This is a genomic window from Microbacterium sp. ZXT2-5 (assembly GCF_055329545.1).
The window spans coordinates 572599-687941 of sequence record NZ_JBUZWD010000001.1 but is presented as its reverse complement, the minus strand read 5'-3'; the positions used below and the strand labels follow the sequence as shown (position 1 = coordinate 687941).

Annotated in this window: 94 protein-coding genes and 1 tRNA gene (2 of these 95 only partly in view); 50 read left to right on the top strand and 45 right to left on the bottom strand. The window is 66.8% G+C overall.

All coding sequences use genetic code 11. From position 1 onward, the window contains the following. A protein-coding gene (locus ACZBH1_RS03010) for an HNH endonuclease signature motif containing protein (RefSeq protein WP_452324159.1) crosses the window boundary here: on the bottom strand, window positions 1-1192 show its 5' portion. Its footprint begins 302 nt before the window's first position; the window shows 1192 of its 1494 coding nt (coding positions 1-1192); its start codon is at window positions 1190-1192; the stop codon falls past the left edge of the window. Between the two features lie 205 nt (window positions 1193-1397). Between ACZBH1_RS03010 and ACZBH1_RS03005 the strand changes: the two genes are divergently transcribed. Beyond that, window positions 1398-2789, top strand: a complete 1392-nt coding sequence (locus ACZBH1_RS03005) for an AAA family ATPase (protein ID WP_452324160.1) — start codon at window positions 1398-1400, stop codon at window positions 2787-2789. Between the two features lie 24 nt (window positions 2790-2813). Beyond that, window positions 2814-4856 (top strand): vWA domain-containing protein, encoded by a 2043-nt coding sequence (locus tag ACZBH1_RS03000; RefSeq protein ID WP_463645466.1) that lies wholly within the window; start codon window positions 2814-2816, stop codon window positions 4854-4856. A 37-nt stretch (window positions 4857-4893) separates the two neighbouring features. Here ACZBH1_RS03000 and ACZBH1_RS02995 read toward each other — a convergent pair whose 3' ends face one another. Together ACZBH1_RS02995 and ACZBH1_RS02990 are read right to left on the bottom strand one after the other, a co-directional pair. Further along, on the bottom strand, window positions 4894-6699 hold the full coding sequence (locus tag ACZBH1_RS02995) for a glycoside hydrolase family 2 protein (RefSeq protein ID WP_463645465.1): 1806 nt from the start codon (window positions 6697-6699) through the stop codon (window positions 4894-4896). Then, the gene (locus ACZBH1_RS02990; protein WP_452324163.1) at window positions 6696-7700 is read right to left on the bottom strand and encodes a LacI family DNA-binding transcriptional regulator; all 1005 of its coding nucleotides are present in this window, start codon (window positions 7698-7700) and stop codon (window positions 6696-6698) included. Before ACZBH1_RS02990 ends, ACZBH1_RS02995 begins: the two co-directional genes overlap by 4 nt. Before the next feature lie 135 nt (window positions 7701-7835). Between ACZBH1_RS02990 and ACZBH1_RS02985 the strand changes: the two genes are divergently transcribed. Genes ACZBH1_RS02985 through ACZBH1_RS02970 form a run of 4 tightly spaced genes read left to right on the top strand, consistent with a single transcriptional unit; the run spans window position 7836 to window position 12321 of the window. Beyond that, window positions 7836-9170, top strand: coding sequence for an ABC transporter substrate-binding protein (locus ACZBH1_RS02985; protein WP_452324164.1), 1335 nt, complete (start codon window positions 7836-7838; stop codon window positions 9168-9170). Window positions 9171-9225: 55 nt separating this feature from the next. Continuing rightward, complete coding sequence (locus tag ACZBH1_RS02980; RefSeq protein ID WP_452324165.1) at window positions 9226-10164, top strand: carbohydrate ABC transporter permease; 939 nt, start codon at window positions 9226-9228, stop codon at window positions 10162-10164. After that, window positions 10164-11060, top strand: a complete 897-nt coding sequence (locus ACZBH1_RS02975) for a carbohydrate ABC transporter permease (protein ID WP_452324166.1) — start codon at window positions 10164-10166, stop codon at window positions 11058-11060. The genes ACZBH1_RS02980 and ACZBH1_RS02975 overlap by 1 nt, the downstream gene beginning before the upstream one ends. 43 nt (window positions 11061-11103) lie before the next feature. Then, window positions 11104-12321: a family 1 glycosylhydrolase gene (locus ACZBH1_RS02970; RefSeq protein ID WP_452324167.1), complete on the top strand. Its 1218-nt coding sequence runs from the start codon at window positions 11104-11106 to the stop codon at window positions 12319-12321. Between the two features lie 62 nt (window positions 12322-12383). Here the strand turns inward: ACZBH1_RS02970 and ACZBH1_RS02965 are convergent, their stop codons facing one another. Continuing rightward, on the bottom strand, window positions 12384-13406 hold the full coding sequence (locus ACZBH1_RS02965) for a DUF5005 domain-containing protein (protein ID WP_463645464.1): 1023 nt from the start codon (window positions 13404-13406) through the stop codon (window positions 12384-12386). Between the two features lie 306 nt (window positions 13407-13712). On the opposite strand from ACZBH1_RS02965, the gene ACZBH1_RS02960 reads away from it, so the two are divergent. The 12 genes from ACZBH1_RS02960 to ACZBH1_RS02905 all read left to right on the top strand — a co-directional run bounded on the left by ACZBH1_RS02960 (window position 13713) and on the right by ACZBH1_RS02905 (window position 27924). Next, the gene (locus tag ACZBH1_RS02960; RefSeq protein ID WP_452324169.1) at window positions 13713-14753 is read left to right on the top strand and encodes a LacI family DNA-binding transcriptional regulator; all 1041 of its coding nucleotides are present in this window, start codon (window positions 13713-13715) and stop codon (window positions 14751-14753) included. Between the two features lie 86 nt (window positions 14754-14839). Then, on the top strand, window positions 14840-15775 hold the full coding sequence (locus ACZBH1_RS02955) for an ROK family protein (protein WP_463645463.1): 936 nt from the start codon (window positions 14840-14842) through the stop codon (window positions 15773-15775). Continuing rightward, window positions 15772-17586, top strand: coding sequence for a class I mannose-6-phosphate isomerase (locus ACZBH1_RS02950; RefSeq protein ID WP_463645462.1), 1815 nt, complete (start codon window positions 15772-15774; stop codon window positions 17584-17586). Before ACZBH1_RS02955 ends, ACZBH1_RS02950 begins: the two co-directional genes overlap by 4 nt. 173 nt (window positions 17587-17759) lie before the next feature. After that, window positions 17760-19034 carry an ABC transporter substrate-binding protein gene (locus ACZBH1_RS02945; RefSeq protein WP_463645461.1) on the top strand — a complete coding sequence of 425 codons (1275 nt, stop codon included), beginning with the start codon at window positions 17760-17762 and terminating at the stop codon, window positions 19032-19034. Window positions 19035-19039: 5 nt separating this feature from the next. Further along, window positions 19040-19987, top strand: a complete 948-nt coding sequence (locus tag ACZBH1_RS02940; RefSeq protein WP_463645460.1) for a carbohydrate ABC transporter permease — start codon at window positions 19040-19042, stop codon at window positions 19985-19987. A 2-nt stretch (window positions 19988-19989) separates the two neighbouring features. Continuing rightward, entirely contained in the window at window positions 19990-20805 is an 816-nt protein-coding gene (locus tag ACZBH1_RS02935) for a carbohydrate ABC transporter permease (protein WP_452325471.1), read from the top strand. A gap of 10 nt (window positions 20806-20815) precedes the next feature. Continuing rightward, complete coding sequence (locus ACZBH1_RS02930; protein ID WP_463645459.1) at window positions 20816-22945, top strand: glucosidase family protein; 2130 nt, start codon at window positions 20816-20818, stop codon at window positions 22943-22945. After that, window positions 22942-24117: a GDSL-type esterase/lipase family protein gene (locus ACZBH1_RS02925; RefSeq protein ID WP_463645458.1), complete on the top strand. Its 1176-nt coding sequence runs from the start codon at window positions 22942-22944 to the stop codon at window positions 24115-24117. Before ACZBH1_RS02930 ends, ACZBH1_RS02925 begins: the two co-directional genes overlap by 4 nt. A gap of 32 nt (window positions 24118-24149) precedes the next feature. Then, the gene (locus ACZBH1_RS02920) at window positions 24150-25004 is read left to right on the top strand and encodes an SDR family NAD(P)-dependent oxidoreductase (protein WP_463645457.1); all 855 of its coding nucleotides are present in this window, start codon (window positions 24150-24152) and stop codon (window positions 25002-25004) included. Continuing rightward, window positions 25001-26053, top strand: coding sequence for a mannonate dehydratase (locus tag ACZBH1_RS02915; protein WP_463645456.1), 1053 nt, complete (start codon window positions 25001-25003; stop codon window positions 26051-26053). The genes ACZBH1_RS02920 and ACZBH1_RS02915 overlap by 4 nt, the downstream gene beginning before the upstream one ends. Window positions 26054-26108: 55 nt before the next feature. Beyond that, window positions 26109-26975 (top strand): SMP-30/gluconolactonase/LRE family protein, encoded by an 867-nt coding sequence (locus ACZBH1_RS02910; protein WP_452325466.1) that lies wholly within the window; start codon window positions 26109-26111, stop codon window positions 26973-26975. Window position 26976: 1 nt separating this feature from the next. Further along, the gene (locus ACZBH1_RS02905) at window positions 26977-27924 is read left to right on the top strand and encodes a DUF4432 family protein (RefSeq protein ID WP_452325465.1); all 948 of its coding nucleotides are present in this window, start codon (window positions 26977-26979) and stop codon (window positions 27922-27924) included. 49 nt (window positions 27925-27973) lie between these two features. On the opposite strand, the gene ACZBH1_RS02900 is transcribed toward ACZBH1_RS02905, so the two are convergent. From ACZBH1_RS02900 to aztB, 5 genes are all read right to left on the bottom strand, one after another. Further along, the gene (locus ACZBH1_RS02900; protein WP_463645455.1) at window positions 27974-29026 is read right to left on the bottom strand and encodes a DUF5005 domain-containing protein; all 1053 of its coding nucleotides are present in this window, start codon (window positions 29024-29026) and stop codon (window positions 27974-27976) included. Between the two features lie 150 nt (window positions 29027-29176). Then, on the bottom strand, window positions 29177-30388 hold the full coding sequence (aztD, locus tag ACZBH1_RS02895; RefSeq protein WP_463645454.1) for a zinc metallochaperone AztD: 1212 nt from the start codon (window positions 30386-30388) through the stop codon (window positions 29177-29179). Window positions 30389-30414: 26 nt separating this feature from the next. After that, complete coding sequence (aztC, locus tag ACZBH1_RS02890) at window positions 30415-31338, bottom strand: zinc ABC transporter substrate-binding protein AztC (RefSeq protein ID WP_463645453.1); 924 nt, start codon at window positions 31336-31338, stop codon at window positions 30415-30417. Continuing rightward, on the bottom strand, window positions 31335-32567 hold the full coding sequence (locus ACZBH1_RS02885; RefSeq protein ID WP_463645452.1) for an ABC transporter: 1233 nt from the start codon (window positions 32565-32567) through the stop codon (window positions 31335-31337). The genes aztC and ACZBH1_RS02885 overlap by 4 nt, the downstream gene beginning before the upstream one ends. A gap of 56 nt (window positions 32568-32623) precedes the next feature. Next, window positions 32624-33466: a zinc ABC transporter permease AztB gene (aztB, locus tag ACZBH1_RS02880; RefSeq protein ID WP_463645451.1), complete on the bottom strand. Its 843-nt coding sequence runs from the start codon at window positions 33464-33466 to the stop codon at window positions 32624-32626. Between the two features lie 107 nt (window positions 33467-33573). On the opposite strand from aztB, the gene aztA reads away from it, so the two are divergent. Together aztA and ACZBH1_RS02870 are read left to right on the top strand one after the other, a co-directional pair. Further along, window positions 33574-34287 carry a zinc ABC transporter ATP-binding protein AztA gene (gene aztA, locus ACZBH1_RS02875; protein WP_463645450.1) on the top strand — a complete coding sequence of 238 codons (714 nt, stop codon included), beginning with the start codon at window positions 33574-33576 and terminating at the stop codon, window positions 34285-34287. Window positions 34288-34323: 36 nt separating this feature from the next. Next, on the top strand, window positions 34324-35586 hold the full coding sequence (locus ACZBH1_RS02870) for a DUF2254 domain-containing protein (protein ID WP_463645449.1): 1263 nt from the start codon (window positions 34324-34326) through the stop codon (window positions 35584-35586). 61 nt (window positions 35587-35647) lie between these two features. Here the strand turns inward: ACZBH1_RS02870 and ACZBH1_RS02865 are convergent, their stop codons facing one another. After that, window positions 35648-35782 carry a hypothetical protein gene (locus tag ACZBH1_RS02865; RefSeq protein ID WP_452325459.1) on the bottom strand — a complete coding sequence of 45 codons (135 nt, stop codon included), beginning with the start codon at window positions 35780-35782 and terminating at the stop codon, window positions 35648-35650. Between the two features lie 137 nt (window positions 35783-35919). Here ACZBH1_RS02865 and ACZBH1_RS02860 point away from each other — a divergent pair, with 137 nt between their 5' ends. From ACZBH1_RS02860 to ACZBH1_RS02845, 4 genes are all read left to right on the top strand, one after another. Further along, window positions 35920-36084, top strand: coding sequence for a hypothetical protein (locus ACZBH1_RS02860; protein ID WP_336398216.1), 165 nt, complete (start codon window positions 35920-35922; stop codon window positions 36082-36084). Between the two features lie 81 nt (window positions 36085-36165). Continuing rightward, window positions 36166-36480: a TraR/DksA family transcriptional regulator gene (locus tag ACZBH1_RS02855; protein ID WP_463645448.1), complete on the top strand. Its 315-nt coding sequence runs from the start codon at window positions 36166-36168 to the stop codon at window positions 36478-36480. 73 nt (window positions 36481-36553) lie between these two features. After that, on the top strand, window positions 36554-36754 hold the full coding sequence (locus tag ACZBH1_RS02850; RefSeq protein WP_463645447.1) for a hypothetical protein: 201 nt from the start codon (window positions 36554-36556) through the stop codon (window positions 36752-36754). Between the two features lie 103 nt (window positions 36755-36857). Continuing rightward, the gene (locus tag ACZBH1_RS02845; RefSeq protein ID WP_463645446.1) at window positions 36858-37574 is read left to right on the top strand and encodes a head GIN domain-containing protein; all 717 of its coding nucleotides are present in this window, start codon (window positions 36858-36860) and stop codon (window positions 37572-37574) included. A 41-nt stretch (window positions 37575-37615) separates the two neighbouring features. Here ACZBH1_RS02845 and ACZBH1_RS02840 read toward each other — a convergent pair whose 3' ends face one another. Both ACZBH1_RS02840 and ACZBH1_RS02835 read right to left on the bottom strand, forming a co-directional pair. Next, the gene (locus tag ACZBH1_RS02840) at window positions 37616-38251 is read right to left on the bottom strand and encodes a cyclase family protein (protein ID WP_463645445.1); all 636 of its coding nucleotides are present in this window, start codon (window positions 38249-38251) and stop codon (window positions 37616-37618) included. A 75-nt stretch (window positions 38252-38326) separates the two neighbouring features. Beyond that, window positions 38327-39184, bottom strand: coding sequence for an NmrA/HSCARG family protein (locus tag ACZBH1_RS02835; protein WP_463645444.1), 858 nt, complete (start codon window positions 39182-39184; stop codon window positions 38327-38329). Between the two features lie 218 nt (window positions 39185-39402). Between ACZBH1_RS02835 and ACZBH1_RS02830 the strand changes: the two genes are divergently transcribed. Beyond that, entirely contained in the window at window positions 39403-40158 is a 756-nt protein-coding gene (locus tag ACZBH1_RS02830; protein WP_463646650.1) for an IclR family transcriptional regulator, read from the top strand. Between the two features lie 15 nt (window positions 40159-40173). On the opposite strand, the gene ACZBH1_RS02825 is transcribed toward ACZBH1_RS02830, so the two are convergent. The 3 genes from ACZBH1_RS02825 to ACZBH1_RS02815 all read right to left on the bottom strand — a co-directional run bounded on the left by ACZBH1_RS02825 (window position 40174) and on the right by ACZBH1_RS02815 (window position 43665). Further along, the gene (locus ACZBH1_RS02825) at window positions 40174-40875 is read right to left on the bottom strand and encodes an IclR family transcriptional regulator (RefSeq protein ID WP_463645443.1); all 702 of its coding nucleotides are present in this window, start codon (window positions 40873-40875) and stop codon (window positions 40174-40176) included. Between the two features lie 90 nt (window positions 40876-40965). Next, window positions 40966-42114 (bottom strand): alanine racemase, encoded by a 1149-nt coding sequence (gene alr / locus ACZBH1_RS02820; protein WP_463645442.1) that lies wholly within the window; start codon window positions 42112-42114, stop codon window positions 40966-40968. Window positions 42115-42141: 27 nt separating this feature from the next. After that, window positions 42142-43665, bottom strand: coding sequence for an amino acid permease (locus tag ACZBH1_RS02815; protein ID WP_463645441.1), 1524 nt, complete (start codon window positions 43663-43665; stop codon window positions 42142-42144). Between the two features lie 285 nt (window positions 43666-43950). Here ACZBH1_RS02815 and ACZBH1_RS02810 point away from each other — a divergent pair, with 285 nt between their 5' ends. The 3 genes from ACZBH1_RS02810 to ACZBH1_RS02800 are packed head-to-tail and all read left to right on the top strand — an operon-like array spanning window position 43951 to window position 47791. After that, the gene (locus ACZBH1_RS02810; RefSeq protein ID WP_463645440.1) at window positions 43951-45006 is read left to right on the top strand and encodes a homoserine dehydrogenase; all 1056 of its coding nucleotides are present in this window, start codon (window positions 43951-43953) and stop codon (window positions 45004-45006) included. Then, a complete protein-coding gene (locus tag ACZBH1_RS02805; protein ID WP_463645439.1) occupies window positions 45003-46415 on the top strand; it encodes an aldehyde dehydrogenase family protein in 1413 nt (470 codons plus the stop codon). The genes ACZBH1_RS02810 and ACZBH1_RS02805 overlap by 4 nt, the downstream gene beginning before the upstream one ends. Next, the gene (locus tag ACZBH1_RS02800) at window positions 46412-47791 is read left to right on the top strand and encodes an aspartate ammonia-lyase (RefSeq protein WP_463645438.1); all 1380 of its coding nucleotides are present in this window, start codon (window positions 46412-46414) and stop codon (window positions 47789-47791) included. The genes ACZBH1_RS02805 and ACZBH1_RS02800 overlap by 4 nt, the downstream gene beginning before the upstream one ends. 33 nt (window positions 47792-47824) lie before the next feature. Here the strand turns inward: ACZBH1_RS02800 and ACZBH1_RS02795 are convergent, their stop codons facing one another. After that, window positions 47825-48268 carry an Lrp/AsnC family transcriptional regulator gene (locus ACZBH1_RS02795; protein WP_463645437.1) on the bottom strand — a complete coding sequence of 148 codons (444 nt, stop codon included), beginning with the start codon at window positions 48266-48268 and terminating at the stop codon, window positions 47825-47827. A 123-nt stretch (window positions 48269-48391) separates the two neighbouring features. On the opposite strand from ACZBH1_RS02795, the gene ACZBH1_RS02790 reads away from it, so the two are divergent. The 4 genes from ACZBH1_RS02790 to ACZBH1_RS02775 all read left to right on the top strand — a co-directional run bounded on the left by ACZBH1_RS02790 (window position 48392) and on the right by ACZBH1_RS02775 (window position 53691). After that, complete coding sequence (locus tag ACZBH1_RS02790) at window positions 48392-49663, top strand: trans-sulfuration enzyme family protein (RefSeq protein WP_463645436.1); 1272 nt, start codon at window positions 48392-48394, stop codon at window positions 49661-49663. Further along, window positions 49660-50559: a homocysteine S-methyltransferase gene (gene mmuM / locus ACZBH1_RS02785; RefSeq protein WP_463645435.1), complete on the top strand. Its 900-nt coding sequence runs from the start codon at window positions 49660-49662 to the stop codon at window positions 50557-50559. Before ACZBH1_RS02790 ends, mmuM begins: the two co-directional genes overlap by 4 nt. 911 nt (window positions 50560-51470) lie before the next feature. Then, the gene (locus ACZBH1_RS02780; RefSeq protein ID WP_463645434.1) at window positions 51471-52193 is read left to right on the top strand and encodes a hypothetical protein; all 723 of its coding nucleotides are present in this window, start codon (window positions 51471-51473) and stop codon (window positions 52191-52193) included. A 613-nt stretch (window positions 52194-52806) separates the two neighbouring features. Beyond that, window positions 52807-53691 carry a hypothetical protein gene (locus tag ACZBH1_RS02775; RefSeq protein ID WP_463645433.1) on the top strand — a complete coding sequence of 295 codons (885 nt, stop codon included), beginning with the start codon at window positions 52807-52809 and terminating at the stop codon, window positions 53689-53691. 163 nt (window positions 53692-53854) lie between these two features. On the opposite strand, the gene mcrC is transcribed toward ACZBH1_RS02775, so the two are convergent. From mcrC to ACZBH1_RS02755, 4 genes are all read right to left on the bottom strand, one after another. Then, window positions 53855-54943, bottom strand: a complete 1089-nt coding sequence (mcrC, locus tag ACZBH1_RS02770; RefSeq protein ID WP_463645432.1) for a 5-methylcytosine-specific restriction endonuclease system specificity protein McrC — start codon at window positions 54941-54943, stop codon at window positions 53855-53857. Then, window positions 54910-57147 carry an AAA family ATPase gene (locus tag ACZBH1_RS02765; protein WP_463645431.1) on the bottom strand — a complete coding sequence of 746 codons (2238 nt, stop codon included), beginning with the start codon at window positions 57145-57147 and terminating at the stop codon, window positions 54910-54912. The genes mcrC and ACZBH1_RS02765 overlap by 34 nt, the downstream gene beginning before the upstream one ends. A gap of 138 nt (window positions 57148-57285) precedes the next feature. Beyond that, on the bottom strand, window positions 57286-58728 hold the full coding sequence (locus ACZBH1_RS02760) for a PD-(D/E)XK nuclease family protein (RefSeq protein WP_463645430.1): 1443 nt from the start codon (window positions 58726-58728) through the stop codon (window positions 57286-57288). Between the two features lie 164 nt (window positions 58729-58892). Further along, window positions 58893-59483, bottom strand: a complete 591-nt coding sequence (locus ACZBH1_RS02755; RefSeq protein ID WP_463645429.1) for a hypothetical protein — start codon at window positions 59481-59483, stop codon at window positions 58893-58895. 115 nt (window positions 59484-59598) lie between these two features. On the opposite strand from ACZBH1_RS02755, the gene ACZBH1_RS02750 reads away from it, so the two are divergent. The 5 genes from ACZBH1_RS02750 to ACZBH1_RS02730 are packed head-to-tail and all read left to right on the top strand — an operon-like array spanning window position 59599 to window position 61752. Further along, entirely contained in the window at window positions 59599-59829 is a 231-nt protein-coding gene (locus ACZBH1_RS02750) for a helix-turn-helix transcriptional regulator (RefSeq protein ID WP_463645428.1), read from the top strand. Window positions 59830-59875: 46 nt separating this feature from the next. After that, window positions 59876-60133: a glutaredoxin domain-containing protein gene (locus tag ACZBH1_RS02745; protein WP_463645427.1), complete on the top strand. Its 258-nt coding sequence runs from the start codon at window positions 59876-59878 to the stop codon at window positions 60131-60133. Between the two features lie 8 nt (window positions 60134-60141). Further along, the gene (locus ACZBH1_RS02740; protein WP_463645426.1) at window positions 60142-60591 is read left to right on the top strand and encodes a hypothetical protein; all 450 of its coding nucleotides are present in this window, start codon (window positions 60142-60144) and stop codon (window positions 60589-60591) included. Between the two features lie 4 nt (window positions 60592-60595). Continuing rightward, window positions 60596-61489 (top strand): splicing factor U2AF large subunit, encoded by an 894-nt coding sequence (locus ACZBH1_RS02735; RefSeq protein ID WP_463645425.1) that lies wholly within the window; start codon window positions 60596-60598, stop codon window positions 61487-61489. Then, window positions 61486-61752, top strand: a complete 267-nt coding sequence (locus ACZBH1_RS02730; protein ID WP_463645424.1) for a hypothetical protein — start codon at window positions 61486-61488, stop codon at window positions 61750-61752. Before ACZBH1_RS02735 ends, ACZBH1_RS02730 begins: the two co-directional genes overlap by 4 nt. A gap of 168 nt (window positions 61753-61920) precedes the next feature. Here the strand turns inward: ACZBH1_RS02730 and ACZBH1_RS02725 are convergent, their stop codons facing one another. From ACZBH1_RS02725 to ACZBH1_RS02715, 3 genes are all read right to left on the bottom strand, one after another. Further along, window positions 61921-62412 (bottom strand): recombinase family protein, encoded by a 492-nt coding sequence (locus ACZBH1_RS02725; RefSeq protein ID WP_463646649.1) that lies wholly within the window; start codon window positions 62410-62412, stop codon window positions 61921-61923. A gap of 68 nt (window positions 62413-62480) precedes the next feature. Next, a complete protein-coding gene (locus tag ACZBH1_RS02720) occupies window positions 62481-63491 on the bottom strand; it encodes a zeta toxin family protein (protein WP_463645423.1) in 1011 nt (336 codons plus the stop codon). Beyond that, window positions 63488-63715 (bottom strand): hypothetical protein, encoded by a 228-nt coding sequence (locus ACZBH1_RS02715; protein WP_463645422.1) that lies wholly within the window; start codon window positions 63713-63715, stop codon window positions 63488-63490. Before ACZBH1_RS02715 ends, ACZBH1_RS02720 begins: the two co-directional genes overlap by 4 nt. Window positions 63716-64162: 447 nt before the next feature. On the opposite strand from ACZBH1_RS02715, the gene ACZBH1_RS02710 reads away from it, so the two are divergent. Further along, window positions 64163-67507, top strand: coding sequence for a DEAD/DEAH box helicase (locus ACZBH1_RS02710; protein ID WP_463645421.1), 3345 nt, complete (start codon window positions 64163-64165; stop codon window positions 67505-67507). On the opposite strand, the gene ACZBH1_RS02705 is transcribed toward ACZBH1_RS02710, so the two are convergent. Then, a complete protein-coding gene (locus ACZBH1_RS02705) occupies window positions 67508-69202 on the bottom strand; it encodes an Hsp70 family protein (RefSeq protein ID WP_463645420.1) in 1695 nt (564 codons plus the stop codon). Continuing rightward, window positions 69139-71373 (bottom strand): NACHT domain-containing protein, encoded by a 2235-nt coding sequence (locus ACZBH1_RS02700; protein ID WP_463645419.1) that lies wholly within the window; start codon window positions 71371-71373, stop codon window positions 69139-69141. Before ACZBH1_RS02700 ends, ACZBH1_RS02705 begins: the two co-directional genes overlap by 64 nt. A 60-nt stretch (window positions 71374-71433) precedes the next feature. Here ACZBH1_RS02700 and ACZBH1_RS02695 point away from each other — a divergent pair, with 60 nt between their 5' ends. Next, window positions 71434-72150 (top strand): hypothetical protein, encoded by a 717-nt coding sequence (locus ACZBH1_RS02695; RefSeq protein WP_463645418.1) that lies wholly within the window; start codon window positions 71434-71436, stop codon window positions 72148-72150. A 40-nt stretch (window positions 72151-72190) separates the two neighbouring features. Next, the gene (locus ACZBH1_RS02690) at window positions 72191-73108 is read left to right on the top strand and encodes an HNH endonuclease (RefSeq protein ID WP_463645417.1); all 918 of its coding nucleotides are present in this window, start codon (window positions 72191-72193) and stop codon (window positions 73106-73108) included. Here the strand turns inward: ACZBH1_RS02690 and ACZBH1_RS02685 are convergent. From ACZBH1_RS02685 to drmD, 6 genes are read right to left on the bottom strand one after another with little or no spacing between them, the layout of a single operon-like run. Beyond that, a complete protein-coding gene (locus ACZBH1_RS02685) occupies window positions 73053-73523 on the bottom strand; it encodes a very short patch repair endonuclease (protein ID WP_463645416.1) in 471 nt (156 codons plus the stop codon). The two genes, ACZBH1_RS02690 and ACZBH1_RS02685, sit on opposite strands and share 56 nt — an antisense overlap. Before the next feature lie 2 nt (window positions 73524-73525). Beyond that, entirely contained in the window at window positions 73526-74230 is a 705-nt protein-coding gene (gene drmC, locus ACZBH1_RS02680; protein WP_463645415.1) for a DISARM system phospholipase D-like protein DrmC, read from the bottom strand. Continuing rightward, the gene (drmB, locus tag ACZBH1_RS02675; protein WP_463645414.1) at window positions 74230-76344 is read right to left on the bottom strand and encodes a DrmB family protein; all 2115 of its coding nucleotides are present in this window, start codon (window positions 76342-76344) and stop codon (window positions 74230-74232) included. Before drmB ends, drmC begins: the two co-directional genes overlap by 1 nt. After that, window positions 76305-79997, bottom strand: coding sequence for a DISARM system helicase DrmA (gene drmA / locus ACZBH1_RS02670; RefSeq protein ID WP_463645413.1), 3693 nt, complete (start codon window positions 79995-79997; stop codon window positions 76305-76307). The genes drmB and drmA overlap by 40 nt, the downstream gene beginning before the upstream one ends. Then, window positions 79997-84001, bottom strand: coding sequence for a type IIL restriction-modification enzyme MmeI (locus ACZBH1_RS02665; protein WP_463645412.1), 4005 nt, complete (start codon window positions 83999-84001; stop codon window positions 79997-79999). The genes drmA and ACZBH1_RS02665 overlap by 1 nt, the downstream gene beginning before the upstream one ends. Beyond that, complete coding sequence (gene drmD / locus ACZBH1_RS02660) at window positions 83991-87182, bottom strand: DISARM system SNF2-like helicase DrmD (RefSeq protein ID WP_463646648.1); 3192 nt, start codon at window positions 87180-87182, stop codon at window positions 83991-83993. Before drmD ends, ACZBH1_RS02665 begins: the two co-directional genes overlap by 11 nt. A gap of 407 nt (window positions 87183-87589) precedes the next feature. Between drmD and ACZBH1_RS02655 the strand changes: the two genes are divergently transcribed. From ACZBH1_RS02655 to ACZBH1_RS02635, 5 genes are all read left to right on the top strand, one after another. Beyond that, complete coding sequence (locus ACZBH1_RS02655) at window positions 87590-89821, top strand: 3'-5' exonuclease (RefSeq protein WP_463645411.1); 2232 nt, start codon at window positions 87590-87592, stop codon at window positions 89819-89821. 236 nt (window positions 89822-90057) lie between these two features. Continuing rightward, window positions 90058-90897 carry a hypothetical protein gene (locus ACZBH1_RS02650; protein WP_463645410.1) on the top strand — a complete coding sequence of 280 codons (840 nt, stop codon included), beginning with the start codon at window positions 90058-90060 and terminating at the stop codon, window positions 90895-90897. Between the two features lie 60 nt (window positions 90898-90957). Next, the gene (locus ACZBH1_RS02645; RefSeq protein ID WP_463645409.1) at window positions 90958-92142 is read left to right on the top strand and encodes a DNA cytosine methyltransferase; all 1185 of its coding nucleotides are present in this window, start codon (window positions 90958-90960) and stop codon (window positions 92140-92142) included. A 463-nt stretch (window positions 92143-92605) separates the two neighbouring features. Continuing rightward, on the top strand, window positions 92606-95617 hold the full coding sequence (locus ACZBH1_RS02640) for an AAA family ATPase (protein ID WP_463645408.1): 3012 nt from the start codon (window positions 92606-92608) through the stop codon (window positions 95615-95617). A gap of 51 nt (window positions 95618-95668) precedes the next feature. Beyond that, window positions 95669-96220 carry a uracil-DNA glycosylase family protein gene (locus ACZBH1_RS02635; RefSeq protein ID WP_463645407.1) on the top strand — a complete coding sequence of 184 codons (552 nt, stop codon included), beginning with the start codon at window positions 95669-95671 and terminating at the stop codon, window positions 96218-96220. Between the two features lie 67 nt (window positions 96221-96287). Here the strand turns inward: ACZBH1_RS02635 and ACZBH1_RS02630 are convergent, their stop codons facing one another. The 12 genes from ACZBH1_RS02630 to ACZBH1_RS02575 all read right to left on the bottom strand — a co-directional run bounded on the left by ACZBH1_RS02630 (window position 96288) and on the right by ACZBH1_RS02575 (window position 109016). Further along, window positions 96288-98087, bottom strand: coding sequence for an alpha/beta hydrolase family protein (locus tag ACZBH1_RS02630; protein ID WP_463645406.1), 1800 nt, complete (start codon window positions 98085-98087; stop codon window positions 96288-96290). A 226-nt stretch (window positions 98088-98313) separates the two neighbouring features. Next, complete coding sequence (locus ACZBH1_RS02625) at window positions 98314-98766, bottom strand: single-stranded DNA-binding protein (RefSeq protein ID WP_463645405.1); 453 nt, start codon at window positions 98764-98766, stop codon at window positions 98314-98316. A 34-nt stretch (window positions 98767-98800) separates the two neighbouring features. Beyond that, window positions 98801-99283 carry a hypothetical protein gene (locus ACZBH1_RS02620; RefSeq protein WP_463645404.1) on the bottom strand — a complete coding sequence of 161 codons (483 nt, stop codon included), beginning with the start codon at window positions 99281-99283 and terminating at the stop codon, window positions 98801-98803. After that, entirely contained in the window at window positions 99280-99570 is a 291-nt protein-coding gene (locus tag ACZBH1_RS02615; protein WP_463645403.1) for a hypothetical protein, read from the bottom strand. The genes ACZBH1_RS02620 and ACZBH1_RS02615 overlap by 4 nt, the downstream gene beginning before the upstream one ends. Before the next feature lie 104 nt (window positions 99571-99674). After that, window positions 99675-101486, bottom strand: coding sequence for a type IV secretory system conjugative DNA transfer family protein (locus ACZBH1_RS02610; RefSeq protein ID WP_463645402.1), 1812 nt, complete (start codon window positions 101484-101486; stop codon window positions 99675-99677). A 17-nt stretch (window positions 101487-101503) separates the two neighbouring features. After that, on the bottom strand, window positions 101504-102208 hold the full coding sequence (locus tag ACZBH1_RS02605; RefSeq protein ID WP_463645401.1) for a MinD/ParA family ATP-binding protein: 705 nt from the start codon (window positions 102206-102208) through the stop codon (window positions 101504-101506). Window positions 102209-102796: 588 nt separating this feature from the next. Then, window positions 102797-103975 carry a putative type IV secretion/conjugal transfer ATPase gene (locus ACZBH1_RS02600; RefSeq protein WP_463645400.1) on the bottom strand — a complete coding sequence of 393 codons (1179 nt, stop codon included), beginning with the start codon at window positions 103973-103975 and terminating at the stop codon, window positions 102797-102799. Between the two features lie 428 nt (window positions 103976-104403). Further along, window positions 104404-105897, bottom strand: coding sequence for an SCO6880 family protein (locus ACZBH1_RS02595; protein ID WP_463645399.1), 1494 nt, complete (start codon window positions 105895-105897; stop codon window positions 104404-104406). After that, the gene (locus tag ACZBH1_RS02590) at window positions 105894-107351 is read right to left on the bottom strand and encodes a hypothetical protein (protein ID WP_463645398.1); all 1458 of its coding nucleotides are present in this window, start codon (window positions 107349-107351) and stop codon (window positions 105894-105896) included. Before ACZBH1_RS02590 ends, ACZBH1_RS02595 begins: the two co-directional genes overlap by 4 nt. After that, on the bottom strand, window positions 107351-107647 hold the full coding sequence (locus ACZBH1_RS02585; protein ID WP_378902774.1) for a hypothetical protein: 297 nt from the start codon (window positions 107645-107647) through the stop codon (window positions 107351-107353). The genes ACZBH1_RS02590 and ACZBH1_RS02585 overlap by 1 nt, the downstream gene beginning before the upstream one ends. 21 nt (window positions 107648-107668) lie before the next feature. Beyond that, complete coding sequence (locus ACZBH1_RS02580) at window positions 107669-108268, bottom strand: M23 family metallopeptidase (RefSeq protein WP_463645397.1); 600 nt, start codon at window positions 108266-108268, stop codon at window positions 107669-107671. A gap of 13 nt (window positions 108269-108281) precedes the next feature. Next, a complete protein-coding gene (locus ACZBH1_RS02575; RefSeq protein ID WP_463645396.1) occupies window positions 108282-109016 on the bottom strand; it encodes a hypothetical protein in 735 nt (244 codons plus the stop codon). A 383-nt stretch (window positions 109017-109399) separates the two neighbouring features. Here ACZBH1_RS02575 and ACZBH1_RS02570 point away from each other — a divergent pair, with 383 nt between their 5' ends. Next, the gene (locus tag ACZBH1_RS02570) at window positions 109400-109723 is read left to right on the top strand and encodes a helix-turn-helix domain-containing protein (protein WP_442574880.1); all 324 of its coding nucleotides are present in this window, start codon (window positions 109400-109402) and stop codon (window positions 109721-109723) included. Between the two features lie 58 nt (window positions 109724-109781). Next, on the top strand, window positions 109782-110273 hold the full coding sequence (locus ACZBH1_RS02565; protein WP_463645395.1) for a hypothetical protein: 492 nt from the start codon (window positions 109782-109784) through the stop codon (window positions 110271-110273). 47 nt (window positions 110274-110320) lie between these two features. Here the strand turns inward: ACZBH1_RS02565 and ACZBH1_RS02560 are convergent. After that, window positions 110321-110392: transfer RNA gene (locus ACZBH1_RS02560), tRNA-Arg, on the bottom strand. 13 nt (window positions 110393-110405) lie between these two features. After that, complete coding sequence (locus ACZBH1_RS02555) at window positions 110406-110786, bottom strand: helix-turn-helix domain-containing protein (protein WP_463645394.1); 381 nt, start codon at window positions 110784-110786, stop codon at window positions 110406-110408. A 427-nt stretch (window positions 110787-111213) separates the two neighbouring features. Here ACZBH1_RS02555 and ACZBH1_RS02550 point away from each other — a divergent pair, with 427 nt between their 5' ends. From ACZBH1_RS02550 to ACZBH1_RS02540, 3 genes are all read left to right on the top strand, one after another. Then, the gene (locus ACZBH1_RS02550) at window positions 111214-112392 is read left to right on the top strand and encodes an IS3 family transposase (protein WP_463645393.1); all 1179 of its coding nucleotides are present in this window, start codon (window positions 111214-111216) and stop codon (window positions 112390-112392) included. 339 nt (window positions 112393-112731) lie between these two features. Further along, window positions 112732-114162, top strand: coding sequence for a hypothetical protein (locus ACZBH1_RS02545; protein WP_463645392.1), 1431 nt, complete (start codon window positions 112732-112734; stop codon window positions 114160-114162). Between the two features lie 317 nt (window positions 114163-114479). Continuing rightward, window positions 114480-115343, top strand: partial view of a site-specific integrase gene (locus ACZBH1_RS02540; protein WP_463645391.1) — the 5' portion only. It continues 318 nt past the right edge of the window; the window shows 864 of its 1182 coding nt (coding positions 1-864); its start codon is at window positions 114480-114482; the stop codon falls past the right edge of the window.

Sequence of the window (115343 nt, the reverse complement as noted above, 5' to 3'; positions counted from 1 at the left end):
CCAACGCGACGCGCTGTGCCGGGCTGAACAGTCGTGCTTCGCGGCCGAGGTGGAGCGGATTGCCGGACGGGTCGAGGGTGACGGTGACCGTCGCGGTGTCGCAGGTTCGAGCCGCGATGACCCAGCCTGGCAGCGTCGAACCGGTGTCTTCGACGAGGGCGACCGCCGGCCGTCCGGTCATGGCGCCGTCGTGGGCATCCTGGGTGGCGACGATGCGGATGCCGGCCTGTCGCGTGCCGAACACCGTCGAGGCGTCGGCGAGCGCGCCGGCCCGGATGATGTCCATGATCAGGTCGTAGGCGATCTGATCGTTCGTGCGCGGATCGTCGGAGAGCTCCTGAGCCCGCGCCGCCTCGTCGGGATCGACGAAGCGCGGTCCGCCGCGACGCGGGCGCAGCGCGGTGGCGATGATGGTGTCGATGCCGACGGCGCCGACGTCGTCGAACGTGAAGCTGCCGCGGCGCACGCCGTCGCGGTCGGTCCAGGTGCGGAAGGAGCGCGCGTCGAACCGCTCGTCGAAGCGGCGCTGCGCGCCCTCGGGGTCGAGCAGGTCGCGGACTGCGCGAGCAGCAGTCCCGAGTTCTTCGACGGTGCGCACCTGCGCTTCATCGACCAGCTGCTGTGCCGCGAGCGCCCACGCGTCGCGCGCCGCCGTATCGTCGGCGTGTTCGTCGTCGACGCCCGCGGGCGGATCGCCGAGACCGCGGAAGATGGCGTCGTGCTGCGCGGACGTCAGCGTGCCCACCAGCAGAGCCTCGCCCAGCGCGGCGTGCCAGGGCGGCGCAGCCGGCGTCCCACAGGTCATCCCCGATTCGTCGTCGCCCGAGCCCGCGTCCGAACCCGCCGGCACGAGTGAGGTGGCCAGCGCCTCCCCGATGCGCACCTGCTTCGTCGCGTCGGCGCGGGTGCTGCCAGTCAGGTCTTGGATGAGCGACACGGCGGACCGGTGCCCGTTCTTCTGTGCGAGGCCGCTGTGACCGGCATCCCTGGTCGAGCGCGCCGCGACGACGCCCGACGCCGCGATACGGACGGACTCTCCGGCGCGCACGAGCGTCGTCGCGCTCCGGATCACCCGCAGGAGTTCGTCGTCGTCGAGTCCGTGCACGGTCGCCGGAATCCGCGCGGCATCGCCGTCTCCGAGGGCGTCCTGCAGGGCGCTGATCGCGTCCTGCAGGTCGGAGAAGATGTCCATAGTTCATTGTGGCATGAGCCTCAGACACTCGAAGATATATACGACTAGCCTATGGATTCACGCGCAAGCCCACCGTCCGCAGGTGGGGGCGGTCGCACCGAATCATGGGCGGCCCCACCCATCCAAACCCCGTCCCCGACCCCGTCCCCGAGAATTTCCCCCGGTCCGGCCCTCGCCCCGCCGCAGCAGGCGTAGCCTCCCGGGCATGACACCTTCGCCTTCGGGGATCACGACGGCCGGGCAGCTGCGCGCATCGGGTCACACCTACCGGCCGGTCCGCATCGAGCTGCGTGAGAACCTCCTCGCCGCCCTGGCGAACGGCGAGGACCCGTGGCCCGGCATCCACGGCTTCGACGACACCGTCATCCCGCAGCTCGAGCGCGCCCTCCTCGCCGGTCACGACGTCGTGCTGCTCGGCGAGCGCGGGCAGGGCAAGACCCGGCTCCTGCGCAGCCTCGTCGGGCTCCTCGACGAGTGGTCGCCGGTGATCGAGGGGTCGGAGCTCGGCGAGCATCCCTTCCACCCCATCGCCCCCGCATCCGTCCGCCGCGCGAGCAAACTGGGCGACGACCTGCCCATCGCGTGGCGCCACCGCAGCCAGCGGTACGCCGAGAAGCTCGCCACGCCCGACACGTCGGTGGCCGACCTCATCGGCGACGTCGACCCGATCAAGGTCGCCGAGGGCCGCTCGCTCGGCGACCCCGAGACGATCCACTACGGACTCGTGCCCCGCAGCAACGGCGGCATCGTCGCCATCAACGAGCTGCCCGACCTCGCCGAGCGCATCCAGGTCTCCCTCCTCAACGTGATGGAGGAGCGCGACATCCAGATCCGCGGCTACGTGCTGCGCCTGGACCTCGACGTGCTCGTCGTCGCGACGGCGAACCCCGAGGACTACACGAACCGCGGCCGCATCATCACGCCGCTGCAGGACCGCTTCGGGGCCGAGATCCGCACGCACTACCCGCAGACGATCGACGAGGAGATCGCCGTCATCCGGCAGGAGGCCGACCTCGTCGCCGCCGTGCCTTCCCACCTTCTCGAGGTGCTGGCGCGGTTCACGCGCAACCTCCGGGAATCGGATGCCGTCGACCAGCGTGCCGGCGTATCCGCGCGCTTCGCGATCGCCGGCGCCGAGACGATCGCCGCGGCGGCCCTGCATCGGGCGACGCGTCAGCACGAGGACGTCGCCGTCGCCCGACCCGTGGACCTCGAGACCGCCGTCGACGTGCTCGGCGGCAAGATCGAGTTCGAGACGGGGGAGGAGGGACGCGAGCGCGCCATCCTCGAGCACCTGCTGCGCACCGCCGTCGCCGACACCGCCCGCGCGCACCTGCGCGGCATCGACGCCCGTGCGCTCGCCGACGCCCTCCACGACGGCGCGACGGTGATGACCGGCGAGCAGGTGACCGCCGCCGACGTGCTCGCCGCGATGCCGGTGCTGGGCGAGTCCGACCTCTACGATCAGGTCGCCGAGCGCCTCGACGCGCACACGCCCGGTGAGCGCGCGGGTGCGCTCGAGCTGCTCCTGGAGTCCCTCTACCTCGACAAGCGCATCGGCAAGGACAGCGCCGGGGGTGAGACGGTCTATGGGTGACCCGTCTGGAGGAGGCATCCGCTGATGGTCCGCTCCTTCCACCGCACACCGGGCCACACCGCGCGCTACGGGCGGTACACCGGCGGCGACCCGCTCGCGCCGCCGGTCGAGGTGCAGTCGGCGCTGGAGGCGATCGGGCAGGACGTGATGTCGGGAACCTCCGCCGACCGCGCGCTGCGCGAGTACCTCCGCCGCGGCGACCGCGACCGCCTCGGTCTGGACGACCTCGCCCGCCGCGTGCGCGAGCGCCGGGCCGAGCTCACGCGGCGGCATCGCCTCGACGGCACCCTCGAAGAGGTCAAGAAGCTGCTCGACCGCGCCGTGCTCGAGGAGCGCAAGCACCTGGTCCGCGACGTGAACCTCGACGACACCACCCGCGCGTTCGCCGAGATGCGGCTCGAGAACCTGCCGTCCAGCACCGCCGCGGCCGTCAACGACCTCGCCGACTACGACTGGCAGAGCCCGAGCGCGCGGGCCGACTACGACCGCATCCGCGAGCTGCTCGGCCGCGAGCTGCTGGATCAGCGCTTCGCCGGCATGAAGAACGCGCTGGAGAATGCGACGGATGCCGATCGGCAGGCGATCCGCGACATGCTCAACGATCTGAACGACCTGCTCGAGAAGCGCCGGATGGGAGACGACACGCAGGAGGACTTCGACGAGTTCATGCGCAGGCACGGGGATCAGTTCCCCGAGAACCCGCAGAACCTCGACGAGCTGCTCGACACGCTCGCCGAGCGGGCTGCGGCGGCGCAGCGGATGCTCAACTCGATGACGCCCGAGCAGCGCGACGAGCTGCTGAGCCTCGCCGAGCAGGCGTTCGGCTCGCCCGACCTCATGCAGTCGCTGTCGCGCCTCGACGACAACCTGCGCTCGCTGCGGCCGGGAGAGGACTGGACGGGATCGGCATCGTTCTCGGGTGATCAGCCGACGGGTCTCGGCGAGGCGACGGGCATCATGCAGGACCTGTCCGACCTCGATGCGCTGACCGATCAGCTCGGTCAGATGTATCCGGGCGCGCGCATGGACGACATCGACCTCGACGCCCTCGAGCGGCTCATCGGCGAGCGGGCCGCGGTGAGCGCCCGCACTCTGAAAGAGCTCGAGCAGGAGCTGAGGGACACCGGGATGCTGCAGCGGGCGTCCGACGGACAGCTGCGTCTCACCCCGCGGGCGATGCGGCAGCTGGGGCGCGCGCTGCTGCGCGACATCGCGACGCGCCAGTCCGGACGGCTGGGGCGGCGGGAGACGCGCAACGCCGGCGCGGCGGGCGACCGGACGGGGTCGACGCGCGAGTGGGCGTTCGGCGACACCGAGCCGTGGGACATCCCGCGCACGGTGTCGAACGCGGTGCTGCGGACGGTGCTGGACGGGGGCGACGTGTCATCCGGCGTACGGCTCGACACCCGAGACGTCGAGGTCGTCGAGACCGAGCAGCGCACGCAGGCGGCGGTCGCGCTGCTGGTGGACACGTCGTTCTCGATGGCGATGGACGGCCGGTGGGTGCCGATGAAGCGCACCGCGCTGGCTCTGCATCACCTGATCTCGACGCGGTTCCGGGGCGACAACCTGCGGCTGATCGCGTTCGCGCGTCACGCCGAGGTGATCGACATCGAGCAGCTCACCGCCAAGGACGCCGTGTGGGACAAGGGCACGAACCTCCAGCACGCGCTGCTGCTCGCCCAGCGGCACTTCCGCAAGAACCCCACCGCGCAGCCGGTGCTGCTGATCGTGACGGACGGCGAGCCGACCTCGCATCTGCGGCCGGACGGGAGCGTGTTCTTCTCGTATCCGCCGGACCCCCGGACGGTGGCGGCCACGGTGCGCGAGCTCGACACGGTGCAGCGGCTGGGCGCCCAGACGACGTTCTTCCGGCTGGGGGAGGACCCCGGCCTCGCGCGGTTCATCGACGCGCTCGCCCGGCGCGCCGGCGGTCAGATCGTGGCGCCGGAGCTCGACGACCTCGGGCGAGCGGTCGTCGACAGCTACCTCGGCTCCCGGCACACCGGGCGGGGCTCGCCCGAGGACTTCGGCGACCTTCTCCAGGGCCGGTCCTGGTGGTGGTGACGCGGGCGATCAGCCGTCGCCGGCCGCTCGACCCGCGTCAGCCGCGCACGGCGGCGCGGATGCGCTCGACGGCGAACTTGGGCGAGCGATCCTCGAACAACAGCCCGTTGGTCTCCTGACCGGTGTCGGTCAGCTGCGTGTAGCAGAACCCCGCGAGGCCGTCGGCCGTGCGCACCGCGTGCAGGATCGCGCTCACCTGCTTCTCGAAGGCGTCGACATCGGCCGCGGTGGAGTAGCCCCAGTCCTTCTCGGACCCGGTCGCGAGGCTCACGCCCCCGAACTCCGTGAGGAGCACGGGCTTGGCGGGCCGGGCCGCCTCCAGCGACATGCGCCGCCCGGCCGGGCCGAAGCCGTCCAGCAAGGCGGCGACGCTCGCGTCGTCCCCATACCTCTGGGCGAGCACAGCGGGATCGGCCTCGTAGTCGTGGATCGTCCACAGATCCGATGACGTGTGCTCCCAGCCGTCGTTCGAGACGACCGGTCGCGTACCGTCCAGAGCCCGTGTCAGGTCGGTGATCGATCTGCTCAGTGCGCGCTGTCGCGCATCGTGCGAGATGTGCTGCACGCCCCAGCTCTCGTTGAGCGGTACCCAGACGATGATGCAGGGATGGGACTGGTCCCGCGCGACGATGTCCGTCCACTCTCTGACCAGGCTCCCGATCGCCCGCGCGTCGAAGGCATACGCGCTGGCGGTCTCGGCCCAGATCATGAGCCCGAGCCGGTCAGCCCAGTACAGGAACCGGGGGTCTTCGGCCTTCTGATGCACCCGTGCGGTGTTGAACCCCAGCTCGAGGATCAGCTCCACTTCGCGGCGGAGCATCTCGGGTGTCGCGGCGAGATGCGTCTGCGGCCAGTAGTTCTGGGCGAGGACGGCGCGAATGGTCGTCGGGCGGTCGTTGAGCAGGAGGTGATCGGCGCACGCGTCCACGCTTCGCAAGCCGACGTAGCTGCCGACGACGTCGATCGACGCTCCGTCGGCACTTTCAAGGGCGACCGTCGCCCGCAGCAGGGTGGGCTTCTCGGGCCGCCACAGCAGCTCCTCGTACTGCTGTCCGTTCAGCTGGGCGGGAATCACCAGCCTGATGGGGCAGACGGACCCGCCCATGGTGCGGACGCGAGCCTCGGCGAGGGTCACCCCCTGGTGGGAGATCGCCACAGCGACCCATGAGTCCTCGGGAGGGCGACCGTCGAGGGCGACGTCGATGAGGACGGAAGCGGTGGGGAGGTCGCTGCGCCAGGTGAGGGCGTCCACGGACGCATCCGGGACGCACTCGAGCCAGACGGGCTGCCAGATGCCGGTCGTGCGGTGGTACCAGATCGAGTGCGGCTGCTCGTGCCAGTCCTGCTTGCCTCGCAAGACCGAGACGTCGTCCGGGAGGTCGACCGCGCGGACGACGAGCACATTCTCACCGTCGGGGTCGATCACCGCGGTGATGTCGGCCACGAACGGGGACTGACCGCCTTCGTGCGTCGCGACGAGCCGGCCGTTGACCCACACGGTCGCCGAATGGTCGACCGCTCCGAAGTGCAGCAGCACGCGGCGCCCCTGGGACGGCCAGCCGGCAGCCCGGAGATCGTCCGCCCCCAGGGTGCGTCGGTACCAGACACAGGGCAGGAAGTCCGTCTCGTGGATGCCCGAGGCGGGCGATTCGGGCGGGAACGGCACGACGATCGTGCGCGTGAACTCGACGTCGTCCACCGTGCGGCTGAGGTCGTCGTCGCGGGCGAACTCCCACTCGCCGCCCAGGTCGAGCCATGCCGGTCGCACGAGCTGCGGCCGCGGGTAGGTGCCGTCCTGCGATGTGGCGTCCACGCCGCTGAACTGCCACTGTGCGTTGATCATTCGGAAGCGCCTCTCGTGCTCGCGCGGTGCGCGATGGTGTGGCCGACGGTGTGGATGCCCTGCGTGGGCGGGTCTTCGAAGAGCAGGTCGATCGCCTTTCGTGCGAGCGCCGCAGTATCGGGCGCCACGGAGCTGAGGGTCGGCGTGCTGTAGCGGGCTTCGTCGATGTCGTCGAAGCCGATGACCGCGACGTCGTCGGGCACGCGGATGCCGGAGGTGACCAGCACGTGCATCGCCCCGAGCGCGAGGAGGTCGTTGAACGCGAAGACCCCGTCGAAGTCGACGCCGGCGTCGATCAGCCGGCGGGCGGCGGCGGCGCCGTCGGCGCGGTGGTACTCGTCGACATAGGCGACGAGGCGGTCGTCGACGTCGATCCCCGCCTCCTCGAGGGCGGCGGAGTATCCGGCGAGGCGCAGCAGCGAGGTCTCGTTCGGACCCGAGCTCTGAGCACCGATCGCCGCGATGCGCCGACAGCCCTGTTCGAGCAGGTGCGCCGTCGCGGCCTTCGCGGCGGCCGTGTTGTCCACCGTGACGTGCGGGAACGCGCTCTCGCCGATGTGCTCGCCCAGCAGCACCAGTGGCGTGGTGTCGAGCCGGCCTTCGAGGTCGCGGGCGCCCAGCGCGAGCGGGCTCATGATCAGCCCGTCCATGACCGGTGCGTCGATGCCGTCGCTGATGCGTCGCTCGGCGTCGGCTCTGCCGTCGGTCTGGTTGACGAGCACGGTGATCGATCGCTCCTGTGCAGCTCGCACGAGTTCGGCGGCGAGCTCGGCGAAGTAGGGCTGGCTGAGTTCGGGGATGGCGAGTGCGATCATTCCGCTGCGTCCGCTCCGGAGCTGACGGGCCGCGGCGTTGGGGCGGTAGCCGAGTTCGACGAGAGCGGCACGCACCCGGTCGCGGAGCTCGTCGGTCACCCACCCGGTTCCGTTGACCACGTTCGACACGGTCTTGGCGGAAACGCCGACGCGGTCGGCGACGTCTTTCAGGGTGGTCCGTGGCATCGGTGCCCCTTCCCTTCGTTCGCGGCGCCGTTCAGACTGTCACGACGGCGACGCTTGTTCAACGATTACCAGTCATGTATAACGGTAATCGGTCCGTTCGTTCAACGTTGAACGGAAACTCGAAGGGATTGATCGATGAAGTCACAGCAGACCAGGTCCGCGGGTGCTCGCGGACGAAACCGCAAGGCCGCTCTGACGATCGCCACGCTCAGCGCCGTCGCGGTCGCCCTCGCGGGATGCGCGGGCCAGGGATCGGGAGGCGCCCAGGACGAGACGAACGCCGACGGCAAGATCGTCCTCGACTTCTGGAACGGCTTCACGGGTCCGGACGGCCCCGCGCTGGAGCAGGTGATCGCCGACTTCAACGCCTCGCAGGACGAGGTCGAGGTGAAGGCCAACATCATGCCGTGGGACACGCTCTACCAGAAGGTGCTCACCTCGGTCGCGGGCAACGACGGGCCCGACATCGTCGCGATGTCGGCGACGCGCATGCCGCAGTTCGCGGACGAAGGTCTCTTCATGCCGCTGGACGACTACTACGAAGACCCCGATCACGAGACCGATGCGCTGGCCACGGCCGCGGTCGAGGCATCCATGTTCGACGGCGAGAACTACGGCGTCCCCGTCAACTACGCGACCATGATGATGTTCTACAACAAGGACCTCTTCTCGGCCGCGGGACTCGACCCCGAGGCGCCGCCGACGACGTGGGACGAGTTCGCGGCGATGGTTCCGCAGCTCACGGTCGACGAGAACGGCGACGGCAAGCCCGAGCAGTACGCGATCGCCCTCGCCGACCACGAGACCGTCCCGATCTTCCCCTCGCTGCTGTGGGGCACGGGTGGCGGCATCGTCTCGGAGGACGGCACGACCTCCCTGCTCGGCGACCCCGAATCGATCGAGGCTCTCGAATTCTGGGTCTCGCTGGTCCGCGAGCAGAAGGCCGCTCCGGTGGGCCTGAACGGCGCCGACGCCGACAAGCTGTTCCAGACCGGCAAGGCGGCCATCGAGATCGTCGGGCCGTGGATGACCACCGGCTTCGACGAAGCGGGGCTGAACTACGGACTCGCCAAGCCGTTCGCCGGGCCGTCCGAGGACGCCGTGCTCGCCGACGTCGTGTCGATGGGGCTCCCGTCGAACACCAGCGACGCCAAGAAGGAGGCCGCGTACGAGTTCTTCGCGTACTGGAACTCGGTGGAGGGTCAGACGACGTGGGCCAACGGCTCGGGCTTCCCGCCCACGCGCGCCGACGTCGCCGACCAGGTGACCGAGAGCCCCTACCCGGCGATCTTCGGGGCCCCCGAGGTCGCCGAGAGCGCTCGCGTGCTCATGCCCGGCATCGCCGCCGGCGGCCCGATCCTCGAGACCGTCTTCACCCCGGCCCTGCAGCGGGCGCTCAACGGCGAAGGCACCGTGCAGGACATCTTCACGGAGGCGTCCACCCAGGTGCAGGCGGAACTGGACAAGTAACCACACGAGGCGGGCGGCGGCCCGGTCCGCCGCCCGCTCCTCGGAAAGGTCTCACATGACGACGACCATCGCGCCGGCGCCGCCCGGCACGACAGCTCCTCCTCGCCGCCGCGGTCTGCGCGCGAACGGCCGCCGCGCGCTGACGGCGTGGCTGTTCCTCACGCCCGCGCTGCTGGTGCTCCTCGCCTTCACGCTGTACCCGATGGCGCAGGCGGTGTACCTCTCTCTCACCGACTACAACCTCATCCGCGCCGCCGAGTGGGTGGGTCTCGCGAACTACGCCGAGCTGCTCCAGGACCCGGCGTTCTGGAACGCGTTCGGCAACACCGTCCTGTACGCGCTCGTCGTCACGCCGGTCACCGTCGTCCTCGCGCTGCTGTTCGCGCTGATGCTCAACCGGAGCTTCACGGGGCGGGCCTTCGCGCGCACCGCGATCTTCCTGCCGTTCATCGTGTCGCTGGGGATCATCGCGATCGCGTGGGCGTTCCTGCTCGATCCCAACATCGGCCTGCTCTCGTACTGGCTCAGCTTGATCGGCATCACGCCTGAGCAGGGGTGGCTGACCGACCCGCGCTACGCCATGGCCGCCGTGATGATCGTCGGCGTCTGGAAGAACGTGGGCTTCTACATGGTGATCTACCTCGCGGGGCTCCAGTCGATCCCGGTCGACATGTACGAGGCCGCGCGCCTGGACGGAGCAGGACCGTGGCAGCGTTTCCGCAGCATCACCCTGCCGCTGCTGTCGAACCAGACGCTCCTGGTCTCGGTGCTCGCGTTGATCGCGACGCTCCAGGCCTTCGATCAGATCTGGGTGATGACGCGCGGCGGTCCCTTCTTCCGCACCGAGACGCTGGTCATGCTCATCTACCGCGAGGGCTTCCAAGAGCTCCGCTTCGGCTACGCCTCCGCCATCTCGTTCGTGCTGCTGGTCTTCGTGTTCGTCCTCTCGATGATCCAGTTCGGCTTCCTCCGTCGTAAGCAGGTGACCTACTGATGTCCGCACCCACTCTGACGAGATCGACGGATGCCGCGACCCGGCCGCCGTCGGCCCCTCGCCGCCGCCCTCGTGACACGAGGGGCCGCACCGGCCGCTGGCTGCTGGCGATCACGTCCATCCTCACCGGCCTGGTCGTGCTCCTGCCGATCATCTGGATGGTCTTCACCGCGTTCAAGCCGGAAGCCGACATCGTGAGCTATCCGCCCACGCTGTGGCCGCGCGAACTCACCCTGGATCACTTCGTCGAGGTGTGGGAGCGCATCCCCTTCGCGCGCCTCTACCTGAACACGATCATCTTCGCCGGCGGTGTGACGCTGATCTCGCTGCTGTTCGACTCGATGGCCGCCTATGCCCTCGCGCGGATCCCCTTCAAGGGCCGGGGTATCGTGTTCGTGCTCATCCTGCTGCTGCTCATGCTGCCGTTCCAGGTGACGCTGATCCCGCTGTACGACATGCTGAGCGGAATGGGCCTGACGAACACGCTCCCGGGCCTCATCATCCCGCGCATGACGAACGCCTTCGGCATCTTCTTCCTCACGCAGTTCTTCCTCTCGCTGCCGAAGGACCTCGAAGAGGCGGCGCGTATGGACGGGGCATCCGAGTGGCGGATCTACTGGGGCATCATCATGCCGCTGGCGCGCCCCGCTCTGCTGACCCTCGGGCTCTTCCACTTCCAGTACAACTGGAACGACCTGCTGTGGCCCCTCGTGATGTCGTCGTCGGTGGAGACCTCGACGCTTCCCGCGGGTCTTGCGCTCTTCATGGGTCAGCACGTGGTCGAGTACGGGCTGCTCATGGCGGGCTCGCTGCTCGCGCTGCTGCCGGTGGTCATCTTCTTCCTGCTGATCCAGCGGAGCTTCGTCGCCGGCATCGCCACCACGGGTCTCAAATGACCGCCGGACCTCGTTCCTGTCCCCTCACACGAAAGGATGCCGCGTGAGCGACGTCTCCTGGTTCGCCGACGGCCGCCTTCGCTACGGCGTCGGCATCGAAGACACGTTCATCCCGCAGGAAGCGGTCGGCCACCGCAAGCTCGACGAGTACGAGCTCACCCAGCACTACTCCCGGTGGCGTGAGGATCTCGATCTCGTCGCCGAGAGCGGTGCCGAGTTCGTGCGGTGGGGGATCCCCTGGTACCTCGTCGAGCCGCGACCGGGCGAGTTCGACTGGTCGTGGATCGACCAGGTCGCCGGGAGGATGAGAGAACTGGGGCTGCGCTGCATCGTCGACCTGATGCACTACGGCACGCCGCTGTGGCTCGAGAACTCATTCCTCAACGCGTCGTACCCCGAGCGCGTGGCGGCATACGGGCGGGCCGTCGCAGAGCGGTACCGCGACACGTGGACCGACTACACGCCGTTGAACGAGCCCGCGGTGAACGCCGAATGGTGCGGCCAGAACGGTGCCTGGCCTCCGTACCTGCGCGGACAGGACGGTTTCGTGAAGGTGCTGATGGCGCTCGCGCGGGGCATGGTGCGCACGCAGCAGGAGATCGCCGCCGTCCACCCCGACGCCACTTTCGTGCACGTCGACGCGGGCTTCCTCTACGACGGCGAGACGACGCCCGAACCGCGGGAGGTCCTCGATCAGCGCCGGTTCCTCGCGCTGGACCTCATCACGGGACGGGTCGATGACACATCGCCGCTTCGAGGATGGCTCGCCGGCCACGGCGTGACCGACGCCGACCTGCAGTGGTTCCGCGACAACGCGGTGCAGCCGGACGTGATCGGCGTCAACTACTACCCGCACTTCACCAAGGGACGTGTGGAGGAGGGGACGTTCGTCCCCGTGCGGGCGGGTGTCGCCGGGCTGCGCGAGCTGATCGAGCTGTACTCGTCGCGCTACGACGCCCCGCTCGCCGTCACAGAGACCTCACTCGTGGGCAGCCCCGAGGAGAAGATCGCGTGGCTGCGGGAGTCGACCGCCGAGGTCGAGGCGCTGCGCGCCGAGGGGAAGGCCATCGTGGGCTACACGTGGTTCCCCTTCTTCACGCTGGTCGACTGGCTGTACCAGTTCGACCAGAAGAAGCCGGACGACTGGTTCCGGGAGTTCGGGCTCGTCGACCTCGTGCGCGGCGCGGACCAAGGGCTCGAGCGCGTCAAGAACGAGGCGTTCGACGTCTTCCGCGACCTGGCAACGCGACCGGGGAAGTAGCCGCCGGCGCGTCGTGAAGGAGCCCCCACCGTGGTCGGTGAGGGCTCCTCGACATGCGCGCGTCAGCGGCAGTGGCTGCTGTTGCTGATCTTCGCGTCGACCGTCACGTAGCGGGGCCGGTAGTTGTCCACCTCGGTGTAGAGGTCGTTCGTGTCGAAGCTGTTCACGTTGTACGTCACCAGCAGCGTGTGACCGTCACCGAGTTCGGGGTGCGCCTTGGCGTTGTAGGTGAAGATGTTCCCGCCTGTCTCCGGTGTGGAGTAGAGGACCGTCTTGCCGGTCCACGGACCTTCCAGGCTGGTGCTCCGGTACATCACGATCTTCGAGCTGAGGATCTCGGTCGCGTCGCCGGTGACGAGGGTGAAGCGGCCCTGGAAGCTGCTGACGCTGAACTCGTTGGAGACGCCTTCCAGGATCCGCTTCGTGGTGGCGTGGTCGGTCGACCAGCCCTCGTCGCCGAGATACTCCCACTGACCATCGGCGAGGTCGCCGCCGGCCACCCGCGCGAGGTGGGCGAACTTCTGAGCACCAAGGTCCTCCACGCCGTAGACGTAGGTGTAACCGTCCTCCGTGTTCTCGTAGATCGCGGAGCCCCAGTTGATGCCGTCCGTCTGGATCTCGTCGACCGAGGTCAGCTCGAGGGTCGACGCATCGAAGGTCGCCACGCCGTTGCCGGCGAACGCGAAGTCCCACATCGTGTCACCGGTCTTCACGAACTCGACGAGCAGCACCTGCAGCTCGTCACCATGGACGGTCGCATCACCGAACCAGTACCAGTCGCGGGCCTCATCGGCGCCGGCGACCTTGACGAGGGACTCGGGGGCTTCCGGGGTGCCGCCGGTGTAGGTCGTGATCTCGCCGCCGTCGTCCACGTTGATCGAGTTGTGGATGAACGGGGAGTCCAGGGGACGCCCATGCGTCTCGTTCACTTCCCCCAGGAACGTGTCGGAGTAGATCCATGCGGTTCGTCCGTCAGGCAGCTCCACGCTGTAGGCGGAGTCCGCGCCGGTCCACTGCCCGGCGGTGTCGCCGTACTGCCCGAAGCGGTCCCGCAGCTGCTCGTCGACGGCCGCTGTGACGTCCACGCACGTAGGAGCTGCCGCTGCGGAAAGCGGAATGGATGTCGCCAAGAGCCCTGCTGCGCCCAGCACGGAGGCGGCAGCCATCCGTCCCGCTCGGGCTCGTGTTGCCTGAAGCATGTCGATATGCCCTCCCCGGCACCTTTGCCGGTCAGGGAACGCGATGCGGGAGCATCCCGTTCCTGTTAACGTTACCAAGCAGGGAGCGTAGCAAGGCTCATCGCTCTGGACCAGCCCCCTCGGTGAACTTCCCGCCATGGCATCCAGAGCGCGGTATACGGTGAATCCGGCGACGAGGCGAGAGGAACGCACATGGTCGGTGTCGGCTCACACGGCAAGCCGCCGACCGTCAAAGAGGTGGCCCGGCACGCCGGTGTGAGCCCGATGACGGTCTCCCGCACCCTCGCGGGCGGCGCGAATGTGCGGCCCGACCTGCAGGAGCGGGTGCTCGCCTCGGTCCGCGAGCTCGGCTACCGCCGGAACGAGAATGCGCGGATCCTCCGCCCCGGCCAGGCAAGCGGTCTCATCGGCGTCGCCATCACCAATCTGGGCAACCCCTACTACGGCAACTTCGCGCTCGGTGTCGAGGAGGTCGCGGCCGAGACGGGCCGGCGCATCGTGCTCGGCAACACCGGTGGCGACCCCGCGCGCGAGCGGCAGCTCGTCGCGGACTTCCTCGGCCGTCAGGTGGAAGGGCTCGTACTGGTGCCGGCGGGGGGTCCCTCGGATCATCTGCAGCCCGAGCGGCTCGGCGACGTTCCGCTCGTCCTGGCCTCGCGACGCATCTACGGACTCGACGTCGACGTCGTGCTGCTGGACGATGTCGGCGGCGCGTACTGCGGTACGCTCGCGCTGCTCGACGCGGGTCACACCCGGATCGGCTACCTCGGCTACGTCAGCTCGGCCTTCACCGGGGCGCGTCGATACGAGGGCTATGTGCGCGCCCTCGAGGAGCGCGGCATACGCCCCGACCCGGATCTCGTGCTGCGCGAGCACGAGGATGCCGGACCGGCCGGCGGCGGGATCCGACGCCTGCTCGATCTCGCCGAGCCGCCGACGGCGATCTTCAGCGCGAACAACCGCAACAGCATCGACGCGCTCCGCGAGATCGGCCGGCGGCTGCGAAGCGGCGCGACAACGGGGGAGATGCCCGCGCTGGTGAGCTTCGACGACTTCGAGCTCGCCGAGCTGATGCCGGTGCCGGTGACGATCGTCGGCCACGATCCCCGCCAGCTCGGGCGAGAAGCGGCGCGGCTGCTCCTGTCGCGCCTCGGCAGCGGCGCGCGCCATGACGGACCGGCGCGCATCGTCGAGATGCCTGTTCGCGTCGCGCCGGCGGCTCCCACCGAGTGACGGATGCCCCGGACTTGCCTCGCATCGAACCGCTCGCTATGGTAACGATACCAATCGCTCACCCCGCGACGTCGAGGAGGACCGCAGTGCGCACGCTGGCAATCGACCTCGGCGGCACCGCCGTCAAGCTCGGCGTCTTCGAATCCGGTGCCATCGTGGCCGGTGACGAGTTCGCCACCGTCGACGGGCAGATCGGCCTCGAGGACATCGCAGGACGGATCGATGCACTGCTCGGTGGGGAGGCCCCCTCAGCGATCGGCATCGCCGTTCCCGGCGTGGTCGATCCTCGCACATCGAGCCTGCTGGCAGCTCACGGCAAGTACGCCTCGCTGCACGACGTCGACCTCGCCGCCTGGTCGGAGGAGCGGTTCGGATGCCGCGCCGTCGTCGAGAACGATGCCCGAGCCGCGCTCGTCGGCGAGGTCGCCGACGGCAGCGCGCGCGGCGCGCGCGACGCCGTGCTCATCGTGCTGGGCACGGGGATCGGCACCGCTGCGATCCTCGACGGCCGTATCGTGCGGGGTCGCCACGGTCACGGCGCCATCCTCGGCGGCCACGTCACCGTCGATCTCGACGGCCCGCGGTGCCCGTGCGGCAACATCGGCTGCGCGGAGGCGCTGGCCAGCACGTGGGTGCTGAATGCCGCGGCCGCTGCGGGGGAGCTCGCGCTCGGCCCCGCGCTCGCCGCCCGTCGCGCCGAACACAGCGGGATCGGCATCCGCGATGTCATCGAGACCCGCGACGAGGCGGATTCCGCCGCCATCCTCGACCGCTACATCCGCACATGGGCCGCCGTCGTCGTGACCCAGTGCCATGCCTTCGACCCCGATGTCGTGGTCGTGACCGGCGGCGTCATGCGCTCCGGCGACGTCATCCTCCCTGCGCTCCGGGACCGGGTGCACGCCGCCCTGTGGTCGTCGTCGTTCCGTCCCCCCTTCGTCACCCCCGACAACCCCTCCACTTCGGTCCTCCGCGGACTGGCAGCACTCGCACGCGAACACGAAAGCAAAGGACGGCCATGACCGTTGAGACGCGGGGCGTCCCGCTCGAGGACTACATGCTCGACGACCGGAGCAGCTACGAGAAGCTGCCGACGGTGCCGCTGCCGGCTGGCAGCGAGGTGCTCGTCGGCGACGACGCGTGGAAGGCCGCGATGGACATCGCTTCCGTTGCGACGGGTCATCCGCTCATCGCGGTGGATGTGTATCCCGGCGGCGACGTCGCGGCGATCGCCGCACGGATCCGCGCGGCACTGCCCGACGCGGAGGTCATCGACGTCGAGGAGGCGGCGGCGGCCGACCCCGCGGCCATCGACGCGCTCATCGGGCGCAACCTCACCGACGACCGAGTCTTCGGCGTCATGAGCCACTTCACCGTCGACGAGTTCTACGACGCCGACCGCCTCGCCGCGCTGCAGCAGCGGGTGGACGAGCGCAGCGCGCCCACGGTGCTCGTCGGCTGGGGCGCCGACCTCGCGGCCCGCTGCCGCGCGGACGCGCTGGTGCTCGTCGACATGGCGCGCTGGGAGATTCAGCAGCGGATGCGCGCCGGCGCCTCCAACTGGCGCGCGCACAACGGTGACCTCGATGTGCTCCGCAAGTACAAGCGCGGCTTCTTCGTCGAGTGGCGCGCCGCCGACCGGCACAAGCGCACCCTGTTCGACCGGGTGGACCTGCTCGTCGACGGCAATGCGGCGCCCGACGCCGCCGGCGCGGTGCGCGGTGCGGACTTCCGCGGCGCGCTCGCCGGCGCGACCGCCCGCCCGTTCCGCGTCGTCCCCTTCTTCGATCCTGGGGTCTGGGGTGGCCAGTGGATGAAGAACACACTCGACCTCGACCCGGCCGCGCACAACTACGCGTGGTGCTTCGACTGCGTACCCGAGGAGAACTCGCTCCTGCTCGAGGCCGGTGGCCGCGTCGTCGAGATCCCCGCGATGGACCTCGTCCTCAGCCGTCCGCGCGAGCTACTCGGCGCCCGCACCTATGCCCGCTTCGGCGCCGAGTTCCCGATCCGCTTCGACTTCCTCGACACGATGGGCGGCGGCAACCTCTCCCTGCAGGTGCATCCGCTCACGGAGTACATCCGCGACACGTTCGGCATGGCGTACACGCAGGACGAGAGCTACTACATGCTCGATGCCGCCGACGACGCCGTCGTCTACCTCGGCGTGAAGACCGGAATCGACCCCGAGGCGATGATCGCCGACCTGCGCGCGGCGACGGACGGGGAGCATTCGTTCGACGCCGAGAAGTACGTCAACGTGTTCCCGGCACGCAAGCACGACCACTTCGCCATCCCGGCCGGCACCGTGCACTGCTCCGGCGAGAACTCGATGGTCCTCGAGATCTCGGCAACGCCGTTCATCTTCACGTTCAAGCTCTGGGACTGGGGCCGGGTGGGCCTGGACGGTGTACCGCGCCCGGTCCACATCGACCACGGCGAACGGAACATCCAGTGGGACCGCGACACCGAGTGGGTGAAGCGCAACCTGGTCGGCCAGGTTGAGGAGATCCGTCGCGAGCCTGGGCTCGTCGAGGAGCGGACCGGCCTGCACGAGCTCGAGTTCATCGAGACACGCCGCCACTGGTTCGAGAACGAGGCCGCGCACGACACCGACGGCACGGTCAACGTGCTCAACCTCGTGGAGGGCGACGAGGTCGAGGTCGTGAGCCCCGCCGGCGCCTTCGCCCCGTACACGATCCACTACGCCGAGACGTTCATCGTCCCCGCTGCGGTGGGTCCGTACGTCATCCGACGGTCGCCGAACTCCCGGAGCGAGCGGTTCGCGACGGTCAAGGCCTACGTCCGCGGAACGCGCTCCAGCGACAGCTGACCGCCCCGCGCGCCGCCGAGAGGCAATCGGAAGCGGCGAACGGACACATAACTGAACAGCAATCCTCGCGGCGCCTGCCGCACCCGACCGCCCCAGCCTTGCATCGGCTCATCCGAGTTGGTACTTTGGGCGAGCGGTTGGTAACGATACCAAACCAGGACAAAGGAGTTCCAGTGAAGTCACGACGCATGGCCGGAGCCGGCATCGCCGCCTTTACCGCCGCCACGCTGCTGCTGACCGGCTGCTCGGGCGGTGGAGGCGGCGATGACTCCGCCGCAGCCACGACCGGCACGCTCGATTTCTACACCGACAAGGCGGCGTGGGAGCCCGATTTCGACGAGTTGAACGCCACCAGCGAAGAGGCCGTCGACATCACCCTCAACACGACCGGCTATTCGGATGCCGCGCAGTACGACGCATTCATCAAGCAGTCGTTCCGCACCCAGAAGAGCCCCGGGCTGTTCACCTGGCACACCGGCGACTCGCTCAAGCAGCTCGTCGACGAGGGCCTCGTCGCCGAGACGACCGATCTTTGGACGAAGGCGATCGACGAGGGCTGGGCGACGGAAGACCTTCGCAGCGAGTACACGTTCGACGACAAGCAGTACTGCGTGCCCATGAACATCGCGTACTGGGTCATGTACTACAACAAGAACATCTTCGAGGAGCAGGGCATCGAAGAGCCCACGACGTGGGAAGAGCTCGATGCCGCGGCGACGACGCTCAAGGACGCCGGAATCACGCCCTACTACCAGACGAGCATCCTGTTCACGTTCCAGTGGTTCCAGCAGCTCGTCGCGGGCACCGACCCGGCCCTCTACGAGGGCCTGTCGACCGGTGACGTGAAGTACACCGACCCTGAGATCGTCGAGATCATGAACATCTGGCTTGACCAGCAGGAGAAGGGCTGGTTCAGCGACGCCGGCAGCACGGTCGACCCCGCGGTCGGCCTCAAGCAGGGCGACTTCGCGATGATCAACTTCGGCTCGTTCTTCAACGGCTCGCTCGACGGCGCCGGCATGGTGTCGGGCGAGGACTACGACATGTTCGTCATCCCCGCGGTGGACGCCGACCTCGGCACCACTCCCGTGGCCGTCGAGTCCGGTCCCCTCTGCGTGGCGGAGAGCTCCACGCAGAAGGACCTCGGCCTGGCGTACTCCGAGTGGTGGATGTCGCCTGACGCCCAGACCGCCTGGAACGCCGCCCGCGGCGATGTGGCCTTCAACCCGAAGGCGACCGTCAACGACCCGATGCTCTCCGAGCTCGGCACCACGGTGGCCGACGGCAGCCACACCCTGTTCACCCGCTACTTCGAGGCGACGCCCACGCCGATCCTCACCGTCGCGCTCGAGCAGTTCGGTGCATTCAACGCCAACCCGGGCGACCCGATGCCGTTCCTCGAGGCCATCCAGGCCGAGGCGGACAAGTACTGGGCCGACCAGGAGTAAATCGCATGGCGCTCGCTCAGACGACCCCACGGGAGCGGGCGGCGGGGGGTCTCGATGAGACCCCCCGCCGCCCGGCCCGCCGGGGCCGGAAGGCGGCGTACCAGGGATCCGCCCGGGGCTTCATCGCCCCGGGCGTGTTCCTGGTCGCCGTCCTTCTCTACCTTCCCCTGCTGTGGACCACGTTCCTCAGCTTCACCGAGTACAACGGCCTCGGGGACCCCGAGTGGGTCGGCTTCGACAACTACGTCGAGATGTTCGAGGACCCGGCGTTCGTCGGTTCACTGATGAACACCCTGCTGTGGGTGGCAGGCACGCTGCTGATCCCGGTCGGCGTCGGCCTCATGCTGGCGCTGCTCACGTGGAACCTGCCGGGAGGCGTCTGGCTGCGACTGCCCTTCCTCCTCCCGTATGCGATCTCGGGCATCGGCGTCGGCGTCATCTGGTCGTTCATCCTCTCGGCCAACGGCGCGCTCGACCAGGCGCTCGCGGTGTTCGGCGTCACCGACCCGCCGCGCTGGCTGGTGGACGCTCCCCTCAACACGGTCGTCATGATCCTCGCGTCGTCGTGGCAGGGCGTCGGCGTGAACGCGCTGCTGTTCACGATCGGCCTCCAGTCGATCCCCAAGGAGCCGCTTGAGGCTGCCCGCGTCGACGGGGCCACCGGCATCCGTCTGTTCGGAAGCATCCTCTGGCCGATGCTGCGCCCGCTCACCGCGGTCGTGGTCGGCCTCTCGATCGTCGCGAGTCTCAAGACCTTCGACATCGTGCTGTCGATGACGAAGGGCGGCCCTGGCCGCGCGTCCGAGACGCTCGCGCTCACGATGTACCGCGAGACGTTCGTCAACAGCGACTACGGGCTCGGCTCGGCGATCGCGGTGTTCCTCTCGGTCGTCACGCTGATCGCATCGATCCTCTACCTGCGCCAGCAGCTCTCCCAGAAGCACGAGATGTGACCATGTCGAGAATCCTCCGCACTTCCGCACTCGTCGTCCTGGGCCTCTTCTGGCTGCTGCCGGTGTACCTGCTGCTGGTCAATGCGAGCAAGTCGCCGCTGACCTTCACCTCGAAAGAGGCATGGATCCCCTCCGGCGAGTTCGCGCTGTTCTCGAACATCGCCGAGGCGATGCAGCTCTCGGGACTCAGCGACAGCATCGTCGCCACCCTGATCTACGCGTTCGTGTCGCCGATCGTCGCGGTGCTCGTCGGCGCCGCCGCCGGCTTCGCGATCGTCGCCCTCCGGCTCAAGCGAGGCTTCCTGTGGTTCGTGGTGATCTTCGGCGGCACCGTGTTCCCGCTGCAGATGATCCTGCTCCCGCTGTTCGACGCGTATTCCCGTGTCGGGCTGTACGACACCCACGTCGGCATGATCATCGTGTACACCGCGATCTCGATCCCGTTCTCGGCGTTCGTGATGCGCAACTTCTTCACCGGCGTCGCGCACAGCGTGTTCGAGGCCGCGGTGCTCGATGGCGCGACCACCTGGCGGATCTTCTCGCGGGTCTACCTGCCGATCGCCTCCAGCGCGCTCGTGGCGATCTTCATCCTGCAGGCGACCTTCATCTGGAACGATCTGCTGCTCGGGCTCACGCTCACCCAGTCCGACGACGTCCGGCCGATCGTGACGACGCTCGCCGGCATGCAGAGCACGTACGGCGGCGCCCAGATCTCGACAGTCCTGGCGGCGGCAGTGCTCGTCTCGCTGCCGACCGTCATCCTGTTCCTGTTCACCCAGAAGTTCTTCGCCCGCGGCCTGGCGCTCGGCCAGTACTAGGAGTTACGTCTTGCAGACGCGCACGTCCCCCATCCCGACCGTCGCGGACCTCGCCGCCGACCCGATCACCCACCACTACGACGACATGATCGCGCCGTCGGGGCTGACCAATCACCTCGGCACGGTGCGCATCGACCACGACCTGACGTCGCTGACCGCCGTGCAGTTCCCGCCGGTGTCGCAGGCGCTCGCGACGACGGCAGTGGCCTTCGTCGACGGCCGGATCTTCAAGTCCTACGGCGCACCCGTGACGCACGAGTGGCGGCCCGACCGCGTGGTGCGCCGCGCGGAGCTTCCAGGCCTCGAGCTCGAGACCACGACGGTTACGGTTCCCGGCACGACGGCCGTCGCGATCGACGTGCGGGTGCGCAACACCGGTGGTTCCGACCGCTCGGTGGAGTTCATGCTCTCGCTGGCAGCGCGCGTGGTCGCAGGTGACCAGGCGTGGAACGCCGCCGAGTCGCCCGACGCCAGGAACGAGGCATCCGTCGACGGCGCGCGACTGCTGTTCGTGGACGCCGCAGCGACGGCGTGGAGCGTGCAGGGCGTCGACGTCCCCGCCATCGCACGCCTCAGCGGGGTGGCGCCCACGTCGGAGCAGTTCTCCGTGGGCGTCGGCGGGATGGGCCGCGGCGGCGACGTGACGGTCGTGCTGGATGTGGCGGCCGGCGGTGAGGCACGCCTCGGCTACGTGAACGCCGTCGCCACCAGCCGTGACGAGGCGATCGCCGTGTTCGACGCCGTCGCCGGTGACGTGGAGGGGGCGGTCGCGGCATCCGAGCAGTACTGGAACGCGCAGCTGCAGGCCGCCGTGACGCCGGGTAACAGCGAGTTCTCGGGCCACCTGCCGGTGCTCGAGACGACGTCGGAGCCGCTGCGCCGCCTCTACTGGTGGGGGATCCTCGGCGTCATCTACATGCGGCGCGACTACGCCGGGAACGTGCTCGGCCGCAGTTACGACACGCTGATGCCGAACTACTGGGCCACGACGACCTTCATCTGGGACTTCAGCCTGAGCTCGGTGACACACGCCCTGCTCGACCCCGCCGCGATGCGACGTCAGCTCGCCCACTGGATCGCGAGCGACACGCACACGCTGTTCGGCACCTCGTCGCTCACCGGAGGTCCGGTCGGCCAGTGGTACTCGGTGAACGACTACGCGATGACCCGGCTCGTGCGCGATTACGTGCGATTCACGGGTGACTCCGGCTTCCTCGACGAGAAGCAGGAGGATGGTCGCAGCGTCCTGGACCATCTGCGGTTCTGGGCCCAGGCGTGGCAGGGCCTCCGCCGATCGTCGCCGCTCGCCGACTACGGCGAGATCGAGAACCTGCTCGAGTGCGTGAGCTCGTACACGCACGAGGTCGCGAGTTTCAACGCGGCGAACGTGTGGAACCTGCGCGTGACGGCGGAGGTGCTGGATGCGCGCGGCGACGCCGCCGGCGCAGCCGAGCTGCGCGCCGAGGCGGACGAGCTCGTCGCCGAAGTGCGCACGCTGTACCTGCCCGGGGAGGGCTTCTTCGCCGCGCGCCAGCCCGACGGCTCGCGTCTGCCGGTGCGGCACTGCTACGACTTCAACATCGTCGGCACCACCATCGCGGGCGACCTCGACGCAGCCACGAGGGCCGAGATGGTGGCGTTCTTCCAGCGTGAGCTGCAGACGCCGGAGTGGCTGCGCGCGCTCTCGCCGTGGGATCCCGATGCGTCCTACAGCGTGCGACCCGACCACCAGTGGAACGGCGCGTACACCGCCTGGCCCGCGGATGCGGCGCGCTCGCTCGTCGCGCTCGGTGAGCCGAGAGTCGCGCTCGACTGGCTTCCGGGTCTCGCCCGCTCGGCGAACCAGGGCCCGCCTGCGCAGGCCCACTTCGTCGAGGAAGCGCAGCCGCTCGTCAACGGAGGAGCGCGCAAGGCGCCGCCGCAGCTGCCGTACATCAACGACTGGGCCTGCTCGTCGGCGGGCGCGTACGTCGCGCTCGTGATCGAATCGCTGTTCGGCGCCGTCCCCGGTCTCGACGGCCTCGGTGCCGTCGACGGCTGCGTCGCCGAATTGGATCCGACGGCGGTGCTGCGCGGCCTCCGGGTCGGGGACCGGCTCGTCGACGTGCATGCCGACGGCCGGGTGGTCGACCGCACATGACCGGCCCGGCTCTTCGCGATATCGCTCTGGACGACCTCGTGCTGCGCGGCGCCGTGGAGGTCGAGCGGATGCCGCGAGGGCTCACGCCGCACCGGCTGCCGACGTGGGCGCGTCTGCAGGTTCCCGATGCGTTCATGGCGCAGACCTCTGCCGAGAGCGCCGGCGTGAGGCTGGCGTTCCGCACCGCGGCGACGACCATCGAGCTCGACGTGTCGGCGCGGCGCATGGCGCCGGGGGAGGCATCCGCCCTGCCACCCAGTCGCTACGCGTTGACGACGGCGGGCGCGGTCGTCGCCGAGGCGGACGCTGTGGCAGGCACGAGGTACCTCTTCAGCTTCGACGATCCCTCCGGCCGCGTCGTCGAGGGGCCGCCGTCTCGCGTGCGCTTCGCCGGCCTGGATGCCGCCGCGGCCGACTACGAACTCTGGCTGCCGTTCACCGATGCCGTCGAGATCCTCGCTGTACGTGCGGACGCGCCCTTCACGCAGCCGACGGAGCGCGACACGTTCCGGTGGGTGCATCACGGCAGCTCGATCAGCCACGGGTACCGCGCGCACTCCACGACCGGCACGTGGCCGGTGGTGGCCGCGCTCGCAGCCGGCGTCGCGCTGACGAACCTGGCGTTCTCGGGCAGCGCGATGCTCGATCCCTTCACCGCTCGGACCATCCGTGATCAGCCGGCAGACCTCATCAGCCTCAAGATCGGCATCAACCTCGTGAATGGCGACGCGATGCGCATGCGCACGTTCCGTCCCGCGGTCGACGGGTTCCTCGACACGATCCGCGAGGGGCATCCGTCGACACCGATCGTCGTCGTCTCGCCGATCTACTGCGAGCCGGTCGAAGCCGCCGCGGGTCCCACCGTGCAGGATCCGACGCGGCCCTACGAGTGGTCGATCGCCGGGGGGACGGAATCGGACGTCGCGGCGGGAAAGCTCTCGCTGTGCGCCATCCGCGCGGCGCTCGCCCATATCGTCCGGCGTCGATCCGAGACGGATCCGACCCTCCACTACGTCGACGGCCTGACCTTGTACGACGGGATGGACGCCGAGCGGATGCCGCTGCCGGACAACCTGCATCCAGGGCCCGACGTGCAGGCCCTCATCGGCGAGCGGTTCGCCGCGCAGGTGCTGCGGCCGATGATGGCGAACGGATCGGTCGGATCGCCGTGACGGCGACGCCCGATGATGCGGAAGGGACGCTCATGGACAGTGCGGAACGCGTGCACGACGGCAAGGTCGCGCTGGTCACCGGCGGTTCGCAGGGGATCGGGCGCGGCGTCGCGCTGACGATGGCGCGGCGCGGAGCCGCCGTGGTCGTCCACGGACTCACCGAGGACTTCGTCGACGAGACGGTGGCGATGGTACGCGACGCGGGCGGGTCGGCGGTGGGCAGCTTCGGCCCGATCGAAGTGGAGCGGACGTGCACGGATGCCGTCTCCCGAGCGATCGAGACCTACGGCCGGCTCGACCACCTCGTCACCGCTGCCGGGATACAGCGCTACGGCGACGCAGTCGACACCTCGATCTCGACCTGGGACGAGGTCTTCGACGTGAACGTGCGGGGTGTCTTCCTCGCCGCGCGGGCAGCGCTGCCGCACATCCGCGAGGCCCGAGGCACGGTCACGGTGGTCTCCTCGGTGCAGGCGACTGCGACGCAGACGGGCGTCGTCGCGTATACCGCGAGCAAGGGCGCGCTGAACGCACTCTGCCGGGCCATGGCCGTCGACGAGGCGGCCCACGGCGTTCGGGTCAACGCGATCGCGCCGGGTTCGGTCGACACGCCGATGCTGCGCGCCTCGGCTGCGCAGTGGTCCGACGGCACCGCCGAGGGCGTCGAGCGGACCATCGCTGAATGGGGCACGATGCACGCCCTCGGACGCGTCGCCCGGTCCGAGGAGATCGGCGAAGCCGCCTCGTTCCTCGCCAGCGACGCCGCCGGCTTCATCACCGGGTCCGAGTTGCGCGTCGACGGCGGGCTCCTGGCGCGCCTTGCGGCGACCCTCCCCGCCACCACGTCCGGCCGGACCGATGAGACGGGAGCAGGGGAAGCGCGATGATCAGGCTCAGCGAGTTCCTCCCTCCGCGCCCCGAGGCGTCGTGGCAGCTCATCCGCCAGGTCGGTGTGGACGACGTCGTCGGCATCCTCAACGGCGCCGAGCAGGACCAGCGCATGTTCGCCTCTGTGGGAGCCGGTGGCTGGAGACCCGACGATCGTGACGACGTGCCGTGGAGCGAGTCGGCGCTGAGGCGCGACATCGAGACGTACGAAGACCACGGCTTCACCCTCGTCGCGCTCGAAGACACCGCTCCGATCGACAAGGCCCGACTCGGGCTCGACGGGCGCGATGAGCAGATCGACGCCGTGATCACCCAGATCACGGCGATGGGCCGGCTCGGCGTGCCCACGCTCGCCTACAACTGGATGGCGCTGTCCAGCTGGGGACGCACGGACATCGCCCTCGCCGACCGCGGCGGTGCGTACGTCACGGCCTACGACCGCGCCGTCGCCCAGGCGCGCGAACCGCTGGTGCCACCCGGCGAGGTGACGCACGAGCAGATGTGGGCCGCGCTGAAGTACTTCCTCGACGCGGTCGTACCCGTCGCGGAGGAGGCCGGCGTGCGCCTGGCGATGCATCCGGACGATCCGCCGCAGCCGATCGACCGCAATCTGCCGCGCATCATGAGCTCGGTGGAGTCGTTCCGGCGGCTGCTGTCGGTGCACCCCTCGCCCAGCAACGGCATGACGTTCTGCCAGGGCAACTTCGCCCTGATGCCCGAGGTGCTCGCCGGAACCACCTCGATCCCCGACCTCATCCGCGAGTTCGGCACCGAGAGCATCCCCTTCGTGCACTTCCGCGACGTGAAGGGGACACCGGAGTACTTCCAAGAGACCTTCCACGACGCCGGCCAGACCGACATGCCGGCGTGCATGGAGGCCTACTTCGAGATCGGGTTCGAGGGTGCCATGCGCCCCGACCACGTGCCGACACTGGCCGGTGAGCAGAACAGGCGACCCGGCTACGAGACGCTCGGCCGGCTCTTCGCGATCGGCTACATCAGGGGCCTGGAGCAATCCGCCTACGGCCACCCCGCAGCGAGGCCATGACCGGCGGGGTGCGGCCCGCCGAGTGAGACGCCCGCCGAACGAGAGGAGGACTGCCATGCCCGTGCACGTGACATTGGCCGTGTCGCGACGTGCTGAGTGCGGAGAGGGCCCGATCTGGGATCCCCGCAGGAACGCCGTCCACTGGGTCGACATCATCAGCGGAGAGATGCTGGTCACCGACTTCGCCACCGGCGTCACCGACGCCGTGACGTACCCCGAGATGGTGGGAGCCGTGGCTCCTCGGCGGGATGGCGGCACCATCGCCGCGGTCGCGAGCGGGTTCGTCGGGTTCGACGCGGCCGGCGTCGTCGACCGGCGGGTGGACCTCCTGCCCGACGGGATCCGGATGAACGATGCGAAGGTCGACCCGGCGGGCCGCTATTGGGCGGGGAGCTGCGAGATGGGCTTCGCACAGGGCCGCGGCGGACTCTGGCGACTCGACGAGAATTGGGAGCCGACGCTCGTGCGAGACGGGCTGACGCTCCCCAACGGGATGGGGTGGAGCCCGGACGGCGGCCTCTTCTACCTCGTCGAGACGCAGGCGCGGCGGATCCTGCGCTTCGGCTTCGATCCCGGGTCCAGCGCGATCACCTCCGACGCGTCGGTGCTCGTCGACGCGGACGACGTTCCCGAGGGGCTCCCCGACGGGCTCGCCATCGACGCCCGCGGGCACCTCTGGGTCGCCTCCTACGGAGGCTCGGCCGTTCACGAGTTCTCACCCGAGGGCGTCCTCGTCCGCAGCGTGGCACTGCCGACGCCGCAGACCACGTCGTGCAACTTCGTCGGTCCCGGCCTGGAGGAGCTGTGGGTCACGTCCGCGGCGGCGCGGCTCGACCCCGCTGCCGATGCCGGAGCCGGCTCGATCTTCCGGGTCGAGGGACTCGGCGCCGTCGGTCTTCCCACCCCCGCGTTCCGGGGCTGACGTGCCGATCTCCCTCACATCCGAGGCGCTCACCGCGATCGTCACGCCCGAGCGCGGGGCGGACGTCGTCCAAGTCGTCGATCGTGCCACCGGCACGCCGCTGTTCGCGGAATCGCCCACGCGACGCGTGGGGACGGCGGCGGGGTCGGTGACCGACACGCAGGCGGAGTGGCTGCGCGGCTATCCCGGTGGATGGCAGTTGCTCGTGCCCAATGCCGGTCCCGAGCGCGCGCACGACGGAGCCCGCCATGGCTACCACGGCGAGGCGTCCCTCGCGACGTGGGACGTCGTGGCGCAGAACGCAGATTCCTGCGACCTCGAGACGCACCTGCTCACCGCGCCGCTGCGGCTCCGCCGTCGCGTGTCGGTCGCCGGCAACGCGCTGACCATCACCGACGACATCGAGAACCTCTCACCCGACGCCGTGGAGACGCGGATCGTGCAGCATCCTGCCTTCGGAGCGCCGTTCCTCGACGACCGCAGCTATGTCGTCACGTCGGCGGCGACGATCGTGACCGACCCGGATGCCCCGGGCAGTCTGGCCGGCAAGGATGTCGTCGGCGCACCCGACGATGTGCTCGAGGCAGGACCGGTGCACGGCAGCATCCGTCTTCCCGGCCCCGGCTCCCGGGCGTCGCTGTTCGCCGCGCTCACCGGGTTCGAGACGCCGGAGGTGACGTTCTGCAGCCCGACCAAGGGCGTCGCCGTCCGACTCGAGTGGGACGGCAATCTCCTGCCGCACGCGTGGTTGTGGATCGAGGCGAATGCCGGCAGCGGCTGGCCGTGGTTCCGGCGCCTGTACGCGATCGCCGTGGAGCCGGCGAACGTGATCCCGGGCGAGGGTGGCACGCCGCCGCTGCTCCGTGGCGGCACCGGTACCCGCATCGCGCCGGGCGGGCTCATCACGATGACCACGTCGCTCACCCTTCTCGCGCTGGCGGCAGGCTGACCAGCGTGCGTGCGTGCATCGGTGAGGCGGGGCACCCAGCCTCACCCGGTCACGCGAACGTGATCTCGATGAGGTGAGGCTTGTACACCGTGGAGTCGATGAAGGTCATGTAGGTCACCCTGCCGCCGTCACGCGCGAACTCCGGATGCTCCTTGCCCGCGTTGAAGAGGGCGTCGTCGGAGGTTCGCTCGGGCCGGAACACGACCTCGGGCTCGCTCCACGGGCCGGTGAGCTCGGGCGCGGTGCGGATGACCAGGATGTTGTCGCGCTGGTACGTCGTGAGGGAGATGAAGCACCCGAGATACGGATTCCACGACGACGACATCTCGTTGGGGACGTCGGAGAAGAGGCACGCCGTCGGAGCGAACGTGTCGGACCATCGCACCGGAGCATCGGGCTCGGCGAGGGTCGGTGCCTGCACCAGGTACTCGAACGCCGACAGGTCTTCGATCCGCTCGGGCCGCACCCGCGCGAGGTACATGTCACCCGCCGACTTCGACTCCGGCTGGATCGACCCCCACAGATACAGGTGCTCCCCGTGCGGCTGCACCCAGACACCGAACCCGGGCTCGTCGCCCTTCCACCACTCATGACTGCCGTCTGGCGCGGTAAGCCGATCGAACCGGTAGTCCGGGCCGGTCGCGCGGGCGACGCCCATGCCGTCGAGCGTGAATGTTTCGAAGACGTCGAGTGTCGGGTCCATCGTGATGCGGTGGTAGTACAGGTAGAGGCTGCCGCCGGTGTGCACCCCGTGGATGGCCCACAGCCGCTGGGTCGACTTGTGCTCGGGGGCTATGAAGCCGATCAGCTGGCGTGCTCGCTCGCCGCTCGGCTCGGTGAGATAGCGGAACGTCTTCACGCCGTCGGACAGATCCTGCAGCGGCACGATCGCTCCCGTGTTCGAGAGCACCTCGGTCAGCTCGAAGCCCCGGATCGTGTCGAACGGGCCCTCGACGGTGTCGCCGAAGATCCAGAAGGTGTCGTCTCCGGGCAGCATCACCGACGTCACCGCGTCCTGCCCCGTGATGTCGACGTCGTTGTCACTGAACTGCACGCCCAGGTCGCGAACCGACGCGACCAGAGGGCTGGGTCGTAGCGCCATCGCACGAGCCTCCCGGTGTCTCCCCCTCAGGCTATCGGCTGGTCGTGTTCGCAAGAGCGGCGCGCCGCTCCCGACTCGCGCCGTGTGGGTTGAGCCGACCGGCGAGCGGGGACGAACCATCAGGCGCGCCCCCGCTGCGCCTCAGCCGACTCAGCCGGCCGCCACGGCGATCTCGTTCGGCGTGATGTCGAGGGTGGCCGTCGCCTCGATCTCGCCCGTCGTGAGATCGACGGCGTGGATCTCGTCGGAGGCGGGCTCGGTCACGTAGGCGATGTCGCCCTCGACGACGATCGCGGGGTGCGGATTTTGCCACTCGGCGGGACCCTCCCACGCCTCGATGACGGGGAACGCGTCGACGATCTCGCCGGCGGCCGGGTCGAAGACGTGCACGGAGCCGTCGGTCGCGAGGATGTAGGCGAGATCCTCGGGCCCGCGCGCGATGTCGCGGAACGTGTACTCGACGCCCTCGGGAAGGTCGACCACCTCGAGCGTGCCGGCCTCGGTGTCGATGACCGCGACCGCACCGAGGAGGTAGCCCTCGGCATCCGGATCGTTCCTGTAATCGCCGACGACGAGCGGGCTCGTCTCGCTCACGTACGCGTTGCCGATGCGGCCGTAGGGCTGGTCAGGGGCGTCGAGCTTGAGGATCTCGCCGTCGCGGTACAGCAGCGCGCCGTTCTCGCAGCCGAACACGACCGCCTCGTCGGCCGCGGTGCCTTCGCCGTGCACGCCGGGGCAGGCGTCGCTCGTGGCGATCACCGCGCCGGACTCGTCGCTCGCCGAGATGCCGGTGCGTCCGTCGGCGTCGCCGACCGTGGTGAGGAAGGTGCCGTCCTCGAGCGCGACCGAGACACCGTGATGGGCCTCCACGCCCGGGATCGTCTCGGTCTCGGGCAGCTCGCCGGAGGAGGAGAGCAGCGCGTCGGTGTCGAAGATCGTCGTGTCGCTCGTGCCATCGGCGTAGAGGATCGTCTTGCCGCCGTGGCGGACCACGTGGCCGGGGGCGTCGGCCTCGAAGATCAGATCCGTGAGCTCGGCATCGTCCGGGCTTCCCGCCGCGGTGTCGAGCACCTGGAAGCCCTCGCTCATCGTGACGAACACGTGGCGCCCGTCGCCGGACGGGTTGAGCCGGGTGAACTCCTCGGCGGTGAAGTCGGCGACCGGCTCGAGGCTCTCGCCGTCGAGAACGACGATGCCGCCGTCGTACGAGACGGCGATCCGCGACCCGGCAGCGGTGGCCGACGGCGTCTGGGCGCCGCTGCCGACGGACGCGGATGGCGCCGACGAACAGGCCGCCAGGGTCGCGACGACACCGGCGGCGACGGCGATCAGGCCGGCGCGACGCAGCGTGCGTGTGCGCATGGGTGTTCCTCTTTCTCGGTGGGGGCTCATTGCGCGAGCCCGGTGACGATGCGCTGCGTGTTCTCGCGCATCATGGTCAGGTAGTCCTCGGCACCGCCGCCCTCGGCGGTGAGCGACTCGGTGTACAGCTCGATGACTTCGACGTGCAGGTCGGTCTCCTGCGCGAGGGCGTGCATCAGGCGGTCGGGCGAGGACGACTCGGCGAACACGGCGGCCACGTCGTTCTCCTCGATCGCCGACACGAGGTCGGCGAGGTCGGACGCGCTCGGCGCGGCGAGTGTCGTGCCGCCCGGGATCGCGGCGCCCACGACGCGGAACCCGAAGCGGTCCGAGAGATACCCGAACACGTGGTGGTTCGTGACGAGCGCACGGCGCGGGGCGGGAATCGTCTCGAACGCCGCCGACATGTCGTCGTCGAGCTGCCGGAGCTCCGCGAGATAGGCGTCGACGTGCGCGTCGACCGCGGCGTCATCCACCCCCGGGAGTTCCGACAGGCGCGGGCCCAGCGCCTCCACCACGTCGATCATGCGGGCCGGGTCGGTCCAGAAATGCGGGTCGGGGGTGCCCGCGGCGTCGCCGGTGGCGTAGTCGAGCACGTCGATCGACTCGCCGGCGACGAACCTGTCGACCCCTTCGGCCGCGGCGGCGTCGAGGTGCTGCTGCAGCCCCTCTTCCAGGCCCAGGCCGTTCGACACCAGCAGGTCGGCGGTGCGCAGGCGCGCGGCATCCTGTGCCGAGATCTCGAACGAATGCGGGTCGGCATCCGGCCTCATGAGCGTCATCACCTCGACGTCGTCGCCCGCGAGCTCGCCCACGACGTCACCGAGGATGTTCGTCGACACCACGACGAGCGGGCGATCGTCGGCCGTCGGCGTGCAGGCGGAGAGGGCGGATGCCGCGACCGCAGCGCTCAGCAGGGCGGCGAGCACTCCGGCGCGCCGGCGGGTCATCGGCCGGTCTCCGCGAGCAGGGCGGGCGACGTCGGCGTCTCGAACGTCCTCGAGATGCGGGCGGCGTCGGCGTAGTCGATCTCGTACACGACGTGCTCCGCGGGCCCGTTCAGGTACGCGCGGGGCTGGTCGGCGATGAGCGTCGGGTGGGCGGCATCCGTCGCGAGCGATTCCGCGACCAGCGGTTCCGTCTGCGACAGCAGCGCCCCGGTCGCACCGTCGATCACGAGCACCCGCCCGTCCGCGCCGAGCGCGAGCACGTGCTGCGCCTCATCGTCGATCGCCGTCGCCTGCACGATCGGCCGATCGACGGGGAGCAGAGTCCAGCTGCGCTCGCGGGTGTCCAGCAGCCAGATCTCCCGGTCTCCCGCGGTCCCCGCGACGGTGGGGCGGCCGCCGCGTCCCGCGAGCGTCGTGGCCGGGGGAGCGGTCGACACCTCGGGATACGGGATCCGCTCGAGCTGCACCTGATCCTCGACGAGGGTCGCGAGCAGCGCACCGTCGGCGCATCCGATGACCGCGCCGACCCGCGTCGTGACGGTGCCCCGCGCCTGGGTGCAGTCGGCGGTGGCGCCGGGCACCCCGTCCTCATCGAGGACCGTGACGGATGCCGCGACCCCGCCCTGCGGCTGTGTCACGAGCGCGTACGACCCGATCGGCACGATCATGCCGTCGTGCGGCTCGGTCTCGAGGCGGAAGCGCTCGACGAGCTGGCCCCGCGACATCGCCGCGGTATCGAGGAGCACCGCTTCACCGCTGCCGGCGAAGAAGACGCCGGTGCTGCCGGTGGTGGACGACAGGGTCGTCGCCACGGTGGCCGGTCCTCGGCCCGGCACCTCGCCGAGCATCGCCGGTTCGGCGAGGTAGTAGTGGAAGTGGTCGACGTGGTCCCAGGTCCACCGGCCGCTGTCGATGACCGCGACGCCCTCGCCGCTGTCGGCGAAGACGTAGCGGCCGTCGGTGCTCGCCCGAGATGAGGACGCCACCTCGCCGAGCTCGGCCACGGTCTCGTCGAGCAGGTCGAGCTGACGCACGAGGCCGTCCGGGTCGATCGTCACCAGGGCGAGCGGCGGCTCGCTCACCTCGGTCGCGCGGTCGACGGCACCGTGATCGCTGGATGCCGGACTCGCGGCGGGCACGCCGGCGCCGGTGCCGGCGCAGCCGGTGAGGACGAGTGCGGTGAAGGTGAGCGTCGCGGTGCGCGCGGCGAGGCGGGAGCGGTGGGGCACGGGGTCTTCGTTCCTTCGTGGGGTGGTGGCGGGCTGGGCGACCACCGGGCTGGGCGTCACGCGTACGTCACCTGGGCGGCTTGCGTGCGGTCGTGGAGGCCGCGCCCGGCCCACGACGCGGCCGCGAGGAGGATCGCGGTCAGGGCGATGGAGGCGCCGGCGGCGGTGCCCGCGTGCCACGACAGCAGCAGGCCGAGCACGACGGCGCCGACGCCGAAGACGCACGCGAGGACCATTGCGGACGGCAGCCGGCGGGTCCAATGACCGGCGGCGACCGCCGGCGCGATGAGCAGGCCCACCACGAGCAGCGAGCCCACGGCCTGGTACGACGAGACGATGGCGAGCGTGACCAGGCCGACCAGCGTCGCCTGGGCGAGTCTCGGCCGGAGCCCGAGCACGGCCGCGACGCGCGCGTCGATCGCCAGCGCCACGAGTGAGCGGTGAGCGGCGGCGGCGACCACGACGCCGATCCCGGTCGCCCACGCGAGGACCGTGAGGTCGTCGGCTGAGATCGCCAGGATGTCGCCGAAGAGGATGGCCGTGGCATCCGTCGCGAAGCTCGCCGAGTGCGAGACGACGATCACGCCGGCAGCGAGCATGGCCACGAAGAGCATGCCGATGCTGGTGTCGTACGAGAGCCGGCCGCGCCGCTGCAGCGCTCCGATCCCGAGGCTCATCGCGACCGCGCTGACGGCGGCGCCGAGGAGCACGGGCGCCCCGAGCAGGGTCGCCACGGCGACGCCGGGGAGCATGCCATGGCCGAGCGCCTCGCCGAGGAACGCCATGCCGCGGGCCACGACCCAGGTGCCGACGACGCCGCACAGCACGGCCACGAGGCTGCCGCCCACGAGGGCACGCTGGACGAACTCCAGCGCGAATGAGTCGGTGATGAGGGGCACGAGCGACGACGGTAGCGTTAATGAGAATGATTCTCAAAATCGGCTAGGCTGACGTGGTGTTCCTTCGTAACTCGTCCGTCGCGGCTCTGTCCTTGCGTGGGGTCTGCGTGGACTACGCCGGGTCTCCCGCCCTGCTCGGCGTCGACGTCGAGGTGGCCGCGGGCGCGCTGACGGTGATCGCCGGCCCGAACGGAGCGGGCAAGTCGACGCTGCTCGAGGTGCTGGCCGGAACGATCGCACCGCGCGCCGGCAGCGTCGAGATCCTCGCCGCGTCACGCGCCTTCGTGCCGCAGCGGACGGCCATCGCTCCGACCCTGCCGCTCACCGTCCGAGATGTGGTCAGCGTGGGAGCCTGGGGCCGCGTCGGCGCGTGGCGCCGGCTCGATCGCGCGGTGCGGGAAGCGGTGGATGCCGCCCTCGAGCGACTTGAGCTCACCAGCCTGCAGCGAGCGGCCTTCGGGGCGCTGTCCGGCGGCCAGCAGCAGCGGACCCTCCTCGCGCAGGGGTTGGCGCGAGGGGCCGACACGCTGCTGCTCGACGAACCCACGAGTGCCCTCGACGTCGACAGTGCGGAGCGGATCGTGCGGGCGATGAGAGCGGAGGCGGATCGCGGCGTCGCCGTGGTGTGCGTCAGTCACGATGACGCGGTGATCGACGCGGCGGATGTCGTCATCCGCCTGGAGTCGGGTCGTGTCGGCGCGCGGGGTGGGGTAGGCGACGGCGGGGATGCTGCGGAGTCGGAGGCGATGGCGGCGAGCGCGGGGTCCGCAGTGGAAGCGAGCCCTGTCAAGCCACTGCGGCACTCCGAGCGATCGAAGTAGCCTCCTCACACGACGACGCGTAGCGGAGGGCACAGCGTGAGAACCGGGCGGCTCCAGAACCTCTGGCGGAACATCTCGAGCAGCTTCTGGTTCGTCCCGTCTCTCGCGGTGGCGGCAGCCCTCGTCCTCGCGGGCGTTCTGACCGGTGTCGACGCCCGCCTGAGCGGCCTGGATCACTCGTCGGTCCCGTGGCTGTTCGGCGGAACGGCGGATGCCGCGCGCAGCGTCCTGTCGACCATCGCCGGTTCGCTCATCACGGTCATCTCCATCGCGTTCTCGCTGACGGTGATCGCGCTGCAGCAGGCATCGTCGCAGTTCTCGCCTCGCGTCATGCGCCGGTTCACGGGGGATCGCGTCAACCAGATCGTGCTCGGCGCCTACATCGGCACCTTCGTCTACTCGCTGATAGTGCTGCGGGAGGTGCGCAGCCCCGAGGAGGGCGCGTCCGGGTTCGTCCCCGCCCTCTCGGTCTCGGTCGCCATCGCGCTGGCGATCGTGTGCGTGGGCCTGCTGATCCTGTTCATCCACCACATCTCGCAGATGCTGCAGGTCGACCTCGTCGAGCGGCAGATCCACGACGAGATGCTCGAACGACTGGACCACCTCTATCCCTCGATGGTCGGCGAGCCAGCGGCGGTAGAGGATGCGGCGGCGGGGGATGCGGCCGAGGACGCGGCGGGGGAGGGCTGGGAGATCCGGTCCACCGAGACCGGGTTCGTCCGGTCGATCGACGATGCGGCGCTCCTGAATGCTGAGCTCGAGGGAGTCACGCGCGTGCGCATCCGGGTTGCTGTGGGAGCGTTCGTCGCGCACGACGACCTGCTCGCGACCGTCGCCGGTGCGCCGGCGGATGCCGCGGAGACGACGCGCGCGATCCGCAAGGCCGTCGTGATCGACGCGACCCGCTCTGCCGAGCAGGATCTGCTCTTCGACGTGCGGCAGCTGGTCGACATCGCGCTCCGAGCGCTCTCACCCGGGATCAACGACCCCACCACGGCCGAGCATGCGCTGTACTACCTCGGCGACCTGCTGGGGAGACTCGGGCAGCGCGCGTTCCCGTCGCCGGTGCGCACGGCGCCGGGTGGCGGCATCCGGATCATCGTGGCCCGTCCCTGCTGGGACGACTTCGTCGCGGCGTCGTTCGATCAGATCCGCGAGAGCGCGCGCGGCAACGTGCATGTCATCGACGTGCTGCTCGATGTGCTGCGCCGCCTGGAGCACGCGGTGCCCGTGGAGCGGGTCCCGGCCGTCCGCGCGCAGATCGCCCTCGCCATGGCGGAGCGCCGCGACGCCCGGTAGGCGGCGCGGCGGGTCCGGGCGGTGCCGCGGGCTCCTCACGACGAGGAGCCCGCGCCGTTCGTCAACCGGACGCGCCCTTGCGTGGCTTGATGAACGCCCGTGACTCGGCGCTCGCGCGCTTCTCGGCGCGCTTCTCCTTCAGCGACGACTGCGCGACCTTCTTCGCGCCGCGTGCTCGCGGTGATCTGTCTGACATGACGACTCGCTTCCCCTGGTCGGCTGGCGGGTGAACCCCTGACCATAGCCGTCTTCCCAGGAAAGTCAACTCGTGCGACTCGCGACAGAAAAATCCGCTGACTTGCCTTTTTCTGGAACCGGGCTATGGTGATGGCCATGACCACGATGGCCCGCCCGCACCGCATGGAGCGTCCCACCGACGCCTCCGTGGTGACGGCAGTGGCCGACATCGCCGGCGCCCGTCACGAGGTGCTGCCGCCCCGGCGGAGCGGCGCGGATGGACTGCGCGTGCAGTCCACCCGTCGCGTCGCGCCCCCGTAGCACCGGTCCCTTCGATCGGTCCGAACCGGACACCCTGCGCGTCGCACCTGCGGCGCTTTTTTTGTACCCAGAGGAGCACAGATGTCCATCGAAGCCACCGAGTCCGTCCCCATTGCCAGCCTCCAGCGCGAGCTGGAGCGGCAGCTCGAGGAGCGGCTCGCCGTCCTTGCGGAGCTCGAGCCTTTCGCGCTTCCGAGCGTCGACCCCGTCGCCTACCAGACGGCGGCATCCCACCGCGCGGTCGTCGAGCTGATCACCGCGGCGCTGAATCGGATCACCCAGGGCACGTACGGCCGCTGCACCCGGTGCGGACGGCAGATCGCGCCCGCGCGGCTCGAAGTACTGCCGTACGCAGCCGCCTGCATCGAATGTCAGAGCCATGCCGAAGCCGCGTAACCGCAAGCCCGTCGCCATCCCATCCCTCCCGCCGATGGCTCGAGCCGCCGGGGTTCATCACGGAGAAGCTGCGATGACGACCCTTCCCGCCCGGGTTCTCGCTCGCGCGGGCAGGATCCTGCATCCGCGCGGCGACCGTCCGGTCGTGCATCGCCGGCTCGTCGATCGGGGCTCCGAGCGGCCGCCCGGCGGGGGCGGTGCTGCGGGTGCCGCGGACGCCGGCCCGGCGCGGGCGTTCCGCGGAGCGACCGCTCGCTTCGTCGCGCTCGGCTGACCGCCCGGGTGCCCGCCGGGGGACCTTCGGCCCATGGCGGGTGGCGGCCGATGGCTTGACTGTGTGGCGGCGCACTCGTCGCCGACGAAGGGAACGAGCTGCGATGAACAGAATCGGATGCCGCACCCTCGGCGTCGCTCTCGTGACCGCCGCGTCCGCGCTCGCGCTCTCGGGGTGCTCGCTGATGATCCCGGTCGGGCCGATGACCTCCGAGGAGCGGGACATCGGCGACGTGTCGCAGGTGGTGCTCGACACCTCCGGTGATGTCGTCGTGTCGGAGGGGGAGCCGTCACTCACCGTGCACGCGCCGGAGGGGGTGATCGAGCGTCTCACGTCCGAGGTGGACGGCGACGCCCTCGTGCTGGCCGCCGAGCCCGGCCTCACGATGGGGTTCAGCGACGTGCGGTACGAATTGACTCTGCCGCGGCTCGAGCTGATCGAGTTGAACGGCTCCGGCGATGTCGAGGCGACGGTGTCGAGGGACGGCACCGTGCAGCTGGACCTTGATGGCTCGGGCGACGTCGACTGGTCAGGGCTGGATGCCGATCGCGTCGAGGTGCGGATCTCCGGCTCGGGTGACGTCGTGCTGTCGGGCTCGGCCGTCGAGCTCTCCGTCGACGTGGAGGGGAGCGGCGCGGTCGACGCCGAACAGCTCGAGGCGCGGGATGCCGTCGTCACCCTTTCGGGATCGGGTGAGGTGGACATCTCGGCGAGCGAGAGCCTCGCCGTTGACCTTTCGGGCAGCGGGCAGGTGTCGTACTCCGGTGACCCGAGTACCGACCTGCGCGTGTCGGGTTCCGGGGACGTCGTGCGCCGATGAACGCGCGTCGAGGCGCGGCCTACACGGTGAGGGTTGCGTGCTCAGTCGACGAACGCGACTGCCCGCACGGGTGCGCCGTCTCCGGCGAGCCGTAGCGGGAAGAACCCGACCCGCACCCGCGCGGGGAGACCGTCGAGCCCGCACACGTTCTCGACGATGAGCCCATCGCCGCTGAGCACGACGTCGTGCACCGGAAAGCCGCCGTCCGACCCGGTGGGGTCGGGGCTCAGCGTGTCGACCGCGAGCACTCGCATCCCTCGCGTCATCAGCTCTCGTGCGGCGGACGGATCCAGTGACGGATGCCGCAGCCCCCGATCCGTCCCGAACCACTGCGCCCAGCCGGTGTCGATGACGATGATCGCGGGCAGCGTCTCGGGGAGCGCACCGTCTGCGGTCAAGGCATCCCACCCGTAGCGCTCGCCGTCGCCGACGCCGCGGACCCGGATCAGCAGCGCGTCCGCGACCAGCTCGTCGAGCGCGACGTCGGCCATCGTCCGGCCGCCCGGCACGGTGTGCGCCGGCGCGTCCACGTGGGTGCCGGTGTGCGAGCCCAGGTCGAGGTGCGCGACGGCGACTCCGTCGTGCGAGAGCGTGAGGGCCGGCCGGATGGCGACCGCCGGGTCGCCGGGGTAGACCATCATGCCGTCGTGGATCGGGTGACTCAGGTCGCGCAGCATCCGTTCATCATGCCTCTGCCTCCGCGCGCGGCACCCAGCCTCGGCCACGGCACGATGGTGCGGGGGACGGATGCCTCAGCTCGTCGCAGCCAGCCAGGTGCGCACGTCCATCGCCTCGGGGAGGATCTCGCGCGTCTCGGCGGGATCCGCACGCAACGGGTTGTCGTGCAGCCAGCGCCACATGGTGATCAGGTCGTCGCCGACGAATCGGCGGAAGAGGAACAACGGCATGGGGAAGCGCGGCGGCTTCCGCCCGCGCACTTCGCGGTAGATCTTTCTGCACTCCGAGAGGGATCTGACATCCGCCACGAGGTTCAGGCTCCGCCCGACGAAGCGCTCCGGATCGGCGAAGGCCTTCGCGGCGATGGCCCCGACGTCACGCACACTGATCCACGTGACGCGGTAGTCGTCGCCCAAGAGCTTCGGCATCGTGTACCAGGTCGAGCTCTGCGGAAAGTACGCGGCGTCCGTCATGAGCTCCATGAAGGCCATCGGTCGCAGGACGGTCAGCGGAAGGCCGAGCCGGCGGAACCCCTGCGCGATCTCGATCTTGGCGTCCCACTGCTCGATGCCCCGCTTCTGGTCATCGAGTCCGGCCGAGCCGTAGACGACGTGCTCGACACCAGCACTCGCAGCGGCCTCGCCGACGTTGCGGCCCTGGCTGATCTCGACCTCGATGGCCCCGGAGCGCGGCAACTGGACGCTGTACACGCCGTAGGCGCGGGCGAATGCTGCGTCGAGCGACGCCGGATCCTCGAGGTCGGCGCGGACGATGTGCGCTCCCAGACGCCTCAGCTCAGACGCTTTCTTCCCGCCGGGTGTGCGGGTGATTGCGCGGACGGTCCAGCCATCCGCGAGCAGGTGGCGCGCAACCTGACCGCCTTGGCGGCCCGTGGCGCCGAGCACCGCGATCGTTCGCCCCGTCGTCGACATGGACGTCACTTCCCACGTGAGAGTCGGCGCGCCGTCGCGCCTGTCGTGATTGTACGGCGGCGGGTCATCGCGCGTCAGTCGGGTGCCGTCGCGATTCGTCCTCGACGACATGGATCTGGTGTGACCACCGCCCGCCTGGCGAGCAGAGCCGCAACCGCCCCCCTCGATATCCTCTCCTTGTGACTCTGCGTGACGAGGTCGCTCCCGAGCGGACCAGTATGGGCCGCGGGATGGACGTGGTGTCCTGCGTAGCTGAAATGTCCGCGGCGAGCGGGCAGGGCGTATCCGTGCAGGCCATTGCGCGAGCGCTGCAGCGCGACCGGTCGCAGGTCTCCCGCACCCTTGCCGCGCTGGCGGAGGAGCGGCTGGTCTCGCGAGGTCCCGACGGTCGCTACCGACTGGCATGGGGCTGGTACGCCTCGGCGGAGCAGCTGGTCGAAAGGCGTCTGCGCAGCGAGGGCCTCACGATTCTCGACGAGCTTTCAGCGGACGTGGGGGAGGCGTGCTTCCTCGGAGTCCTCGAGGGTGATGCGACGGTCACGATCGTCGAGAGCGTGCCGCCAGCCGCACGCCTGATCGGTTCGTGGGTCGGGCGCGCGTATCCGGCGTTCTGCAGTGACGCGGGTCAGGCGGTGTTGTGGGATGCCTCCGATGAGGAGGTTCGCGGCGTGTTCAGCCGCACGAGCTTCCGCAGCGCCGGTCCCGACGCCGCCGCTTCCGTCGATGAGTTCCTGGAGCGCCTGAAGCAGTCGCGGGCCAGGGGCTACGCGATCGTGGCGGAGGAGGCCGAGCCGGGCCTGTACTCGGTGTCGGCGCCGGTGTGGGACTTCCGGGGCGAAGTCATCGCCGGCCTGCAGATCGTGGGAGAACGGCATCGCCTGGAGCCGAGGTCGGAGGCTCTGGGAGCGGCGTGTGTGGACGCTGCACAGCGTCTGTCGGCGGTGCTCGGCGCGGGCGAGGCTCGGGGCGAGTGACCCGGAGCGGGCTGCTCACGACTCCTGGATGAGCCGGCTCAGCCGTGCGCAGGCGTCGCGAAGCGCAGTCTGGGCTTCTCGTGCACGGCGCTCCGAGAGCCCGCCGATGCTGATGCCGATGGACACCACGATGCCGCGCTGATCGCGGATCGGCAGCGCAAAGTCCCGCACGCCTTCGACGTATTCCTCGTGCGCATCCACAATGCCGAGCTTGCGGTCCCGCTCGAGCAGCTGATGGAGCTGATCGATCGATCTAGCCGCGCCGGGACCACCGACGCCGACGAATTGCACGTCGGCGAGGAGCGCTTCGAGGTCATCGCGCGTGTGGTCCCAAAGGAGGGCCCTGCCGGGTCCGGTGCACCAGATGGGGGTTAGGATGCCGGGGCGCAGGTAATCCGCGGAGACGCCCGGGCCCTTCTCGGAACGGAGCAGGATCGCGCCCGGCCCCTCGGCGGCGACCAGTTGCGCCGAAACCCCGAACGTGGAGGCGAGCACGCGCAGACTCTCACGCGCCGCTCGGAGCCACGGCCGGCTCAGGGCCCCGGCGGCGCGGAAGTAGCCGTCGCCCGCCTTGAGCACCGCAGCGTTGTCGCGATCGAGGTAGCCCAGTTCTCGCAGCTCGCGTGTGAGGCGCGAGACGCGACTGCGCTCGATGCCGGTGGTCTCGGCGAGGCGTGAGGCGTTGTGCCCTTGCCGTCCCGAGCGCTCCTGCGCCACCGCCGCGTCAAGCAGCGCGAGACCCTGGAGGAGTGAGGACGGGGCGCTCATGATCGGGGGTGCTTTCTGGGCCGATGGACGAGGGGCCGGTCACCCGGTGGGAACCGCTTCGGAAGCCGGCACGTCGACGACGACGCGCGGATTCAGCCGACCCCACGCAGTGTACGAGCCGGCGGCGATGGTTCCGCTTGCCCGTTCGATGTCGGCGGAACGGATCTGTGCGGATCCCTGCCGCCCGTAAAGTACCACCTCGTCGCCGACCTGAGCCGACGGCACCTGGGTCACGTCGATCACCAGACTGTTCATGGCCAGCCGATCGATCACCGGTGCGAAGGCGCCGTGGACGAGAACGTGCGCCCGGCCGCCCAGCGTGCGCGGGTACCCGTCGGCGTAGCCGACGGGTACGACGGCCAGCCGGCTGGCGCGATCGATGCGCGCGGCCCTGTCGTATCCGACCGTGCTGCCCGCCGGGTACGGGTTGATCGCCGCGATGCGCGACATCAGCCTCATAGCCGGACGCAATACCGGGACCGCGGCTGACGTGTCGCCGTAGAGCGCGGCACCGATTCGGACCATGTCCATGCGCGAGTCGGGGATGGTCAGCGCCGCGTACGAGGTGGCGCAGTGCTTCTCGAATCGGCCGCGCGGAGCACCCAGCACCCGCTCGGCCGCGCCGGCCTGATTCTGAAAGGTGAGGGCGCCGGCGCGCACATCGTCGGCGTCTTCGCAGGGGAAGTGCGAGCAGATTCCGACGACGGCGAGCTCAGGGCTCGCGGCGACGCGTCGCAGGTGAGGCTGCGACCGAGGGTCGCCCCAGTCCATTCCATCTCGACTGAGGCCCGTGGAGTTGAGGGAGAGATGGACGTGGACAGGACGCCCGAGCGCGCGGGCGGCGGCGATCACGACACGCGCGTGATCGCCGCCGCCCACCCACTCTTCGATATCGAGCCGGCCACCCTCCTGGATCTCGTCGCGCAGTGCGGCGCGGAGGCGGATGATGCGTCCCGAGAATCCCAGCCGGCGTGCCTGCTCGGCCTCCTGGTTGGAGGTGATCCCGATCGTGTCGATACCAGCCGCCATCAGGATCGGCAGGACGACCGGGATGCCGTGGCCATAGGCATCCGCCTTCACCACCCCGCAGAGCCGCGTCGTCATGCCGACCTCGCTTCGAACGACATCGACGTTGTGGGCGATGGCGCCGGCGTCGATCTCGACCCAGACGGGACTCGTGGTGGTCATGCGTGGCGGAGGCCTGGTCGGTGCGGTCTACCCGCGGGGCTGACGGAGGGGCTCTTCGGCGACGGGGTCGTCGGCCAGGTCGACGGGAGCTTCCTCCGACACGGCGACGACCGGGCGCGCGCCACGGCGTCCGTAGCGCCACCAGAAGTACAGGTAGCACAGCCCCACGAACGGAACTCCGAAGTACAGGGCGGCGACCTGGTTCGGGTCGAACGCGATCGCCACCAGCGAGATCGACAGAAGCACGAACGCCAGGATGGGCAGCACCGGGTACAGCGGTGTGCGGTACGGCAGCGTCGTGATGTCGCCGCCTTCGCGCACGAACCGGCGGCGGTGGAAGAACTGCGACGCCACGATCGACATCCACACGGCGACGACGGCGAAACCCGCGATCGACACCAGCACCAGGTACACCGTCTGCGGCGCGATCACGCTGGAGATCAGCGACACCAGACCCAGCCCGAGGCTGACGGTGAGAGCGACGAGCGGGATCCCCCGGCGGGTGAGGCGCTGCAGCACCCGCGGCGCGTGTCCTTCCTCCGCGAGGGAGAAGAGCATCCGGGCGCAGGAGAACAGGCCGCTGTTGCCGGCAGACAGCAATGCGGTGATGATGACGAAGTTCATGATGTCGGCGGCGTAGGGGATTCCGACGTACTCGAACACGTCCACGAACGGGCTGCTGGTCAGGCCGGCATCCTCGTACGGCAGAAGCGCGGCGATGACCGTGATCGACCCCACGAACAGGATCAGCAGTCGCAGGACCGTCGACCGGATGGCCTTCGGGATGTTCTTGCCCGGGTCTTTGGTCTCACCGGCGGCGACGCCGATCAGCTCCGAACCGCTGAATGCGTAGAAGACGGCGAGGGCGGTGACGACGACGCCGGCGACGCCGTTGGGGAAGAGGCCGTCCGGGGTGACGAAGTTGCTGAACAGCGGGCCGGCGGGGTGTTCGGCCGAGAGCGGTGTGAAGCCGAAGATCGCCATGCCGCCGAACACGATGAGCGCGACGATCGCGACCACTTTGATCAGCGAGAACCAGAACTCGGTCTCGCCGAAGACCCGTGCCGAGATCGCATTGATGGTGAACAGTCCAAGAGCGAAGATCAGGCACCACACCCAGACGTCGACGCCGGGGAACCAGCGCTGCATCAGAATGCCGGATGCTGTGAACTCCGATCCGAGGGCGACGACCCAGCACAGCCAGTACAGCCACGCGGTGGTGAAGCCGGTGGCGGGACCGATCGACCGTGCCGCGTAGATGTGGAACGCACCCGAGACGGGATAGGCCAGCGCCAGTTCGCCGAGGCAGGCCATCACCAGCCAGACCACGAATGCGCCGATGAGGTAGGCGATGATCGCGCCCAGCGGGCCGGCCTGGCTGATGGTGTAGCCCGAACTCAAGAAGAGTCCGGAGCCGATCACCCCGCCGAGGGCGATCATGATCAGGTGTCGGGCGTCCATCGAGCGCTGCAGTCGTCGCAGCGGCACCTGTGTCGCGGTGGTGTGTGGCAGTGCGTTCGGAAGCGCACTCTGTTCGGGCAGCGGGCTCATGACTTCTCGCATTCGAGTCGGGAGTCGGTGTTGGGATGTCGCCGTGCTACATCATCACAACCATGTGTCTATGATGCACGACGCGCGTGTCGGGCAGATTACGGGGCACGGGGGCGGTGCACAAGGCATCCGAGGGAATTCGCGGCGTGCAAGACCGATTCGGGCAGACCTTCTTCGCGGTGGTCAGTTTGGCATCCTGTGCGAGCGATCCGACAGGCGCGGGCTGACGCGACCGCTGGGGATGCTGAGTCGAACCTCTTCCCGATTCTCTTGAAGGAGCTCGACGTGGACCGTCATGACATTGCGTTGATCGGTTTCGGCGGCGTGAACCGTGCGCTGGCGCAGATCATCCTCGACCGTGGCGACGAACTCGCCACCGACCTCGGCTTCGCTCTGCGTGTCGTGGCCATCACCGACCTCCGCCTGGGATCGCTGATGCAGGCCGACGGCATCGACCTGGCCGACGTGTTCGCCATGCGCGACGGCGAGACCTTCGTCGGCCGCCCGGGGGGAACGGCGGCGCCGCAGAACGACTACGTGATCCGCAACAGCACGGCCGACATCGTGGTCGAAGCCACCTTCACCAACCCCACCGACGGGGAGCCGGGGATCTCGCATGTGCGCGCCGCGCTCGAGACCGGCAAGAGCGTGACCACGACGAACAAGGGCCCGGTCGCGCTGGCCGGGCTCGAGCTGAACCGTCTCGCGGCCGCGAACGGCGTCACGTTCCAGTACGAGGGCTCGGTGGTCAGCGGCACGCCCATCCTGAGGTTCGCTTCCGAGACGCTCCAGGGTCTGCGGATCAACGCGGTCGAAGGCATCCTGAACGGCACCAGCAACTACGTGCTCGGTCAGATGGAGTCTGGCATGACGCTGGACGCCGCGGTGGCGGAGGCTCAGGCGCTCGGTTACGCGGAAGCCGATCCGACGGCCGACGTCGAAGGCTCCGACGTGCAGCTGAAGGTCGTGATCCTCGCGAACGAGATCCTCGGTGCCGACATCACCACGGCCGACGTGACCCGGCGGGGGATCTCCGAGGTCTCCGCCGCCGACATCATCGAAGCCGCTGCGAACGGCAAGCGCTACAAGCTGATCGGGTCGGCGTTCCGCAACGCCGCCGGAACGGTCACAGCCAAGGTCGAGCCGGTGGCGCTGCCGCTGACACACCCGCTCGCCAGCGTCAGCGGCCCGACGAACGCGGTCTCATTCGACACCGATCTGCTCGGCACCGTGACCGTCTCGGGTCCTGGTGCGGGGCGCATCGAGACCGCCTACGCCCTGCTGTCCGACATCATCGCGATCGACGCGCACCAGCGGGCTCGCGTCGGGGCCGGCCGGTGAGCATCGTGGCGGACACGCAGGCCATCACCGTCGGATACCCCGACTTGATCGTCACGAATCCGTTCGATGGCGAGCTGATCGGCGCCGTCCCGCAGACCGGTCCGGCCCAGCTCGAGCAGATTCTGCAGCGTGCTCGCACCGGGTTCCAGCTGTCGCGGTCGTTGTCGCGGTTCTCGCGGCACGAGATTCTCCAGCGGGCGTCTGCGCTGCTGCGCGAGCGCGCCGAGACCGCCGCCGACCTGATCGTGCGCGAGACGGGAAAAACCGTCCGGCAGGCGCGAAAAGAGGTGTCTCGCGCGGTCATGACGCTCTCCCTGTCGGCCGACGCGGCCCGCTCCGATGCCGGAGAGGTCGTCCCCTTCGATGCGTTCCAGGGGTCCGAGAACCGCCGCGGGTGGTTCACCCGCGAGCCGCTCGGCATCATCGTCGCCATCACCCCCTACAACGACGCGCTGAACCTCGTCGCGCACAAGCTGGGGCCGGCCGTCGCCGGCGGCAACGCAGTCGTGCTCAAGCCGTCGCAGCTGACCCCGCTCACCGCGCGGTTCCTGGTCGACCTGCTCATCGACGCGGGCCTGCCCGATGAGATCATCACCGTGGTGCACGGCGACCGTGAACTGGCGCAGGCGCTCATCTCAGCCCGCGAGGTGCGCATGATCTCGTTCACCGGAGGGTTCGCGACGGGCGAGGCGATCGCCCGCGACGCCGGTCTGAAGAAGCTCGCGATGGAACTGGGTGGCAACGCTCCGGTCATCGTGTTCTCGGACGCCGACATTCCCGCCGCGGTCGAGGCGTGTGTGTCGGGCGCGTTCTGGGCTGCCGGGCAGAACTGCGTGGGCGCGCAGCGCATCCTCGTGCAGAGCGAGGTGTACGAGGAGTTCCGCGACCGCTTCGCGGCGCAGACCATCGCACTGAAGGCCGGCGACCCACGAGACGAAACCACCGATGTCGGCCCGATGATCTCCATCGCGTCCGCCGAGGCCGCTGAGCGGCTCGTGGAGGATGCCGTCACGGCGGGAGCGCGCGTGCTCGCGGGGCACCGTCGAGAGGGGGGCGTGTATTGGCCGACCGTCGTCGAGGGAGTGCCGTTCTCATGCGAACTGTGGGCTGACGAGGCGTTCGCGCCGGTGGTCGCGCTGTCGCCGTTCGAGACCGAGGAGCAGGCGATCGCGCAGGCGAACGATGTCGACTATGCGCTGCACGCCGCCGCCTTCACCCGCGACATCACACGTGCGCTGCGCGTGTCGGAGCAGCTCGACGCCGGCGGCGTGATGATCAACGACTCCTCCGACTACCGCGTGGACAGCATGCCGTTCGGCGGCTCGAAGTACGGCAGCATGGGTCGCGAGGGCGTGCGATTCGCGTACGAGGAGATGACCCAGCCCAAGGTCGTCTGCATCAACACATGAACCGCCTCGAAACCCGACTTGAGCGTGATTCGCTCGGCGAGCTGGCGGTGCCTGTCGACGCATACTGGGGCATCCACACGGCCCGGGCGCGCGAGAACTTCACGATCAGCAGCACGCCGATCTCGCAGCATCCCGACCTCATCGACGCGCTCGTCACCGTGAAGGATGCTGCTGCAGCCGCCAACCACGAGCTCGGGCTGCTGCCCGCGGGAGTCGCGGAGGCCATCGCCGCGGCCTGCCGGAGGGTGCGGGGCGGTGACCTGCGTGACCAGTTCTGCGTCGACGTGCTGCAGGGCGGCGCGGGCACCAGCACCAATATGAACGCCAACGAGGTGATCGCCAACGCCGCCCTGGAGCACCTGGGGCTGCCGCGCGGCCGCTACGACGTGGTTCACCCCATCAACGATGTGAACCGGAGCCAATCGACGAACGACGTCTACCCGACCGCGGTCAGGATCGCCGTGGCGAAAGGCCTGCTGCGGCTCATGCCGGCGCTGGAGGAGCTCGCCGCGGCGTTCGAGGAGCGAAGCGTCGCGTTCAGCTCGATCGTCAAGATCGGCCGCACTCAACTGCAGGATGCCGTGCCCATGACGCTCGGCGACGAGTTCGCCGCGTTCGCCGTCGCCATCCGCGAGGACGTGGCGCGCATCGGCGACACGGTGCCGCTGCTGCTGGAGTGCAGCCTGGGCGGGACCGCCGTGGGAACCGGAGTGACCGCTCCGGCCGGCTATCGCGATATCGCTCTCGAACGGCTCCGCGAGCGTGCCGGCCTCCCGGTGACCCCGGCGGCGCACCTCTTCGAAGCGAGCTGGGACGCCAGCGCCTTCGTGCAGTCGTCCGCGGTGCTCCGACGCTGCGCGATCAAGCTGTCGAAGATCAGCAACGATCTGCGGCTGCTCGCCAGCGGCCCGCAGGCGGGACTGGGTGAGATCCGCCTTCCGGCCCGGCAAGCCGGGTCGTCGATCATGCCGGGCAAGGTGAACCCGGTGATCCCCGAGGTCATGAACCAGATTGCTTTCGCGGTCATGGGCGCCGATGTGACGATCGGCGTCGCCGCCGAAGGCGGTCAGCTGCAGCTGAACGCCTTCGAGCCGATCATGGCGCACTCGCTCCTGCAGTCACTGAGCTGGGTGACCAACGGCGTCTCGGCGCTGCGCCGGTTCTGCGTGGAGGGCATCGAGGCCGACGACACCGTGCTCGCGCGCTACGTCGCTTCGTCCGTCGGAACGGTGACGGCCCTGGTGCCGTCCATCGGCTACGAGGCGGCCGCCCATGCGGCTCAGTACGCGCTTCGCACCGGCATCCCCGTCGCCGACGCGGTGGCGCAGCACACAGCGCTGTCCCGAGAAGAGGCGGCAGCGCTCCTGGCGCACTGAGCGCGCTGCCGCCCGGATGCTCGGGCGGCAGCGTCACCGGCGGTCGATCGCCCGCGACAGCGACACCGCGGTCACGGTGTCGGCCACGCCGGGCAGGGCCGCGATCTGCTCCCAGATCTGGCCCACGCGATCCATCGAGTCGGCCTCCAGCGTCACGAAGAGGTCGTACGCCCCCGACAGCACGTCGCAGCGAGTGACCTCCGGGATGCCCCGCAACGCGGCGATCACCCGATCGTCCCGCATCCTGTCGACGCGATAGACCATGACCATCGCGGTCACGCGTGGCCGCGACGCGCTCCCCCTGATGACGCTGTAGCCGGCGATGACGCCGTCGCGCTCCATGCGCTCGATGCGCTGCCGCACCGCGTTGCGCGACAGATGCACCTTGCCTGCCAGGGCGACCATCGGCATCCTCGCGTCCGCGGTCAACGCTGCGAGCAGCTGCTGGTCGATGTCGTCCAGGTGCGATGCGGCCACGATGCCTCCGTGCACGATTGGCAATTGCAAGTGTCAATGGCACACACTACCGTAGATCAGGGATGCCGTCCCAGACGACCCACCCTGGTGCAGACGTCTCTTCGCGGGAAAGTAAGGAACGCAATGTCGCAACGGCCGGACCGCCGACGGGCTGAGACCCTGTCAGACCTCACCCTCGCCGTGCACGGCGGCAATCGACTCGACTCCACGAGGGCGCTGCGCACGCCGTTGGTGATGGCGAACTCCTACGCGCTTCCCGACGATCCGAGCGACATCAGCTGGTCCGCCTCCGCGCCAGGGCTGTACACCCGGAACACCGGCGTCAACCAGGCCGGTCTCCAAGACAAACTCGCCGCCCTCGACGGCGGCGAAGACGCCGTTGCGCTTGCTTCCGGCGTCGCCGCCCTGCACGCCGTCTTCTTCACCCACGTCCGCGTCGGCGACCACGTCATCGTCAGTGACGTCACGTACGAGGCGACCTGGAGACTGTGGACCGAACTCCTGCCGCAGCGGTACGGCATCGAGGCGACGTTCGTCGACGTCGGCGATCTGGACGCGCTGCGCGCGGCCTTCCGCCCCCACACCCGGCTCGTCTGCATCGAGGCGATCGCGAACCCCACCACCAAGGTGGCGGACGTCGGTGCGATCGCGGAGATCACGCACGCCGCCGGTGCGATCCTGATGGTGGACTCCACCTTCACGCCGCCGCCCTTCTACCGCCCGCTCGCCGACGGCGCGGATCTCGTCGTCCACTCCCTGACGAAGTACATCAACGGTCACGGCGATGCCATGGGCGGCGCCGTCATCGGTTCGCGCGAGCTCATCGAGCCGATCAAGGCCGATGCCATGGTCGACGTCGGGGGAGTGATCTCGCCGTTCAACGCCTGGCAGATCCACCGCGGCTCGGTGACCCTCCCGCTGCGCCTGCGGCAGCACCTGGCATCCGCGCTCGCCGTCGCCGAGTTCCTGGAGAGCGATCCGCGAGTGGAGTACGTCTACTATCCCGGCCTGCCGTCACACCCCGAGCACGACCTGGCGACGCGGCAGTTCGGCGGTCGCGGGTACGGCGGAATGATCGCCTTCGCCGTCGCCGGCGATCCCGACACACAGAACCGGTTCGTCGCCAACCTTCGGCTCATCACTTCGGGCTTCTCTCTGGGGCACGACGACTCACTGATCGTGCACACCGGAACCGAGGGCGGTCGCGTCGCCACCTACCCGCTGCCCTTCCGCACGTTCGGTCACCTGCGCCTCTCGGTCGGCATCGAAGAGACCTCCGACCTGCTCGCAGATCTCGAGGCAGCCCTCGACGCGACATTCCCGTCGTCGGGGTACCTCGTCGAGCCTCGTGACGCGGACTCCGCCGGGACCCGATCGGGGAGGATGAGCAGGTGACGAACCCGACGACACCTCGCGTGATCGTGCTCGACGGCGGACTCTCCAATGCGCTCGCAGAACGTGGCCACGATCTCACGGACGAGCTCTGGACTGCCCGACTGCTGCGCGACGCTCCGGGCGAGGTGGCTGCCGTACACCGCGCGTACTTCGACGCGGGCGCGCACGTCGCCACGACCGCCAGCTATCAGGCGAGCGTCGCCGGATTCGAGCACAGCGGCATGACCCGCACCGAGGCGGAGAACCTCATCACACGGAGCGTGACGATCGCCCGCGAGGTGCGCGACGACGTCGCCGAGTCAGCCGATGACGACGTCGTGCGTCTGGTGGCGGCATCGGTGGGTCCCTACGGAGCGGTGCTCGCCGACGGATCCGAGTACCGCGGTCGGTACGGGTTGAGCCGCGCAGCGCTTCGCGACTTCCACGCCCCGCGAGTGGAACTGCTCGCAAGCGCCGGGCCCGACATGCTCGCCTTCGAGACGATCCCGGACCTCGACGAGGTCTCGGTGCTCCTGGATCTCGCTGACGAGTTCGCGCTCCCCGCCTGGTTGTCGTGCACGGTCTCGGGGGATCGGCTTCGCGACGGCCGTCCGGCGACCGACGCCTTCGCTCTCGCCGCCGGCCATGGTTCCGTCGTGGCCGTCGGGGTGAACTGCTGCGCGCCCGACGATGTGCTGCCGGCGGTGCGGGCGGCGACCGCCGCGAGCCGCAAGCCTGCCATCGCCTATCCCAACTCGGGCGAGACGTGGGATGGCGCGGCACGTCGATGGAACGGCGAGCCGGGATTCGACCTGGCGCTCCCGAGCGCGTGGGCCGAGGCGGGCGCGCACTTCATCGGTGGATGCTGTCGCGTCGGGCCGGCCGCCATCGCCGCACTGGTGCGGGCACTGAGTTGAGTACCGGGCTGGATCCCCACCGCAAGCGCTACCGCCTGGGCTGCCCCACGCCTGACCAATCGGGCAGACCGACCAGCGCGGCTTCCTCACGAGGCGCGACGCCGACCTGTTCCTCGCAAGCGTCGAGGTGTCGAAGTGGACGCGACGGCGGGAGTCGAAACTCCTGATGGCCGAAGACGGTGTCGGAGGGATGAGCCCGGAAATCCGCGGGATGGACCGTTCCGCCGCGGAAAATCAGGGCCCTCCGGCTGCCTTGGGCCTCTTGTGTCGGTCGGCCTCGATCAGAGGTTCCGGGCTCGGTCTGCGCGGCTTGTGTCCAGAGTGTGTCCTCGCAGAGCGCGGATGAGATGACTGGCGTTCCACCAATTGCGGTCTCGGGTAGCCGCGCTATCAGATACTCGCGAGCGTCCGCCTGCAGGTGCGCGGTTGGCGCGCGCAGGCGGAGTGAGTCATCCGGCAGGGTAAAGGACGTCGAGTGGAACAGCCGCCACCGCGGGCTCCGAACACAGGCGTAGGTTCAGTCGGATGTCGTCGCAAGTGGACTACCTGTTACGACGACGTCGACGCGGCGGCGGGCTCTAGCTACAGAACCCTCGCAGCCCGGATCCCGCTACAGTGGTATGTGTGCTACAGATGGAACTGTGGCAAGCATCGCCGGCGAGAGCCCGGCTGCCAAGAGGAGTCCACGACATGCTTACAAAGGCTCGTCCCACCACGACGACCGCTGTCAGCCGTGCAACGGCACTTGTCGAGCAGGTCAAGGCAACTCCGATTGAAGACCTTCGAGAGAAGATGCTCGCGGCGAATGCACAAGGGACCGCTGCCATTCGGAGCGCCGCGGCAGAGCGCGATCGAGCGCGCGCCGAGGCTGCGGCGGCCAAGTTCCGCACAGCGTAACCGGCGCTCAGACGGTGCATTCGCCCCACCTGCGGGTAACCGAGCGTTGCCTCGTTGAAGATCTGAGACTCGACAAGTCGTACGCTGAGCGCGACGCACGCTATTTCTGCGCGGAACGCGAGATTTTGAGAGCGTTCGTCATCAAGCGGGAGGGCGCCCCAGACCAAGGCGAACACACGCGTGGCATCACGCCGTATGGAGCGTGGCTTAACTTGCACCATGGGCGGTCTCGAGCCGTCACTCTGTGGGACGCTGACGAGGACGTCTGCTGGTTGGTCGCGTTCAGTGAGACGCACGCTTCCGGAGAGGACCGCGACTGCTACAACTACTTTGTTGATCTCGGCAATGCTGGCACGCTTGCCCCAACCGACAGCGATTACAGGAAGCTCTTCGACCGCTCGATCCTGAATATCATCGACAAGCTGGGTGATCTGGGCGCCGATATGTTTGCGGATGCACGATCGAACCCGGGGTACGAATTCAACGAGACTGTGGCCGACTCGCTTGTGAGCATACTTATCGATCTCATCATCTTCGAGGACGGCGAGCTTGAGGAAGGCTGGGTGTCGTTCCAGTTCCCGCCCGAGACGAGCGTCGACCCCGATGATGCTGTGTTGCTGTTCGCCAAGTTGCTTCCGAAGGATGTGATCGCGCGGATGGACTTCGCCGCGGATTTCAACGGGCGTGACGCTCGACGGGATGAGATCATTTTCCACTGGGATCGCGCGCTCTCCTAGGCTTGCCAAGGTTCGTCGTTGCGCTGCGAGCCTTCGCTGGAACGAACGAGCCGATCCGGTAGGTCCGCTGAGAGCGCTGACTTGATTCGCATTCGGCGCGTCGTTCGTGCGCGAGTCCGTCAATGGGTACGTACCGGTGTGCCCAACGTCGCACCCATGACATTGAGCGAAGATGGCTACGAGGACGGGTTTTGGATCGCCGCCCCGAGCCGGTCTCATCCTATTCACGACCGTCGGCCAGCAGGCCCCGAAATGTCGGTGCGCGTCTTCAGTCCTCACATTCGGGACGGTTGCATAGGGCCCTCGCCAGTGGACCGAACTGAGCGCGGCAAGCGCGCTTCCCGCGGGTTGTACCAGAAATAGCTCGTGCGATCCCGACGGCGGCAGCATCGCTGCACACCGCATCGCGCCGCCGAAGCTCGACACTCCGCTGCTCGTCCCCGTCGGGGCTGGAATCGCTGTCGATGGCGGCTTGAGGGCCCCAACCAAGAATGCGTATCCGAGCACCGAATGGGCTAACGTCTCACGGCGACGCGCGGAGGTCGATCGGCTTCAGGGCGGTCATGCTGCGGGTCGTGTCGGTCAGCGTTGTCGTCCCGTACGATCACGCAGCATGGGGTCGTTTGAATGTCTGGTCGGGACTCGGAAGGTTGTCGTCACGATCGGAAGGAAGACGCAGACCGTCGCGATCTGCCGACCCGACAACAATCGCGGATCGTATGAGCGCAAATTTCGATTGCGGGCCGAGGAACCGCTGGTCGCCGAGGAACTTGAGAAGTTCACGTTCCTGGACGAACTCGGTGCATGGCTGGTCCACAGAGGCGCTATCGAAGAGCTATCAGCCACCCACTCCACGGAGCGTCCGTCGTCAAGGGGCGGATCGCTGATCGACACGAGCAGAGTGGACCCGAATTGGATCGCGCAAGCAGTCGCGGTCGTCGACTCCGAGATCGACCGACTCGTAGCGGACTTCATGCTGAGCCCGTACTTGCACCGCGTCGAGCACAGCATGCACGCGCAGTTGTTCTCGAACCTCAGCAGGCGAGATCTCTTCGTCGGTCATCATCCGATTGGCGCATCTGGACAAGTCACCCAGCTCATTCACAAGGAGTGGCCGGAGACCTTGGTCGACCTGGCGTCTGGATCTAATCGGCGCGGCTCGTTCGATCTCGCGATCCTCTCGCCCCATCAGCTCGCCACCGCAACTCTTGACGACTTGGTCTACGGGCGTATCGAGGCTCCGATTGTGATTGAGATGGGATTGAACTACCGTCACAGCCACCTTCATCAGGACTATCTGAAGCTGCTTGCGAACAACGCCCCCCATGGATATCTGGTGCATCTGTCGCGTAACCGTGGCTGGGATACGGAGGTGGAGGGCTTCCTGCTTGAAGAGAGTCGCGACCGCAGGGTGAAGATCGCGATCGGACACTGGGAATCCGAGAGGCGAGCCGTCAAACCGCTGGGCGATGAGCAGTTTCGCTTCCTTGCGGACTAGTGCATCGCTCGTTGACGCACGTTGCGAGCCGCAAAGTTGATGACGAGGACGCGCCCCCTTGCGGTTAGGGCGGCACCCGATGAGGTGCACACCGTCCGACAAGTTTGGAGTGAGAGCGAGCGGCGGGGGAGCCTCGATGAATCAAGCTCCCCGGATGAATCGCTCAGGCGGCGACCGGAGCTAGCCAGCCGAGCAAGCCCTCGAGTCGTCCAGCGATCGATTCCCAAGGTTGGTTCAAGTCAAGTGTTTGAGCACCGATTCTGTTTCCTTGGACGATCACGTCCAGCTCAGGTTGCGCGATTGCCTCGGTCTGTGCATAGAGCAGGAGGCCGCTAACTGCGCCGGTGCGCTTGCGATCCTCGTTCTTGACGTAGGCAAGCACCTGATACAGGTTGCCGGAGTGGACGGTCTCCTTTCCGCTCAGACCCTGCTGGAGAGTGCGCCCGTAGTACTTGGCGTCGATGATGAGCGTTCGGTTCCCGGAGCGAAGCGTGACGTCGGTGCGCATTTCGGGTAACTGTCCGCCGAAGAGGCTTGGCTGATCGAGATCCCACGGAATGATGCGCGCTCCCGGAGAGAGCTCGGGATGGTGGAACGCGTAGTACTCACGCAGAAACCGCTCGTAGAGCACGTTCATCTTCTCGTCGGGGAGCCAACTTGCAAGCCGGGCCGCGCCAGCGGACTCAGTGGGGAGCAGCCCGAGGACGATGAGTTCGCAGACGCCGAGCAGGAGCCGATACGACGCGTTCGATCGGTGGTACGTGAGTGACTCCCAGCGGATCGACCTCGGCGCAACAGTGGTCACCGTCTCGAGATAGGGGAGCACCCGACGGAGTGCGTCCTTCCGTGGCGGCGACACCTCGCCGTGCCGGATGAGCAGGATGATGGCGGCTTTCAGCGCCTGATTGTGCGGCGTGTCGATGTCGTACTCGTCGAACTCGCAGACCAGGTGCCCTCGGGTGATCGAGCGGGTGCTAGCCGTGCGCCCAATGTTTATGCGGCCGCGTACAGTGGCCAGTTCTTCACTCATCGCGAGGTAGTCGCGGTGAAGGCCGCGCTTGACCTGTGTGCCGACGCCGAGGGCAAGGATCTCAGCAAGGAGATCGTGCAAGTGGTCGAACTTCTCGCTCGCGATGCGATCGGTGCCTTCGTTACGCACGGTCCTGAAGGCGTACGCGAGCATGACGTACACGTTCCGGATGGCGATGCTGCGGTCGATCACGCGATAGCGCCCCGCAACCTGGTTGACCATTGCTGGGCGACGTCGGGCTCGTCGAACCAGTACTCGTCGAGGAGGGGTACGAGTTCGTCCTCAACAATGGAGTACAGCCACTCGTCGTCGATGCCCTGATCGGGCGGTGCGCCCAAATAGCTGTGTCCGACAGCAAAGCCCGGGCCGAGCGCCGGGTCCGCCGTGATGGCACGGTTGAGGTCGAGGATGACGCCAATCAGCGCATCGAGCGCCGGGCTCTGCACCGACTCCTGCCAAGACGTGAAACCGGTCGAGTCGAAGCCAGGGGTCATGTGAAAGAAGCCGAAGCGTCTGCGCAGCGCATAGTCGAGGACCGCGAGGCTCCGGTCCGCGGTGTTCATCATCCCGATGATGTGTACATTCGGTGGGACAGAGAACTTCTCGTTCTTGTATAGGAGGCGCAACTCCTGGCCGCGCTTGTCTGCCTCGATGAGCATGAGGAGTTCTCCGAGGATCTTGGAGATGTTGCCCCGGTTGATCTCATCGATGATGAAGAAGTACGGGCGACTGACATCGTCCTTCCGCGCCTCCTCGCAGAAGCGGTAGAACGGGCCCTCGGCGAGCGTGAACCCGCCAGACTCGGTCGGTCGGTAACCCATCATGAAGTCCTCGTATGAGTAGCTCTGATGGAACTGCACCATCTGTACCCGAGGAAGATCCTTCGCGCCCATGATCGAAAAGGCGAGGCGCCGGGCTGCGAACGTCTTCCCCACTCCCGGCGGTCCCGCAAGGATCACGTTCTTCTTCCGCAGCAGAAGCCCACGGAGCCGCTCGTATGCATCCTCCGTGAGATAGACCTCGTCGAGGAACGCCTCCCGGCTGTACGACGGCGGAGGGGTAACGAGTTCGACTTCCTCGTGGTCGTCGTCCTCCTCGCCTGCGAAGAGTGCCTCAAGGTTCCCGACGTAGTCCCGGTAAGACGTGATGTCGGTCAGGGTCTTCACGGCGGCGTCACCGGGATGCTCCCACGAGCCAACATGAGTCCAGTTCACGGACCGAACGTGACGGAACTGCCCGCGCTCGGGCTCGAACCTAGCTTCAGAGATCACCTCCCCTCGGCCGACGAGTTCCCGCCTGCCGCGTTTGGCGTAAACGACGTCGCCCACCGCGATCTCGTTCTGGAACTGCCACAGGCAGAGCACGTCATTCTTCAACGAGGACGTGGAACCGGATGCTGCTGCCAGATCAACTCGGATTGCTTCGCGGTCTGGATACCCGGCGAGGTCGCCAATCTCATCCCAGCCGAGCGCCATGATTCCCTCGGCGCGAAAGGAATCCCACTCTGAGGCTTGCGCCCCCGGTGAGTAGAGCCAGTGGTGCCGTGGACGCGGCTCGTCAACGGTGGGCTTCAGGGGCTTCACGGTGTCCCACATGGCGCGGACATTCGGAGTCCAGAAGTGGAACGGCTCCGCTATCTCTGCGGCCAGCGACGCCCGGATGGCAAGCAGATCGCGATCCAGGGACTGAGCGTCAACGCCGCTCGCCCCGCCGATCCGGTCGGCAAGTCCAGTCCGGATCTGCGTCTTCATGTTCACCGACGAGATGGGCTCAAACACGTCAGGGAACGCGAGAAAGAGCATTGCATTGCGGATGTCGGGGGTTCCGCCGTCCCCGATGTCGAGCATGATGCGCTGGACCTGCCACGGGTGGCCCATCGCGGCTCTGCGCTCCTCATCTGACAAACCCCGCCATTCACGTACAAACGTCGCTGCCCAGATCAGGTGAAGCCAGAGCCGACCGTTGTAACCCTGATTGCCTGCGAAGCCTGCATCACCAGAAGGCCGATCCAGCGCGTCGTTCATCCATTCCGGAACCTCAGGGACCGGCTCCGCCAACTTCAGGACCCGAGTCAGATGCTGTCGGCGTGTTGCCGGTGAGGCGTTCGAAACCGGCTGCTCACGTAGGAAGACCAACTCAGCCGCCATCAGCACGACATCGCGCGAAGCACCCGCGAGCTGAAGCTCCAGCTTGTCCCACTGGCCGGCATCCGGGCCGATCAGCGGATTGTCCTCGATCCGCCTGCGCAGGTCTTCAGCGACCGCCGCTGTCCAGACGGTCGCCGCTGGATCGATGACCGACCGACCATCCCCCAGCATGTGGTCGAAGACTTGAGCAACCTGCCGCGCAACGGCCATGTCCGCTTCCGGGCGGGACGGCAATGCGAGGGCAATCGTGTCTGCGTCATCGGGCAGGGTGTTCGCCATTCTCAGTGCTCCAACGCTCTCGCTACGCTCCACCGCACGGGACACGATCGAGGAACGAGTCTCAATTGACCGTATCGAGTTTCACCGTTTGAGGAGACGCGATCAACGCGCGGTGTCGCCTTCCGCACCGATTGACGCTCATACCGAGTTCGGGCGGTTGAGCGCGGCGGCGCCGATCAACTGGAGGCTGGTGTTGACGGCATGGGTGGCGTCGATCAGACCTTGAACGCTCTGGTCAGGTGCTTTCACGTAGCGGTACACGAAGTCAGGCGCGAAGTGGCCGAAACGCCCGCGCGGCATTTCATCGCCGTTGGGCGACGCAAGGATGTCGAAGAGCGATGCAAAATCGAACAACTCGGGATGCTTAGAGGCGAACGCCTCCCGAGCCTGTCTGTCCGTAACGGACCGCCCGGAGAGGTGGGGGAGGACTGCGCACAGTCGAAACTGTCCCTCTTGGTACTGCCACCCTGCCTGAATTTCGACGCCGTCGACGATGATGTGCCGCCTCCATCCGACAAGAGGATGTCCATGGCTGATGGCTGCCTCCGTCCAGCCCACGCCGGGGCCTTCTGCGGCGAGCACTGTCTGAACCCGGCGAGCACGGAGCTTTCGGAGCGCCGTGCGGGTTTGCGACGAGTCGATCTCTGAGAGTTCAGTGCTATCCAGCCACGCGGATTCGCTGTTCGCGTGGACAACAGTCGTGTCCAACAAAGCGCTCAGAAGCCGCACGACGCGGGAGTAGCGACGGAGGGTTTCGATCTCGTAGCTCTCGTCATCGACGTCCCCGAGGGCGACGTCAATGCGCTCAGCGAGGTCCTGATAGCTCAGATACCTCCAACCGTCGATAGGTTCACGGGGCGGAGACATGCTCAGGAGAACGTGCTGCGCGACCGCGCCCTTCCAGCGGGCCGTCTTCGCCCGGTACTCGTTCAGCTGATCGGCTTCGGGAAGCGAGAACACCTTGTTCTCGATGACGAGCGGTGCAGCGTCGGGCCAGTGCAGGACGAGATCGAGGTTCTCGCGTTCCCGCTCTACGTGTCGGTGATTCGCGTCGTCTTCGGTGTTCATGGAGAGGTCGCGGAAGACGGCGTCAGCGAGCTCCGGTAAGGCGTCGAAGAACCATGCGAGGAAGTTACTGTGGAACAGCTCGCGCTGCCCGTACATGATACGCGCGAGGGGCTCGACGTTGAGTTCCCGGGCGATGACCGCGACCGGCTTCTCTTCGCTCGGAGGGATGCCGTCCAGATAGAGACGCACGGGGTTCGCGGCACCTCGCGGAGGTGCAAGGCGCTCGATGCTTGTTCCGACGACCCCCAGCTCTGGCGCCGGCACGCCGTGGAAACCCCAGCGCCCTTTCGACTCCCCAGAATGCCACGACTCGATCCGATACGCGCCGCGCACAATCCCGCCCGCGACACCAAGTGCGTAGACCGCGCGCTCTCGCGTGGTCACGCCCACCTTCCAGTACATGCGCGTCGCGTCGTATGTGGCCTGATCCCCTGCGCCCGGCGCCCATGCACGATTGATGACGAAGATCACGGTCGGAGCGGCGACAGCGGGTATCGGATCGGGCTGGTGCATGACAAGAAGCTATCGGCAGTTGTGGCCCTGCAAGGTTGACGGTGAGTTGGCAGCAACGACGCACCGCAATCGCACGTGGATCAAGTTCTACGGAGCCGATCTGCGTGATGTGTCTCGGGTCGTTGATCTTCGCGGCCCACATTGTTCGACGCTTGGGCACTCAGTCATCCGCTCGCTGGCCGGCCCACGTTCGACGTCATTCCCGCCAGCCAGCCCGCAGCCCTGGCCTTCTGAACCCAATCCGAGGCGGTGCGCTCGGGCACATCGAGCTCGAGCGCGATGAGCTTGACGGGTGGAAGGTCGCTGAGTGCAGCGGTGCCGTAGAGGATCTCGATCACCTCCCACCGCTCATCCTTCATCCCTCGCTTCACGACGGCTTGTGCCATCCATGGGGGGATGATGCGGCCCTCCGCTGTGGTGAGAGCTGCGACCGTCGTCCACGGTGCGTTGGGGTCCTCGTCCAACTGAAGTGCGACGCAGTGCGGGATGGCGACCTGCAGGATCGCCTGCGGGGCTGCGTGCTTGAGGCGGTCTTCGTTGAAGTCTTCGGCAATCGCCCGATTGACGATCGTCGTGATGATGTAGCGACCACGCGTCGTGCTGTAGTGAGCCTCGATCGTCGTCTCGACTCCGGTCGTCTCGTCGACGGCGGTCGCGACGAATGCAGGCGCGATTCGTAGCGCAGATCCGACCGACTGTGACGCAGCATCCGCCGACATCATCTTGCCATCGGGGGTCTTCACGTCGACCTTCACCCCCTTATCTTGTCCTACTGGAGAGGAGTTCTGCAGAAACGCTTGACTAAGGATACGCATTAGGAGTGTACTGCTGTCAAACGTCAGATCGGATCCGCAAGAGGAGGCGAGTTCCATGACGACAGCGATGAACTCCGACACTTCCGGCCTCAGCCACGTCTACCTGAGTCCAGACGAGCTCGCGGCTGCTCTTCCGGGCGTCACCAAGAACACTCTCGCGATGTGGCGATACGAGAAGAAGGGGCCGCCGTACCGCAAGCTCGGCCGCATCGTCGTGTACGCAATCGACGAGGTCGAGGCGTGGATCGAAGACGGCGCTCGGGCGGGCGGCCCCCATGCGCACTAGCAGGTCGTCTCACGATCACGGACTTGACCACCACTCGCCGGGGCGGATGATCATCGTCTACACGACCGGGCCCGAGTGCATCCGGTGCACGATGACCAAAAAGCTGCTCGCCCAGGGGGGGATTCGATTCATCGAAGTCGACATCCGAACCAACCCCGCTGCTCGCGAATACGTCATCGATGATCTCGGATATACGCAAGCACCGGTGGTTGTCGTCAGCGACGAGGACCACTGGAGCGGATTCCGCCCCGACAAACTCGTTGAGCTTGCTTCGCGTCCGGGGGTACTCCGATGTGCGCCCTGAGTACCCCAGTGGACGGGGAGAGCCTCGCTGAAGCAGGCGAACGGATCCGCGCCGCGGCGCCGATCCGTGGCGAACGCGCGACCGACGAGGACTGCCGCATCCGTCGCGAACTCATCAACGACACACTCGTGGCTCGTGGAGTCGGACCACGCGAACGCAACTGGCACACGGCTCAGCTCGTCGAGGGTCACGTCGTCGGAGTCTGGGCCGACTCCGACGATGAGGCAGAACTCGACCTCACCGTGTGGTGGAGTGTCCGCTGCCACTGGGTCGTCATGGATCCGGGATGCAGGCTATTCCGCGAGTACTTCCCGCGAGGCAAGCGGTCAGCGGTCGAGGCCGACCGTCGGTTTCCGCTGGCGCCGCCGCGCAGCATCCATGATCGCTTCGAACCAGCCGACTCTTTGCTCGACAGAATCTGGGCACCGAGGCGGTCTGACGCGTCGATGACGAGGTGACCACGTGCCCGACGACGAAGCCGAGCGGCTTGAGCGCGAGAGCGAGGACATCCGGCTGCAGATCGCCCACGCACGAGCGGCGATCCACGACCGCGAGAAGCATCGCAAGGAAGCGCGCCGACAGTATGCGCGCGACTACTACGCGCAGCATCGTGAGGAGTATCTCGAGTACCAGCGGCGGTACCGCGCCGAGCAGCGGGCGAAGGATCCTGAGGCATACCGGCAGCGCAAGCGCGAGCGGAATCAGCGCTGGCGTGACAAGCACAAAGATGAGGTGAATGCGCGACTCCGCGAGAAGTACCGCGAGGACCCCGAGAAGCATCGGGAGCGTCGGCGCGAGTTCTACGCCGGGCACGCCGAGGAGCAGCGGGTGCGCCGCCGCGAGTACTACGCGCGCAACAAGGAGAAGCAGAATGCGGCCCACCGCGCCTGGCGCGATCGCGAGAAGCGTCGTCGTGACGCAGGGCTTCCGGTGCGTCGCATCCACCGCACGACGAAAGCTGAGCAGTTGGAGAACCGCGCCGCCGCCGACGAGTTCTTCTCACGGGTGCGGACGAAAGAGGAACTCAAGCTCGCCATGAAGAGCATCGAGACTCCCGCCGACGAGTGGGCTGCGTGGAAGCGCGATTGTCTCAAGGCCCGTGCGGGGTACGCGCTTGCAGAGCAGAAGGAAGAGTTGGCGCGGCTGCAGAAGGAACTCGGCCGCGTGAAGCCCGGCCCCAAACCGAAGCCGCGTCCGACGCCGCGAGAGATCGAGGAAGCCCGCATCGATGCCATCGCCCGCCAGGTCAACGAGCGCTTGCGTCACCGTGAGCAGCCCCGGCAGCCACACCACCTCGACCCCGCTGCGCCGCATCCGATGCTGCACCCGAACAACCCAATGGGAATGAGCCGATGAAGACGATTGACCGCAGCCACGCCGAGAAGGTGCTCTACCGCGTCGCAATCTGCGCGTTCACCTACTACCCGGAAAAGCCCGAGCAAGAGCCCGGCTACCACGTCGAGGAGGACGTCGCGTGGTGCGCGATACCGCTCGAGAAGCGACTGCCGCCGCCAGATCTCGAGATGTTGCGCAACACGATCCGAATGCTGATCACTGTACCGACGGCAGACCGGCGGCCGTTCATCCTGAAGCTGTCGGAACTGTCGGGTGATGAATGAGGGAGTCGTTCCCTCCCGGCGGCCGATCGTAGCGACCTACGTCGTGCTCCGTTCCGGCCCTGCGGCATATCCTCCCTCGCTGCGCTCAGTCCGGTAATCCTCGGACTCGGCACTGCGCACGCCTGCGGTCGCGATGTGAGCCACTGCCGGGAGGAACCCGACGAGTGGTCAAGGTCTGTCGGGGGACGCGGCAAGGGAGCGTTGAACGGCGTTCGCGCTCACGCCGAGAACGCGGGCGATATGCGTCACAGGCCGGCCGAGATTTCGAAGCTCTACGGCCATCGCAACCCGCTCCGGGGTCATGACTGTCGGGCGGCCCGGTCGCCGACCCTCGCTAGCCGCGGAAGCCATCCCCGCCCGAGTCTGGAGACTCGATAGCCGACGCCGCAGCGATTCGAGTGCAGCGAACACGTCTGCCGGGTCGACCTGCGCGCCAGCGGAGAGGGTCGGATCGGAGAGCGAACGGAAGCTAACGTCTCTTGCCGACAGCCCCGCGACCGTACCTAGGAACTGTGGGACTGTCGGTGCTAGCATCGCCGCGCTGGTGACGAGGAGGGTGTCGCCGGGCTGCAGAGACTCGAGACACTCGCGGAGCCCTGCACGCTTGGCGGAATCGGCGGAGTCCTCATCGATGTATACAGCGGTGGCGCCGGCGAGCATCAGTTGCTCCGCATCCGACGCCGTCCCGAGTCCCGGCGCGAGCTCGCGCGAGTAGCCGACTATGCGGGTCACCGGGAGATGCCCCCACGCTCCGGGCCGACAGGCACGATCACCGGGGCCGCGACATCCACTGCTTGCTCCCGCGCGAGCGAACGGCGCAATCCCACGAGGTTCGCCACTGTCTTCTGCTCGATCGCGATCGTGAACTTGCCGTCGCTGCGAACGTGCAGCTCTGGAATCACCTCGCGAAGCGCCACCTCATGCAGATCCACAAGGAGGTCCGTCACGCCGGGCGGGAGTTCACGACGGGAGGCCGCGAACTCGGTCACGTGGTGCAGTTCGCTCAGCCACTGCGTGGCGTCGAACCGGCTCAGTCGGGCTGACTGGGCAGCTTCCAACGCCGCACCGGCCCCGCGGAACGCGTCGCCGCCATCGACGCGGTGAGCGTCGAACGCAGTCTCCCCGCTTCGCTTCAGGATCGTGAGGCGGTCGGCGGATGCTGCATCCTCGACCGCCGCGACGAATGCGCGCGTCGCCTCGAAGGCTCGATCGTGAGCATCACGGCTCACAAACCGAGCGGGGCCAGAGGCGTGAACATCGCGAAGGTAGAGAGACGCCACCGACAATAGGCTCTCAGCGCGTCGGGAAGCCACCACGACGATGCGGGTCTGAAACCCCTCGCCGGCGAATCGCTCTGCCGTTCCAATCGCGACCATCGGATCGAGGAAGGTTCCCTCGAGAAGGAGCGAGCGCTTGTTCTCCCGTGCGTACCGAATGCAGTCGCGAACCCATCCAGCGGTAGCCCGTGCGAGTCCCTCTCGGGCTTCGGTCTCGCTTGACACGAGAATCTCCGCAAGACGGGGATGGAACGCCCGGAGATCGTCACCGTTGACGACTGCGGCCGCCTCCTCGGCAACGAGTGCGCTCGACACGCGAGATCGTCCTGCCCCAGGCTGGCCAGTGAGAAGGACAAGGCTCGGCGCAGCATCCGGTTCGGTGGGCGTCGGGAAGAGCAACGGAAGGATGCTGCGTCGAAGGATCTCGTCACGGTAGACATCCTCGAGTTCCCACCTGCTCACAGCTTCGGCTCCGTCAGCTCTTCGATTCGAAATCTGATCTGGTCCGTGAGCGCGGCCACGGCCGCACGATCGAATGAGTCCACGCTGAGAATGCGGGCTCGGAGCTGCCGGGCCTCGTCAAGCGCGGCTCTCCTTGCTGAGCCTTCACTTGACTCCCGAAGCAGAAGCGCGGTGAGCAACGTCGCCGATTCGCGCATGCCGTCATATGCGACGACGTCATTCACACGCCACGCATTGCTCCCAGCCACACAGGCCTCCCGTGCTAATGCTAGCCCTGCCACCGAAATGGGTGGTTCGCGCAGTTTCGTCTTCCGCGCCGCGCGGCGCCTAACGGATCTGGGTTCGCGTCCGTACCAGTGTGAGCGTCGTCGTCTTGATCGGGCGCACTGAACCGATGGCTCCCGGCTTCCGAAGGCGAGTGAGTACACGAATCTGGAACGGCTCGTCGTCGATCTGATCGATGACCTCTACCGTCCGACGGAGCGGCGGTGGTCCCGGTCGTAGAGGACGTCCCTCGATCCGAATTGCCGAAACCGACATGGTGCGGCACATGTGCATCGTGGCGCATCCGGGCGGTGCTCCAGCAGGAGCGCTATCGTCGGCGGGAGGGAGAGGGGTGAGCGAGAGGCAAACCTTTCGGGTCACTCCCTCGTCGTTCGAGTGGGGGTTGTATGTTCGCCGACGGGGTCGATCTCGTGTACTCGCCGGTTCGATCACCGGTGGAAGCCTGGCCCGGGCAATTCGACCGCATTCTCGTCATCGGGAACGCAGACGATGAGCTGGCGGCCTGGGTTGAGACCCTGCCTGCGCGGAATGTCCGCGCCACGGCCTTCCCGTCGGCGGCACGGAAGTTGCACAACGGGATCTACGGAGCGCTGGACGAAGGTGAAGTTTCACTCATCGTGGTTGCTGGCGCCCAGGACGTGACCCGGTCGGAGGCAGCGCGCATCCGAACCTGTCGTACGCATCTCGCAGACGCGTACGAGGCGCTCGAAGACCATTGGCGAAACTCGCGCGAGTTCGTTGGATCCTCACCGTTCCAATCCGGCGACATCGTCCGTCCTCTTGGACAGAGGGAACTCGGACGCGTCGCTGAAGTCAGCCGAACACCCGAGGGCCATTCCATCATCGTGTCGATCGGCGGTCGGCGACTGACCTATTTCGCGTCAGACCTCGAGCGGATCGAGGGAGACCCAGACTCCGCAGAGTTCTGGTTGCGGCAGGAAGCCGCTGGCGCGGAGGACATCGCGCGGACGCTCACGTGGACCAAGCTCGCGTACCCGCTCTCCGACTTCCTCTACTCATACGCAGCCACTCGCACGGCGTTCCGTGGGTATCAGTTCCTCCCCGCGATCAAGATCCTCAACGGTGTGAGCGGGAAGCTGCTGATAGCGGACGAGGTCGGTCTCGGCAAGACGATCGAGGCTGGACTCATCTGGACCGAGCTCGAACAGAGGTTGCAGATCGAGCGGGCCCTGGTCGTCGTTCCAGCGGCGCTGCAATTCAAGTGGAAGCGCGAGATGGAAGCCCGCTTCATGCGCAAGCTCGACATTCTCAAGAAGACGCAGATCGCCGAGTTCCTCGCTGAGATCCGGGCTGGTCGAGAGCCAGCGCTTATGGGCATCATTTCCATCGAAGCTCTTCGTAGCGATGCGTTGTTGCTGGCGGAGCTTAACGAGCTGCGACCGCGTTTCGACCTGGCCGTCGTTGACGAAGCGCATGTCGTTCGCAATCGCGGGACACGATCGTGGGAGGTCGGAAACTTCCTGTCCGACCAAGCTGACCATCTTGTGCTGTTGTCGGCGACACCGCTGAACCTCGGTCAGCACGACCTCTTCAACCTCGTCAACTTGCTAGACGCAGGGGCCTTCCCCGACGTGAATGTCTTCGTTGATCAGCTGCGCCCCAACCAGATCCTCAACCGAATCTCCAGGGAGATCAGTGACGCTGACACGAGGTCGAAGCAACGGGCGCTCCAGACCTTGCGCGAGCTGCATCGCCTCCAACACGGGGAGGTAATCACGCGGCATCCCGACTACAAGAGACTGCGCGCGATCCTGACGGATACTTCGCCTCTGGATGCTGAGCAGGTCACGTCGATCAAGCGACTGGCCGGAAACCTCAACACACTCAGCAGCGTACTAAACCGCACACGCAAGGTGGACGTCCAGGAGAAGAAGGCGCTCCGTGTGGTCGAGGACGTCGTCGTCGAGTGGACTCCCGAAGAACGCGCAGTCTACGACGCAATCGAGTCTTACTACATCGCGGAGGCCACAGACCGTTCCGTTCCGCGCGGGTTCATGCTCCAGATGCCGTTGCGCCAGGCCTCAAGCTGTCTCCACGTCGCCTTGGAACGGATATCCCGGCGAGAAGGCTGGCTGACCGAGGACGAGCGACTCACTGACTACGACGGAGCACTCGACCATGAACCGGGTCAGACTGGCGTATCCCGTACGCCGCTTGCGACTCTGAACACTGACTCGAAGCTGGACGCACTCCTTCGCCGCCTGCGCCAGGCGAGAGCGCAAGGGCTGACCAAGGTCCTGATCTTCTCCTTCTTCCGTGGCACGGTGGAGTACCTGACGCGGCGACTCGCTCCCGAGTTCCGCACGCGCTACCTGCACGGTGGTGTCGCGCCGGACGAACGGGATCAGATCATCACGCAGTTTCGCGAAGGCGACTTCGAGATCCTGGTCGCCAATCAGGTGGGTTCCGAAGGTCTGGACTTCGAGTTCTGCAACATCCTGGTGAACTACGACCTCCCGTGGAATCCGATGCAGATCGAACAGCGAATCGGCCGGCTCGACCGCATCGGCCAGGCCAACGAGAAGATCTTCATCTTCAACATGTCGATCCCGGGAACGATCGAAACTGAGATCGTCGGTCGTCTGTACACCCGGATCAACATCTTCGAGGAGTCGATCGGCGACCTCGAACCCATCATGCGCGAAACGATGCGGGAGATCAGCGATCGGCTCCTCAACCCTGCACTCTCAGACGCGCAGCGGCATGCCGAGATCGACCGCCAAGCCCAAGTCATCGAGCAGAACAAGGCCGATATCGAACAGCTCGAAGAGAACTCCGGGCTCCTCACGACGGTGCGCGAACTCGAGATCGACGGCTTGACAGAGACCGGTCCGGCAAGCGGCCGGTACGTCGGCCCCGGCGAGCTGAGGCGGCTGCTTGGTTACATTCTGGGCAAGTACGACGGGCGGCTCGTCACGCGAGGCGGTCGCACGCTCTTGACTGGTACTCCCGAGCTAGCCCGGGCAGTGCGGGGGGCGGCAGCGAACACTCAGAACGGCACCGTCCTCGGTGCCCAGCTGTACGCATACCTTCGGGACCGCCAGCCGATCGACGTCATTTTCCGCCCCGAGGACGAGGTGCCCGGGGAAAACGTCGAACTGATCAGCGGGAGGCACCCGCTGGTCAGGCTCGCGGTGGATGAGCTTCGCGCGGATTCCCTGTCTCGCCCACGGTTCGGGCGCGTAGCGATCGGGAAAGGCGGAAGCAGACATCTCGTATCGGTCTCTCTGGTGGAAACGCACGGGCTCCGCAATCAGAGGGAGTTGTGGGTCACTGCAGTCGACGCAGGTTCTGGCGAGAGACGACCAGCCCTCGAAGAGGAAATCCTGGTGGCCCTCGCAGAGGACACATTCACCGACACCAAGGGACGCGGCGAGGGCGCGATGCTCGCTCCCGTGCTATCGAGCCTAGACGCGATCGAACGTGCACGCGCGGCGGAGGCGCGCGCCATACGCGCAGCGGAAAATCACGCCCTCGTCGACGCTCGCATCGAATCCAAAGAGCACACGATACACATCAAGCTTGCCGGGGTGCAGAAGCAGTGGGACGAGCGGGTTTCAGAAGCGAGCGATCCCGGCTACGTACGAATGATCCGCGGGCGACTCGATGGCTTGCGGGCCGATCTCGATGCCGTGCGACCGGAGCATGAAGACCGACGTCACTTCGTGCTGACAAGCGAGAGGGTGGCGCTGCTCGAAGTCATCGCGTGATCAGTCACCCGATTGGTCGTACCACCACTCGCGCGACTGCACTGCCTCGCGGCTCGAGCGGATGGTGATCGAGTCCGACTCGCCACCGGTGCCCTTGATCACAGGCCACCGCTCGATGAAGAGTTCGCGGCTGTGACCCATCGTGTCGCGCAGGAATACCCGGCCGTTAGGCTCCAGGCTCAGAACGGGATTGGGGTTCGTACCGAACCCGAACTTGATGCCGTCCACTTCGCGTCCGTCGAGCAGCAACGTCAGTTCCTCGCCAGACACGGAACGCGCACGCAGATACCCCGAACCAGTGCGGGGGAGCTTGGCTGAAGTGAACCGATGGAGATACTTCACGCTGTTCTGGTGGAACACCTGAAGCTTGTTGTAGAAGGGTGTGTACGCCTCGTAAACCATGTGTTGCGCTGTTTCGTCACCATTGCGCCATTCCAGGTAGAAGTCGAACCCAGGGCGGTGCAGATTGAGGCTTTCGTATGCGCGGTTCTCGCCGAGTCCTCGCGCGATGAGCTGCTCCGGGCTCTCCTCGCGATAGATGCGGTCATGACCGAAGATCTCGCCGAGGCGCTCGGCGACCAGCGGAACGCGAGACATCCCGCCTGCCAGAAGGACGTACGAGATCCCGTCTGCAAGCAGGACGTCCTCCAGACCTCGGGCTTCCTGTGGTGTCAGGCTCTCGGTCGAAGTGCGCGTTGCAACTTGGCTCATCAGGGCCGCGCGCATGACCTCCCACATGCGCGTAAGAGAGTCTCGGAGTAACGGCGCGAATGCACTCTCGAATTCTTCACGTGACAGCGATACCGGTGGAACCTCAAGGGTGGGGTGGGGCACGACTACGGCGGTGTCGGTGACGTCCGTTAGTGCAATCTTCGCTTCGCGGGCTGCGCGGAGAAGCCATCCGCGTAGCTCTTTGCCATAGCCCGGGCCATCCGCGTCGAAGCCCTCAGCGCGTAGCTTCTCCTTGATGACGTCGGCGAGGGCTTCGTCGACACGATCACCGGCGACTGCGGTGCCGTCCGCCGCCTGAACCGCAATGTCCGTTGGTCCACCCGGCTGCGCATCGACGTGAAGGACCGCGATGTCCAACGTGCCGCCGCCCATATCGTAGATGAGCAGCTTGCCGCGAATCCGTTCGGTTCGGCTGGAAATCCATGCGACCCCCGCAGCGATCGGCTCGTCGATCAGTGTCGCGTTGCGCACTGCCATTCCCGCGCGGTTGGCCAGACCGATCAGGCGCTTGCGCTGGGCGCCATCCCACATCGCAGGGCACCCGAGCCGCACGACGACTTCATCGTCGGTGACCGAGACACCTTCTTCGGAAGCGCGGACCGCAATCGTCGACAGCATGTCGGTGATGGCATCGTCGGCGCTCGCGAAGACCGTTCGATGGCCGTCGCTGAGCTGCATCACCTCCCGTCGCTCGGTGATTGCTCGCTTTACTGAGCGGATCAAAGATGGCTCTGCGAAATCGGCAGCGTCATCACCGGCAGCCCATTCAGTACCTTGCAAACCGACGATCGACGGGATCCATGCCTCTCGCCGGCCGATCGGAACGACCTCAGCTCCGAACGCTGTAGCTTCGGATAGGAGGGACGTCGACGTCCCGAAATCAACGCCTCGGACTTCGTTCAATTGCTCTCCCCAGTGACAAGTGCTTTGACCAGCACTTCTCGCTGGTCGCCCCTTCTCCACACATAGCCGCTACGTCCGACAATGACCGGGGCGCCGTCGGCGGGCCGACCACCGGGAGCTTCATGGAGCGCCGGATCGAATGCCACGTTCTCACCGCGCACTGAGCTGGCTTCAATCCCACGACGCCGGACCTGCTGGCGAAGGCGCGTGAGTAGCGTGTCCGGATCGCCTTTAGGCCCCTCTGTCTCAACAGTCGCGAGGTTCTGCGCGAGCAACTTGTATGCATCGCGTTCTGCCTGAGCCAGTGTCGAGTCCCGCGCGGCCGCGCGGGACTCAGCGGCCTGCCCGAGGCGGCTCTGAGCGTCGGCAAGGCGCTCTGCCAGAGCCTGCAACTGAGCGTCGCGTTGTGCGACCGCCTCTGTTGCAGCGGCAGCCGCCCGCTCCGCCCGCTCGACTTGCGCCTGGAGCTTCTCAACCCGCTCGGCTTCTGCGATTGCAGCCAACCAGAGACGTACCTGGCTGTCCCGTTGAGCGACACCTTGAAGTGCTTCGGTCGCGATGGCTGGTTCGACGATGGAAGAGATCGTCGTGGACGAGAGCAACCGAAGAAGTCGGCGTCGCTCTGACGCGCCACGTACCGCGGTTGTGGCGATGTCCTTGATCTCGTCGAACCAACCCGCGTTCTTCAGGAGAGGCGATGTCGCCTCGTCGAATACGGTCAGATCATCCGCAGTGAGGTCCTTCAGCCAGTCTTGGCGCGCGGTAGCCGCCGGGTCGAGGCGACCGACGGCGGCAGTAACACGGAAGCGGGCCTCGGTCCAGGGCAATTCAGTGACACGCGAGCTGAGCCGCCGAAGCTGTTCTTGGTCCAGCGATTCCGCACCGGAGACCCACTTCGAAATCGAACCGAGCATGCGCACCGTCGCGTGGCGCGCCGCATCCGAATCGGACCGTCCAAGAACTGACAGCGCATCGACGGCCTCCAGCATGTCCGCCGCTGGTGGCGTGAGCCGCGTCAAGGCGTCTGCAGCGCGGGTGAGGCGACGAATCGCCGTGGACAGCTGGGTCTCGGGCAACGCCCGCGTTCGACGGGCCAGAGCTCCGAGTTGCGAGGCCGCACCCGGCTGCGAAGCCCACTCGCTCAGGAACTCCGGGCCGATCACGTCGGTCAGCGTGATGGCGCGCAGCGCCTGCCCGCGTGCTTCAGGATCGAGGCTCTCGATCGCATGCTTCACGTCGGCGGAGGTTGCCAAGGATGGTGGGAGCTGAGCCTCGAGATCGACCGCGAGTGATTGCGCGCCATCAACTTTGCGCACAAATACCAGCGACGCGAGGAACCGATCCAGCGGCGCGAGGTCACGTGCGAGGAGTTGCTCTAGGTCGTTCTGCCACGCAGGATCGTCGACGCTCTGATTCCGCAGCGTCTTCCAGAGCGCGGCGGCCTCTCGATCGATGGATGCCGCGGCGACGCGTTCCGGTCGAGCGGGCGGCACGGGTGGCTTCGTCAGGTCCTGTTTCTGCTGCTCGCGCTTCGAACCGCTCCCGGTGGTCTTCGATGACCGACGAGGGGCATTGAGGGTCCCAGTTGAGCGTTCTGCGTCGGTGTCGTCTTGTGTGGCGGTCGCATCATGTTGCTTCACGGCGGCTTGAGACTTGCGCTGCTTGAGATCGTGCCCTGCCTCTTCCGGAATTGGGCGTGGTCGTGCATCAGCAGAATCTTCCGCTCTGACCACAGCCGGCGCGATGACGTGTGCCCAGTCCGACTCGTGACCCTCAGGTACGACGGATGGAAGCACGTTGCTAGTCCACGAGTACTTGCGCTTGAGGCCCGTGCCCTCCGCATGCACCGATTCGAGCTTGTCCAACTTCGGTCTAACGCGCTCCCAGACCTTCTGCGCATCCACGCTCTTGGCCGAGTTCGAGATCTTCGCCTTCAGGTCCTTGACTGGGACGTCCCTTTTCGGTTCCACAAGGAGCAACGTCACAAGCTGCGGTGCCAGGCCGGCGTCTTCCCAATAGGACTTCAGCAGATCTGGATAGGCCCACTGGAGAAACGACATGCTGCCGATGCGCGCCTTCGTTCCCTGTTTGTGGGTGACGACAGCTGTGCTGCCGTCGGCCCACGTCACCTCGCACTCGAACGGTGCGGAGTGCGGCTTTGCGTCTCGGGCATGCAGACGGCCAATGCGCCGCGACGCGCGATCGACGAACACGTAGGTTGGGTCTGGCACGCTCTGAATTCTACGAGTCGGGTATCTTCGGGCGTGTCGGCGGTTTCTCGGGAGTTTGGTATGCGCAGCCTGTTCCTCTTCGATGCAGTCGACGCGGACGGCGTCGTCAGCGAAATCGGCTGCGTGGCGTCTTCGGAAGCCGATGCCACGCGCCTCCTGCAGACCGAGGGGTTCGAGGTGAGCTTCCGCGAGCAATTGCGGCTTTCAGGCGACTTCGCCTCGCACCATCCGGTGACCGAAGTCGCCGCTTCTTCGGCGCCGTCGGACTCGTCTGATTCGGGCGCCGATGAGCTATCGGCGGTATCTGCAGATGTAGACGAACTGGGCGCCGTACAACCTGACGACGCACTCATTAAAGATCAGGTCGAAGGAGCTGGATTAGCATCTGCCATCGCGTCGTTGGCTCGAGACGCGGCGATGCTTGACATCTATGCGGCCGGCCTCGACGTGCAGACGGTTGCGCGAGCGGTCGGAGGAACGCCCCGTGAGGTCGCGATCCGGCTCGCGTATCGCGCACTCGGGCTGAGCCTTACCGAACTCGAGAGTGCCGACGTCCCCGCGTTCGCTCGCCTACGTGACCCAGGCATCGCCCAGGCATTCCGAGAAGGACGCACGGTGACCGTGATCGCCTCCGAGCAAGGCATGAGCGCGCTCGAGGTCGCCTGGATGCTACTCGACGACCCTGGCAGACCTGTGCAGATCGCTGCGGCGCTCACCAACGATCTGCGGGCGCAAATGTCCCGCTCGGCGCACCCACCTGGGCCGGGCGCAGGATAGATTCGAGCCGCGAATGCGTCAGACTCGCAGAATGGGATCCGTGACGACCACAGTCGAGCAGCAGCTGGCGTGGCGTAAAGCCGCGTGGAGCAGCCTTCTGGCGTCGCACCCCACTGCGATCGCACCGGCATCTACGGTCCGGTCTCTGGGTCTCTACAACGGATACCGCGGAGTGTGGGTGGACAAGGCGAACACGGCGTGCGCATCCGCGACGTCGGGAATCACCATCGGTGTACGACACGACGGATCGAGCTACGCCGACATACTGTCCGCGACCGGCTTGGTCTACAAGTTCCCCGAAACCGAGCGCGCCGGCCACGATGAGCTCGAGATAGAGGCTACCCGCACCGCGATGCGCCTCGGCTTACCGATCTTTGTCGTCAGCGGACACAAGGATGCGCCCACACGGGAGGTACGCCTCGCGTACGTCGAGGCGTGCAACGAGGAGGCACGCGAGTTCCTGCTCGCATTCGTGCCCGAACCGATCCTTGGTCCGCGCCATCCCATCCTCGCCTCCCAGGACTCGGCTCCCGAGTGGCTCGCGAGCCGCATCGCGGCCCGCGCAAACGAACGCCGATTCGCGTTCGAGGTGATGGAGCTGTACGGACCCCGCTGCGCGGTGTGTGAGATCGACGAGCGCGCCCTCCTGGCGTCCGCTCACCTGCGCCCACGCTTCGCGAAAGGCACCGACGAGCCGCAGAACGGCCTCGTTCTTTGCGCGAATCATCACGTCGCGATGGACGCCGGGATATGGCGCGTGAACCCGAACGATGCCCGCGTCGTCGCGCGCTCCGGAATCGACTTGCGGCGAATCGGGGTAACACGGTTCGACCTGTCGCTTCTTCGCGCGCAGCCGAGTGCCGAGTCGCTTGAGTGGCTCTGGAAGCTCGACTTCAAGCATGTCAATACGATGATGCGAGCCCGCCGGTCGTACGCGGGTGAGCTCGCGAATCGATAGCCCCCCGCACAGCCACCTGAATACGGTCGGCAGCGTCGCCGGCTGCTTCGTGTTCCCAGACCCGCACTACAAGCCAACCCGCATCCGTTAGCCTCCGGTCCGTGTCGCGGTCGCGGGCGACGTTCGCCGCGAGCTTCGCCCCCCAGTAGTCGGCATTCCGCTTCGGCGCGGTGCCGTGGATCGGGCATCCGTGCCAGAAGCATCCGTCGATGAAGACCGCGATCCGCGCGCGTGTGAAGACGATGTCAGCCCGGCGCCGTAGACCCGGGACGGGTGCGAAGTCGACCCGGTACCGCAAGCCTCGCGAGTGCAGTTCGTGCCGCACGGCGAGTTCTGTCGACGTGTCGCGACGCTTGTTCGCGAGCATCGACTTCCTCGTCCCATCGGACGAAGCCCAGGACGCTGTTTCCGCCATTCTCAACCCAGGTCGGTGATCGCCCCGTGCTCCCAGAGCTTCGTGAAGCGCTGCCGCATGCGCGAAGCGAACTCGGCGTCGTGGATGATCACGCCAGCCTCCAGATTGCGCTCTGCACCTGCGGTCGACAGGTTCGCGCTGGTGACGAATGCGCTCCGCGAATCGATGATCACGACCTTCGAGTGCTGCGCTGAGTACCCACCGTCGGGGTGCACATATGTCCAGAACCGCGCTCCCGTGAGCTTCAGCCGCAGCATCTCGGCTGTCTGTCCGTCCTTGACCTTAGAGTCGACGAGCAGCGTCGTGCGAACTCCGCGAGCGATCGCGCGCCACAGGGCCTTCACGAACTCGGAATCGGGCGTTGCCGAGAATGTCGAGGCGAAGACATCCTCCGTGGCATCGTCGATGAGGTGCGCGACCGCGGACGTCGTGTGGTCTCCGTCCCCATCGAACGTCGGGCCGCTCCACACCGGGCGGAGGTCGGTCGCGTTCGCCTGCGCGGCCACCGCGAATCCGCGGAGCACCGCGGCAAGCACAGCGCCGCCGACCGTGTCGAACCCGCCCTTCAGCGGATCCGCTGCCGGTGAACCTGCGGGCAGCTTGTCGATGGCCTTCGTGAGCCGCCCGTCGATCTCAAGGCTCGATGCCACCTTCAGAGCGGCGTCGGGAGTCAGAAGTCGGCCGAGCTCGACGAACGGATCGACCATCAGCTCGCGCTCGCCGGGATGCCCGCCAGCACTGGCTTCACATCCCACGACCCTGCGTTGAGGTCGAGAACGAAGCGCCGGTCGAGGAAGCGGTTCGCGCGCTCGCACGATGTCTCCGATAGGAATGTGCAGAAGTGGCAGGCCGCTCCGTGCAGAAAGTCCTCCTGATTCCTCGGTACGCGATGCGCGCAGATCGGATCGGACGAGCAGCGCTCCGCGCGGTGCAGTGCCTCGTGCATGACCGATTCGAGTCGTTCGGTTCGGGCAAGGTCGACGAGCCCGCCCAGCGTCCCCTCGCTGTCGGGCGATGTCGTCGTGATGAGGATGCCCGCGGCAGGATCTCGTCCTTCCGACGCCCGCCACGCGTAGATGCGCTCCGACAGTGAGGCCGAGCCGTACCCGCTCGACATCGCCATCTCGCGAATGAGCATGTGCGACAGCGTATGGAGAGCCCAGTACCGCGGGGGAGGCATACGGTCATCCGCGCTCACGGCGACGGCGGTGCTGCTCTGGCGACGCTTGAGGTTGCGTTCGTGCGCGGCGACGTGAGCCGCCCACACATCGCTCGCGAGAGCACCTGCCTCCCAGGCGGCGACGACGGCCTCGTCGAAGCGGATGAAGACACCCTCGCCCCGGTCTTCTGTCGCGGGCACCCACCTCGGCTTGCCGGACAGCGCGATCGGCGCGATGCGCGTCGCGTCGTCGCCGATTCGGTCGAGCGCGTCGATGCGGGTGAACCCGACGAACGCGTTCGCCTTCCGGATGCGGTCGACCGCCACCACATCGCTGATCGCGGGGGCCAGCGTCGTCGCGACCGGAACGGGATGCACCTTGAACCCGTTGCGTCGGTCCTCAGCGAGGAACTCCTTCGGGTGCGTCAGCGTCCCCCACTCGGGCGCGAGCAAGTAGTTCGGGTCGTATCCCACCGGCCCGGTCACGTCGGAGGTCAACGGTGGAAGGTCGCCGCGCGCGATCTGTACAGCCTTCCAGAGATCCTCGTCGGAGATTCCCTGGAACCGATCGGTGATGCTCTCCGGGGCGAACTGCCGCCACGAGTTCACTGCCGCGAGCGACGTCAGCTTCGCCACCTGTGCGGGCGGCAGCCCCAGAACCTCGGTCACCGTATCGGCCGGCTGGGGCACCTTGCGCGACGGCAACACGAGCACGCTGATCGTCGCAGGGAACCACTGATTTGCAGCTCCGAGCAGCATCAGCCGCACTTCGCCCTGGCATGGCTTGTCCGCTGGCGCGTAGGAAGGCAGATGAGGATGACGCCCGCGACAGTTCGGAAGCGAGTCCTCCCCGCCTGCGCGCGTCAGCTCCACGATGTTCCGCGAGGTGCCGCAGACGACGCACTTGATCGACACCTGCGGGCCGAGATTGGAGCGCCACTCCAGCATCCGCATCTTCGGCTGTGCCACGCATTCGATGCGGTGCCCGTCTGCGCCGTGCACCCAATCGATGTAGGGGAACTCGTCGAGGTGACCGTTCGTGCACGCGATGAGGTACCGCGCCGGCACGGCGACGCGGTCACGTCCCTTTCCGCCGGCGTAACGTCCCTTGCATCCCTTATGCACGAAGCGAGCCATGTCTGGCCGGTGCTTGCGGGTGTTCTCGAACTCGAACGTGTTCCCGGTCGACACGGGCGCGAGCAAGTCGCATCCGGTGCAGCGAAGCCACTGCGGGAAGATCCGCGTCGGGATGCCGATGGGCGTGGAGTCTCCGCCGAGCTCGTCCGGCAGCCAAGGCGGCTGACGGAGCTCGCCGACCTGCTGACCGAGCTGACGGCGTACCGCTTCAATGAGGCGCGGGACGAGAACGAGCGTCGGCTCGCCGCCCATCCTCGTATAGGCCTTCTCCCACGCGTCGATGCCCTGCGGCATCACCGCGATCTGCGGAAGGTCCACGGTCGCACCAATGCCCGACGTGTAGAGCATCGCGCTCGGGCGGATGGATCCCACGCGTGCACGGTTCTTCGGTTGGCCGGCACCTGAGTACGGGTCGGCGACATCGCCGGCGACGCCGACCGTGGCCTCGTCCACCGACTCGGCGCCGGGAGCAGTCGTGCTTTCGGTCACTTCGCGTCCTTCTTCGTCTTCACGGTGAACGTCCACCCTGGCGTCGCGACGCTCGCCGGTTCGGCGAGCTTTCCCGGGAAGGGCGAGACGAGCAGGTCGATCTCAGGCTGCACTTCACGCATCGAGTTGGCTACCTGGAACAGGCGGTCGCCCTCCTCGCCAATGGTGTCTTCCGGACTGATCAGCATCGGCTCCACGATCTGCTTCGGAAGGCTCTTCTTCGAGTAGGTAAGCGAGCCTGACGTCTGAGTAGCGCGGTCGGTCCACTTGTCGAGGCGCAGCACGAGCTTGCTCTTCATGCTGGACGCGGCCTGCTGATCCGCCGCCTGCGCCACCCTCGCGACGAGCTTGTCGACCAGCGCGTCGACTGTGGCTCGGCGCGCGACGATCCGCCCGGCGCCCGCGTTCGCTTCCGCAGACAACGAAGTATCGCTGGGGACCATGGTGTCGATGACGCGAGCCGCTGAGACGATGAGGCCGGTGAGCCCGCGTTCGAGCGCGGCCTCGGAGAACGGCGTCACCGAGAGCGCTTCGACGTTCGCGTAGAATGTGTCATGGTAGTGCTCGAATTGTTCATAGTGGGCCATGTCGCGTGGCCGTGCGCGATTCGCGAGCGTCACGACCAGCCCTGGCTTCTCGCCATCACGTCCTACGCGCGAAGACGCCTGAATGTACTCTGCCGTGTTCTTCGGCTGACCCACGATCATCATGAGTCCGAGGCGCGGCACGTCGACGCCCACTTGGAGCATGGATGTCGCGAGCACAACGTCGTACGGCAGCTCCCTCGGGGCGAGTTCTTCGCCCGCCTTCAGCTTCGCCGCAATCACGGCGCGCCCGACGGTGGTGTCGGTCTCGGCATCGAACGGTGACGCCAGGTGGGTCAGCGTCTTGCCGATCTCGGATGACGAGATGCGGGAGGTCAGCTCGCCCAGCTTCAGCGGGGTCCGTCGTCGCGGGTACCCGTACACCTTGTCGGGGTTGCTGACTCGCGTTGTGACATCGTCTTCCAGATATCGGCGCATGCCGGCGAGCTCGCGGGTCGCGGAGAAGTAGTCCACGAGCGTCAGGTACGGCTCCGCCGCAGCGCCGTGCTCGTCGAACAGCTTCTGGCCGGCGAGGAGGAGGATCTCGCTGAGACGGATCTCGGCGAGTGTCAGCCGAGCTCCATGGAGGCACACACCGAGGTACCGACGACCGGGTGCCTCGGCGAGCGGGACCTCCTTGGAGAAGAAGGTGTCGGTGACGCTCAGGACCTGCGGAGGGAACACCTCCACGTCGCGTGCGTAAAGCCGCTGCACTTGTTCGGCGGCCTTCCGCACCGTCGCGGTGGAGGCGATGACGAGGGGCTTCACCGGCTTCGCGTCGTTGGCAGCGCCGCTCTCCCAGCTCGACAGGACATCGATCGCGCCTTCGAACAGCCCGACCGCAGTCCCGAGCGCGCCGGTGATGAGATGGAGCTCGTCCTGGATGATGAGGTCCGGGGGGCGCAGCCGGCCCACCGTCGTGACCTGCGTGGCCGGGTAGGTCCGTCCGTTCGCGGTCTTCGCGTTATGGTTGTCGGCGCCGCACACGCTTCCGTCGGTGTCGAGGTGCGTGTACCCGTGACGCGGACACTTCTTCGCGACATACCCGAACAAGCTGGCGGCCTCACCCTCCCGCGCCAGACGGGCGAACTTGTCGACGGTAGCGAGAAGGAACGTCGGCGGATGCCGGTAAATCTCATCGTCGACGGTGAGAACCGGCAGACCCACCTCCGCAGACCCGCCTGCGGCGAACGGGCACCGTGAACGACGGTCACCGCAATAGACCCGGATGCGCTTCGCAACGTCATCGGCTTCGACGTTCGCCTTCGGATTGATCGCCGTCCCGCACCAGGGGCAGTGATCGAATTGGAGAACGGTGAGCCCGTATGCGGAGTTGCCGTCCCGCTCCCGCACATCCTTCACCTGCTCGGCCGCTTCGGAGTAGCGCTTCGGGCTGACGCTCGAACCGACCCAGAGGCCGATCGTGAACGGGGCTAACCCCCACGTCGCCGGGTCCTCGCGGCGGACGACCTCTGCCGCGCACATCAGGGTTGTGGCGCGCAGGAACTGCTGTGACGTGAGCAGGCGCAGCGTGTATCGCATGAGCACGGCAACACCGTCCCCGCCGTCGAGGAGCCCTTCGGGTGTCTCGACTTTGCCCTGCAGTCGTCGGATGCCGAATGTGAAGGCGGCGAGGCCGAGATAGGCCTCCGTCTTTCCACCACCGGTGGGAAAGAAGAGGAGCTCGGCCCGGGCGAAGTCGGTGGACCGTCGGACATGCGTTGGATCGACGACCGCGGGAAGCTGCATCAGAATGAACGCGAGCTGGAACGCACGCCACGATGCCGCCTTCTCGCCGCGCGCATCGACGGTGGCGGCGGCGTCGGCGATCGACAAGTCCTTCTGCTCGATGCGCAGAGCCGCGACCTGCGAGCGCAGACGCTGGTCGCGCATCGTACGGTTCATGAACCAGAACGCACGCTGCGCCTTCTCGTTCGAGACCAGCAGGTCCAGTCCTGCCCGCAGGCGAGTCAGCGCGGCTGCACCGTCACCGAGCCCGATGCGGCCCTGCTCCTGCAGCCATGCCGGGAGTGTTTCGTTCTCAGACTTGCGCGTGTCGAGCCAGGCAGAGTACCCGTCGATGAGCGGGCTTAGTCCCGCCTCGAGCTCTTCGGGCGATGCCTCCATCAGCGCTCGCATGCTGAGTACCGCGTTCGCGACCGCCGGCGCCTGGGTCTGCGGAACCTCGGCCGTCGGCAACCAGGTTGTTTTGACAGCCGTCGCGCGACGATCGTCGGATTCTGAGAGATCCCATTCGACCGAGGCGGTGCGCCCGACGGCGAACTCAAGACGGTCGCGGTACAGCAGGTCAAGGCGCCGCACCTCAGGGTCACGGGAACCCCGGTCGGTGACCGTCGCGTCCCGAGCGGGGAGGAATACGGCCTCGCCATTCGGCGCCGTGACTTCGAGCTCTGCCTGGAACATCCAGAGTCTGGGAGGCAGTTCCCGCCCGGTGACGGCTGTGTTGAGGAGCGCCGCTTCCACGACTCGGCGTCCGTCGAAGTCGAAAACCTCCACAGCTATCTCGACGTCGCCCGTAAGCGCAGTTCGCTTCGACTCGCCCGCTTTGATCGCAGAGATGTCGACATCGGCTGGCTCGGTGAAGGGCGTCCGGTCGTAGTACGTCTGTGTCTTGCCCTGTTCGTCGGCCTCTCGGCGGGATTCGTACTTCCCCCATCTCGCGGTGAACCGAAGCGAGCCAGTGCCCGCCGGCACCTGGAATCGCAGGCCCATCGACGACGGCGCAATGATCTTCGACTCGGGGCCGCGGTCCTCATCTGGCTCGCTCGCGGATGCCTCGCCGATCGTCTCGTCCTCGTCGGCGGGAACGCCCTGGACTTCATGCGCGCCTGTGAGATCCGACACGGCGAGCGAGTCATCAGTGCGGACGTCGTCGAGCGTGGTCGCCGTGCTGTCGGGGGTCGGACCAGCGGGGGAACCGTCGAGAAGTGAGATCGGGGCAAGCGCGCCAGCGAGATAGCGGGCGCGCGGAGTGCCGACGATCGTCTCATCGGGCCCGTCCCACGGGCCGACCAGGTCACGGCTGATCAGATCGACTAGTTCCTCGCGCACTTGCTCCGAGGTGGTCGGGGCTTCCGTCGTCACTAGAACATCGCTCCTTCGGGCGCAATGGATTCTTCGAAGCTCCGGCCTCGCTTTGCCTTCTTCGCGGGCGCGGATTCCGCTTCGGACTTCGCGCGCCGGTGGTTCTCTTCAAGCAGTCGGTCGAGGATCTCGACCCGTGTGTCCGCACTGATCGTCCACCGGCATTCACCGCGGTGAGTATGGAATCCGCCTTCGAGCCGGATGTCGTCCCAACCGTATGCAGCAGTGACGGCCTCATCAATGCGGGAGTGCAAGTCCCGGATCATGTCGATTTCGGCATCGTCGGTATTGTGCGGCGAGTGGACCAAGTTGTACAAGCTGGTCAGTCCAATGCCACGGCGGGCAAGGACGTCCTGGCGAGCAGCCTCCAGCGAAGCGCCAAGCTCGCCAAGACGGCCACCGTCGGGGTCCGTCGGCATGGGAAAGGTCTCAAAGACATCGGTCGGCGTGTAGCGCGTTCTGGTCTCCAATGTTGATCCCCATTGAACCGTCCAGGCCCAGTGCAGACTGGAAGACAGGATCGCAAGAGTCGCGTAGCTGTCCGACGCAACCACACACAGTGTTTGGCTGAAAACCTGTCGGCTGTCGACGAGAGCGACGGGCATGCTCTTTGACGTCTGAGGGATCGCGATCACACGCTCGAAGTTTGCGATGGATGCGTATAGCCCTGGACGCGCATTCCAGTACTTCCACCATTCGTTGACCATGCGGGGGTACTTCCGGGCATCCTTCGTGATTCGTTCGGGGCGGACGGCCGCGAGTACATGGTCCCATGGCTCCTGGAATGCCTGAGCTTCGGCTTGCGTCATCTCCTTGAAGTCGATCGCGACGCGGCTCGCGGACAAGTCCGATCGTGAGAGTAGGTCTTCGCCATTCAGAAATGGGCGTAGCACTTCAGCGTTCTTCGGGTCCAGCGAGATCATTTCGTGGGCCTGCTCGGGGCGCAGCAAGAAGCCGCTGCCGAGGGTGATTGAACCCTGAAATGCGCGGTTGCGAGCCGCGTCCAGCTGGAGTGGTATACCACTCACTCGCCTCTGTGGTTCCAGAAGCGCAGTGATGCCGGAAACGATGAGTCCGTCGGCTACTGCTCTAGCCCCCACGGGGCGGCGAGTGGCCCAGAAGGCGGCGAAATGCAGCGCGGCGGACCGCGAGGGCCACGGCTGGGAACGGATGGCGCGATAGATCACAAAGTTCCGGAAAGCTAGACGATCTAGTCCGATCTCGCGAGTGTCGCCTTGAGCAATGGAGTTCGTGGCGATCAGACCAAGCGTGCCACTGGTGGAAAGAACGTCTCCAGCGCGAACGAGGAAGTATGCGACGAGGTCGCCATTCCCGGACGTGCGTGAAATGGTGTGTGCGAGCCACTCCCTAACGTTTGCACCAACTGTCGGCGTTATTTTCTTGCCGCCGAGGAACGGGGGGTTGCCCACGACAGCGTCGAATCCGCCATGAGAATGGACCACGTCGGGGGCTTCGAGAATCCAGTGGAGCGGCTTCCAGCGCGCCTCGCCCGTGTCTACGGCCGGAGTGAGGCCAGCAGTGATTATGGCGTCGAGTGCGCCGCGGTCCGGCGCAGCTCCGTCGGCGGGGTGGGCGGCTCGCAGCGCGTCGGCGAGGTCGTCGTAGCGGTCATCGAGTTTCTTGCCCGGCTTGCCCCCTTCGAAGAGTCCCGCGGCGATGATGCCGTCGGCGACGTCGCGGAGCTTCGCGGTGACCCGTGCGGACTGCGCGAGGAGCGCCTGCTTCGCCTTGGTCGATCGCATGCGGTCGGCGTCGTCGACCTGGCCGGAGGCAAGCTCGCGGCGGATGCGTGCGGCATCGTCGAGGTCCTTGTCGACATCGAACCAGAGCAGTTGCTCCCGACCCTGGCGGCGTTCGGGGTAGATGTGCTGGGCCTTCAGCTGCTCCTCCGTCGTGACGCCGAGGAGGGAGTTGCCGTGGAAGACGCGGTCGTCCACGAACGAGAACGGCTTGCCGGGGTCCATGGAGATCAGCCAGAGCGAGAGCTTGCACATCTCTACGGCCATTCCGTTGATGTCGGCACCGTAGAGACAGCGCGCCACGATCTCGCGCACTGCCCACCGCTTCAGGTCGGACTCGCGAGTCACGTCGAGCCCGTCGTTCGCGCGTGCTTCGATGAGCCGGTCGGCGAGGTAGCGGGCGGCGGCGACGAGGAACGCGCCGGAGCCGGCGGCGATGTCGGCGATCTTCAGGTCGAGGATCTCCGCCGACGACTTGAGCTTCCACTCGTTCCGGTTCTCGGTGTCGAGCGGGCCAGGGGAGTAGACGAGCGGTTCGAGAGCGTGCAGCACCACCTCTTCAGCGAGGGAACGCGGGGTGTAGTGAGTGCCGGTGTTCGCGCGTTGTGGCGACTCCGTCATCACCAGTCCGTCCGCGGGCACCACATAGGGGAACCCACGGAGGTCGTCGCGGATCAGTCCGTGGAACGGTTGCAGGCGTGCAGCGAGCTCGTCGTCGCCGAGGAGCGCGTGGCGCAGACGGGTTCGGGCGTCCGCCGCGGCGTCCGAGTCATACGCGCCGTAAGACTTGGCGATCTGGTTCGCGGTACGGGGTTTGGCCTGCTCCTGCGTCTTCTTCAGATGATCGACGAGACGCTTCGCAAAGTCGGCAGGCGACGACGCGGCACCCGCGATCTCTTCCAGCTCCGCGAGCGCGATCTCTGGCTCGAACCCGCCCTTGCCGTGAAGGCCGACCGTCACATCGGATACGTATGCGGCGGAGTAGCCGAGCAGGCCCTCGTAGACGTAGCCGATCTGCTCGACGTCGAGGTCGCGGAACGAAAGCTGCATCGCGCCGTCTTCGATCGTTTGCACAGCACGCAGAACCGCGAGCATCGCCCGATCTGTGAGCCGTACCCGCAGGCGACCCTGCTGATCGGTCGTTTGCAGCCACGGGAAGCGAGCCGGATCGAATAGTGAACCGCCGTACGCCGGCATTCGCATGTCTTGGAACGACGCCCCACCGAAGACGGCGTTGCTCGCGGCGAGGAGCCGGTGCCAGGTCTCCCACGAGTGGTCGAGTGCCTCGACTGACGTCGCGGTCGCGTCGCCCTGCAGTTGCCCGCGGATCCGCGCGATCGCATACGACGACCGGTACAGGTCGTGCTCCGGCAACAGCCCGCGTTCCTCCGCGAAGAGGAGGAACACGATCCGCATCAGCACGGTGACCGCGCCCTCGTAGACGGCTTTGGGGTCCTCCGGCAGCGGAGACGGCTCGCCCTGCGCGAGAGCACGCAGGTGAGTGTCGGACATCGACTGGAGCACGAGCTCGACGGCTCGGCGCACCTGATCACCGAGCGCCTCGGTGATCTCCTCCGCGCTGGCGACGCTCTTCGCGAAAACCAGCGGGAGACGCCTCTCCGGGGCCCCGCCCGCGACGGACGTGAAGCTCGCCAGAGCGAGGAACGCGTCGCGGCTGGGGCGTTCCTCCCGCCAGAGCATGGCGTCCCACACGCCACTGGCCGTCGTGACGTCCTTCGCGGCCGATACGAGCGCCCACCATCGGCCGTCGGTGACGATGCCGATCGACACTCCGGTCTCCCGGAGGAGCACCGCCATCCGATCGATCTCGTTTGCCGACCAGCCGTCGGCACCCGTCGAGCGCAGATCGTCGGTGCGGTCCACGACGGTCACGAGTGCCTCGGGCTTGCCCTCTCCTGAGAGCGCAGCCCACGCCGTCACGTTCACTGCGCCGTTCGGTGACGCTGCCGTGAAGCCGTCGGGGGAAAGTTGCAGGTCGTCGGACCAGTCGAGCAGGCGCCGCAGCACGACTTCCACCCAGCGGTCGCGCGCGGCTTCGTACACCTCGTCGGACGAGGACCAAGCGGCCGCCCAGCGGACGAACTCATCCACGAACACCGAGCTCGTGTCATCGGCGTTCGGGCGGGGAAGCCCCGACGGGTAGAACGACTTGAGCGCAGCCTTCGAGAGGAACGGGCCGTCGTGGTCGATCAGCGACAACCACTCCCACACATCAACGGGCACCAGCGGACTCCAGCTTCTCGGCGTCTTCGGGGGTTAGCGCGAACACCAGCGCCGCGACGAAGGTGTGCGGCTGCACATCGCGGTACCGGCGCTCCACGGCTTCGCGCTCAGCGTGGAGCTCATCGTCGAGGTGCGAGAGGCGGGTGCGAACGCGGGCCAGGTCCGTGTCGCGTTGCTTCTTCTCTTCGGGCAGCTGGAAGAGGGCCTCCTCGCCAGCGCGGCGGGCCTCCTCGGCCGCGGCTAGCGTGCTCTGCAGCGTCGAGCGGAAGTTGTCGAAGATCGCGTCGACGTTCTTGAGATCAGCATTGCGCCGCTCTTCGAGTTCCGCCTCGACGCCACTCTTCAGCCGGTCGGCGCGGTTTTCGATGGCAGTGCTCACTCGACTCCGAATCCCGTCCGACGCTTCGTGTTCCTGGTTCCAGTCGGTAGCGAGTGCTGCGAGAACGCGTTCGCTCGGTTGCCGCAGACGCGCGCCATCGAGGGCGGATGCCAGCAGATCTTCGGCTTTCTCCATCCCGAGCTCCTGGCGACGCGAGAGGCGGGTGCCGGCGAGGAAAACCTCCTCATGGAGGCGCGTACCGCCTTCGCCGACCAGTACAAGCCGAGCAACCCCGGCGGCGAAGGACGCGTCGAGACCGTCGACGATGACCGCGCTGATACCTCGGACCTGATCCGTCCGCGTCCAAACCTGACCGCGCAGCTCGCGCGCCGCGCGCTGGATGAGCGGGTGCCCGAGGTGGGCGTACACCACGTCGGTCTGGTGGCGGGCACGTTGCTCGTCGAACGTAATCGGTCGCAGCACACCAGGTGCGAGGCGCGTGTCGAGCCCGGCGAGCGCGGGCACCCATGTGCGCGAGAGCCCAGGCGGTACCTGGAAAAGGCGCGCCTCTTCGCGCGGGTCATCGACTTCAGTGAGCTGTGGTTGGCCTGAGATGCGCAGTCCTTGTTCGAAGACGCGCAAGAGGTTCCCCTCGTGGAGATGCATCCGGTCGCGTGAGGCCCCGAGACGCTCTGCGAGGCGTGTGAGGTTCTGACCGAGGGCGTGCTCGGCCTGAAGCACGCGGTTGATCACCTGCTCGCCGGCATCCTTCTGGGGTTTTCGCGCCGGCCCCTCGCCGAACCCGAGCTCGCGCTGGAGGTCGGGCGCGATCACCTCGTTGGACGAGACACCGTCGTGCTCGGAGTTGGCGATCTTGCTTGCCAGCCTCGCGAGCAGATCGTTGTCCTTCGCGTAGTTGGTCGTATTCTGCTTCGCCGCACGCGGATGCCAGACGAGGGGTGGCTCGTTCTGTCCGTAGCGATCGATGCGGCCGATACGTTGCTCGAGCCGGTTCGGGTTGAACGGGATGTCGAAGCTCACGAGGCGGTGGCAGTGCGTTTGCAGGTCGATGCCCTCGCCCGCAGCATCCGTCGCCAACAGGATCCGCACCGGTTCGTCACTCGGAGGTGCCGTGAATCGCGCGCGGATCTCCTCCCGAGTCTCGGCGTCCGTCGCTCCGTCGATGATCGCGAGCCGTTCCCCGCCGAGCCCTCGTGATTCGAGCACATCGCGCAACCAGTCGAGGGTGCTGACGTACTCGGTGAACACGACGATGCGTTCGTCGCCCCAATCGTGTGCGGGGTCGAGTAGCTCGCCCTCGATGAGTCGAAGGAGGGCCTCAAGCTTCGAATCGGGGCGACCGTCGTACCCTTGGCCCCATGTGATGAGGTCTTCGAGGTCTGCGATGTCGTCGGACGTCAATGCGACCTGAGCGCGCTTCGCCGTACGCAGCGCCCCCAGCTCGGGCTGCTCCGCCCGACCCTCCTCTTCATCGGAGGCCTCGTCGCCGAGAATGTCGTCGTAGTCGGGCAGCTGGACGTCCTCGTCGCCGCGCGCGTCCAGATAGGCCTGGGCGGTCGACGCGAACGCGACTGGCGACGAGAAGAAGCGCTTCTTCAAGATGATGGTCGCGAGGTCCGACGCGCGCTTGCCTCGTTCCTGCTTAACGGCGGTGTTCCTGCGCCTCGTGAACGCGATGAGCTTGTCGTACGCGTCCGATTCGTCAGGCGTCGGGTCGAACCACAATGCCTTCACCGATCTGGGAAGGAACCCTTCGTCGGGCAGGTCTCGCTTAAGGCGACGCACGGCGACCTGCTGCAGCGCCTTCTCATCGAGGTCGGCGCCGCGCGCGAACCGCTGCGGGTCCACCATCTCGAGGAGTGCAGTGAACGACTCTGTGTATCCGTTGTGCGGTGTCGCGCTGAGGAAAAGGCGGTGCTCGCAGAGCTCCGCGAGGCGTCGCACCGCCGTCGTCCGCTGGCTGTCGATCGCGTACCGCGGCCTGTCCGACGAGGAACGGGTCGGGGCCGAAGGGGCGACGTGGTGCGCCTCGTCGACGACGAGGATGTCGAACGCTCGGCGTTCGGCGGTGCGAGCATCCTTCACGCTCGCGTAGACCTCTTCGAGCATGCGCTCGGCGCGCGGCGAGGGTAGCCATGACATCGAGACGATCACGCGGGGGTAGATCCGGAACGGATTGGCGTGCACGCCGAAGGTGCGGCGGAACGTCTTCATCGTCTCGGAGTTGACGATCTCGAAGTGGAGGCCGAACTTGTCGCGCAGCTCCTCCTGCCACTTGATCACCAGGCCAGCAGGGCAGACGACGATGACCGAGCGTGCGCGGTGCCGGAGGAGAAGTTCCTGGACCACCAGGCCCGCCTCGATCGTCTTTCCCAGGCCGACGTCGTCGGCGAGCAGCATGTTGGCACGTGGCGAATCGATGGCGCGACGGAGCGGCTCGAGCTGGTAGGCCTCGACGGAAGCGCTGCTGCGGAACGGTGCCTGCAGCGTTCTCGGGTCGGCGCTCGTGAGCGCTCCCCAACGGAGCGCGTCGACGTAGGCGGCGAACGTCGTCGGGTCGTCGAACTGGTCGGACTGGATCGTGGTCGGCAGACCCTGCTCACGTACGACGCTTCGGCCGGGCTCGAGCTCCCAGATGACCGTGAGTTCCCGGCCGTAGTGGTCTTCTTCGATCGACTGCATCGTCACCGCATGCTGGAGCTCGGCTCGCCCGTCGTCTGCACTGCTGCGCGGGAGCGACTGCGCGGTCACGTCGGTGACAGACCATCGCGCTCCACGGACATTCACCAGGCTGCCGATCTCCGGTACCTCGGCATTACCTGTCGTTGTGTCGTCGACCACGCTCAAGCTCATCCTCAAGTCCCCGTTCGCATATCCCCAGAGCAAAGCCTTCCAGTATGTCGACTACTTCCGACACGTCAAGCTGGAATCGCCACCTGTTCGCTCCTGTCCTCTGTCGAAGCACTCGCGTGCGACAGATGCGCACCGATGAGCGATACGGCGAGAGCCGGAGGAATCGCGTTTCCGATCTGGATGCGAGCTGCCTCGTGCGCAGTGAGCGCCCGGATGCGATCGGAACCATACGTAGCGAGCCGTCCGAGCACTCGTGCGAGCGCGAAGCGGGTCGGCAGGCATGACGGAAGGCATCTCATGAATCACTCTAGTAACGCGGCCGACACGGCACGCGAGTGTCGTGCGCCGCCGATACGATGACGATTCCGGCACCGCAGAGAAAGCCCGATCGTCACATGCCCAACGTCGTCTGGACGAATCTCAAAGGCCCCGACCACGACCGGCGCGTCCGCGCGAAGATCTACTCTTTTCTCGACAAGCTGCGCGCCGACGACACCTCGCCCGGACTTCACATCGAGAAGATGCAGGGCGCCGCCGACCCGCGGGCTCGCACCGGCCGGGTCGATCACGGTCTTCGCGCGGTCCTCTACCGGCTGGATTCTGCGGGGGACCGCACTTACGTGTATATCGGCACGTTCGAGCACGACAAGGGGAGCGAGTACGCAAAAACCAGGGTTCTCGACTACAACCCGGTCAACGGCATCGCCGAACTGATCACAGCAACGGTGCCGGACGTCGCGCCTCATTCCGTTCAGTCGGCCACCGATCCCGTCGCGCCAAGCGAGGACGCGCCGGCCGCTTTTCTGGAAACGCAGGGATATCTGCGCTCGGGCCTCATCGACGAACTTGGATTCGACGAGATCGCCGCTGACCTGCTCCTCAGCGCCGCGGATGCCGATTCCGTGCTCGCGATCGGCGAGTCGTTCGAGAATGCATGGCAGCGGTCTGCAGCCCTCGGGCTCGCTGTCGGCGACTCCATCGAGAAGATCCGCGAGGACCTTGCGATCACGGCGCTGCCGCACGAACCGGCCGACGAAACCTCTGACGATCGCATCCTGCGCGCACTTCAGCATCCCTCCTCCAAGATGCAGTTCACGTTCCTCGAAGATGACGACGCGTTGCGAGCGATCATCGAGGGCGGTGACTTCGATGCGTGGCGCGTATTCCTTCACCCCGAACAGCAGAAGTACGCCACCGGTGACTGGGGCGGACCGTTCAGACTGAGCGGTGGGGCAGGGACAGGAAAGACTGTGGTACTTCTGCACCGCGCGAAGCACCTGGCCGGACTTGAGCCATCCTCCTCGATCGTGCTCACCACTTATACCCGCGCGCTGGCGGAGAACATGAAGCGCGATCTCGACCGCCTCGATCCCGCGATCCCCAAGTCCGACCGCCTCGGTGAGCCGGGGGTTCACGTGCGAGGGCTCGATCAGGTGGTGACCGCCGTCCGTGCCCGTGCCGGACGGACCTATGGCGCAGCCGCGGTCGCCGTGCTTGGAGAGGCGCGCGATCGCATCGTGGACACGATCGGGAATGGTGAAGGCTGGGCTGCGGCCATCGTGGCGACCCGTCCTGACCTTCCGTCCGAAGTAGCGACCCCAGCGTTTCTCGAAGCGGAGTACGTGCAAGTCGTGCTGCCCGCGCGCATCACGCTGCGAGACGAGTATCTCCAGGTGCGGCGACTCGGCAGGCGGACGGCACTCGACGCTGCGAAGCGCGCCGAGGTGTGGCGGGTCATCGAGGCATATCGTGAGCGCTCGCGAATCGCGGGAACGATCACGTGGGCCGAACAGGCAGCGATCGCGGCCGCTTGGCTCGACACTTACGGTCCGCAGGCGCGCGTGCTGGTGGATCACGTCCTCGTTGATGAGGGGCAGGACCTCACCCCGGCGCACTGGCAGTTCGTGCGTGCGCTCGCGCGCGTCGCTCGAAACGACCTCTTCGTGGCAGAGGATACGCACCAGCGAATATATGGGCCGTCCGTCGTGCTCGCACGGTATGGCATTCGAGTCGTCGGACGCTCTCGAAGGATGACGCTCAACTACCGCACCACCGCGGAGAACCTGCGGTATGCCGTGAGCGTGCTCGACGGCGGGGAGTTTGTCGACAGCGAGAGCCTCGAGGAGAGCTCGACGGGCTACCGGTCAGCGCGAAGAGGGCCAAAACCGGAAACCTTCGAGGCGCAGACGAGCGCTGAGCAGATCAGGTTCGTCGCACGACGGATCGACTCCTGGGTCGAGGCGGGAGTCGCCCCGGGGACCATCGCAGTCCTCACCCGTACCAATGAACTCGCAACAACGGTGCGCGATGGGCTCGCTGCCCACGGCGTCCCGGTCAACCTCATCAAGTCCGCTCAGCGCGGGGGAGACCGCCCGGTCGCCTTGACCATGCATACCTCGAAAGGGATGGAGTTCAGCAGGGTCATCCTGTTCGACATCTCCGAGGGTGCGGTACCTCTCGACCTGCCCGGAGTGCTTGGAGAGGAGGAGGAGCACGATGCGCTGCTCCGCGAGAGGTCCCTGCTGTACGTCGCCGCGTCGCGAGCGCGTGATGTTTTGGTCGTGACCTGGTGCGGACGACGCTCCCAGCTCCTGGGTGTGGTTGCATCTCCAGATCACACCGGGTGAGCTAATCGGTCGCCATGTGGCGGATGTCTGCCAACGACCACCTGGCGCGGGGCGATCGAGCTCGCGCGTGGGTGCCGATGGCAACCAGCCGATCAAACGCTCGACTGGGGTGGAGGCTTCATCCTTGGGAATACGTCCCCGTGGCCGTTGGCGCAGTACACGATCTGACCCGCACGTCGCCGCGCGACGGTGCGGCGTGAGGCCCGGCGACCGCCGAGCCTGGTAGACACTCACGTGTGACCCGCGCCGCCCCGGAGAAGAAGTACGACTCGGCCTCGTTCCCGCTCGCAATCGCACTGGACGCTGCCGAGCCAAAGCCGGATCCGAGGGGTGAGAGGGGTGACAAGAAGAACTACGCCCAGCGACTTTCGAACGCGCTCGCGCAGGTTATCGCAGACGCATTGCGGCCCTCCCATCCGGCGATTACTCCGACGGCTGACGGTCGAGATCAGGAGGCGCGGGTCAGAGTGGCCGGCTCGGGCACCAAGCGTTTGGACGTCAAGGTAACGGATCCGACGCTGGGACTTCTCTTGTCGGTGACGATCAAGACTCTTAGCTTCAGGGACTACGACAGCAAGAAGGACAAGCTGGAGCGCTTCACAAAGAACGTGGTGCGCAACGACCACGAGGTTCGTGGCGAAGCATCCGTGCTGCATCAACGACAGCCCTACTCCGTTGTAATCGGCGTTCTCTTCACCCCTGTCGACGCTTCGCAAGACGGGACGAGCGAGCAGCGAGGGTCAAGCCTGGCGCACATGGTCTCGACGTTCCGGAAGCGTGCTGGTCGAGGCCGTCGTCCTGTGATGGGGCTTGGATCTAGTGCATATATGCAAATCGGCGGGGAGGACACGCGCCTCGACCTTTGCGAGCGATTCTTCATCGGCGTGTACGACTGGGAGGGATCCGAGCGGGGCAGTGTCCGCTTCGTCGATGTAGAGAAGCCGTTCCCGTCATTGGGGATGCCGGACACAGGCTTGCTCAGCTTCGAGGAGTTCATCAAGGTGGTGTCCGACGAGGTCAACGAACGGAACTCGACCGCGCCGTCGGTGTTTGTCGCGGACATCGTCGACGAATAGAAGCTCTGTCGTTGGTTCCATCTAGTCTTGTCCGTGCGGGCGACGAGCAAGGAGATTCAGGTGCCGAGATTCACTGTGGCGGGACTCTTCGCAGGAATCGGCGGCCTCGAGCTCGGCCTCCAGAGAGCTCTTGGACATGATGTCGAGACCGCCATGCTCTGCGAGTGGTGGGATCCCGCGAAATCGGTTCTCGCGGCACGTTTCCCCGACGTCGAAATTCGCCCAGACGTCCGCGAACTCGGTGAGCTCCCTCGCGACGTCAACCTCGTGACGGCTGGCTTCCCCTGTACTGACTTGTCACAGGCGGGACGTACTGCCGGAATCACGGGCGTTGCCTCAGGTCTTGTTGTGCACGTTTTCGAGGCGCTCGCGGCGGTAAAGCAGCAAGGCCGCCTGCCGACCGTGGTCATCGAGAACGTCCCGAACATGCTCGTCCTGGATCGCGGACACGCGATGAAGTTCCTAATCGATGAGCTTGAGAAGCTCGGGTACCGCTGGGCGTACCGAGTGGTGGATTCGCGCTTCGTCGGCGTCCCTCAGAGGCGACGCCGTGTAATTCTCGTGGCATCGGTGGACCTGGATCCTCGTTACGTGCTGTTCGCGGACGACGCCGGAGCGCGCCCCGATGCGGACTACGCCGATGAGGCGTTCGGCTTCTACTGGACCGAGGGCAGCACCGGGCTCGGGTGGGCGCAAGATGCGGTGCCTACGCTGAAGGCAGGCTCCACGATTGGCATCCCATCACCTCCCGCGGTCTGGATTCCAAACGGTGAAGTTGGGCGCAAGGTGCTCATGCCGACCATCGAAGACGCAGAGGCGATGCAGGGGTTTGATCGCGGGTGGACGGATGTTCCGGATCTGCCTGGTCGACGGAACGGCCCCCGTTGGAAGATGGTTGGTAACGCCGTCACGGTTGGAGTAGCACAGTGGGTCGCGGGAAGGCTGGCGGAGCCAGGGTTTGTCGAACGACGCTACGTCGAATGGGAAGCGAAGCCAGGCGCTTGGCCGACGGTGGCGTGGGGCGAACGAGGCACCGTGTGGTCGGTCCCCGAACTCTCTGAGTTCCCACACCACGCTCCCTATCGGCACTTGATCGACTCGATTGACCTTGACGGTGCGGTGCCGGTGTCGTTGCGAGCGGCGAGTGGATTCTGGTCCCGATTGTCCAAGAGCAACCTGGGTCGTCATCCCGGATTCCGGGACGACATCGCCGAGCACGTCGAGGCGATGGCTTCCGTGCTGTAGACGTCTGAACTCGCTAACATCCACCCGGTGCAGTGACATCTCCGATGAGGGTGAGATTTCCGGCGGGGTGTTGAAGTCGTAGAGTCTGGCGAGCCATCGTGCGCGGTCAACATCAGTACCGATGAAGGCACTCAGCCTCGTAGGCGTCGCGGTACTCGACGTTCATCTCGAACAAGCGCGTCAAGGGCTCGACAGGCGGCGGCGGAGCTCGCGGATGCGGACGGCGGCGAGGATGTCCCGACGTAGACGTTGGGGCTCGGCCACGCACCGTAGGTGTTCATAAGCTAAACCGGCGCCGCCATCACTGTCAGAGCACCGACCCTCGGAGGGGATCCGCGCCGCACCCGCCGCTGACTCACACCCCTACACAGACACAAGTCGAAGACGTACCAATGCCAAATGCACGCAGGCACTTTCTGTGGAACGTCTGGCGAGTTAAGCATTTGGGTTCTACTCTTGACCCATGCGCGGAGGCCTGGAGCGCTGGAAGAGGGGTGTCGGATCGCAAGGGGTTCGACAAGCACTCGCGTACGCTTTCGAGGGGTCGTGCGACTCTCACCTCCGCAAAGCGGCCGGCGTCGAGGCGCTTGCCACCTACGGCGATGCCGACCCCGCCGGGGTCACTCGATTCACCGTCGAGGCCGGCGTCATCACCACCGACGCCCTCGATGAGCAGCAACTTCGGCGCTGGGTTGACGGCCGCGATTCGGCGACGGATGAGCGTCGAGGCCGAGACCTCACCTCGCCCGACGCCGACCTGATCCTCGACGGCACGATCAACGCTCCGAAGTCATATAGCATCGCGGCGATGATCGAGCCCGATCTCGCTCGAGAGTTCGAAGCCTTGCAAGATCGGTTGCGCGATCGCATCATCAAGACCTGGCAGATCGAGCTGAATGCGCGTCGCGGAGCTGGCGGCAGGATCCGTGAATCTCTTCACCGCATCGAGGTCGTCGAACTTCAGCATCGGCGATCGCGGGCACTCGACCCGCACATCCATCGGCACCTGTGGCTGAACGTCAAGGTGCTGGGCGAGGACCGCAAGTGGTCGAACGTCGACTCCCGCGTCGCGATGAAGATGCAGACGGTCATCAACGCCGAGGGCGAGCTCGCATTGCGGACCGATCCGCAGTGGGTCAGCGCGCTCGCGCACCGCGGCTTCACGCTCAACGCTGACGGCGAGATCTCCGAACTCGCGCACGCGGTGCGCCCGCTCTCGCGGCGATCGACGCAGATCGAGGCCAACCGGGCAGCCCTTCTAGCTGCGTGGCGCGGCGAGCATCCGGGACTCGAGCCGAGCCCCGACGAACTGCACCGGGTCGACAGGCTGGCTTGGGCGAAGGCGCGCCCGAACAAGCCCGGCGACATCGATGAAGCGACGTGGGAGCGGCTCATCGCCGACGAACTGGTCGCGATCGACGACACGATCATGCGTGTGCGAGACGAGATCTCGCTGAGGTCCACATCGGTTGACGAATTGGACCTGGGCCTGCTTGCCGCTCAGGCGGTGGTCGAGGCCGATGCCCGGTCAGCGAGCTGCGGCGGGCGCTTCAGCCTGTTCGACATCCGGGCCGGCTCGACGCGGGCGGTCGCGGCATCCGGAGTCGTTGCTGCACGTAAGGATCTGCAAGCGGTCATCGACGACGTCATCGACCGTGCGCTCGAACAGACGGTCGACCTGCTCGAAGGGGAGGCGGAGCGCCCCGCGCACATCAAGGGATACATGGCCTCAGTCACCGCTGCGGCCAAGGTCGACCTTGCCGCCCGTTTCGACGCGCTCACCCAGGCCGGCGTCCGTGTCGAAGACGAAGAGATCGCGGATGCCTCATCCACAGTCCTGACCGATGGCATTGAGCTTGAGGATCGACAGGTTGAAGCGGTAGCAGCGATCGCTGGCACGGATCGTTTGGTGTCGGTGACTGGGCCGGCGGGCGCGGGGAAGACGACGATGCTGCGTGTGGCGAAAGCTGGGCTAGCGCGCAGTGGACGCCGCATGATTGTGGTTGCGCCCACCAAGAAGGGCGCGTCGGTTGCAGGTCGCGAGATTGGTACATCCGCCTCGAGCCTGCACGCGCTTCTCGGCGATCACGGGTTCCGATGGGAACGCGACGCCGCCGGCGCCGAGGTCTGGACGCGCCTTGGCGTAGGAGAGATCGACCCCGCAACCGGGATCGTCTACGCGGGGCCGCACCGATATCCGCTCCGGGCGGCGGATCGGATCGTGGTCGACGAGGCCGGAATGGTCGACCTTCATGCGGCCATCGCGCTCGCTACGATTGCTGCCGAGTCCGGTGCTGGGGTCGCGATGGTCGGCGACCACCTCCAAGCTCGACCGGTCGGGCACTCCGGCGCGATGGCGACGATGACCCGCCGCGCGACGGCTGTAGTCGAGTTGACCGCGGTGCACCGCTTCACCGATCCGGAGTACGCGGCGCTCACGCTTCGCATGCGGGAGCCGGCATCTAAGGATGCTGCGCTCGCCGTTGCCAGCGAGCTTGCCGGTCGCGGTCAGGTGCACCGCGTGTCCGACCATGTTCAGGCACGCGACCTGATGGTGGAGTCGTACTTCCGCTGGGCTGCCGGGCGCCGACGGGTCGCGCTGGTGACGAGCACCAACGAGGAGGCGGGGGCGATCAACGAAGCGATCCAGCAGCGTCGGGTTGATCGTGGTGAACTCGAGTTGGCCCGTATCGCAGTCGGTCAAGGCGAGCAGCGGCTGCTCGAGGGCGACGTAGTTCAGACGAGGCGGAACGACCGCGCGACCGGGGTCGAGAACCGAGGGCTGTGGATTGTCCGTCGGATCAATTCAGCAGGAGTTGAACTGGCGAGTGTCAACGACTCCGTTGACGTCCGCGTGGTCAGCCACGAGTACGCAGCGGACCACGTCCACCTCGCATACGCATCGACTGTGCACGGTATTCAGGGTGAGACCACGGATGCCTCGATCGTTGGTCCCGGAGTGGATGCCTCCGGCCTCTACGTCGGGATGACCAGAGGTCGTGCACACAACGAGGCAATCGCGATTGCGCGAACGGATACCGCGGCCACGCATCAGATCGCGGACAGCATGATGCGCGGCATCCCGGAGGTCAGCATCGACGACTCGGTGCGTGCAGCACAGAGCGAACTCGCGAGGGCTGCGCGGCCGCAGGAAGATGGCACAGGCGCCGAGCTGCTCGAGCTGAATGAGTGGCTCCGCGATGCCAAGCTCACGTTGCTCGATCTCGACAGTCGGCTTGCTGGCACCGAGGCGAACGCGCACGGCCGGGCTGGCGACGGATCTGCCGCAGAGGAGCTGCTTGGGAACCGGAACGCCCAGGTTGCTCGGTATGAGTCGGAGATGCGGCGGTACAAGACCCTCCTGATCCACCAGCGAGAGCCGCGTCGTGTCGACAGCGGACGTCACAGTCGTATGGATGCTGCGGCGCCGGTCATCGCACCCCAAGCGTCGGACGGGATCGGGCGGGGCAGATGAGGATTTACGCGGCAACCGTCTGGTGTCGTCGGCGGCTGATAATGATTGACGATGACTAATCTGACGGGCTACCAAGCCCGCGAGGACTGGATGGGCACGGAGGTGCTCACGCTCGCCGACGTCTGGCCCACGACACCCCGAGCGATGATCGTTGGACTGAATCCTGCGCCATCAAGCGTCGCAGCGGGTCATTACTACCAAGGGCAGGTCGGCCAAGGGCAGCTGCGCAAGCTCGGTGCAGCGGGGCTATTCGCTCTCCCGAACGGTAGGTACTTCGAGGACGCGGCCTTGGCTTCTGGCGTCGGCTTTACAGACATCGTCAAGCGCCCCAGTCGCGGCGAGGGTGATGTCGGTGCCGACGAGATCCGCTACGGGAGCGAAGCGCTCGCCGAGAAACTGCGGGCGCGTGGCGTCGAGTTGATCGTTTGCGTCTTCCGGCATCCGGTGAAAGTGCTGCTCGGCAGCGAAGGTGCGCCGGGGATGCAGAAAAAGCAGACCTCGTGGGGCGCAAGAGTCTTTCGGATGCCTGGACCGTTCGACAAGCGCGAGAACGTCGAGCGGGTGATGGCGGAGCTGACGCCCCACCTTGAGCTCGCTCAATAGGCTCTGCGACGACTCTTCTCGGGAGTCGGAGCGCGAAGTTGCGACGTAGGCGCACGGTGTGTGGAGGTCAGGCAGATGGCTGCGTCGGTTCTCCAGGCTCCAGTCCGTGTTCTCGCATGTAAGCGATCGCGCGGACAACCGCATCGAGCTTGCGCTTCAGGTCCTTGAGCGTCGGCGAGGACTCGTCCGAGAATTCGTCGAGTCGCTCATGTTCACGTCTCAGCGCGATCTCGGTCTCGGTGAGTGTGATCCAGATCGTGGGATCCTGCTCGAGGGCTTGACGCTGTCGGAGGATGACGACGGTTAGTTGCCGAGCGATGACAGCCTCCACCGCTTCGGCCGGAGTACCTGAGCTGGCCAACCCGAAGGCGATCCCACCGCCACCGGCAGTTACGAGCGTGCCGGCCGTAAGCAGACCGCCGATCATTCCACCGGGGCCGAACGCCGCGAGCGCGCTTGTAATTGCCGCGGCGCCGACAAGCCCGGCGCCTGCTGCGAGAGCGAGCCCTCCTGTCGCGACGACGATCGCGATCGCGCCCGCGCCGATCGCGCCCATCTTGAGTAGGTTGAAGGCGCCGCCGGCCTTCAGCGCGTCTTGCGCGACTTTCGACGAGGTCAAGACGTTGGAACCGAAGTGGCTGGTCAGCCCCATCTCGGTCGAAAGCTGTAGCAGCGCTTCCTTCGCTACGTTCTTCGGAACTGCGATGTCGAAGGGGCGGATGACGTTTTCTCCGGGGATGACAGACAACGGCACGACCGCCTCCTCTCTGGACAAGAACGTGAGGATCGTGGGGGTGGGGAGCTTCGCCTCTGGGTCGGAGAGATCAAACGCAAGGCGCGCGATCGCGGACGGGATTGGACGCCCAGCGCGCGCGTTCTGTTCGCGGATGGTGTCGACGGCGGCCGCCTGTACCTGTCGCAGTGCACCGGTATATCGATCCTGCACATCGCCCTTCAGTCGGTCGCGGATGAGATGCGCGTATCGCAGGCCCAGCAGGGTGAACGTCTCGGCTGTATTCAACGGGATGTCGAAACCAGGCTCCACGGTCGCCAGCTCTTTGGACTGCGAGCCGAAGAGCGCGAACCCGATCGCTTCGACCACCGGCGGGGACGAGACGTAATCGACCGCGTAGTGCGATGCGAGGCCCACAGCCTTCGTGTGGATCTTGAAGTCGAGGAGCCAGGGAACGGCTGCCGAAGCACCGCGACGAGCGGCGACCGGGTCCTGTGGATTCCAGAAATTCACCCACCAGGACAGGTTTGTCGGGGGTTCGGCGAGCACATCGCGCAGCTTGTCGACGTCGAAGCTGGTGCTTGCCAGTGGGCTTCCGATCGTCACCATGCCTACGACTTCAAGGCCGACGGGGAGTCGGCGGACGAGGTCAGCGGCGATTACAGAGCCGAGGCTATGGCCGACAATCACGACCCGACCTTCGGGCGGCAGCAGTTTGAGCACGCGGTCCAACACATAGGCGCGAATCTCGGGATTCGTTGCGTAGTTGCGCGCCTGCGCAAGAGGCGGGGTGCCCAACGCGAAATCGGCGATGATCTGGGCCCCAGGAATCCCCGGACCCGGGTCGTGTCGTCCGATGCGGAACTCGACTGCGCCGATCCGGCGCTCGAAGTCCCGTCGGTTCTGGCGCGCTTCCTCTCGGGGCGGGCGGCTGATCGTGATTCCGGGGATCTTGCGATTCTCCGGATCAACGCCGTTGAGCCCGTGCGGGTACTTAGGAGCGATGACCACGACGTCGTCGAGCTGCGGAAACCGAGCGCGAGCGAGCGACTCGTTCAGCACCACCTTCCACGCGTCGTTCTGATCGCCGTTGCCGACCCCGTGCAAAAACAGCAAGATTGATTGGTCTGCCACGCGATCCCCTCTTGATGCCGCACGCGGAATGAGTCCCAGCCAAGCGCAACACCGCGCTACATCGCATCACGATACTTGCTTGTGTCGGGTAGCTATTTCTGCTCTGCGGACTGCTCCTCGATGGCCAAAGCCGAGGGGCGTCGCTGGACGGACACCTCGGCTACGTCGAGCCGAAGAGCGGCCCAGGAGTACGATGACTCCCACGCCGCTCTCCTGTTCCGATGGATCAGCGGACAACCCCGGCGCCGGTGGACGAGACCGGCTCGGCTACTGGCCCCGTGGCGGATCGATCCGCAGCGGGGCCGCTAGCTTTTGGGGCGCGGTCGACCTGGACTGTCGCGAACTTCAGCGACGCACCGATGCTGTCGGCGACGATGTCGCGGGTCTCGCGGGTGTTGCCGGTCTCCTTGTCGGTGTAGGTACCGAAGCGGAGGTCGCCGGCGACGATCACGTTGTCGCCCTTGCGGAGCGACGTGGCGACGTTGCGGGACTGCTGGTTGAACACGACGACGCGGTGGAATACCGTGCCGACGTCCTCCCAGCGGTTCGTCGTCTCGTTGAGACGGCGGTCGTTGACGGCGACGGTGAAGCGGGCGTACTCGTTGCCCGACTCGCCTGCGCCGTGCTCGGGGTCACCGGTGAGGTTGCCCTCGATTGTGACGGGGATTCTCGTGGTCATCCTTCTACCTTCCGTTCCGAGACGCCGGGGCGCCTCACTCGGCGTGAGCCTGGTTGGCCCACGCGTCCCATTCCTGCTCGTCGACCGCATTCATCCACGAGCGGGGCTTGTACGGGCTGTGACCACGCGAGCATCCACCTGCGTAGGCGTTCCTGAGACGCGGCATCGCCAGGCTGAGGCGCTCGTGCCAGCCGATCGGCCCGAATCCGGCATCCGATGAGTCGAATGCGACGCCGTGTGAGATGTGCAGTGCCGATAGCTCCTCGACGAGGTCGCCGTGCTTGAACCAGCACACCGGCACGATCGACTCCGAGATCTGGTATCGGACGGTGAACCACTCCACCCAATCGCGCAACGAATCCCATGCCGCCCGAGCGTCAGAATCGGGCAGCTTCCGCCAGTTGACGATGCGGGCGCCGATCGGCTCCGATGAGCCCGACCGGATGTCGGGATGGAAGTCAGTCATCTCCTGAGCCATCAGGTCATCGAGGTCTGGCGGGTCGTCGTAGTCGGTCATGACGCAGTCCCGTTGAGCGCCTGGAGCTTGCGGCGGAGTGCTCTGAGAGCGATCTCGGATGCTGCACGACGGGTGCGATGGCGCGACAGCACGGCGTCGCGATCGATGAGTCGATGCAGAAGTTCGTGGCAGTAGGGATGCATCGGCACGAGGTCGGCGTGACGCTCGCGTGCGACCCAGCGGCCGTCGTCGGTCTGGTGCACGCCGGTGTAGTCGAGGTGGTGTAACTCGAGTTCCCGCTTGCTCGCCGGACGACCGCAGCCGGCGCAGGCGAGGGGATGCAGCACCAGAGACTGCTCCGCGAACCACTCGTCGCGACGCGCGAACCATGCGCGGGATCGAAGAAACGCCGACCGGTAGGCCTTTGCATGTAGAGGCTTCCGTCGGTTGGTCATTCTTCACTCACCGCCTCGGCGGGCTCGGCAAAGGGCGGGGGAGCGATCGTCGCGCGACGAGCTTCCTCGAACGTGGTCTGCTGTTCGCGCTCGGTCTCGCGCTTGCCCGACTGGATCGCGCGAGCATCACGGCGCTCGTCCCAACCGGCGAGGTCGAGAAGCACGCTGCGCCTGTTGCGATAGGCGAGCAGACCGGCGCTGGGCGGGAGCCGGCGGATCTCGTCGACCGACATCAGCGGGCGACGCTCATGGTGCTCGCTGGTCGAGTATCCGGCATCCCGAGTCGACCAGGAGCGCTGCTCACGTCGCGTTTCACGCATACCGAGGAGCGACTCGACGTCGCGCAGGTGGTCGACGTGGCTCGCTCCGCCAAGAAGTACCTTCGCGGTCGCAGCGGCCCAGATTGTGTCCGCCTCAGCACGAGACCATGACGTCTCAGCCTGCGACAATGCCTGCAGCACGATGAAGGTGCAGATCCCGCGGCCGCCGCCGTCTGCCATGATTCGCGGCAGGCTGCCCCAGCGGAACATGTTCGCGATCTCGTCGAGGATGAGCCCGAGCGGGTGGGCGAGGCGTGCACCAGGCGAGGCGAGTGCCCGGTTGCGGGCAACCTCAACGATGTCGTCGAGCACCGCGCCGAGCCATCCACCCATCGCTGATGCGCCCGACGACGAGCCGATGAGGTACAGCGTGTTTGCGGCATCCAGGAACGCGCCGGGTACCAGCTCGATGTCACCGGGCCGGGGCGAGAGCGCGTCACGTATCTGTGGGACCGCGAGCGGTGCGACCGCACCGCTGACTCCGAACCAGATCGACGACACGAGCTTCTCGTCCCCGGCGATTGTCGCACCTAGGCTGTCGCCCCAGCCGGGCGCACCGTCGGCCTTGAGGATGTTGACGGCGTCGCGGGTCTGCGCCGGGCTCGTTCCCCAGTCGTAGAGCTCGGCGATCGACTTGCCGCCCACGGCGGCCGCGTGGAGAAGTCGACCCAGTACGACGCCCGCTGCCTGTGCCCACTCGCCGTTCGTGCTCGAGGCGCCGAGCGCGGTGCCGGTGATGATCGCGTTGCCGCGCTGCATCGCGACCATCGGGTCTTCGCAGCCTGCGATTGGGGAGATACGAAGTGGATGCCTCGCGCCCGACAACCTCTGAGGATCGAACACGTGAACATCGCCGCGCGTCTGCCGCATCCGCATCGTCGCAGTGAGGTTGTCGTTCGTCGTCGAGGTGGTGATGAGTGGTCCCGACCAGTCGACGATTGCGGAGATCAATACCCTGTACCCCTTGCCGGAGCGGGGTGGACCTTCGAGCGCGACGGAGTCTTCGATCGAGACGTACACGTCCTGCCCGCGCGACTTCCCGACGCGCCATCCCACGTCGGTCGGGGTGGGCTTGGTGAGGTCGGGGCGAAGATGCTTCGCTCGGCGGAGGACGGCCTTCGCGGAGAGATGATCGCGGACTTCGGTCGACGTGGCGAAACCTGGGCGAGCTCGCAGATCGGCGAGGAATCCGCGGTCCGATTCGCGGTACCTCCGCAGGGCAACGAGCCCCCATGCCACGAGCGCGCCGACAACGACGATCACCGCGATGTCTACGACACGGATCCAGATGACCGGCATCACGCATCCCGCAGGCGACGAGTACGCCGACGGATCGCCGGTGATCGCGAGCGCGAGTCCCGCGAAGAGGTGCTCCGGCGTCGGGCGGGCGCCGCACACCAGTTGCGTGAGCGCTTCCGCCAGGAAGCCGAATGCAAGCGAGAGAACCACTGCCACCGCAACGAGGACGGCGATGGTCTTTCCGAGCATGCCCTGACTCATCGTACTCACAACCCTTCGGCTGTCGCCGCCGCTGCGGCGAACCACGCATCGCAAGTGCGTCGTCGGAGGGCGTCGAAGCGCAGCTGGCCCGCTTTGAGTGCAGGATCGAACGGGATGACGTGAACCGCTCGGACGTGGCCGGCGAAGCCATCCGCGATCCGGCGAGCCTCGGCCGGCGCGGACTCGGACTGCGTGACGATCACAACCGCCCGCTGTGCGAGGACGCCCGACCGCTCGTCGCGTCCACGCAACGCGTCAAGCAGCAGCGCGGCCGATTCAGCCGACTCCGGTGTCGCAAGCGTCGGGATGACGAGTTGGTACGAGTTGTCGACCATGCGCAGCCAGCGCTCGGCCGATTCGTCGTTGCCGGAGTCGAAGATGACGAGCCGGTAGAACCGGGCGGCGACCTGCATCAGAAGGTCAAACTCCGCTGCCGCGATCCGCTGATCGGTGGCGAGCAACTCCGGGTTCGAGCGCAGCACGTCATACCGATCTGTGGCTTGGTGGTGCACGAACCGCGTGATGTCGGAGACCCCCGCCCCGAGCGTCAGTAGACGAGATGCCTCGGGCAGCAGGTCGCGGAGTGTGGTGTCGTACACCCCTTGCTCGGTGCGCCAACCGAGCGTGCCTCGAGTGTCGTTGTTGTCCCACGCGAGCACGTTCCCGCCGCCCTCGCGCGCGTAGACGGCGGAGAGCATCGCGGTGGTCATCGTCTTGCCGACACCCACCCTTGCCGTTCGCGATAGCGATGGTGCGGCATCCCGCCCACTGCCTTGAGACGACGGATGCCCACTCGGCGCGCTGACGATCCGCGGCCGACGGTCGAACCGTGATTCCGATGCGTCGCGCGACGCCGCGCCAGCCCGTCGATGCCGTGGGTGCGGTCGTCGGCGGCTCGAGGAACGACGGACGAGCGGGCGGCTCCGCAGCTTGTGCGTTCGGGGTCTCCGCTGCAGCCGGCTGCGGAGCCTGTTCGCTCACCTCCTCTCCATACGTCTGGGTGCGCCCGATGGGTCGGTCGGGCGGGTTGGATGCCGGCGCCGGCGGCTCGAGGGGCGTCACCTGCCCGTCAGGTGCGACGAGGAGTCGGTGCTTGCCGTGGTCGCCCGAGGTGATCAGCTCGAGCGGCGCACCTGAGCGGCGAGCCTCGCTGGTCGCGCGGCGGACGATTGCGTGGCGAACGTCGTCGTCGGTCTCAGCCTGGATCTCTTCGCCGTAGCCGTCGTGCGTGATGAACGTGATGTGTCGCCCAGTCACGTCGGCGTATGCGCGAGGGTGGCTGATGATCGTGCTCATGCTCACTGCTCCTCGGTGTTCTCGCGGGGGTTGGCAGTGAGCCATCCCTCTATTCCGGTGTCGGTGTCTCGTGCCTCCGGCCACAGGGCGTCGAGCGCCGCGGCGTCAATGACCGGGAGTTCGGCGTCATCGCGGTCAGCTGCGGTAACGGCGTCGTCGGTGGCGAAGAGTCGGTACTCCCACTCGGTCGACGTGGCGAAGCAGTCGACGAGGTAGGCGTACTGGCCGACGTAGGCGAGAAACTCGCCCTTGCGGAGGTGTCGAGCCATCTCGACGTGCGGCGCCGGCAGATTGAGGCGTGCTCGAAGCGCCGCTTGCTCCTGGTGGTTCACGCGGAAGATGAACTTGTTCTCGATGTCTCCGACGACGGAGTACGCGAGCGACCGCTCGAGCGAGCCCTCATCGCCCACGGCGTCGAGGTCGCCCATCTTGTGCAGGATGACGATGTTGCTGATGCCGTAGTGGCGCGAGAGTTTGAGCCATTGCTGGAACATCTGCAATGACGACAGTGAGGTCATGTCGCGCCAACCCTCTTCGCGCACCACGTAGCGCGTGCGCTGAGCTGCGCGGTCGGAGATCACGGCTTGGATCCAGGCGGTGGAGCACACCTGGGTGAGTTGCGCCGCGAGGTCGCCGCGGGCGAAGAGCTCGGAGGTGTCAGTGACCACGATCGGAGCAGCCTGGTCGAACTCGACCGTCGACTCGTCCTCGAAGAGACCCGCAAGGTCTCCTTCGACGAAGCGGCGCAGAACGAATCGCGGCTGGATCGCGCCATCAGCAGCGTGGAAGTCAGCGCTCGTGTCCCTCGCGATCGACCCAAGTTCCTCGTACACACCCCGGAGCGTTGGACGATCGGCGGTGCGATCGATGCAGCGGTCGAGCGCGTCAAGCAGCGCGGCATGCTCGACTGCGGACAGGCGCGAGCCCAACGTCATCTCGATGAGCGAGATGAGCGTATTGATCCGGCGCTGTTTGACCATTTGCTCGTGCTGCTCGTCCGTCGCGTCGGTACGGCGCGGTCCGCGGTCGAGCGGGTTGAGCCTGGTGCCCGTGCCACCGCCGAGTCGGATCACGCGACCGCCCGGGATGGCCTCGGCGACGGCAACCCACTCACCTTTCGGATCGGACGGCACGACGACCTGGTGCCCGAACGCGATGGACCGAGTGACGAGGGTCTTCACGGTCGCGGACTTGCCGCCTCGGTATGCACCGAGCACGAGGATGTTCGTCGAGAACGTACCGCGCTCGGACTCGTCGACGTAGGTCTCCCACGGGGAGAAGTGCCAAAGCGCATCGGCGTTGAGATCGACCCCGAGGATCGGCCCGCGGTGGCCGAGTCCAGAGTCGGCTACAAACGGGTAGATCCCTGCGATGTGCTGCGAGGTCGCTTGATGCGCGGGGATCCACGCCTTTGCGAGGTTCCAGTACCCGCCGTTGATGAGACCGGGACCGAACGGACCGGGGACACCGGCCTCAGGCAGGCCGCGGTCGCGACGCGACGTGCGCGCCGGCGTCTGGTCCTGGCGGGCTCGGTTGATCTCCCGCTGCATGTCGTGCCTCTCACGCCGCGTGAGTTCGACGGGAGTGAAGGATGCCGCGTGCCGCACCATCACTTCATCCCCATCCCGATCGGCAGCGCGTTGACCATCAGCGCCTCGGCCTGCTGGCAGTAAAGGATCTGCGCCTCCATGCCCGCGCGGGAGAGCGCGTTGCGCATGCCGGCGATCGCCTGATCGAGGCGTTCCTCATCAGGTGCGGTGACCGTGAGATAAGCGCCGTACTGGAACTCGCCGTGGCCTCGAGCGATCTCCTGCTCGCGCTGTTCGAGAGCACGCCAGTCCGCAGCATCCGCCGCCGACCCGTCTGCACCGCGCTTCGCGCGGAGGGACTCGTTGCCGCGCCACACCTTCTTTTCGTCGCGGATGCGCTTCAGCGCCTTCGACACGGGCACCGGAGTCAAGACGATCGAGAAGATATGCGTGATCGCTTCACCGGTATGCGGATGCCGCGCGAACACGACTGGCGACAGGAATCCAACGGGCGAGTCCGATCGCGGCCACTCGTGAATCCACATGGTGGTGTGCACACCGGAGTCGGTCATAACGATGCCATTGCGACCCTTCGGCTCCTCGAGGTACATCGGACCGATCGCAGCCGGATCCACACCCGTGACTTTCTCAGGCCGGTTCTGCACGATGGGTGCGAACTCGGGGTCGAACGACAGCCGACCCAAGGCGGCGACGTCGCGCGGCGAGAGCCAGCGGCGCACCGTGATCTTCGCGGACGTCAGGGCGTCGGCGAGGTTGCCAGCCTCGATCTGCGCGAGGGTGACGATCGCTTCCTTGCCCCCGCCGAGCGCCTTCAGTTGCGACCCGAGCGAGACAAGATCGAGGGTCAGCACGATGTAGTTCCGGTGAGCGACCTCGAAACGCTCCGAGCGATCCATGACGTCCTGGTAGTTGTGCGCGACGGGGGAGTCGGGGTTCAGTCTGCGGAGGCGCTGCACCTTCTCGTAGTGCTCGCGAGCTGCGCGGATCGTCGTGGGCAGTGTGCGCTCCTGTAGCGTGACCCGCTTGACTCCTGGTCGCTGTGTGAACGGCCCCAGCACCCGGTCGAACTGCTCGGCGAGATCGAAACGCTCGGGCAGGTCCTGCATGAGAAAGCCCTGCACTTCGAGCTCGGCGATCACCGACACAGAACGATCCTGCGGGTTGTACGTCGCTGCGACGTTGTTGACGTCCCAAAGCTGAATCGACGCGCGGGTGCCCGGCAGGTTGAGGGTTCCGGTCATACGCGGCCGCTCCGGGCGGAATTTCTCCGTCGTCGCGCCCGTCGAGTGGCGGAGTTGCTTCATGAACCAAAGCCCCGCCATCCGCGGGGTGGAGACGCCGTGGATGCTGGTGAGGGCAGTGACACCGAACGTCAAGTAGATCGGTGCGCCGTAGAGCAGACCGGGAGGCCCGAAGCGGTTCACGAAGATGAGCAGGACTAGAGCGGCCGCAGTGACGAACGCGAGTTGCCACGGGTCCATGCCCATGACGACGCCCTGCCGCGACCGGCGCGGCAGACGAACGGGGCGCGCGTACTCGGGAGTGCTGGTCATGATGAACTCCGATCAGGCTTGGGGTTTTGGGGAGGCTGTGGTGCTCGAGGCGCTGACGTAGAGGTGGGGGGAGTCGGGGACTCCGCTGCGCGCTGTGGTGTCGTGGTCGACGTCGTGCGCGTCTGAGCGGGCGTCGATGCACCGCGCGGAGTGGTGGACGTCGAGCGGGTTGTCGCGGGCTTCGGCGGCGGAGTGGTCGATCCCGGTCGATTACCCGCAGGGCGGATGCCCGAGGGGAGTGCGCCGAGGCGGGTAGGTATCCGCGCGGCGGAGCGAGCAGCGCCTGTGGCCATTCGTCCGCCGTGGGAGCCAAGTCGTGAACCAACCCCGTCCGCAGCGACAGCGCCCGCGAAACTGAACAGGCCGAAAAGTGCGAACGGAGCGAAAGCGACGAGGACGAGGCCGATGATCAGTGGCCACGACTGCGGATTCCAGATGGTCTTCACCGATGCGAGGCCGTTGATAATCAGCGTGACGAACCCGATCGTCAGCGGCCCGGTGAGAAGTAACACCACGACAGCCGACACGTAGCGCACGACCCACTGCGGCCCGATCCCGCGCACAGGGAACAGCATCCATGCCACCGGCCCGACCATGATCAGCGCCGCGAGCACGATGTTGCGGAACGCGAACACGAGCATGAGGAGCAGCATCCCGAGCATGAGCATGAAGTGGATGAGGAACGCGAAGAAGTAGTTCGCCTGACCGCCCGCCCACATGACCGACTGGAGTGTGGAGTAGAGGACATCGCGGCCGTCGCCGGTGAGGATGTACCACGTCATGTCGTCGACGGCGTTGAGGAGATGACCGGTGAGCCATAGGGTGATCGGCACGGCGGGGATCGCGATGAACGAGCGAACGAGGGCGCCGACGAGCCCTTCGCGGTCGCCCGAGACGACAGCGGCGGCGACCGCCCAGACCATTGCACCGAAGGTGATGATCAGGATCGCCCATTGCCAGAACGACCATTGATCGAGCGCGGCGCTCCACAGGAGGGTGGACGTGTCGAAGCGCATGTTGTCGGCGACGGAGAACATCATCCCGGTCGCAGCGAGGGCCATGCCGCGGCCGGCGTTCTCGAACGTCACGCAGACGGCATCGCCGATGCTGCAGCCGTACTTCACTTCAAGCGCGCGGCCGCCGTCAGCTTGAATCGCCCGCGCATGCCCGTCGAAGGTGGTGCAGACCGTGTTCTTCTCGCCCGCGATGTTGACGCCGATGAAGCACTGCTGCGCGGTGACGCTGTTGGGGTCCGTTGGCGTGCACGTGACCTGGTCGACCGCGCCCTGGCAATCGACGGGGTATGCGGGTGCCGACCATGGTTCGCCGCTGACAGCAGCCATCGGCATCGGGGCTGCGATATCCGTCACCGTCGCGTGCGCGGCGGTTCCTGAACCGAGCGCGAGCGCGATCCCGACGGTGAAGCCGAGGCGGAGAACTCGGACGAGGTTCATCAGAATCCGAAGTCGAAGTTCACGAACCAGGCGAAGAGACCGGATGCCGCGCCCAGCACCGCGGCAGCGATGAAGATCCAGAGGATGTTCTCACCCGCCCACGTGCGGACCCGATCGGATGCCAAACCGCGGAACGCGAGAGCGGCTCCCGCGATTATCAACATGATCAGGACGACGAGCATCGCTCCCGCCAGAATGTAGGACGCGATGACCTGGAAGCCCTGAAAGAACGGGGCCGAGAAGTCCGGCTGAATATCGGGGATATCGACATCCATCGGTGCGGCGTAGGTGTTCATGATCGTTCTCCTTCGCGGTGACTACTTCAGTGGTAGGCCGAGTGCGGCCATGAAGGGCTCGGGAGGTATCGGGTTACCTGATCTGCGGACTTCGAAATGGAGGTGGCAGCCGAAGGACTTGCCAGTGTTGCCTTCGGCGCCGATGGGTGTGCCGGCGGTGATGTCGTCGCCGACAGAGACGCGGAGCGATTCCCACTGCATGTGGCCGTACAGCGTGACCACGTCGTCGCCGTGATCGATCCGGATGGTGTTGCCGTAGCCCTGATACGAGCCGGCGGTGATGACGCGCCCTGGACCGGCGGCGAAGACCGTGGCCCCGCATCCCTGGGCCATGTCATAGCCCTGGTGATTCACCGAGCAGTAGCCGCATCCGACGACCGGGTTGTGGCCGAAGCCACGACCCTTGGAATAGCCGCCCGCGAGCGGGTGGCCCCAGTCGCCGCTGACAGCGGGCGCGGCACCGGTCGTAGTTTCGGTCGTGCCTGCGGCCGCGCCCATGATGGCGAACGGCACTGCTACGAGTGGGGTGACGAGGAACCCCGCAATGAGCAGGATGCCGATGAGCGCCCCCGCCAGGATCTTCCGACCAGTCCTCGTGTTGAGGGCTGCTGCGGCGATCACCGGGGCTCCCATGTCAGGGCTCCAAGGGCTCCGTGAAGTAGCGAACCACCTTGCAGTCGCCTGCCTGCTGATCGGAATTGGGTGTTGGCACGGATGCTGCGCCGCAGAGAACCTGCACGCTCACGCGCACCTGCTCGTCGTGCGACGTTTCGCCATCGGAGCCGTCCGAGCGAGTGAAAGTGAGCGTCACGTCGGACGTACCGATCGACATGTCACCTGACGCGTCGTCGGGTACCGGGACATACGCGATCTCGCCCGTCGTCACCGCCACGACTCGGCCATCCTCGCCAGCGAGTGAGTCCCACTCCTCCTGTGGCAGCACCACGCCTGTCCGGAGTTCGACCTGCGAGTCCTCCATCGCGGACAGCTGATCTGCTTCGGATGTGTAGCGGGTGTCGGGTGTGAACCAACTGTCGAGGTAGCCGAGCCACTCTTCGCGGGTGCTGAGGGTGGTGTCGAAGGTGGAGGCTGCTGCCAGCGCGGCGACGATGTAGGTATCGGCATCCGTGGTGATCGGCTCGGGCGTCCAGCCACGGTCGGCCACCGACTGATCGACGAACGTGTCGGCGGGCTCGCTGGACTCTGTCGGCTTGGGTGTGCTCGACGAGGTTGGCTCGCTCGGCGGAGTGGGATCTGGTTGCGCGAGGATGGCGCTTACGATGATCGCGACAATTCCGGCGATAAGGACGAGTCCGCCGATGATCGCCCACGCGATACCGCGTCGTCCTGAACTGTCGCTCATCATCATCGGTCAGCCCTCCTGATCCTTCAGGACAGCCACCGCGCACGGACGATTTTGCTCGCGCGACGGTCGCCGTGACCGCATCCTAGACACGCGATGCGCTCGCGGAAAAGGAATCGACGCAAGATTGTGGATAAGTCTGGTGTCGCTATCTGCTGTGGAGGAGTGGACGGATGCCTCCCCAAGGATCGCGGAGTTTATCTCTTGGATCTGGATTTTGTCTGTCGGCCGAACGAGGGACACCGTCGAGGGCGCATTTGCTGTGCGCAGTCTAAAAAGTACCCGACGGATGGACATCCCCACACGGTATACGAGTGTGGTGGGAAAGTAAACAACTAAATTGGATGCTTTGCTGGACTTCCCGGCGACCTCTGCGACACAATGGCGGCATGCCTCGTCTCGCGCAACCAGCGGGCTCTGAAGATGCTCAGGACCCGATCGCGCTTCTCGGCAATCTCGTCAAGGCGGCGATCCTCCGCTATCTGCGCTCAAACCCCGATGTGACGGTCGGGCCGATCTGCGACGCGCTGGATTTGGGCCCGACCACGATCCAGCCGCGGCTCAATGAGCTCGAGGCGGCTGGCCTCGTGATCGCTGACCCGCCCAGCGTTGCAGGGGAGTCTCGTAAGGGCGTCTGGGTCAAATACAGCGTGAATAACGAGGCCGTCACTGACCTCTACCTGCGTCTCGGGATGGCGATCGGAGAGTTCTGAGCTGTCGAGTGTCGGTGGCCGGGGGTATGCCTGGGGCTAGCCCGAGGAGGTGGTCGCCGTGGAGATCTGGCCCTGGGCGCTGGTTGCTGGCCTTGTCCTCGCTGCGATCGCTGCCGTGTGGTTGAAACGGCGCGCTCGCCGCGTCTATGTGATCGATCATGTTCGAGTAGAGATGCACCCCGCCTGCGTCGTAGAAGACCGCGTTGTTGAGCAGGTGTGGCGATCCGCTCTCTCGATGACGAATCTGTCACGTCGGCCGCGCGCCGTCCCCACCTTCGCCGAGCGGTCTACTGTGCGCGCCGGTCGACGTGAGTATCTTGCGAGCGTCTACTTCGATGCGGACAACCTCGAGATCAATCCGCGCGCGGTTGCGCTGGCGTGGATCGAGTATGTGCTGCCGATGGATGCGGTACCCGGTCGGGCTCGCTTGGCGCTCTTAGGAGATGGTCGACGGCCTAGGGGGTTGGCCTTTGCGGCACCTCGAGAGAACGACGTGAGGCGGTCGGTGGCCTGGCGCGGAAGGATGGATCCCGAACTCTGCCCAACCTGACCTGTGCAGCGACTCGGGTGAGGCGTACGTCGCCACTCATCTCAAGGTGCCCCCGGAGGGATTCGAACCCCCGACCCGCTCCTTAGGACGGAGTGGCTCTTCCACTGAGCTACGGAGGCCAGCGTTTCAATCTTACCTGTGAGTGTTTGCCTCGATGAATGCCGCGAGCGTCGCCCGCGAGATGTACTTGCCGGACCCTACTTGGGTGTGCTCGATGACCCCATCTTTCATCAGCGCATGCAACGTCCCGTAGGAGATGCCAAGTTCGCTCGCCGCGTCTTTCAGCTTGAGCAGCATCGGCCCCGACGCTGACAGTTGGCGCTGATCCGTGGTGCCCGGCTCAGGCTGCAATTCGACCACCTGGACGTCAGTGGCCTTCGTCTCCCACCGACCGGCGAATGCCCATGAGGTGGTCAACTCGTCCTCAACCTTCTTCGCTGCGGATTCTTCATCGGCGGCCCGAATCCACAACTCGGCCACTTCGACCTTCGTCACCATCACCTTGAACCGCATGATCCCTCCTGCGAACGAAGGCCCCGGGGTTGCCCCCAGGGCCCGAGCAGCTCCGTCCTGCGAGCATCGTACGCCCCAAATGCGCCAGTGAGCGGCATCCGTTGGCGGCCCTCTCGACCTGATGGATGTCAGGCCACTCGGTTAGGGTCGGGCATCTGAGCTCGCCGGTCGGGCAGCGAGGCCCAGTCCTCGAACTCGGGTGCGGGGCGCCGATCACCTGGGTCGCGATCTCGCGGCCGTGAGGACGCCGGGCATCGACTTCGTGCCTTACATGTCCGGTGCTTCCGCATCCAGCGCCGTCAGACCCTCATGATGGCGGTGCGCTGGTGGAGCGTGCCCCGCTTTCCCGGACACCTTGGTCTTGCCTCGGTTTCCCGGAACGATTGGTTGAGAGGATGTGGCTGCTTCCGAGAGGAGAAGTGGTCGTATGCCGAGACCGTATCCGTCCGAGTTCCGTGAGCGTGCGCTCGAGCTGGTGAGATCAGGGCGCACCGTCGTCGACGTCGCCGCGACACTCGGCATCGCGCAGTCCTGCCTTTACCGCTGGAAGCAGCAAGACCTTGTCGACCGCGGCATGAAACCCGCGTCTGGGCGTGCACCGTCGGCTGAGCTGGCTGCCGCGAATCGGCGCATCCGTGAGCTGGAGGAAGAGAACAAGATCCTCCGAAAAGCCGCCGCTGCGGTGGAGCAGGTGGTGCCCCCAAAAGACCGGTTCCGTCTCGTGGACGAACTCCACGCTGACGGAGTCCGCATCCGGAGGGCCTGCTTCGCGCTCGGTGTCTCGACGTCGGGCTACTACGAGTGGAAGTCCCGCGCACCCTCGACGCGGTCGATCCGGCACGCGTGGCTGACCGACCTGATCGGGCAGATCCACGAAGCGTCCTACGGCACCTATGGGCGGATGCGGGTGCGCGCGGAGCTACAACGCGCCCACGAGATCACAGTAGGACAGAACACTGTCGCCCTGCTGATGCGGCGATCCGGGCTGGTCGGCCTCCCATTACGGCGCCGCTCCAAGCGCGTCCCACGTCAGGTCACCGTCACCGACCTCGTTCACCGCCGCTTCCACGCCGACGGGCCAGACCGCCTCTGGGTGACCGACATCACGGAGCATCCGACGCGGGAAGGGAAGCTCTACTGCTGCGTCGTGCTCGACGTGTTCAGCCGACGCGTCGTGGGATGGGCGATCGACACCACGCAACGCGCAGAGCTCGCCACGAACGCGCTCGGAATGGCGATCGACTCCCGCCAGCCGGAACCGGGAACCATCATCCACGGGGATCACGGCACGCAATTCACCTCGTGGGCCTTCACCTCGCGCGCCCGAAATGCGGGCCTCCTGCCCTCGCTCGGGACGGTCGGGGACCCGTACGACAACGCCGTGGTCGAATCGTTCTGGGCGCGCATGCAAGTCGAACTCCTGAACCGCCGCCGATGGTCCACCAGGGTCGAACTCGCCAACGCGATCTTCGAGTACATCGAGGGCTTCCATAACCGCCGACGCCGGCACGGCTCGCTCGGCTGGGACACCCCGCTAGAGTTCGAAAACAGACACCGTCAACTAGCCACGACTCCTCAGCTTGAGTTCCGTGAAACCGGGTCATGACCAGACCGCGTTGAGTCCTCGGTCGAAAAAGTCCTCACCGTCCCAAGGCAGCGGTGTCTCGGAGAGCATGCTCATGTCCGCGCCATAGACACGCAGAACCCAACCGCGATCGACTCTGGCGACGGTAGCCGTAGTGGGTTCAGAAAGGCTCGGATCAGGGTCCACGTGTGCACGCTACGTTCTCTGGACGCCGGCAGCAATGCATTAGAGGATCCCAACCTGCTACAAGTGATGCAGATGCAAACTCCCGGCCAACAACCGACGCCTCCCACATGGGAGGCATTTCGAACGCGCGTCGAAGAAGTCGATCGGGACAGTCTGCTCGTCCAGGCTGCCTCTATGAGCGTCAAGGTCGCGAAGGCCCGGAATCCGAAGGCGTGGGCCATGAAGGGGCTCACTGCCTGGAACATCGCGGACGTCGCTCGTACCGCGTTGGCATGGGGATCACTAACTGAGTCCAAGCCAAACGCGAACGCGCTTCAGTTGCTGTGCGGGATGAATGCGGCTCTGGCTGAGGAGGACGCAGCGAATGCGCCGTCATCGGTCGAGGCGCTAAGCCGAGTGGTCGCCCGCATCATCTTCGAGCAGTTCCCGGCTCAGCGAGCCAAGCCACCCGAGATCGCCCGAACTCTTCTTCTCTTTGGCTCCTCTACTGAGTTCCCTCCGGGCTTCAAGCCTGAGGCAATGACGCCCGGCTGGTTCGAGAAAGTCCTCAACGGCCTGACCTTGGATGAGTATGTCGAGAGCGTTGCCCTACTCTCCGCCTTGGCGATGGGACATAACGGCACTCTGTCGCTGCACTGGCTCGACAGTCCCAAATTCCAGCAGATCCGCGACGTCTTCTCCTTCGACGCCGTGCGGCGCACCTTCACCGAGCACCTCGTCACCTCCGTCGACGAATTCAAGGACGCCAACTCGCGATTCCAAGATCCCCTGCCGCCGCCTTTGAAGAAGTACGCCTTCAACCCGCTCGCTGCCACTCCGTTTGTCGAGGGCGTCGCGCCCACAGCCATCGCACCGAGCTTTCAGGCCATCGCCGATAAGGCGATGCCGCCAGCGATCTATCACCTTGCGCTCCCCGTCCTCGGTGAAGGCTTTTCGCGTGACCTCGGCGCGGTGTTTCAGCATTACTCCGGTCGACAGCTGGCGCTCATCCAAGGCGCGCGAGAAGTGCTTCCCGAGGTGGCCTACGGGACCAAGACGAGTCCGCTCGACTCGTGCGACTGGTTCCTTGATCTGCCCGGCTTGACTGTGCTCATGGAGTGCAAGGCGCGTCAACCCATCGAAAGCCTCCGCGTGGGCGGGGAAGACTGGCTGAAGTCGGTCGAAGGCAGCATTGGCAAGGGAATCCGGCAACTCAACCGTTCCCATGACCACTTCGAGCAGATCGCTGCTAAGACGTCAGCGCTCGATTCGTCGAAGCCGCGCGTCGGCCTGGTCGTCACCCTCGAGCCGTTCTACCTGAACGAGATCGGGCTCCTCTGGCAGCACCTTCCTGCCCGCGATCTTCCTATCGGCGTCGTCTCGATCGAAGAGTTAGAAAGGCTCGTGCTTCTGGACGCGGACGAATTGTCGCGCTCGCTCCAGGCTGCAGCGCTGACGGCGGCCGGTCAAGGCAACGCTATGATCCTGAGCTCCGCGCTCGCTGACAGCGCCGCCACCATGAGATCGAACGCTCTGCTGGGAGCAGCCTGGGGCACGATCGGCATGCTTAAGCGCGTCGAGGTTGCGGCGCGCCGACTGCGCACTGCGGACGACCATTGCCGCTGAGTGGAGAGCGCAGACCCACCAACCTGCGCTTTTGCCCTCACATCAGTCATGGTGAGGGGTCATTCGAGGCACGTAGAAGGCCCGGCGCGTTCTCGGCGACTCCGTAAGGCTCCTGCCGGCTTTTGCGCGGAGATGGCCATCCAACCGGTCTCCTCTTTGCCTGGTCGGAGTGACAAGTGCGACCTCACCAGGTGTGACGGCGATGTCATTCCAGAGGAGTCGGCGCGAGGGTCTACCGCTCGGCCCCATGCGCACGGATATGTTGAATGACAGAATTGATCTGCAAGTGTTGGGGAAGATCTGATCTGAGGTGCGGAATGGGAAGCATCGAGCCTTACGACACCGCGTCCGGCCGTCGCTACCGGGTGCGCTACCGGCGTCCCGATCACCGGCAGGCAGCGAAGCGCGGGTTCCGCACCAAGCGTGAAGCCGAGCGCTACTTGATCTCGGTCGAGTCACAGATGCTGACGGGCGATTTCATCGATCCCGCAAGCTCACGAGTGACGGTCGGCGAGCTCGCGCCCGACTGGCTCGACGTCAAGCGGATGAAGCTGAAGCCGTCGAGCTACAAGCTGCTCGACGATGCCTGGCGCGTTTATGTGGAGCCTCGGTGGGGCTCAGTGCAGTTGGGGGCGATCGCGCACTCCGACGTGCAGAAGTGGATCACGGAGGTGAGCGCGGGGACAGCTCACACGGTCCGCCGCTATCACGCCAGGACGGCCGAACAGGGCAACCGACCGAAGAGCGCAACCGTCGTGATTCGTGCCTACGGCGTTCTTGCAGCCGTGCTCGACGTGGCAGTGAAGGACCGGCGCATCCCGCGTAATCCGGCTCGCGGTGTCGACCTGCCGCGGAAGGGCAAGAAGCGGCACGTGTACCTGAGTCACGAGGAGGTCGACTCTCTCGCCCGTGCCGCCGGCTCGGAACACGCGGCCATCGTCTTCGTGGCGGGCTACACCGGGCTGCGCTGGGGTGAACTCTCCGCGCTCCGGGTCCGCGATCTCGACCTGGAGCGTCGCCGACTATCGGTCAATGAGAACGCCGTGCGCGTCGGGTCGGATCTGCACGTCGGGTCTCCGAAAACGCACGAACTGCGTTCAGTGGGGTTCCCGAGCTTCCTGGCCGAGCCCCTCGGCGAACTCGCCAGCGGAAAGGAACCACGCGCCCTCCTCTTCGGTGAT

Bases quoted from the DNA above. Each gene is read 5' to 3' on its own strand.
- ACZBH1_RS02990 (WP_452324163.1), bottom strand. From the start codon at position 7,700: ATGCCACGGACCACCCTGAAAGACGTCGCCGACCGCGTCGGCGTTTCC.
- ACZBH1_RS02910 (WP_452325466.1), top strand. From the start codon at position 26,109: ATGCCCGTGCACGTGACATTGGCCGTGTCGCGACGTGCTGAGTGCGGA.
- ACZBH1_RS02550 (WP_463645393.1), top strand. From the start codon at position 111,214: ATGCCGAGACCGTATCCGTCCGAGTTCCGTGAGCGTGCGCTCGAGCTG.
- ACZBH1_RS02750 (WP_463645428.1), top strand. From the start codon at position 59,599: ATGACGACAGCGATGAACTCCGACACTTCCGGCCTCAGCCACGTCTAC.
- ACZBH1_RS02855 (WP_463645448.1), top strand. From the start codon at position 36,166: ATGTCCATCGAAGCCACCGAGTCCGTCCCCATTGCCAGCCTCCAGCGC.
- ACZBH1_RS02745 (WP_463645427.1), top strand. From the start codon at position 59,876: ATGATCATCGTCTACACGACCGGGCCCGAGTGCATCCGGTGCACGATG.
- ACZBH1_RS02685 (WP_463645416.1), bottom strand. From the start codon at position 73,523: ATGGCGGAAACAGCGTCCTGGGCTTCGTCCGATGGGACGAGGAAGTCG.
- ACZBH1_RS02835 (WP_463645444.1), bottom strand. From the start codon at position 39,184: ATGTCGACGACGGGGCGAACGATCGCGGTGCTCGGCGCCACGGGCCGC.
- ACZBH1_RS02765 (WP_463645431.1), bottom strand. From the start codon at position 57,147: ATGGCGAACACCCTGCCCGATGACGCAGACACGATTGCCCTCGCATTG.
- ACZBH1_RS02860 (WP_336398216.1), top strand. From the start codon at position 35,920: ATGACCACGATGGCCCGCCCGCACCGCATGGAGCGTCCCACCGACGCC.
- ACZBH1_RS02555 (WP_463645394.1), bottom strand. From the start codon at position 110,786: ATGCGGTTCAAGGTGATGGTGACGAAGGTCGAAGTGGCCGAGTTGTGG.
- ACZBH1_RS02695 (WP_463645418.1), top strand. From the start codon at position 71,434: ATGCGCAGCCTGTTCCTCTTCGATGCAGTCGACGCGGACGGCGTCGTC.
- ACZBH1_RS03000 (WP_463645466.1), top strand. From the start codon at position 2,814: ATGGTCCGCTCCTTCCACCGCACACCGGGCCACACCGCGCGCTACGGG.
- ACZBH1_RS02940 (WP_463645460.1), top strand. From the start codon at position 19,040: ATGGCGCTCGCTCAGACGACCCCACGGGAGCGGGCGGCGGGGGGTCTC.
- ACZBH1_RS02830 (WP_463646650.1), top strand. From the start codon at position 39,403: ATGGGCCGCGGGATGGACGTGGTGTCCTGCGTAGCTGAAATGTCCGCG.
- ACZBH1_RS02590 (WP_463645398.1), bottom strand. From the start codon at position 107,351: ATGAACCTCGTCCGAGTTCTCCGCCTCGGCTTCACCGTCGGGATCGCG.
- ACZBH1_RS02545 (WP_463645392.1), top strand. From the start codon at position 112,732: ATGAGCGTCAAGGTCGCGAAGGCCCGGAATCCGAAGGCGTGGGCCATG.
- aztC (WP_463645453.1), bottom strand. From the start codon at position 31,338: ATGACCCGCCGGCGCGCCGGAGTGCTCGCCGCCCTGCTGAGCGCTGCG.
- ACZBH1_RS02620 (WP_463645404.1), bottom strand. From the start codon at position 99,283: ATGACCGACTACGACGACCCGCCAGACCTCGATGACCTGATGGCTCAG.
- drmC (WP_463645415.1), bottom strand. From the start codon at position 74,230: ATGGTCGATCCGTTCGTCGAGCTCGGCCGACTTCTGACTCCCGACGCC.
- ACZBH1_RS02960 (WP_452324169.1), top strand. From the start codon at position 13,713: ATGGTCGGTGTCGGCTCACACGGCAAGCCGCCGACCGTCAAAGAGGTG.
- ACZBH1_RS02585 (WP_378902774.1), bottom strand. From the start codon at position 107,647: ATGAACACCTACGCCGCACCGATGGATGTCGATATCCCCGATATTCAG.
- ACZBH1_RS02845 (WP_463645446.1), top strand. From the start codon at position 36,858: ATGAACAGAATCGGATGCCGCACCCTCGGCGTCGCTCTCGTGACCGCC.
- ACZBH1_RS02950 (WP_463645462.1), top strand. From the start codon at position 15,772: ATGACCGTTGAGACGCGGGGCGTCCCGCTCGAGGACTACATGCTCGAC.
- ACZBH1_RS02865 (WP_452325459.1), bottom strand. From the start codon at position 35,782: ATGTCAGACAGATCACCGCGAGCACGCGGCGCGAAGAAGGTCGCGCAG.
- ACZBH1_RS02570 (WP_442574880.1), top strand. From the start codon at position 109,400: ATGCCTCGTCTCGCGCAACCAGCGGGCTCTGAAGATGCTCAGGACCCG.
- ACZBH1_RS02790 (WP_463645436.1), top strand. From the start codon at position 48,392: ATGTCGCAACGGCCGGACCGCCGACGGGCTGAGACCCTGTCAGACCTC.
- ACZBH1_RS02995 (WP_463645465.1), bottom strand. From the start codon at position 6,699: ATGATCAACGCACAGTGGCAGTTCAGCGGCGTGGACGCCACATCGCAG.
- ACZBH1_RS02840 (WP_463645445.1), bottom strand. From the start codon at position 38,251: ATGCTGCGCGACCTGAGTCACCCGATCCACGACGGCATGATGGTCTAC.
- ACZBH1_RS02915 (WP_463645456.1), top strand. From the start codon at position 25,001: ATGATCAGGCTCAGCGAGTTCCTCCCTCCGCGCCCCGAGGCGTCGTGG.
- ACZBH1_RS02725 (WP_463646649.1), bottom strand. From the start codon at position 62,412: ATGCTCGCCGGCGCCACCGCTGTATACATCGATGAGGACTCCGCCGAT.
- ACZBH1_RS02815 (WP_463645441.1), bottom strand. From the start codon at position 43,665: ATGAGCCCGCTGCCCGAACAGAGTGCGCTTCCGAACGCACTGCCACAC.
- ACZBH1_RS02625 (WP_463645405.1), bottom strand. From the start codon at position 98,766: ATGACCACGAGAATCCCCGTCACAATCGAGGGCAACCTCACCGGTGAC.
- alr (WP_463645442.1), bottom strand. From the start codon at position 42,114: ATGACCACCACGAGTCCCGTCTGGGTCGAGATCGACGCCGGCGCCATC.
- ACZBH1_RS02635 (WP_463645407.1), top strand. From the start codon at position 95,669: ATGACTAATCTGACGGGCTACCAAGCCCGCGAGGACTGGATGGGCACG.
- ACZBH1_RS02980 (WP_452324165.1), top strand. From the start codon at position 9,226: ATGACGACGACCATCGCGCCGGCGCCGCCCGGCACGACAGCTCCTCCT.
- ACZBH1_RS02610 (WP_463645402.1), bottom strand. From the start codon at position 101,486: ATGCTCGGAAAGACCATCGCCGTCCTCGTTGCGGTGGCAGTGGTTCTC.
- ACZBH1_RS02575 (WP_463645396.1), bottom strand. From the start codon at position 109,016: ATGATGATGAGCGACAGTTCAGGACGACGCGGTATCGCGTGGGCGATC.
- ACZBH1_RS02900 (WP_463645455.1), bottom strand. From the start codon at position 29,026: ATGGCGCTACGACCCAGCCCTCTGGTCGCGTCGGTTCGCGACCTGGGC.
- ACZBH1_RS02985 (WP_452324164.1), top strand. From the start codon at position 7,836: ATGAAGTCACAGCAGACCAGGTCCGCGGGTGCTCGCGGACGAAACCGC.
- ACZBH1_RS02925 (WP_463645458.1), top strand. From the start codon at position 22,942: ATGACCGGCCCGGCTCTTCGCGATATCGCTCTGGACGACCTCGTGCTG.
- ACZBH1_RS02605 (WP_463645401.1), bottom strand. From the start codon at position 102,208: ATGACCACCGCGATGCTCTCCGCCGTCTACGCGCGCGAGGGCGGCGGG.
- ACZBH1_RS03005 (WP_452324160.1), top strand. From the start codon at position 1,398: ATGACACCTTCGCCTTCGGGGATCACGACGGCCGGGCAGCTGCGCGCA.
- ACZBH1_RS02850 (WP_463645447.1), top strand. From the start codon at position 36,554: ATGACGACCCTTCCCGCCCGGGTTCTCGCTCGCGCGGGCAGGATCCTG.
- ACZBH1_RS02760 (WP_463645430.1), bottom strand. From the start codon at position 58,728: ATGCACCAGCCCGATCCGATACCCGCTGTCGCCGCTCCGACCGTGATC.
- ACZBH1_RS02595 (WP_463645399.1), bottom strand. From the start codon at position 105,897: ATGACCAGCACTCCCGAGTACGCGCGCCCCGTTCGTCTGCCGCGCCGG.
- ACZBH1_RS02975 (WP_452324166.1), top strand. From the start codon at position 10,164: ATGTCCGCACCCACTCTGACGAGATCGACGGATGCCGCGACCCGGCCG.
- ACZBH1_RS02710 (WP_463645421.1), top strand. From the start codon at position 64,163: ATGTTCGCCGACGGGGTCGATCTCGTGTACTCGCCGGTTCGATCACCG.
- ACZBH1_RS02935 (WP_452325471.1), top strand. From the start codon at position 19,990: ATGTCGAGAATCCTCCGCACTTCCGCACTCGTCGTCCTGGGCCTCTTC.
- ACZBH1_RS02640 (WP_463645408.1), top strand. From the start codon at position 92,606: ATGCGCGGAGGCCTGGAGCGCTGGAAGAGGGGTGTCGGATCGCAAGGG.
- ACZBH1_RS02655 (WP_463645411.1), top strand. From the start codon at position 87,590: ATGCCCAACGTCGTCTGGACGAATCTCAAAGGCCCCGACCACGACCGG.
- mcrC (WP_463645432.1), bottom strand. From the start codon at position 54,943: ATGGTCAACCAGGTTGCGGGGCGCTATCGCGTGATCGACCGCAGCATC.
- ACZBH1_RS02730 (WP_463645424.1), top strand. From the start codon at position 61,486: ATGAAGACGATTGACCGCAGCCACGCCGAGAAGGTGCTCTACCGCGTC.
- ACZBH1_RS02775 (WP_463645433.1), top strand. From the start codon at position 52,807: ATGGGGTCGTTTGAATGTCTGGTCGGGACTCGGAAGGTTGTCGTCACG.
- ACZBH1_RS02920 (WP_463645457.1), top strand. From the start codon at position 24,150: ATGGACAGTGCGGAACGCGTGCACGACGGCAAGGTCGCGCTGGTCACC.
- ACZBH1_RS02800 (WP_463645438.1), top strand. From the start codon at position 46,412: ATGAACCGCCTCGAAACCCGACTTGAGCGTGATTCGCTCGGCGAGCTG.
- aztD (WP_463645454.1), bottom strand. From the start codon at position 30,388: ATGCGCACACGCACGCTGCGTCGCGCCGGCCTGATCGCCGTCGCCGCC.